We start from the raw sequence: 114,674 nt of genomic DNA, 5'->3' as shown, positions 1-114,674 counted from the left end.
TTATTTCGATTGTTAAGTTGGCTGATTTAATCACCTACTTAGAAGAACAAGGCGATAATCAAACTGCACTAGAGGCAGTGAGCGCTTACCGTGAGAAGTACGGTATTGCTTAGCATTTATAATATCTAAACCTAAGGCGGCTTTGTTAAGTCGCTTTTTTGTACCTAAAATACGTTAATTGTCATTAGTGTATTGATGGTTTTGTTTTTAAAAGATAGAGTAGCGTGGCTTGGGGTTTAATACCCCACTAATTAGGATATTTGCATGTAATTCAGAGAACTAAGGAAGTCTCATGTCTGTTGAACTAAATGCCACAAAAACTCAAATCTCTCTGCTCGTGTCAAACGCCTTAACCGCGATTAAAAACCGTAACACCGACGCTCAATGGGAGCAAAAAGTGAAAGCGGTTGCTGATAAATTAGCGCATTTAAGTAAAACCATTAAATCATCTAAAAGTAATGTGCAGCACTTTGGCAACGCTCAACAAAAACAGGCTGCGCCGCAGCATCGTTTTAGCGCTAAGCAATCAACCAATAGCAAATTGGCTAATATGAATGGCTTAGAAGAGGCTGTGAACAGCGCTATGAAGAAGATTGCAAAACAGCTTAAAGATGAGTCGGTTAAATCTCCGTTTAAAGACAAAAAAGCTTATGAGTTGATGGATATGTTAGCCGGTGAGGTTAGCTCTTATGAACAGTTGTTAAACTCTTTAGAAAGTTTGGCTAAAAGCGCGTCTACTGCTGCAAATACCAGCAATACCATGGTGATTCAAAATAATACCACTTTGCTTAAAGCGCAGGGGGTAAGCGGGCCTAGCGTTCTTATGCTGGTGGCATTATCGCTGCGTGTTGTTGCGATGATGATAGCCTCCAAACAAAACTAGCCACTGACTTATTGGCTGCTTAAAGGCTGTTTAGTCTCTGCCTAAGCAGCCTTGGTTTTGCTAATCTCGTTCGCTCTCGCGCTCCGACATTCTTGCGCCCACTAAGCTTGCTACCAATATTGCCATGTAGAACTGGCCAAACACTGCTTCACTAAAAGTGAAAAAGCGGGAGATAGGCGTATTAGGGGTGATTTCGCCGTATCCTAGGGTGGTTAGCGTAACAAAGCTAAAGTAGATGAAGTCGGTCATTTGGGTGCTCCAATGCTCTTTAGGCACCCCGTTAAATGCGTCGTTTAACCAAAAGTTTAAAATGGTATATAAATGCGCCCAGCCTAGGCCTATCAACAAAAAGATACAGATTGCGCCAACAATTTTATTGCTATCTATGTGGCCGGTAAATAGCACCTGTTTCAAAGCTGTCCAGGTAGTTAATACCAAATAACAGAACACAATGGTGAGGTATAAACTCACTAAACCTTCTGCTTCAAACCAATAACTAAAAAAAGCCAGTACCGAGGTGGTGAATAAGAAGCCGATGCCCGTTACATACCATAAGCGCTTGCCTTTGGCCTGCCACACTCCAGCGGCTAGCACCAGTACCATGGCTATTTGTAAAAACCTAAAACCGTCTCCTTGCCAGAATTGATCTAAGCAAGCGGCGAGAAAGATATAACCCACCAAAGCAATGGTAAGAAAGTAGAAGTTGTTCTTTTCGCTCCAATCCATGAGCTTTTTCATGTAGCTAACCTAATTCAATGGTTTAGTTAATAATTTAGCAAATTTGCTGACGAACTGCTTACTTATTCTATTGCTGACAAAAGCTTGCGATAGCTCGCAACTATGCAGTTTATTGAGTGTTCATTTTGATGTAAATCAAGCCAAGATTGCTTAGCGAAAACAGATGAAAAGCTAGCTTCTACACTGTAATTATCACCAGTTACACGGGAGAGCAGATATGCGATTTAATCAACTAAAACTGCTGCTAGAACACTTTGTATCGTGCCGCGAAGCAATGATGGCCCTATATCGGCGCTTGGAGTTAAATAGCGATGCAGAGCGAGTGCGCATGTTACTGGCTTACCTGCAGCATCAAGAGCGAGAAAATGCCGAGCATTTACAGGATTTTATTAGCCAGGCCAAACCTGAGTTGTTAGAGACTTGGACCGACATTCGCGTGGAAAAAGATTTATTGGACTATATGGCTAAGCTGAGTCAACCAGCCGATATTAGCAGTGATGATGTAAGCAATTTGGCCTTGGAGCTTAGTGAGCAGTCTTTAAGCTTATTACGCTTAGCTAAAGATGAGTTAACCATGTTAGGGGCGAGGCAGTTTTTAGCTAACTTGATTGAACACCAAGAAAAACGCCAACAGCAAATGGTGCATGCCACTCATAGGTTAGATGATATTTAGCCAAATGTAGGGCACAAAAAAGCACAGCCTAGGCTGTGCTTTTTATTTGGTATAAAGCGGCGTATTAGCTGGCGACTTTATCCAAGTGAACATCCATTTGTGGGAATGGAATTTCGATGCCAGCATTATCTAGAGCCACTTTGATGTTTTCGTTTAGGTCAAAGTAAGCTCCCCAGTAATCGGCGCTATTTACCCATGGGCGAACGACTAGGTTCACTGAGCTGTCGGCCAATTCGCTTACACCAATAGTGATGTCTGGATCTTTTAATACACGAGAGTCTGCTTCACATACTTCGCGCAATATCGCTTTAGTTTTAGCTAAATCGGCGTTGTAGCTAACCCCAACCACCAAGTCTACACGGCGGGTAGGATGGGTAGAGTAGTTTACAATGTTACCGCCTAATACCGCGCCATTTGGTACAACAATTTGTTTGTTGTCAGGCGTTTTTAACACGGTGGTGAAGATTTGCACTGATGCTACCGAGCCCGCTGTACCCGCAATCTCTACAAAATCACCGGCTTTGAATGGGCGGAAACCAATAATAAGTACACCTGCTGCAAAGTTAGACAATGACCCTTGCAAGGCCAAACCAACAGCTAAACCAGCGGCACCAATAATGGCAACAAACGAAGCGGTTTGAATACCAATGCGTGATAGCGCAGCAATAATCACAAAGGCAATAATGATGTATTTCACCATTGAGCCAACAAAGTGACTAATGGTTGTATCTAATTTGCGAGCGTTCATTAGTTTTTCTACGCTTGACGCCATTACGCGCGCAACGATCATACCAACAAACAAAATGGCGATAGCAGCAGCAATGTTGATTGCGTATTGCATTAGCAGGTCTTGGTTGTTCTCAAACCAACTGGTACCTTCGGTAAATACGTCCATGTGTTAAGCCTTCTTATGGAGTGAAATTAGCTACAAATTTAGCAGCTTTTTTAATACAAACAAGTGTCTAGATTTTTTACAGAAAGGTTTAAGGCCTGCCGGGGGATTTAGCAGGCCTATTAAGCGCTTAGCTTTGCACTAGCTGCTGCTTTAAAAAGCCCCAGTGAGTGTCAAATTGGGCGGTAGGTTCTAGCTTAAATTCACTGCGCACGTATTGGCTAATACGTCCTTCGGTATAGGCCAGTAACAAGGTAGCTAGGCTGTTTTCTTCAATTAAGAAGCCTTGTCCTTCACGTAGCCTACGCTCGCGTAATACTTGTTTAAGTTGCACTTCAATTTTGTCGAACAAAATGCTGACTCTGGCGCGCAAACGCTCGTGCTCACCTTGTAAGGCATCACCAGTTAAAATGCGGCTTAAGCCTGGGTTGCGCTCGGCAAAACCCAGTAACAGCATGAGTATGTGCTGGCAGCGATTTAAGGTGTCTTTTTGTTCTTCCTGAATCAGATTAATGCGTGATAGCAAGGTTTCTTCGATAAACTCTATTAAGCCTTCAAACATCCTAGCTTTGCTGGGAAAGTGACGATACAAAGCAGCTTCTGATACGCCTACTTCTTTGGCTAGGCTTGCAGTGGTGATGCGTTGTCCGTGGCTGGTTTCTAACATGCGCGCTAGCGCCTGCAGAATTTGTTCGCGGCGATTGCTTTTTGGTTTTCCCGCCATGGTTATGGTAATCCTTTTTATTAGTCTATTAGCGTACTACTTGAGAACCGTTTACTTTGTACCGGAATGGCCAAATCCACCTTCACCACGCTGGCTAGCGGCAAAATCTTCTACTATCTCGAAGCTAGCTTGTACCACAGGCACAAATACTAACTGGGCGATGCGCTCGCCGGGTTCGATGGTAAAAGTAGTTTGTCCACGGTTCCAACAAGACACCATTAATTGTCCTTGGTAGTCGGAATCGATCAGTCCAACGAGGTTACCCAGAACAATGCCGTGCTTATGGCCAAGGCCAGAACGCGGTAAAATGGTGGCAGCAAGAGTAGGATCGGCAATATGAATCGCTAAGCCAGTAGGAATTAGCTCGGTTTGGCCGGGGGCTAATGTTATGGCTTGGTCTAAGCAGGCGCGTAAATCCATACCTGCTGAACCTGGTGTCGCGTATTCTGGCATTGGAAAAGTAGTGCCAATTCTTTGGTCTAGTATTTTTAGTGCTATTTGTTTCATTTTTTTGTTTTGATTATTGTGCAGCGTACTGCTTGGCAATTAATGCCATTAATTGTTGTGCCAATTCTGATTTATCAGCGAGGTCTAATTGCTGATGGCCAGTTGGCCAAAATACCGATAAGGCATTTTGCTCACTATTAAAGCCTTGTTCGGGCTTTGATACGTCGTTGGCGGCGATCATGTCTAGGTTTTTTCGCGCCATTTTGTCTTGTGCGTAATGTGCTACGTCTTGTGTTTCAGCAGCAAAGCCCACCGTAAAGGGTTTGTTAGCTAATCCAGCAATGGTGGCTACAATATCTGGATTTTTCACTAAACGTAACTGCATTTCGTCGCTGTCATCGGTTTTCTTGATTTTTTGTTCAGCAACATCGGCTACTCGGTAGTCGGCGACTGCTGCGCAAGCAATAAAAATATCACAACTAGCTACTTGCTTTAGTGTTGCGTCGAGCATTTGTTGGGCAGTATTTACCGCCACCTTATTAACGCCAGCTGGTGTATTTAAGTTCACCGGGCCTGAAACTACCGTAACCTTGGCGCCAAGTTGTTTGGCAGCAGCAGCTAAAGCAAAACCCATTTTACCGGAGCTGTGATTGCTTATATAACGCACCGGATCAATCGCTTCACGAGTTGGGCCTGCGGTAATCATCACATTTACGTCTTTTAGTAGCGCTGGGGCTTTGGGAGCAAAAAACTCTTTAATGTGAGTGAGCAGCTGAGCGGGCTCAAGCATCCTACCTGGGCCTACATCGCCACAGGCTTGTTCGCCTTGGGCTGGGCCCCATATATGTACTTGGCGTTGCTTAAGCTGGCTTAAATTAGCCTGAGTAGCAGCTGCTTGGTACATTTGTTGGTTCATTGCTGGCGCAATGGCAATGGGGGCGGCAGTTGCTAGCATCAATGTGCTTACTAATTCGTCGGCCAAACCATGGGTAAACTTAGCAATGCTATTGGCGGTAGCGGGCGCCATCACTACTAAGTCTGGCCATTTGGCGTAGGCGATGTGGCCCATGGATGCCTCTTGAGCAGGGTCGACTACCTCCAAGCCTACTGGTTCGCCAGATACTGCCTGTAGCGTTAAGGGAGTAATAAAGTGGGTGGCGTGGTTGGTCATTACCACTTTTACTTCTGCGCCTTGCTCTTTTAGACGACGCACCAACTCTGGCATTTTGTATGCCGCAATCCCGCCTGTAATCGCGAGTAGAATCTTCTTTCCCGTTAACATGCTGATACCGCTTCGATAATCTCAGTTTGATATCGGCAAGCCTATCACAAAACTTAAGATCTCCGCATACACAAGCCAGCAGTTTCGACTACGCTTGTTTTTATTGATTCATTCATTAGTTATTAGAATACATGGCAATTTGTGATTGGCCGGCCGAACAGCGGCCAAGAGAAAAGCTATTAAATAGTGGTGCCCAAAGTCTAAGTGATGCTGAATTACTGGCAATTTTTTTGCGGGTAGGATGTGCCGGACTAGATGCAGTGAGTTTAGCTCAGCATTTACTCGCTCAGTTTGGCTCCTTACGAGCAGTATTAGCTGCCGATCATCAGCAGTTTTGCGCAGAAAAAGGTTTGGGTAGTGCAAAATTTGCACAATTACATGCTTCAATTGAAATGAGTCGACGTTATTTGCTGGCCGATATTAGTGAAAATAGTGTGTTAGATAGCGCCGAATCGGCAAAAAACTACCTTTCTATGGAATTATCTCACCAACAACGTGAAGTATTTGCAATATTGCTATTGGATAATCAGCATCGAGTGGTACAATTCGCGCCGCTATTTTTCGGAACGATTGATGCCGCCAGTGTTTACCCACGGGTGGTGGTACAGCGAGTATTAGAAAAAAATGCTGCTGCAGTAATATTTGCCCATAATCACCCCTCGGGTGTGGCAGAGCCAAGTTTGGCTGATAAGCAAATTACTACCAAATTAATCAAGGCCTTAGCACTGATTGATGTGCGAGTTTTAGACCATGTTGTAGTCGGCTGTGGAGAGACTGTGTCTTTCGCCGAGCGCGGTTGGATCTGATCTTTGTTCAATTTTTAGTTGATCTAGGGTTCTATTTCCTGTATAAAATGCGGCCTTTCTGTCGTCCCGGGCGACGGCCTAACGGGGCATGAACAGATGCTCGAGCAGAAGTACATATTTGGAGAAGACTGACATGTCTAGAGTATGCCAAGTTACTGGTAAGAAACCAGCTGTTGGTAACAACGTATCACACGCAAAAAACCGCACTCGTCGTCGTTTTTTGCCTAACCTTCAATCTCACCGTTTTTGGGTTGAGACTGAGAAACGTTTTGTTAAATTACGCGTATCAACTAAAGGTATGCGCATCATCGACAAAAAAGGTATCGACGCTGTTTTAGCTGAGATGCGTGGTCGTGGTGAGAAGGTATAAGGAACTAAGAAATGGCTAAAGGTATTCGCGAAAAAATTCGTTTGAACTCATCAGCTGGCACTGGTCACTTCTACACCACTGATAAGAACAAACGTAACATGCCTGAAAAAATGGAGATCAAAAAATTTGATCCTGTTGTTCGTAAGCACGTTATGTACAAAGAAGGCAAAATCAAATAGATTTTGGCTTTAATGAATCAAGAAGCTCAGCTTAGGCTGGGCTTTTTTTTGGCTGTTTTTTAGTGGCTACAACAACCTAGTGCCCTTTACTCACCAAAGACTTCCCGCTTATGATGCTCCTAATTAAAGGAGAATCTCGATGAAAATGAGCCGCAGAGGCTGGAATAACATCATCATATTTGCTGTTGCCTCGATGATTTTGATTTTCAAATACGTAGAAATGAATGAACAGGCCGCCCCTAGCGAGCAAGCAGCTGTTGGTCTGTTATTGCCGCAGGGAACCACCATTTTACGGATTGAATTGCCTGAAGTAGTAATAGAGCGGGTTGGCACTCAATGGCGCAGTGAACCGCCTCTAGAGCGTTCGGTAGCTGTTATTGATGCGTGGTTACATATTCAACTAGAACCTTGGCAGGATGCTTTAGGTGGCGCAGCAATTAGCCGTAGCATAATGGTTTACTTATCCAACTCAGCCGTGCCGCTTGAACTAACCTTATTTAGCTTGGGCGAGCAGCATTGGCTTACCAACTGGCAAGGCCAGCTTTTGTCTGTGGATAGCGACAGCTACCATGCTCTTTTCCCAACGATGAGTTCACCCGATGCCTGAGTTACCAGAGGTAGAAACCAGCTGTCGCGGGATTAGCCCGCATATCGAAAAACAAGTGATTAGCGAAATAGTGGTTCGCCAACCTAAATTACGTTGGCCAGTGCCTGAGTTGATCCAGTGCTGTGTGGGTTTAGCTATTTTGTCGGTAACGCGACGGGCTAAGTATTTGCTGCTGGAAACTGAAGCTGGCCACATCATTATTCACTTGGGCATGTCGGGTAGTTTGCGAATTGTTGAGCAAGGCCTAGCAGCCGAAAAACATGACCATGTAGATATAGTATTAGCAAATGGAAAAGTGCTTAGGCTTAACGATCCTCGTCGTTTTGGCTGTGTATTGTTTAGTCAGCTACCCGTTGAGCAACATAATTTGTTGGTTAATTTGGGGCCAGAGCCCTTACATGATGAGTTCTCAGCTAAGTATTTAATTGAGCAAGCCAGCAAGCGAAGTGTGGCGATTAAGCAATTTATTATGGATAACAAAGTGGTCGTGGGCGTAGGTAATATCTACGCCAACGAGGCTTTATTTAGAACGGGCATCCATCCTAAACGTGCTGCTAACAAAGTGAGCAAAGTGCGCCTAGAGATGCTTACCGACAACATCAAACAAGTGTTGGCGGAAGCCATTGAACAAGGTGGCACTAGCCTTAAAGATTTTACCAATGCCGATGGCAAGCCTGGCTACTTTAAGCAGACCTTAGCGGTATATGGCCGAGAAGGCGAAGCTTGCGATACTTGCGGGGAGCTGATTAAGGCATTACGTATTGGCCAGCGCAATACCTTCTTTTGCCCACATTGTCAGCGCTAGCCCTTTTATTTAGCGAGTTTCTTACTGACGGATTTAGCAACATGCGGCGCAACAAAGCGTTCTATTTCGCCGCCATGTTTGGCCACTTCCTTAATCAGGGTGGAGGAAATAAAACTCACCCCCTCGCCTGGTGTAAGAAACACGCTTTCTAAGTTGGGATCCAGTTGGCGGTTCATATCGGCCAGCTGCATCTCATATTCAAAATCAGAACCGGTGCGCAAGCCGCGCAACAATACGTTGGCATTTTGTTGTTTGGCTAAATCTACCAATAAGCCTGTAAAACCAATCACTTCTATATTGGTATTGGTACTAATCGTTTGTTCCAGCAACTTAACCCTTTCTTCTAAGCTAAACAGAGGTTGTTTACTGGGGCTGGCGGCAACCGCCACAATTACTGTGTCAAACATACGCGCCGCGCGTTGGATTAAATCGCTATGGCCGTTGGTCACTGGATCAAAGGTGCCAGGATAAATTACCCGAGTTGTCATGTAGCTATGCCAAAAATTGATGTTAGTTGGATTATAACCCCAAGCTTTCAGAAGATGCAGGTATTCACGCTAAATCCTGTTAAAACGTTCGGGAAAAGATTTACTTAAGCTGCTTGAGCTAACTAGCTCACAGGCTTGGGGAAAATTCTTGAGCCGGAGTGCAAGATTGGTCACAATGCGCAGGCTTAATGATTGGGACAAACACATGCAAAAACTGTTGGTAGTGCGAAACGACAAAATTGGCGACTTTATGCTGGCGTGGCCCAGCTTTGCGCTGCTAAAAGCTTCAATACCTAATTGTGAAATAAGCGCTTTGGTGCCTAGCTATACCGCTCCTCTCGCAGAGCTTTGCCCTTGGATTGACAAGGTAATTATTGATTGCGGAGCGGATAGTGATGCTGGTGCGCAAGCAGCACTACTTAACGAGGTGAAGCAACAGCACTTCGATGGTTATTTGTGCTTGTTCTCAACCATGCGTAACGCTTGGCTAGGTGCACGCGCCGGTATTAAATTACGCTGTGCGCCTGCCACTAAGCTTGCTCAGTTTTTGTATAATCACCGAGTAAAGCAACGCCGCTCTCAATCTAGAAAGCCTGAATTTGAATACAACTTAGAACTTACTCGCGCTTTTTTAACTAAGTTGCAAGTCAACCCGATAGAGCCTACTACTCCTTATTTGCAGTTTAGCGCTGAGCAAATTGCTAAACGTAAGCAGGCTGAGTTTGCCGAGTTGGATGCTAAAGCCTTAGCAATGGTACATATCGGCAGCGGTGGCTCGGCAAATAACTTAAGCATTGAGCAGTATTTTAGTTTGATTGATTGTCTGGCTAAGCTTAAGCCCGAGTTACACTTTGTGATTACTGCAGGGCCTGGCGAGTTAATTGCCGCTCAAGAGTTGGTGAATCAGTTAGATACTGCAGAGGTGTCTAGTCAGCTATATTATTCAGAAGAGGGCTTAAAAACCTTCTGTGAAGTATTGGCCTGTGCTGAAGTGTTTATTGCTGGTTCAACCGGGCCGCTGCATATTGCAGGAGCTTTAGATGTGCCAACTGTTGGCTTTTTCCCAAGTCGTCGCAGTGCAACACCTCTGCGTTGGCAGCCTCTTAATAGCCAAGGCCGACATATTTCTTTCTCGCCGCCGGCAGGTGAGCTTACTCAAGAAGATATGAGTTTGATTAATGTGAGTGACTCAGCTGTTAAAATTAATTTGTGGTGGCAAAAGCTGCAAACAAAACAAGTAGCAGAATAAAACGATGAGCGTAATAAAAAAGATAAGAACGGCGCTGCGGCAGTTTGATGCGAAGCGTCGCAATAATTCGGTGGCTCTAGAGGCTGCATTTTTAAAGCTGATAGGTGGCCGTAAAGGGCGCCAGCAGCAAATGCTTAAACCGCAAGAGGTGAACCGAGTACTCATTGTGCGAAATAACAAGCGCATTGGTAACATGTTTTTCTTGCTGCCTTACGTAAATAAAGTGATAGAAATGTATCCCGATGCGGAAGTGGAGCTATTACTTACCGATCCTTGGCAAGGCCAAGTTTTCGAGAATTTAGGCTTAAGTAAAATTCATTATTCGCAATTTGGTTTAAAAACTATTTCGGGCTTTTTCGCTACTATGCGCCAATTGCGTAAACAAGTTTATGATGTGGTGTTAATACCTTACAGCGGTTCGAGCGATCGCATAGTCACAGCATTAGTGACGGCCAAAAATGTTTATGGGTACGATGATAAAGTTAACGGTGCCGTTTGTAGTCATACTTTCAAGCAAACGCGCCGCTATAAACACTATGCTTTAGGTTGTATGGAGCTTCTAGAGCAATTACATCAGGTGGAGCCTAGTGATTATTATGCTCGTTTGGTGTTAAGTGAGTTTGAACAACAGCACGCTCGTAACGAGCTAAATGGGTTGATAGGCCATAATAATAAACCCTGCCTAGCTTATTTTAGAGGTGCTCGGGGAGCCAAAGTCATTGCTGATAAAGATTGGCAGATCTTGTTAGACAAGTTCAAAAAGCATTATGGCGGAGAGCTAAACGTTATAGAAATTCTGAGCCCTGATGTTGCCAAGCCATTAGTAGACGCGGAGTTCACATACTCAAATAGTGATTTGCGAAAGCTTGCTGCGTTTTTGCAGCAAGTACCCTTGTTTTTCTGTGGTGACACCGGCCCGTTGCACTTAGCAAGCTCTGCTGGCGCTTATTGTGTAGGTTTGTTTACCGTGACCAATGTGGCGCAATATGGCTGCTTAGGGGAACATGCGGTCAACGTGACCGATCTAGCGGCTATAGATGCAGCTAAATTGTTGGAAGAACTTAAACTTCAGTAAGTTTACTTTTTGTAATGGCTGTCGTTTTCTCGTGCCCATAAATCGGCGTACTTAACAAAGGTTGAATGCGCCGACAGTATTGCAATTAAAAAGCCCGCCTTACCATCTAAAAAGCCTCGCTTGAGCAAATACATTTTTGCAAAGCAACCTATAGCGTGTGTTATGCCTTGCCCCAATGTTGCGCGTTTGCCTTTGGCCTCTCGTTGATCGGCCCAAGCTTTGGCATAACCAGCCGATTTTACTAAATAATGATGTATTGAGTCATAAGTGTAATGCAGTAAGTCGCCAGATAGATGTTTAACTTTGCTTTCTTCTGGAATAACGAGTTTTTCGTGCACTAAAGCATCGTTGTATTGGGTTAGTTGAGTAGGGTGAAGCCTTAGTACTTTATCGGGATACCAGCCGCTATGAGACAAAAATCGGCCAAATACCCAGGAGCGTCGGGCGACACTGTAGATGGTTTTGTTATCGCTCTTTAAAGCCTTTTGTATCGAACTTGCTAACTCTGGTGTGACCCGCTCATCGGCATCTATCCAGAAACACCAATCAGTGCTGACTTTTTGTTGGGCTAGCTGGCGCTGGTTGCCAAAACCTTGCCAATCGACATTTTGGTGAAACTCAGCACCAAGCTGTTCTGCAATCTCTTGACTGTTGTCGGTACTGCCAGAGTCAAAGACAATCACTGTGTCTGCCCAAGTTAATGAGTTAATACAGTCTTTAAGGTTTAGCGACTCGTTTTTAGCGATAATGATAGCTGTTACTGTGGCTTGTTGATTCATTTCGCTCATAATTGCTGCTCTATTTTAATCGTTTCAAACATCTCGATTACGCAATCGAGTGTAATATGTTGCATGGCATTTGGGTCTTTCACTCTGCTGCGCCAACTAAGCTGAGCTGCGGGTTTGCCTTGTTCTTTTTCAATCAGTGTTTGCCATACGCTCACCACGTAATCTCGATAATGATAAGGACCAGTGCGTTGCGGGTTGTGGTGAGCATATAGTCCTAGAACGGGAGTATTTACCGCTACCGCCATATGAGCTGGGCCAGTATCTGGCGATATTAGCAGATCTGCTTGGGCAATGAGTGCCCAAAGCTGGCTTAAGTTGGTTTTTCCACAAAGGTTGTTCAGTTTACCTTGGCAGGCTTGGTTAACTTGCTCACTTAACGCCATTTCATTGCTAGCCGGGCTGCCGATTAAACTCACTTGGTAGCCCTGCTCAAGCGCGTATTGGGCGATGCCTACATAACCTTGCAGAGTCCAGTTTTTATAGGCTTTGCTAGCTGCCGGGCAGATCACGATATGTTTACTGGAACTGCCCAGCAACAGTTTTGCGGTATCTTGGTCTGCTTCTGAGAGTGGCACGTGCCAACTTGGGGCTTGAATATCTATTTCTAGTGGCAATAAAAATTGTAGAAAGCCATCTAATACATGAGCCGAAATAGCCGGAGCAATTTTCTCGTTAGTAAATAGCCATTGGCCATCTTTAGCGCGGCTTTTGTCAAAACCAATTTTACGTTTTGCGCGAATGCAGCAACTTAACAAGCTGGCGCGCAGTGCTGCTTGCATGTGCAGCAATACATCAAATTGCTGGCTTTTAAGCTCACGTTTAATGGCGAGCATGCCTTTTAAGCCATCTTTTTTGTTGTATACAACTAGTTTTATATTGCTGAAGGCAGCCAATAACTGTGCTTCAGCTTTGCCACATACCCAGGTGACATCGGCATTTGGGTAACTGTTTTGAAGTTGCTGAACAACAGCCAAAGCATTACAGACGTCGCCGATGGCTGATAGGCGTAAAATACAGACTTTTAAGGTGGTTTGCTGCTTGGTCATTTTGGCAAAAGTGGCGGATTTTCTTAAGTATTATGCTTTTTGCAGCTTGCGTTGTAAAATTGCTGAGATTTGTTTCACAAGCGATAACTATGCAGATTGAAAAACAGAAAACCGCTGACGGCTGGCTATTTTATAATCCGGCAGTGTGGCAGCAGGTAAGTGATGCTTATTTTGAGCCCCGACATTGGCAACAAAATAGAGCTGTGGTAGGCCAAGCGATGGGCCGAGGTAAAACCCTGTTTTTTCGTTTTGAACATCGAGAATTTGTATTACGCCATTATCATCGTGGTGGCTTAGTCGCTAAATTGAGCAATGACCGCTACTTGTATTCAAGCCTACAGCGCAGTCGAGTATGGAAAGAGTTCTCGCTGTTGATGAAATTGCAAACCTTGGAGCTTCCTGCACCTGTGCCGATTGCTGGCAGGGTTAAACGCAAAGGCTTGAGCTTCCAGGCTGATTTAATTTTAGAGCGCATAAGTGGCGCTAAAGATCTTGCTAAGTTGCTTAGCGAGCGTCGATTACCTTTAGATCTATGGCAAAAAATTGCCGAGACGATTGCGCAGTTTCATCGGGCTGGGGTTTATCATGCCGACCTCAACTTACGTAACATCATGGTTGATGACCAACAGCGGGTTTGGTTGATTGATTTTGATAACGGCCGCATTTGTCGACCGAGAAAGAAATGGCAGCAAGCTAACCTTGCTCGATTCTACCGCTCCTTAGAAAAAGAACAGGCGAAGCCTGGTTATTGCCATTGGCTAGAGTCTGACTGGCAGTATTTTGTTGCTTGTTATCAACAAGCCCTTTAGTTCAGCAGAGCAGCTAGGCTACGCGCTAAAGCGCCTTGGTTCTGCTTTACAATAGACAAGCCAGCGTCCCCCGCTTTGTTGCGCTCTTCAGCATCGCTTAACCATGCTTTAAGCCAATTAGCCAGTTGTTCGGTGTCAGCGCTAAGTTTAAGTGCGCCGCAGGCTTGTAGCTGTTGGCTGATATCTGAGAAGTTAAAGTCATGTTCGCCAGCAACGCAGGGTAATCTTAGCGCTGCTGCTTCTAAATAATTATGTCCGCCAATGGGCACTAAAGAACCACCGATGAAAGCGGCATCTGAGCATGCATACATCAGCAGCATCTCGCCCATGGTATCGGCTAAATACACTGCATCTTTTGCGCTGGGGCTTTGTTGTTGGCTGCGACGAGCGCAATCAAAGCCGCTGTTAGCAATTAATTCGGCCACTTGGTCGAAACGCTCAGGGTGTCGGGGGACTAATATTAGTAAGCTGTCGGGAAGCTGCTTACGAACCTGTTGCATCACCTCAAGCACTTTCTCGTCTTCGCCTTTGTGGGTGCTGGCGGCAATCCATATTAAGCGCTCACCAAACAAACTAGGCCGAAGTTGTTCTGCTTGTTGCTGTATGTTTTTGGTATCGGGTAGATCGTATTTTATGGAGCCTGTTACCACCAAGTTGGCTGCTGTAACTCCCAATTGATTAAAGCGCTGTGCATCATCTTGGTGTTGCGCCAATACTTGCCCCAATTGACCATACAAGCGTTGACTAAAGCCTTTAAATCGCAAATAGCGTTGGCAAGAACGTTGTGACATACGAGCATTGATAAGCGATACCGCAATGTTTTGGCTTTGGCAAAGCTGCAGCCAATTTGGCCACAGTTCGGTTTCCATAATCCATAGCTGCTTGGGTTTATGTAAATGCAAAAACCAGCGAATACACGGCCATAAATCAAAGGGCGCATAGCGATGAATGACTAAATCCGCCAGTTTTGATTGCGCTTGCTCAGCACCTGTAGCGGTAGTGGTGGTCAGCAATATATTGCATTGTGGTTGCTGCTGCTTTAATTGAGTAATTAAAGGAATGGCCGCCAATACTTCACCAACTGATACAGCATGGAACCATACATCAACTGCTGATACTTTTTTACTCACTCCAAAGTGTTCTGGCCAGCGCTCACCTACCGAAGGTTTTCCAGCTCTTGGCCAGTACAGTTTGTACATTGCTAAGGGCAAGACTAAAAGTAGCAAGATGTTATAAAAAATACGCATGGTTATTTAGTTACTTTTATTTTCTTCTATTAGGTCATCTATGCTTAAACCTTGTTCTTCTAGGTAGGCATCAACCTGTTCTTGGTAGCTAATTAGATAAGAGTACTTATTGCTGTCGTGGCTAGCGACAAGGTTTACTACAAGGAAATAAGCTGCAACTAAGATTGTTAGCTTTGCTAATTTTTCTGGTTTTTTATTTTGCCAGTATTCGGCGTAATAAAGCACCGGAAGCAAGGCAAAAGCAAAGGCAATAATTAGGTGCCAATAAGAGAAAATAATCGGCGATAACATTGCCGAGATAATAATGCCTAAGAATGCAGAAAATGCGTAATGCATTAGCCATTCAGATGAGGCTAAATTTAATGCTTGTCTGCTTCGCCAATGCGGTTTGACAATCTTCCAAGCTTTTTTGTTAACTACCCAAGCACATATAACGGTAATACCACCTACCGTAAAGAGTATTGCTTGCCATATATAATCAACAACCATTCTTAGCCACTCTATATCGGTGAGCCAATGAAAATTAGCATCAACAATAATGCGATTGGTAAACAAGAAAGAGCTATAGCGTAGCCAATACAAGGCGGCTTTGAGTACCGGGTAAACATTTACCGCACCCCAGCCAATATATCGTTCGCTATCTTGGCCTTGAATTGAGGAGTTCTGTAATACTTCCATGAAATAGGGGACTAAACTGGCCAATACGGCTAAGCCACCGGCAATTAAACCCCACCAACTTACTTTAATGATACCCCGATAATATAGGTAGGCTGACATCACGGCTAAAATTGGCCATGAGTAATGAATTTGCATGGCTAAGCCAATAGCTACAACATGCAAAAAGCTAGAAATAAAACTGCTTTTTTCTCTCATATTGAATGCTGTCCAGCAATGCAGGGCAGCAAAAAAACATAAATAAGCGGGGTTGTAAATGATGCTGTCGAATAGGAACCATGGGCTTAACAGGTATAGCACGGCGAAGCTAATTCTCACTACAGGGCTAAAGCATTGCTTAATAACATGGTCGAAAAGAAAGAATGACATTAAACGAATAAAGGGTAACAACAACATAGGTGACCAAGGAGAGTCCCAAACGAGTAAAGGTAAACCAACCAATAAAGTGGACAATGAACCAGGTACATTACCCACTACACTGGCTGCATTGCCATAGCTTAACCACGTTCCATGATAGGCGCCCAAGTAGCCTTTTAATAGCATTTGAGTTTGATCACCGGTGAGGATTTGGTTGCTAGCGTATACGAGTAATAAAGCAACAGAGCTAACAAAGATAGACCAGTAAATTAGTGTGAAATGTTTTTCAATTTGTTGGTTTAAAGACACAATTGAGCTCTGTAGGTTAGTTAAGGTTTATGGGTTTCTGCTTGGGAGTATGTCCAGCAGCGATGGATAACAAAGGTAACAAGAGGTAGTAAAACAATCACTACCGCAACTTTAATGATATTCGAAAAATCGTTAAGTAAAGATGATAATAAGATAGATAAGCACAAGGCTGAAGTCTGCACCACAAAAAAGCGCAAGGCATTGTTTAATGAAGGCTGGTTTTGAAATACCCAACAAGTCTGTAATAGGTAGGAGAAAACAAATGCTAAGCTAAAACCAACAAAGTTAGCCAAAGCAAAAGCTTGCGGCCAGTACTGTAAAACCGCCAAAGCCAAAACAAAGTGAATCGTTGTAGCAATAACCCCAGTAAGACCATATCGCGCGATGCGAAGACTAAATAGCTTAGCTATTAAGTGAGCCATGTTTAGTTGTCTTCTTCGACAATGTAGATAGGTCGGCGTTTTGACTCCATAAATAAACGGCCAATATACTCGCCTAACACACCTAAACCGATTAGTTGTACCCCACCTAAAAATAGCATTATTGTTATTAACGATGCGTAACCAGGGGCATCGATACCAAATAGTAGTGTCTTAATGACAATAGCACTGCCATAAATAAACGCTAAGGTAGAAATAGCTAAGCCAATGTACAACCAGATTCGCAACGGAGCAGTGCTAAAGCTGGTAATGCCTTCTAGGGCGAAATTCCACAGCTTCCAGCCATTAAAACTGGTTTCACCCGCGATTCGAGGGTCTCGTTTGTATTCTACAGTTTTCGTTTTAAAACCAACCCATGAAAACATACCCTTCATAAAACGTTGGTTTTCGGGCATTTGTTGAATGGCAGACACAACTCTGCGAGTCATTAGCCGGTAATCACCGACATTTTCCGGAATTTTCACATGAGATATTTTATTGTGAAATTTGTAGAACAATTCAGCACTGAGCTTTTTGGCGAAACTGTCACTGGTTCTATCAACACGTTTAGCTACAACAACATCGTAGCCATTGTTCCACTCCCGAATGAAGTCATGAATAAGCTCGGGTGGATCTTGTAGATCAACATCAATGGGAACAATCACTTGGCCTTTAGATAAATCTATCCCTGCGGTAAGTGCTGCTTCCTTACCAAAATTGCGGGCGAGATTAATGACTCTTATTCCAGCGTGTTGTTTTTGCAAATCTTTGAGTGCGGCTAAGGTGTTATCGCGACTGCCGTCGTTTATAAAAATAATTTCGAAACTAAGCTCGGTTTTTTCAAGTTCTGGCAGCATGGTATCGATGAATAAACCCACTGTATCTTGCTCGTTAAAGCAAGGGCAAACTATTGATATAACCGGAGGCTTTGTGCTCATAGGGAGTCTCGACAACGTTAAATAAAGTAAGTGTAGTTAAGTCAATAAATCAGCAATAGACGAAATTGCGCGCTCTGGTGCTAGTTCAGTTAAGCATTTTAAGTGGCCGAACTGACAAGTCTTTTTAAAACACGGGCGACAATCGATATCAGTATGCAAGATGGCGGTGTTTTCGCTTAACGGCGGCGTGTATTTTGGAGAAGATGAACCATAAATAGCGATCAACGGTAACTCTAGCGCTGCCGCGATGTGCATTAAACCTGAGTCATTACTTACCGCCAAAGTAGCTAGTGCCATTAAATCGATGGCTTCTGCCAATTTAGTTTTTCCTGCAAGGTTGTGGCAGTACTGTTGCAACTCTTGTGGGACGTGGCTAATGATTTGCGCTCCCACGGCTTGATCTTTATCTGAGCCAAAAATCCATACTTGACCTTTGCGCTCGCTAATCCAGTGGGCTGCCACTTGTGCGTAATGTTGCTCTGGCCAGCGCTTTGCTGGGCCAAATTCTGCGCCAGGGCACAAGGCTAATATAGGATGCAGTGTGTCTAACGCTAGCTGAGCCAAGGCCTCTTGCTGGTTCTCTTGGTTGGCTTGTAGCTGAGGGTGCAGATAAGTTGGCAGATCAGCTGCTGATTGCATTGACGCTTTAGGATGAGCCAAGGAAACGTAACGCTCCACCATTAGCGGGAAGTCGTGTTTGTTGCTGCGCAAATCGTTCAGCAGGCCGTAGCGGCTCTCCCCTTTCCAACCGGTACGTTGCTTAATGCCGGCAAACCAAGGAATTAATGCTGATTTTAAAGAATTGGGTTGGGTAATAGCCCAATCATAGTGGTTTTGTTTTAGCTCTCGGGCTAGCTTCCAACGGGTGGTAAGCTGTAAATCACCGTGCCCTAAGGGCATGCGCAATGCATTGTCTACTTCGGGCATCCGCTCTAGCATTGGGCGGCACCAATCTGGCGCTAGTACATCCAATTGCGCCTTTGGGTGCAGTTGTTTAAGGGTTTTGTACAAGCTTTGCGACATCACCATGTCGCCTACCCAAGATGGGCCTACCACCAGAATCTTCATTCATAACCTACGTTAAAAAGGGGCTTGTCGCCCCTTGAGTATTTTTGTTACTTGTTTAGCCAGGCCATGTATTCAGCGACCCCTTGAGCAACATCTTTAAATGGTTCTGCGTAACCGGCTGCACGTAGCTTGTCGATATTTGCTTGGGTAAAGCTTTGATAGCGACCTTTTAGGTGATCTGGGAATGGAATGTACTCAATTTCACCTTTTTGGTGATAGTTGATTACCGCTTCAGCCACCGCACGGAAAGGTTCTGCTTGGCCTGTACCTAGGTTGAAAATACCGCTTTGGTCTGGGTTTTTCCAGAACCATAGATTTACTTTTACAACATCGCCCACGTATACAAAATCGCGGCTTTGTCCGCCGTTACCATAGCCGTCATAACCTTCAAATAATTTAGGGTTTTGCCCATCATTTACTTGGTTATTTAGGTGGAAAGCCACACTGGCCATGCTGCCTTTGTGTTGCTCGCGAGGACCATATACGTTGAAGTAGCGAAAGCCCACAACTTGAGAGTCAATTTCGGGTAACAAACGGCGCACGTAATTATCAAACTGCAGCTTTGAATAACCGTATACGTTAAGTGGGCCTTCGTATTGCTTCTCTTCTTTGAAAATTTCTGTGTCACCATAAGTGGCGGCAGATGAGGCATATAAGAACGGAATGCGACGATCTAAGCAGTAATGCAATAGCTCTTTCGAGTACTCGTAGTTGTTTTCCATCATGTACTTGCCGTCCCACTCAGTGGTGGCTGAGCAAGCGCCTTCATGGAAAATGGCTTCAATTTTTTGGCCGTATTCAGCACCAATATCTTCGCCAGAAACAATACGGGCTATGAAGTCGTCTTTATCGAGGTAGTCAGCGATTTCTAGATCAACCAAATTGACGAATTTGGTGCCGTCTTTGAGGTCGTCAACCACAATGATGTCATTATGGCCTTGTTCGTTGAGACTTTTTACAATGTTTGCGCCAATAAAGCCTGCGCCACCCGTTACGATAATCATAATACTGCCATTCCAAAAATTGCCGTTAATCTGAGGATTTTATGCTGTGGCGAGGGGAATAGCAATTGTGCCTCCAGTTGAATCTAGTTAATAAAAACTGGATTTTGGCAGCGTTTGCAGGTATCAACGTAATATCATTGAGAACTTTTTAGCCAAATGAAAACTAAAGACAAAATAATTCATACTTCTCTCAAACTCTTCAACGAGCGCGGCGAAAGACAAATCACTACCAATCATATCGCCGCCGAGCTGGGCATTAGCCCCGGGAATCTTTACTACCATTTCAGTAACAAACAAGAAATTATCCGCAGCATTTTCGATTTATACGTGGCTCAGTTAGAAAGCAGCTTTCGTCCTCATGCTGACCAGCGTTTAAGCCTAGAACACTTAACGCAGTACCTTGATGCCAGCTTTGAGCTAATGTGGCGTTTTCGTTTTATGTACGCCAACTTGCTAGAACTGTTGGCGCGAGATGCTGAACTAGAACAGAAATACCAAGCCTTGCAGCTAGAACTGGCTAATTGGAGCCGAGATATTCTCTTTCAGTTACGCGAGAGTCGCTTTCTAAGTGGTGATGATGCAACAATGGCTGAGTTAGCCGACAGCGTTAAGTTTATTATTGGTGCTTGGATTGGCTACCAAAGTGCTCAACTAAAAGGTGGCGAAATCACCAAACCTCGGTTGTATCAAGGGGTGCTTAAAATCTTGTTTACCTTGCGCCCATACTTTACTGATGAGTCTCAAAACATCTATCAAGATTTGCATCAACATTACGTAAAATGTGCTGAACGCAGTGAATAGTTTTTAATTTAGATTTAAGGCTGTATTTGCCAAATAAAACACTATAATTCAGCTATTATTCTGGATTTAAATAGGGTTTGCCATGACAGCAGCTTTCTCAGCACACATTTCTCAGCTCTTACAACAAGTAAAAGATGACGGTTTATATAAGCATGAGCGAGTAATCAACTCCCAGCAGCAAGCCGCTATCGCTGTTGAACAAGGCCAAGTTGTTAACTTTTGTGCTAACAATTACTTGGGCTTAGCCAATTCTCCTGCTCTTATTGAGGCAGCCAAATCGGGTTTAGATAGCCACGGCTTTGGTGCTGCTTCGGTGCGTTTTATTTGTGGTACTCAAGATATTCACAAACGCTTAGAGCAAGGCTTGAGTGAGTTTCTGGGTATGGAAGATACGATTTTGTATTCTTCTTGCTTTGATGCCAACGCTGGGCTTTTTGAAACCTTATTGGGTCCAGAGGATGCGATTATCTCTGATGCACTAAACCATGCTTCGATTATTGATGGTGTTCGTTTGTGCAAAGCAAAGCGTTTTCGTTATGCCAATAACGACTTAGCAGAGCTGGAGCAATGCTTAAAAGCCGCCGATGAAGCGGGAGTGCGTTTTAAGCTGATTGCCACCGATGGCGTGTTCTCGATGGACGGCGTGATTGCCAACTTGCCAGGAATTTGTGATTTAGCTGATAAGTATGATGCCATGGTGATGGTTGACGATTCTCACGCCGTTGGCTTTGTAGGTGAACATGGACGAGGCTCTCACGAATATCATCAAGTGATGGAGCGAGTAGACATTATTACTGGCACCTTAGGTAAAGCCATGGGCGGTGCTTCTGGTGGTTTTACTTCAGCCAAAAAAGAAGTGATTGATTGGTTGCGTCAACGTTCGCGTCCTTACCTCTTCTCTAACTCGCTGGCGCCGGCCATTGTTAGTGCGTCTCTTAAAGTATTGGAATTACTCGCTGAAGGAGATGCTCTGCGTAAACAGCTGTGGGATAACGTCGAATACTTCAGAACTGAGATGAGCCAAGCGGGCTTTACCTTAGCTGGTGCCGACCATGCCATCATTCCTGTGATGTTAGGTGACGCTAAACTGGCAAGCACTTTTGCCGACAAATTACTTGAGCGCGGCATTTACGTGATTGGCTTTTCTTTCCCTGTAGTACCTAAAGGCCAAGCAAGGATCCGTACGCAAATTTCAGCTGCGCATACACGCGAGCAACTAGAAAATGCTGTTTCAGCCTTCACAGAAGTCGGTAAAGAGCTGGGGGTGATTGAATGAGTATTAAAGCCTTAGCAAAGTTAAAAACAGAGCCTGGAATTTGGATGACCCAGGTTGAGATGCCTAAGCTCGGTCACAATGACCTTCTGATTAAAATAAACAAAACCGCTATTTGTGGTACCGATGTGCATATTTATAACTGGGATGAGTGGTCACAAAAGACTATTCCAGTGCCAATGGTGATAGGCCATGAATATGCGGGAGAAGTTGTAGATATTGGCCAAGAAGTGCGTGGTTTTTCTGTGGGTGATAGAGTCTCTGGCGAAGGACACATTACTTGTGGCCATTGCCGCAACTGCCGGGGCGGTCGTACTCATTTGTGCCGCAATACCGTTGGAGTTGGCGTAAATCGTACTGGCTGTTTTTCTGAATACTTGGTTATTCCTGCAGTTAACGCTTTTAAACTACCCGACGAGATTAGTGACGACTTAGCTGCTATTTTCGACCCTTTTGGTAACGCAGTTCACAGTGCCTTGTCGTTTGATTTAGTGGGTGAGGATGTATTGATTACCGGTGCCGGCCCTATTGGTGTAATGGCTGCGGCTATTTGTAAGCACATTGGTGCGCGCCATGTGGTGGTAACTGATGTAAATGACTACCGCTTGGACCTAGCCCAAAAAATGGGAGCAACTCGGGTAGTTAATGTTGCCAAGCATTCGTTGAAAGATACCATGAACGAACTCAACATGACCGAAGGCTTTGATGTAGGCCTAGAAATGTCAGGTGTGCCAAGCGCTTTTAGCTCTATGTTAGAGCTGATGAACCATGGTGGTAAGGTTGCTATGTTGGGTATTCCACCTAGCGACATGGGCATTGATTGGAGCCAAGTTATTTTTAAAGGCTTGGTGATTAAAGGAATCTATGGCCGAGAGATGTTTGAAACATGGTATAAAATGGCATCTTTGGTACAATCTGGCCTCGATCTAAGTCCAATTATTACCCACCACTATAGTGTTGACGATTTTCAGCAAGGTTTTGATGCGATGCGCTCAGGACAAAGTGGCAAAGTTATTTTGGATTGGAGCTAAATGCCTAAATGTTTACAAAAGTGACAACTAACTTGACTGTTCCTTAGAGGTAAGTGACAAATATCATATCGACAGTTTGTTGTACTCTTTGCTAAGGTGGTTCAGGCATTAACTTAGGTAAATATACAGTGTTGCAGTTGTAGTTTTTAAGCGCACTCCACATATAGGTTGTAAAAAGGAATTTCCCTTTGTTTTCAAAAATTAGTCACTTAAGGCGCTATATTCTGGCGGGATGCCTTGCTTTAATTAGTTTTGGCGGGGTAGCGCAAGTATCCCTGTACCTACCGCTAAATCAAAATCGGATTATAGAATCTGATATAGAAAAACTAATCACTATCACATCAGCCCCAGGTATGAAGCGCCCTTACCCAGTTACTCAAGTTAGGCATTATGCGGAGATGATTACTGAGGTTTATCCTGCTCTGTATAAGCGTATTGATAGCTATTTAAAGCGTTATGAGCAAAACCTTGCTTTAACCGATGTAAACTTAGAGTTATCTGTAGGCAATGGTGAACAGAGTATCGCCAATGCACGAGGGCAAAAAGTTGAGGACAATATTCAAGGTAGCTTGAGAGGGCACTGGAGAGCAACTGATTGGGCCGCATTGTCCTTAGGCGCTCATTACACCCAAGCTAATCAGCTCAACCCCACTGAAACATTTTTTGCTTTAGGTTTTGATTGGATGCAACTAGATGTAGGGATGCGTGAGCATTGGTATTCGCCTTTTAATGACTCATCGATGTTGATGAGTACACATGCACAAGTATCCCCTTCTATCACTCTTAGTAACTCTAAACCGCTAACATCTTGGCGTTTTCAATACGAAATTTTTTACAGCAAGTTAGAAGAAGTCGATTGTATTAACGTAAAAGGGGAGTGCCGTAAAGACCGCCCTGAATTGATTAGTTATCAAATTACTGCGATGCCTGTTGATTGGTGGCAGATTGGCTTTAGCCGCAATTTTCAATATGGTGGTGATGGTGTAAATAGGTCTTTTGGTGATATTCTCGAAGCTATTTTTTGTCCGACATGTGTACAACGCAATAAAGCTGGGGATGACGCTTGGGGTAACCAACAGATGGCGATTCATAGTCGTTTTAATGTCGATGTTGGTCAACCAATGAGCATTTATTTCGAGTATGGCGGTGAAGATATTGCTATTGGTCGAGATAATCGTTTAGGTAATATTACTTTTGGCGCAGGGGTTTACTTACCTTTGCTCACCGAGCAGTCATCCTTACGTCTAGAATGGAATAGCTGGCAATCTCAGTGGTATAACCATTGGATGTATCGAAATGGTTTTACCAATAATGGAAATGTGATGGGGCATTGGGGGGGCGGTAACCGAAAAGATATAACTGAAGCTCCAGGCGCACACGCTTTTTCATTTCAGTATCAATATACATTAAGTAACCAAGAGCAGTTGTTTTCTACTCTTCGCTTTATCAAGAATGAAGAGCACTACTCAGACTATAGCCTTGGTTACGAGTTAGACATGATGTATGGGTTTAAGCTATTTGGTCAAAATGTAACAGCTGGGTTTTTAGCTGGACGTGATACTTCTAAAGACTCTTATGGACGATTGTATGCACAATATCACTTATAAAATAGTACTTGCAGTACTCTTAAGCACCACATTCACTGTTAATGCCAAGCCCTTGTCGATTAAAGATACCCAATTTGTTCCGAGCGTTCATGTTGGCTTAGGGGTGCATAAAATTGGCGATCACCGAGGTTACGAAAACTTTGCTGCGGGTGACGTAGCTGTTGAGTATCACGGTATTCTTTCAGACAAATTTGAGTTAGGTTTTGGTGGTGGCTTTGTCGGCGATCTTACTGACTTCGAAGCACAGAACTCTTATTGGTATATTAAAGCCGTTGATGCGCGCTACCGATTTTATGAGCAATTCCACATAGGTGCTTTTGCAGGTGGTTCATACAGTAACCGATTTAATAAAGCTTATGGCATGTTATTAGGTGGGTATATTCGCTACGACTTATCTGACACATGGTCACTCAGCGCTGAATATCGCGAGACTTCAAATGATACCGACAACAACTTAGGTTACCCAGAAGGTGAGTTCAATATTCGAGACTATGACTTGTTGCAGCTGCGTTTGTCGTACAATTTTTAGTTTACTATGTTAGAACGGCTAAACGCCGAGCTTTAGGTCAGTGTTTAGTCTTTAGTTTGTTATAGTTTTCATGTGGTGGGCAACTTAACTTCCTCACTTGAACCGCTCGATTGTTACTCTATAGGATAATGTGTGGCTAATTTAGCTAAAGTTTCAACGGCTACCTTGTTAGCTGAAACTGCGAGAATTGCGTACTTTTTTACCAAGCCATTTTTTAAAAAGAAAATTTGGTTGTTATGTGAAACAGAAACTCAGGCTCAAGAAAATGGTTACGAGTTATTTCGTTGGATAAAAAGCAATGCGCCATCTATCGAAGCCTATTATGTGATTCGAGATGATTCGCCTTCTATTAACAAGTTTCAATCGAATGAAGAGTGGCTCGCACTCGACTCGTGGAAGCAATATTTCTATATGTATCACGCCGAAGCTATTATCTCGACTCATGGCCTTTGGATGATTCCTGATGAGTTAGGCATCTTGAAAAAGCTGACTCGAAAAACCTTAAAAGCTAAGCGAGTGATGCTTAATCATGGGGTTGGGTTTCTAAAAAATGGCAAGCAGTTTTATCACAAGACCGTATTTCCGCTTAACTCTCAAATTATGGCTTTATCACCGAAGCATAAAGCTATTTTTACTGAAGAATACGGATATGAAGATAGCGAGGTGGTAATTGCTGGCTATCCTCGCTTTGATGGCATGACTGATTTGAGCGCAGAGGCTAAATGGCCTAATTTGATCGTTTATATGCCAACATTCAGGGATGATGAACAGAATTTAGGCGATGCTTTTCAAGAAACACAACTGTTTAAGCAAACCAAAGCTTTATTACAAAGTGACAGTTTTAAGCAGCACCTAGAAGACAATGATGCCCATATTGCCATCTATCTTCATCAAAACATTCAGCAAAATTCCAAGTATTTAGACCAATTCTCTTCTGCTCGGATTCATATTCTTAGGCAAGGTCAGTATTCTGTGACTGAGCTGTTAAGGATGGGTAAGTTATTGATAACTGACTATTCAAGCGTGTTTTTTGACTTTGTTTATATGAATAAGCCGTTTATTTCTTATCAGTTTGATTATGAGAAGTTTATTGGGGCTAGGAAAAACAAAGCGTTTATCGATATACGACGTGACCTTCCTGGTTACGTGGCAGATACGCCAGCAGAGTTAGAAGAGAAAATTAGAATGGTGTTTGCTAACCAGTTTGTTCCTCAAGATGACCACCTGTTAAAAATAAAAGAATATTTTAGTTTTCAGGACCAAAAAAACTGTGAACGTGTGTTTAATGCGATTAACCAGCGCGACTAGTCTCGCTGGTTAATCTTAGCTTTGCTCTTTATACATGTTTTCTAATACTTTTCTTAAGATTGAGCTTGATGTGTGCTCTGTATAAGAAAAGTAAACAATTTCCACGCCTATTTCTTTGAAAGAGGTTTCGAGTTTTGTCCACTTTTCTGTGCCTTTCCAATCATCACCAACAAACATTCTATCGAACTTTAAGTTGTTCCACGCTTCCATTTTGTCGTAGTTTACTTGTGGGGCAACTTCATCAACAAACTTAATCGACTCAACGATTTTTAGTCGCTCTTGAAATGGAATAATGGGTTTCTTACCTTTTGCTTGTATCGACAGTTCGTCAGTAGTTACGCCAACGATAAGATAGTCACATTCTAGCTTAGCGCGTTGTAATACATTGAGGTGACCAATATGGAACATATCGAACACACCTGTGGTGTAACCAATCTTTTTCATGCTTCACTCTGCTTATTAAAAGAAACTGTTTAAGTTTTTAGTGCTCATTCTGAGGCTTAAGGAGTTCTTGTGCGATATAATACAACGATTAATTAAAGTTTGCGCTATTAGAGAAGGTTAACTACTTGCTTAAGGATAATACGTTTGGCCGTTTACTCAAATGGAGAGAGCGACTCAGCTTTTTCATTGGAAAATGGTTATTTGATAAACCAATAGCGAAATTAGAAGCAGCTCGTTCCATTCAAAGCATTTTGGTAGTGCGAGGTGATGGCAAGATCGGTGATAGCGTTGTGTCATCTTTTCTATATCGAGAGTTAAAGAGCAACAATCAACATTTAAGCATCGGCGTGCTTTGCACACCAAACTCTCGGCATTTGTTCGACGCAGATCCACATATCGATAAGGTTCACTGTTATCCCAAACGTGCTAAGTTGTGGCAGGTCCGTAGCTTGCTCTCTGAATTGCCAGACTATGATGCGGTTGTTTTTTTAGCAGAGGTATTTAAACCCCGAGATTTCTTGATGTTACGTTGCTTAAATGCAAAAGCGTATGTTGGTGTAGCGGATAACGTGGCACTAATAAATTGTAATATAGCAAGCAAGGTAGCTGGTCAGCATAGCCAGCAATATTTTGTTGAAGCCGCAAAGAGCTTAGGTTTTGCCGTGAATGACTTTAGCTATCATTTTAATCTACCCGACGTAATCAACGAGCAAGTGCTTTCGTTTTTGGGTGACAAACAAGATCATTATATAGCGATCAATGCATTTGGTAACACTTCTAAGCGTTCATTTTCGGAAGCAAGGTTGAGGGAAGTTCTGTTAGCGCTTAAGGTTCGCTTCTCTTATCCTATTGTGGCTTTGGCTTCCCCTGTTACTCAAAAACTAGTTAGTAGCATCTCTGCTTCCATTGATGGGGTATTTTGTTTAGATGGAACAGAGTCAATCGAACAGAATGCTGCACTCATCAAACATAGTAAGTTGTTTATTAGTGTAGATACAGCCACAGTGCACCTCGCGCATTGTTTTAAAACCCCGATGGTAGCTATTTACCGTCAAGACCCAGCTAACTTTGCTATGTGGTCACCTAATTATCAGCCTACAAAGGCTATATTTACTCGAGCAGCGAAAACCCGTTCTGAGGAAGTGAGTATCGAGGAGTTTGATCTCGATGAGCTGCTGGATGCAGCAGCTAAGCTTTTGCATAATTAACTCAAGGTTTGTAGATGAAAATATTTGTAATTAGTTTATCCCGTTCTACAGGACGTAGAGATCTAATCACTAGGGAGCTGGCTAAGACGGAATTGGATTTTGAGTTCTTTGATGCGGTCGATGGCGTTAAAGGAGAGCACCCGCTATTTCAAAAATATGACGAAGCAAGAGCTAAGTGGCAGGGCGGTGCTGGCCTTAATGCTGGTGAGTTAGGTTGCTTTGCTAGTCATTATTTGATGTGGCAAAAGTGCATCGAGCTTGATGAGCCCATATTTGTTTTCGAAGATGATGTGCTTATTCCCGATAATTTTTACGAGGTGTTTACCTTGCTAGATGAGGTTTTACCTCGTTATGAATACATTAAACTGGGCCGTGGTCGATTACGGTCTTTGTGGCCTGTTGGTGAATTTGTAGAGGAAGAGCCGCTTGGACCTCTGCAGATAGTAAAATATATGCGACAAACTGATTGTGCTCATGCGTATGCGCTTACTCCCTCCGCCGCTAAACGTTTCGTAAAAAATGCCAGCTCTTGGATACATCCGGTGGATGATTACATGGATAAAGAGCAGCTGAGTGAGGTCTTACAATTTGGAGTTGAACCACGCTATGTGTTTCAGCGTGGTGAAGACTCAGATATCAAGCAAACAATAGATGAGAATACGAAGAAAAAAAAGCTGAGCACTATCAAACGTATTCGTCGAGAATATTATAGATATAGAGACAAATATGCCTGCAATTGGATTAACTATTGCTATTGGTTTAAGCATAAAACAGGTTTGTTTAAATAGAGAATTTAAGTCTTAGTTTATTAGCTAAGTAGCGGAGTATTTTTGAAGAAATATTGGATTGAGCGTGGTGGTTATGCGAAAGCTAGTGCCAAACAACAAATAGCGCGAGTAGATTTTAATAAAGTAGAACGTATCGCTATCATTCGCTATGCCGCTTTAGGCGATTTAATTCTGGTAAGGGCTTTTATTGTTGAAGCGAAGCGCCTTTTTCCAAACGCGAAAATTGTGTTGTCGGTGTTATCTCACTACAAAATTGGTATGCCCGATGATCTTGTTGATGAGATCCACGTTGTAGAAACGGCACGAGAAAAGAAACTGAGCCTATTAAAAACGCGGAAAGATATTCAAGGTTTAGGTCAATTCGATTTTGTTTTTGATCTTTCGTGTACCGCCCGTTCTCGAGCATTTCTAATGTTTGCGCAATGTCGGTTCAAAGTAGGCTTTCCTTATAGTGTTATTGAGCAACGGGTGTTTCATGACTTTTGTGTTTTCCGCAGTGACCTTAGTACAGAGTTAAATTGTTGTATTGACCAGCTCAGAGTCTTTGGTCATAAACCCTTAGCTACTCCTGATTTTGCTTTGGAGGTTAACGAAGTGCCTAGGTTGGGCGCCAAGCAGGCCAAGATAGGTTGGTTTGTGGGGGCGTCTACGGTAAAAAAACAGTTCGACCGTGCAACCTGTCTCGCGTCAATTAAACTGGTTAATCAGCGTTACCCAGATGCCGAGATCATTTTTTATGAGGGTGTCGGTAAAGAAGAGAAAGCGGACTTTTTGAGCTCAGAAGGTATTAAAAACCTGCGAGTAGTGGAAGCTGGTTCATTAGAGTCGCTGCGTAAAGAGCTAGTGAACCTTGATGTGCTTGTTTCACCAGATACTGGAGTTAGAAACTTAGCCATTACTACGCACACACCCACTTTGGGTATTTTTATGTGTACGCCAGTCCATCGCTATTGGCCACAGATAAACGGCTTACATCAAGTCGTTTATCAGCTTGATGGAGAACACCCTTCGGCTGAGTTGATTGTAGATGGTTTGATAGACCATCTACAAGAGCTAGCTAAGTAAGCTTCAGTTGTTCTTATTTATGGCTTTTCGGTAGGTATAGTTCCCTCTTATTTTGCGCCACAAGCCAAACTTAGTGGTGCTGGGGAACATTACAATTCGGCGAATTTGCTGTAAATCTTGGTGTAGGCCTATTGGACCGGAATCCGTGGCTACTGTATAAGCATAGCCAGCTTGTTTAGCTAAATGCTTTGTCTGCTGGCTATGATTGCCATAGGGGTACGCAAAGGTAGTGAGCTCACGTCCTAGTAAGCTCTCTAAGTCTTTTTTGTTTTGCTCTATTTGGTGCTGTTGCTCAGGCTCGCTAAGTTCCGCGAGTTTGGGGTGATTCAAGGTGTGACCACCAATCTCTACAAATCCACTTCGGTCTATGTCGCGCATAGTTTCTGGGCTCATCAACTCAAAGCGTTGATCTGGTTTTGTGGGGTGGCTTGCGTCCCATTGGTTATGGTCGGTGCCACTTACCGCATAAATTACTGCTTTAAATTGGTATTTTTTGAGTAAGGGTAATAGCAGGTCATAATTGTCTTGGTAGCCATCATCAAAGGTGAGAATGATATAGCGTTTTCCGTGATCGAAGCGATGTTCCAATCCTATTTTAGCTAACTCTTTGAAAGTAATTGGAGTCAACCCCATAGCTTTAATAGTTTGAAAATGCTCTTCTAAGCGCTCTTCTGTAACGTAAGTGCCATACACCCCGTGTTGGCTGTCATCATTTATTACCCGGTGATACATGATGATAGGTATTTCACGCTTTTTGGTGTAAACATAGGCACTTTGGTAAACGTTTAATAGCTTCTTACATACTTCATCTAAATCGTATTCAGCTTTAATATTTGTAACTAATTCGTCGCTAACACTGGCACTAACTATTGCTTGCTTAAGCTGGTTTGCGACTGATTCATAATCTATATCAAGTTCCGTTTTACCTTCTAACGCAATATCGCCAAAGTTACTCTCAAGTGCTGTAGGTAGGTTATCCAAGTTGATTAATCCAAGAGCTTTAGCCTCACCCACCGCAAACACCGGCTTTTGGCACAACAAGGCTTCCATGGCTACCCGCCCGGCACCAATAACTAGATCCGCTTGGCTAATTGTCGAGCGTATGTTGTCGCTGTATCCGCAAAATTCTACCTTATCTTCAAACTCTGCAAAGCGTGGCTCCACTTTACTACCGCTAATCACTTTTACTTGGTTGGCATCTAAATCAATGCATTGTTTAAGCAATTGATAAACAAGCTCGCCTTTGGGGCCGGTTAATCGCCCGATAATTTGGATAAGGGGTTTATCGTTATTGGCAGCAGGGAGCGGAGAAAATTGTTGGCTATCAACGCCATTGCGAACCACACTTACTTGTTCGTTAGGCACCCCTAAGTCACGAATAATTTGCTGAGCGATGTTTTCACATACTGCGACAGCATGATAACCCAGGGCGTGAAACTTTTTACGTGAACGGTGCACTGGTTGGCGACCATGCACACTGGTAACCATTGGTGTATTAGTTAGCTTACAGGCGATATAAGAAGACCACCCAGAAGCACGGCTATGTGCATGTACCAGTTGAATTTTATATCGAAGAATTAGATAGATAAGATACAATACGTGCCATACTCTGCGAGGAAGACTACGTTTGTTAAAGCGCAAGCTAAAGTGCTGGCCTTTATGCGGACAACTTAAGGTATCTGATACGTAAAATACTTGATGACCCCGTTGAGTGAGTCGATCGCCAACTTGGGTAGCGTAGACTTCGGCTCCGGTCACTTCGAGTTGTGATAGAGCCATCAAAATATTCATAAATATGATAGACCTTGCTGCAATTTGGTAACATATTCTACAGAAGTGACTTGGCTACGCCTAGTGATAGTATCAAGGTCGATAAAGGCTTAATAATTGGTGATAAATGTGAAGGGTGGCCGTTTATTTTTGTGAGTAATTCATTAATAAGAGTCTATTCACTGAATCAGGTGATTAAGCCAATTTTGTTGCTGGTGTTGCTTAGTTTAGCGCTATTGTCGTTAAATGCAGAGGCACGCACCGCTCGGGTGCTAATGCTTAACTCTTATCCTGCAGGTTTACAGTGGGATGCCAGCTTTGACAGAGGTTTGCGTCAACAAGTGGGTAATCGTTCAGTGTGGTTATTTAATCACCGAATAGAGCCAAGCCCTTCGCAAGACCCTAGTTATCGTTTAGCCCAGTTCGATCTCCTAAATGAAATTATTCTTTATTACCAATTCGACTTAGTGGTGACTGTGGGGGAGCAAGCCCTACACACTGCTTTAGCCCTGCAAGACGAAGCGATACTTCAAGCGCCAATTGTGGCTGCTGGAGCCGACCTGTCGGCTTATATGGGACCTAGGGAGCGGCGTATAACGGGGATTCACGAGCAGCTGCCAATGCGTGAAAATCTGTTGCTGATCCGTCAACTAATTCCAGATTTAGAAGCCATTTACTTACTGGTAGATGATAGTGAAGCTAGCAATGAAATCACCAAAGAGTTTGTACAGCTGGCTGAGCAATTTGCTATTCCTTATACCCTTTGGCAGGACCAAGACTATGAAGAGGTAAAAGCAAAAACCTCGCTGCTAAGTGCCAAGCAAGCAGTATTGTTGGGGGCTCTACAGCAATCGCAAATTGGTAATACCCAGCTTACAGAGCAAGCTGTTCAGTCTTTATCTATGGTGTCTAGAGCACCAATTTATAGCCTATGGCAGCATGCGATAGGTAATGGTGCGGTGGGTGGTTTTGTTAGTTTGCCGCAACCATTGGGTCAGGCACTTGGTGACACTGTGTTACAAGTGCTGCAAGGCACTGATGTACGCGACATTGCCATTAGTGCCCGTGGACCTCAAACCTATTTGTTTGATAATAAGCAGCTAGTTCGCTGGAAAGTACCGCGCGGTAACTTGGCTGAGAATAGTCATTTTCTTAATCAGCAAGCTTATAAAACCTTGCCACAGCGTTATCAAGGCGCCTTGTTAGTGGGCATTACTTTGTTACTTGCTAGTTTGGCTATTTACGGAGTTTGGCGAGCTTTAACCCGCACCCAACGAGAGTTAGCGGAGCATGAACAAAATCTTCAGTCAGTATTTACTTTTACCGAGCAAGCCAGCGCTCTGTTAGACGAAAATGGTCACGTACAGTTGTTAAACCAAGCTTTGATGGAGTTACTCGGCGAGCGAGCAAATTACATCGTGGGTAATTCCTTGCTTGATAGCCATGTCTGGCAACATCAAGTGCCTTTAAAACAACAGCTGCGAGATGCCATTGCTAAAAGTTTAGCCGGTGAAAAAGTCAGATTTCAAGCGGAGCTAAACCTTGAGAACCGTAATGTACTTTATGATTTTGCGCTAACTCCACAAAGCGCCACCAACGGTATTGTTGAACAGGTATTGCTCGAGCTGCGAGATTTAGAGTTAATTCAGTTAGAACATCGGCAGCTTAAACAAAGTGAGCAACACTATCGTTTGTTGTTTGAGCAAAGCCCTGCATTGTTAATGTTGGTGAACCGTTTAGGGGTAATTGTTTGCTGTAATCAAGTGGCTGCTAAACACCTTGGCATGTCTAAAAAACAACTGGAGCTATCTCAGCTTCGCAGTTTGTATGCCGAGCAGTCTCAGCAAGTGTCCTTGTTAGAGTATCTTGAAGGGATTGGCAGTAATAAAGTTACCCGACAGATCGCCTATAACAATGGTGATAATAAGCAGCTTTGGTTTAAAGAATCTTTTGTGCGAATGGCAGAAGAAGATTTATTCATGTTGGTGTGTGAAGACATTACTGCTACCCGTAGCTTGGCAGAAGAGCTTGATTTTCATGCCAATTTTGACCTACTCACAGGCATTTATAATCGAGGATTCTTCGAGCGACGTTTAGAGCTGTTACTTAACTCTTCGCTATCTGGTGAGCAACAACACGCTTTGCTCTTTATCGATTTAGCCCAGTTTAAAGTGATTAACGATACCTTTGGTCATGGTTCGGGCGATCAGGCCTTGAAGCAAGTCGCCGGAGTATTGGAACAAATGATCCCAGAGTCTGCCGTGGTGGCACGTTTGGGCAGTGATGAGTTTGCCATTTTACTTGAAGATAGCTCGCAACAAGGCAGCTTAGATTTCGCTAACTTGGTGATTGACCGACTAAACGATACTCATTACGTTCGTGATGAGCGGATGTTCAGCTTTGGTTGTAGCATCGGTGTAACCCTATTCCAGCAGCAGCAAGGCTCTTCTCAAGAGGTGTTGGCACAAGCGGATAACGCATGTTTCACTGCAAAATCTTTAGGCCGTAGCCGCGTTTATTTGTATCAAATGGACGACCAGATGTTGCTTGAGCGCCAAGGGCAGATGGAATGGGTAACCCGTATTCAAAAAGCGCTGCGTGAAGAAAGATTCTTATTGTACGCGCAAGCTATTGTGCCGGTTAAACCGAGTGAGAATGATTACCTCCACTACGAAGTTCTATTAAGAATGATCGACGAAGAAGGCCGAGTTGTGCCTCCTGGGGCGTTTTTACCCGCGGCAGAAAACTACAACCTCGCCGATCAAATTGACCGAGTTGTCATTCAAAAAACATTGCAGTGGCTATCGGAAAACCCCGGGCATTTAACCCGTCTTAATATGTGCTCAATGAACCTCTCTGGGCAGTCTTTAGGCAGCGCAGAGTTTGTTGCTTGGCTGCTGCAAACGCTGGAAGATAGTGCACTGCCAATGAACAAGCTCTGTTTCGAGACCACTGAAACAGTAGCCATTGCTAATTTGGATGTTGCCACCGAGTTCTTTAACAAGGTGCGTAAATTAGGCTGTAAAATTGCGCTTGATGATTTTGGCTCTGGTTTATCATCTTTTGGCTATTTGAAAAACTTGCCCATCGATTACCTCAAAATCGATGGTATTTTCATTCGTGATTTAGAAAACGACCATATGGATGCCGCCATTGTAAAAAGCATTAATCAGATGTCTCATGTGATGGGTAAGAAGACCATTGCAGAGTTTGTTGAGAATGAGGCTATCAACAAGGTGCTGGCCGACATCGGAGTCGATTTTGCGCAGGGTTATCATTTTGGCAAGCCCGTTCCTATTGAGATGTTGGTCCTGAACTAAGCATCATCTGTTAAACTTGTTTTATTTCTTTATGGAGCCCTGCTTTGGACAGCCAGCAGCCACGTTTGTATTGTGAGCAATCCGCCGACACTGACTACGCCAATAGCTTAATAGAGCGCTTTGCTATGCAGCGATGTGAACAGCTGCCAGAAACCGGGTTTAGCTTGGTGCTAGATGGTGAGAGCTTAGCCTTACGCTACTGCGATGAGGCTAAATTGGGCGACGTTAAAGTCGACTTTCTAGCGGGCCGCGTTGCCCATCGCCGTCAATATGGTGGTGCGGAAGCGGTGAGTAAAGCGGTTGGCGTTAAAAAAGGTCAACGCCCCAGTGTTATAGATGGCACGGCGGGTTTAGGCAGAGATGCTTTTGTATTAGCCAACTTGGGTTGTGAGGTCACCATGTTAGAGCGCTCCCCCTGGGTGGCAGCCTTACTTGATGATGGATTACGACGTGCTAAAGCAGACGCCGATATTGGCTCTTGGGTTACAGAGCGAATGCGCTTGATATACGCAAGCAGTATTGATGATCTTACTCATCAGCAATTACAGGCCGACGTGGTTTATTTAGACCCCATGTATCCTCACCGGAAAAAATCTGCACAAGTTAAAAAAGAGATGCGAGTTTTTCAGCTACTGGTAGGTGCCGACTTAGATGCAGACTTGTTGTTGGAGCAAGCTTTGAAAGTTGCACAAAAACGGGTAGTGGTAAAAAGGCCCAGCTATGCAGAACCTCTAGCAGGTAAAGTTGCCCATAATCATTTAAGCACTAAAACCCACCGCTTCGATATTTATTCACTGATTTAGTCGCTTGCTCACTGACCGTGGCTTTGTCGCGCTGATAAGTACCAAAGCCGCTTAAATAATCGTTTTATCCCTTGATATTGCTCAATTTTTTGCAGGCAATTAGCTGCTTTTTTCAACTTGAAATAATCGAGAAGAAATAGCAATTATTTATTAAAAACAGTTGCTTAGGCTTGGCATGTAATCAAATGAAACGATTCTTTGATCTAGATCACGGATGCCTCTAATTTAAGTGAGCTCGATCTAGTTTCTTGTGATTGACTGGGAAAATGCTTGCATCAAGAAAACGCTATCATTACTCTATTTCCATCGTTCCAAGGATTGGCGCGATATCGAAAGAAATAAGATCTGACCTTTGTTGACCGACAGAAAAATTGGAGAAGCCATTGCTTCTCCTTTTTTTTCGCCTGCAATTTGTAGGGAGGTTGTTACTAGGGTCTGTAGATCTTTGCTGATGGTTTTTGCAGCAATTTATTAGCCATTTAGGCAAGGCAGTGAGTGAGCAGTTAAGTGGGCTTAATAATCACTCGCTAACGCTGAGTAAATGGCTAAGAAATGCTGCCCGAAGGGTTCGGGTAAGCGAACTTTACTCTTTGTTAAGCACTTCTTGCTTAGCCCACTAGGCTTCTAAGTGCTCGCCGCGATTAAAGCCCGCTTATCTCGAACAAAATTTCAACACCAAAGATCAACAGACCCTAAAGTGCTTTTGCCATTTTTACGTATGCAACACCGTGTTTATCAAACACTTCACTCGTCACTAAAAAGCCTAAACGTTGATAAAAACCAATGGCGCTGCAACGTGCGTCAAACCAAAATCTAGTTAATGGCTTACCCGCTTGTTGTTCAACCATGTAATTGAGCATTTCGCTGCCGTATCCTTTCCCTTGGTGCTCTGGCAAACAGGCAAATTTACGCAGCCGAATCTCGTTTCCACTAGTAAATAACGAAGCCACCATGATGAGTTGGCCATTAAGGTAAGCACCATAGTGCTCACCTGTGTCATCTTCAGGTACTCGACAAAACGCTAAATCATGGCTTGGCCATAGTACTTGTTGGCGAATTGCTAGGGTTTGTTCAGCGCTAATTGTGTGAATGTCTATCATGGTTTGAGCTTGCTTAAAGCCTCTACATCGCAAGGTTGCTGATAGTCTACCCCAGCTACTGCAAAGCCATTTAGGCGTAAAAACGCTGTTTTGTAACCGTTAAAGTCGGTGGTTTGTTTGAAGTTATCCGCTGTGACCGTGGGGTAACGTAAGTCTATTTGCTGTTGCACCTGTGGGCTTAGCTCTAGGTCGTCAATGCGAAGCTGATTTAGCGTGTCTAATCGAACTTGACCATCTTGTGGATAGAGGTGTTGGCTAAATAATCGATAAGCTTGCTCAATGCATTCTTCGTGGCTGCCCTGCTCTTTCATTACTTTGTACAGTAAAGCTATATAGGGCGACATTACCGGGATATAGACACTGGCTTTCGTTACCAAGGCTTTACATACACAAGCGTAGGCATGGCCACTTACCTGCGTTTGCAGCTGTTTATCCAGCTCTTGTGCAGTGACATGTAAATGCTGTTTAGCTCGGCCAATGGTGCCATCGCGATAAATTGCCGCGGTGCGTTCTGGCCCTACGTAGGAATATGCAATGGTATTGCAGCCTTGGGCTAGCACATCAGCTTGTTGCAGTGCATCTATCCAGTTTCGCCATTCATCGCCGCCCATGACTTTGGTGGTGGCTTCCACTTCTGCAGCATTGGCCAACTCTACAGTCTGAGGTTCTAGCTGTTCGGTTTCTAGGTTAATGCTTAAGCCATGTAGCGGCGCGTCGGTGGTTTTTAGTACCGAGTGCCATTGTCCTGATTCAGTTTTGCGTTTACCCGTAGCTAAGCTGTAAATCACCAAATCAACTTTGCCGCCAAACTCTTGCTTAATGAACTCAATGACTTGGCTACGCATGGCTGGATCAAAAGCATCACCGATAAAGTTTTTTGCCAGTAAACTCTGTTTCTCGGCGAGTTCTTTGCAGAAAATATTATTGTACCAGCCGGCACTGCCCAAGCCTTTTTCATTAGGGCCGCGCTCGAAGGATACGCCAATGGTATCGGCTCCTCCTGCTAAGGCTAAACTTAAGCGAGAGGCTAAACCAAAGCCAGAAGAGGCTCCCAAAATCAGCACCTTTTTTGCGCCGCTTATGGTCGCTTGTTGTTGAATATAATCCGCTTGTTGTTGCAAATAGGCTTTACAGCCTGGCGGATGACAATTGCGAGCGATATTGCCCGTTAATTGTGGGGAAATAAGCATGGTCAACTCCATGAGAAAAGTTATGCAACAAGTTTAGTGGATGTCTTAGACCAGTAAGTTACACCATATCAAGCTATTGCTCGACTCCTATTGCTGCAAAAGTCAGCTCGAAAGATAAACAGCCCCTAGGGTTGTTGATTAAGCGCAACTAGCTTGGATTTGCGTTTGCGTTGGGCTTTTTGTTGGTACATGGTCATATCTGCTCGGTAAAACAACTGTTCTGCGTCTTGGCAATCATCGGTGCTGGCGCTGCCAAAGCTAATACCACTTTGCGCGGTGCCATTAAGTTGGATGATTTTGTCGGCAATGGCTAGTTTTTCGTCAATCTCACTGCAAGATAAGGTGTCAGAAAAGGCCGCAAACTCATCACCGCCAATGCGGTAAAGTTTAACTTGGTCGCTGAGCACCATGTTGAGGGCTTCAGCCACCAGCTTAATTAGCTTATCGCCTTCTTGGTGGCCGGCATGGTCATTAATGCTTTTCAGATAATCAATGTCGACCAAGGCGAGGCTGGTGTGATGCTCTTCATCAAATTCAATATTGCTTACATACTCGTTAAAGGCATAGCGGTTTTTTAAGCCAGTTAGGGCATCTAAACGAGCAGCATCGCGTTCTTCACTCAACTGCTTAGCGACTAATAAGGACTCTAAGGTGAGTCGCTTAAATTTGTAGTGCAATGCCAGTGACATGAACAAGGTGCTAAAAATACAGCTAAGTAGAATGGATAAGTCGGCCGCCAACAAGGTGGTGGTGTTTTTAGGCACAACGGCCATTGCTAACAGTAACGCGGGTATTAGTAATAGTAGGGTTGATAGTATGAAAAGCTGCGCCTGTTTCGAGCCTTGACGCCAGCATTGTAAAGCACTAGAAAGTGCTAAAACTACCCACAGTAAGATCACGCAGTAGACCAAAATTACCGCCCAATTTACCCAAATAACAGCAATCGGAATACTGAGTAAACACAATGCAATTAGGTAGCGACTTGCTAGCCACAGCTTCGGTGCATATTGCTGCAAACTGAGAAAACGGCAGTAAAACAACACACTAAAGATCGGAATCAACAGCACGGGTAATAGGTGTACCTGAGTAATGCGTAGATGCAATAAGTGCGCAGCAACATGGAAAACCAAGGCCAATGCTAGGGTAATGGCAAATAAGTAGCCGCTGAAGTAGGCAAATACGCGATCTTGCTGCACTAGCCCTACTGCACCGTTATATATTGCTAGGATCAGCAAGCCGCCTAGGCATAAGGTGATTACGCTGGCTCGCCAATGATAGAGTTGGCTCAAGTCTGACTTGTGACCAAAGCTGAGCTGCGGTTGTTCGGTATAATATTGACTAGAAATGCGGGTAATCAGCCAGTATCCACCTAAACTGGGCGTATCAATGTGGCGGGCATAGCTAAATAAGTATTCGTAAGGGTGTAGGTAACCACTGCTAAGATGGCGCATTTGGTTACCTTCTGAATAAAGGTAATAATCAATGTTTTCGATAATTGGGCCGTCTACGCTGGCTATCCATTGATTTGGTTGAGAGATATTTATCTTTTTTACTAGCCAATAGCTGCCGCCACTAAGTTTTACCCGATCAACTTGGCTAAGTTTATTTAGCCAGCTGGGTATATCGCTATAGCGGTGCGGTAAAACTTGTTGGTCTTCTGCTAAGTAGATTTGCTGTGAACTGGCATTCAAATCGGCAGCAATTGCAGGCTTATAACAGGCCAAATATAAAGTTAGAGCTAAGCTAATAAAAAATCTAAAAGCAGACATAAGCGTTTGTATCGTTCATCCTTGTTTCAACAAAGCTGCAAATAGCATAGAGCAAACTATCCGTAATGATAAGCTTTGTTGGCAATAGTTGGATGCTAACATATTTATTGATTTTTTAGTCACTTAAATAAAAAAAGCCCCATGGCGTTTAACCACAGGGCTTGTTTTGTAGCGTTTTTGAGGGTTTAGCTACCCACTCCACACTCCATGCAGGCATCAATCATTTCTGGACCAAGGTGCAACTTGGCATTTAGGTCGCGTAATGCTGTGCGCACGCCTTCTTCGATCACTGGGTGATAAAACGGCATATCCAGCATTTGTGAAACCGTCATTTTAGCTTGATGCGCCCAAGCCAATAAGTGAGCTAAGTGTTCGGCATTTGGACCGATAATTTCTGCTCCCAAAAAGCGCCCCGTGCCTTGTTCACCATATAAGTGAGCAATGCCTTTGTTTACTAACATCACTCGACTGCGGCCTTGATTTTCAAAGCTTACTTCGCCAACTTCAAAGCAACCACAAGAGCCTAAGCGTTTTTCAATATCGCGGTAGCTTTCGCCCACCATAGCAATTTGCGGATCGCTAAATACTGCTGCTATTGGCGTGCGACGTAAACCAGCGCGCACTTCTTTACAACGTCCGGCGTTATCGCCAGCAATTTTGCCTTGGTCGGCGGCCTCGTGCAGCAGAGGGATCTGGTTACTAGCGTCACCGGCAATAAAAATGTGGCTTATCGATGTTTGCAAAGTGTAGTGGTCGGCAACCGGCACACCGCGTTCATCAAGCTGTATATCTAGCTTATCTAATCCCAGTTTATCGGTATTAGGTCTACGCCCAGTGGCAGCAACGAGGTAATCAACTTCAGTTTCAACTGTTGCACCTTGTTTATCGATATAGCGAAGCTTGACCCCATTTTCACTGCGCTCAATTAACTCAACCTTAGCGTCTGAATCTAAATAAAACTCTTCGGCGTAAGTGGTATTGGCATAATCTGTTAAGGCTGGGTCTGTAAGTGGGCCTACTGCGCCACCCACACCAAACATTAGTACTTTTACACCTAAACGATGTAAGGCTTGACCAAGCTCTAGGCCAATTACGCCTGGGCCAAATACCGCAATCGATTCTGGTAAGGTATCCCATTCAAAAATATCGTCATTTACCAACAAGCGGTCACCTAGCTCGGCCCAAGGTGCTGGAAAAGCTGGGCGTGAGCCGCTAGCAATAACAATGCGCTTAGCTTCAACTAGAGTGCTTGAACCATCGCTATGCTTAACGTTAAGTTGGTTCTCAGTAACAAATTCGGCGTAGCCATCTAGCTTGTGCTGAGCATCGATGCCTTCTACAGACTCCAATACAAAACCCACAAAGCGGTCGCGTTCAGATTTTACCCGTTGCATCACGGCGTGGCCGTCAATCTGCGGCTTACCCAAGTTAACCCCAAATTGGGCTGACTTTTCATATTGATGGGCATTTTCAGCAGCTGCAATTAGCAATTTACTTGGCATACAACCTACCCGAGCACAGGTAGTGCCATAGGGGCCTGCTTCAATCATTAATACCGAATCGGTATGCTCTTTTGCGGCGCGGTATGCGGCTAAACCTGCGGTTCCGCCACCAATAATGGCTACATCTACAGATTGCTTAACTTCTGAATTTGACATGATAACTACCTTTGAAACCTGCGAATTGGGTTGTTCAGGCGAGTAGACCGTCTCGCCTGAATTTTAATTGCTTAAGCTAAGTAAGCTTCTAGCTCTTCACTACCGCCAATGTGTTTACCGTCTACAAATACTTGTGGAACAGTGCTGCGGCCGCTAATTGCTTTAAGACTTACGCTGGTGGCGTCGGTGCCTAGTATTACTTCTTCAAAAGCCATGCCTTTGTCATGCAGTAATTGCTTAGCTTTGGCACAGAAAGGACAACCTGGCTTGCTAAATACACTAATTGCAGAAGGCTTTTTAGCGTCGGCATTAATGTAGTTAAGCATGGTGTCGGCATCTGATACTTCAAACGGGTCGCCTGCAACATCTGGCTCAATAAACATTTTTTCGATTACGCCGTTTTTCACTAACATAGAGTAGCGCCAGCTGCGTTTGCCAAAACCTAAGTCGTTTTTGCCCACTAGCATGCCCATGCCTTCGCTGAACTCGCCGTTTCCATCTGGAATTACAGTAATGTTTTCAGCTTCTTGGTCTGCTAACCATGCATTCATTACAAAAGTATCGTTAACGCTTAAACATACAATTTCATCAACGCCGTTCTCTTTTAGAACACCAGCTAGCTCGTTGTAGCGTGGTAAGTGTGTTGATGAACAAGTTGGTGTAAATGCACCAGGTAGGGCAAAAACAACCACGGTTTTATCTTTGAATAACTGCTCTGTTGTAATGTCTACCCAAGCGTCGTTTTGACGAGTATGAAAAGTAACACTTGGTACATTTTGGCCTTCGCGATTCTCTAACATATCTTTCTCCGTAAACTCTAATAAGGTGTGTTCGTTTGATGGGTCTAGTATCAATTTTTCGCAGTGATTTGTAAAAGCAATTGAATCTATCTTTACGATAGGTAATTGCTATTGAAAATTAAGTTCAAAGATTTAGCACAGCAATAATAGGTGTTAAAACGTGAATATAGGGAGTTAGATTAGAGGATAGTCGTGAATTGCTTGTTTATGATCAATTTATATCTGTGAAATAACCAAGATAAAACAAACACATGTAAGTTGTTGTAATAAATAGCTTAGCTATCTAATTCTCCACTTTGAATTCGCTCGCTACGGGCGCGCAGATACTCAATGGTAAATAGCAGCATGGCAGAAATTACGATCAATAAAGTGGCTACTGCCAAAATGGTGGGGTTAATTTGCTCACGTAAACCAGAGAACATCTGTCGCGGAATGGTTCGCTGTTCTGGCCCAGCTAAAAACAGTACAACCACCACTTCATCAAATGAAGTGATGAAAGCAAACAGGGCGCCAGATATTACACCAGGGCGGATGAGCGGCATTATAACTTTAAAAAAGGTAGTGAGAGGGCGTGCGCCAAGGCCTAGTGATGCGTTAACTAAGGAATAATCAAAGCCAGACAAAGCTGCGTTTACGGTGATTAAAACAAAAGGTGTGCCTAAGGCAGCGTGCGCTAAAATTACGCCTAGGTAAGATCCTGCCAAGTTGAGCTGGCTATAGAAAAAGTACATCCCTGCTGCTGTGATAATGAGAGGCACAATCATCGGCGACAATAAAATAGCCATCCAAAGCTTTTGCCAAGGCATCGCTGGGTTGCTTAAACCAATCGCCGCCAAGGTGCCTAATACGGTAGCAATTAAAGTGGCGCATATGCCAATAAAAAAGCTGTTTTTAATTGCTAATAACCACTTATCGTCGTGCCAAATTTCGGCATACCATTTCAAAGAGTAGGCCTCGGGCTCTAGCGCTAACATGCCCTCGGTAAAACTAAAAAAGGGCTCTACGTTGAACGAGAGCGGAATTATCACCATGATTGGCAACATCAAAAATGCCAGCACCAATAACGAGCAAAAGCGCAGGCCGTAGTGGGCTAAGATATGCCAGAAGGTGAAATATTTAGGATAACTTTTCATGCTTAGCCCAACTTAATATTGTTTACGCCAACAAAGCGATCGTAAACCCAGTACAGAGCAATGATTAAGGCTAGCAATAATGAGCCCAGTGCTGCTGCGAGTTCCCAGTTATTGGAAGACTGCATATGGAAGGCAATAATATTAGAAATCATCTGCCCTTCGGTGCCACCCACTATGGCTGGGGTAATGTAGTAGCCAATCGAAATAATAAATACCAATAAAGCACCGGCACTTACCCCCGGGATAGTCATTGGTAGGTAAATTTTGATAAAAGCCGGCACAGGCCTTGCCCCTAGAGACAGCGCTGCGCGAAAATAACTCGGGTCGATATTTTTCATCACGCTATACAAGGGCAAAATCATAAATGGCAGCAAAATATGGGTCATAGCAATGATGGTGGCAAATTGGGTATAGAGCATTTCAAAGGGCTCATCAATCAAGCCTAAGGCTTGCAGGGTTGAGTTGACCACGCCATTGGTTTGCAAAATGGCTATCCAAGAGGTGGTGCGAACCAGCAGTGAGGTCCAAAAAGGCAATAAAACCAACACCATTAAACGATTGGCAGTTTTACTGGGCGCATTGGCCAAGTAGTAGGCCAAAGGATAGGCTAACAAAGCGGTTAAAAAGGTAATGATTAGCGCTATTTTTAAGCTTTTCCAATATAGCTTTAAATAGATTTGAGTATCGCGCTGCTCGATCTCTCCAGCGGGATTACGCTTTAAATCAAAGGTTGTAAGGTAGTAGCTGTCGGTAAAGGCTTGCCCAGAGCGTTTTACCGCACGCCATAAATTGATGTCTTGCCATTTTTTGGAGTAACCAAGCAACAAGGTGTCGCCACTTTGCTGTAATTCTTCGAGAGATTTTTTCTTAAGTTTTCTGGCACTCGATTTTATTAAACTAGAGCTACCAGGTTTAAGCCGATTCACTTCTTCGGCTAGCTTGCCCGATAAGCGCTCTTTAGAGAGCCCTTGCAGCTCAATGGCAAATTGCTTGAGGGCTTGGCTATTAGGAAGCTGATCGCCAGCTTCGTCCCAAGTGCTTAGTTCCTCCAAACTTAAAGGAATTAACTGGCTAACCGTTGGGTGGTAAACACTGCGGTATAGCATGGTGGCAATGGGGGAGATAAAGGTGATGAAGACAAATATCAACAGCGGCATGGTAAATGCCAGCAGCATACGCTTTTTGCGTTTAAGCAAGCGTTTGCTCTCGAGAATTTCTTCAACGCTAAGGCTGTTGTTATCCATCTTCACCTCTAACTAAGTTGCTATTACTTCAGCAGCCACTCGTTAAATTTCTCACCTAAGGATTCACCATAATCAGCCCAAAACTCACCAGATGCTTTAACACCTTTATCCAGGTGTGAAGATGGCAGTTTTGGAATAACCGCTTTATCTACATAAGCGTAAGATGAGTTACGAGTAGGGCCGTAAGCCACCTCAGGCATGCCGCTCAATGGTTTTGAGCTGGTGGCAAAACGGATAAACTCCATGGCTAAGTCTTTTTTCTTGGTGCCTTTTACAATGGCCCAAACGTCCAGGTCATATAAGTGAGCATCCCACACCATCTCAAAAGGTTTTCCTTCGCTTTGAATGGCGTCGAAGATCCGCCCGTTGGCCGATTGAACCATCACGGCACCACCATCATTGAGCAATTGCGGCGCTTGTGACCAGCTGTCGAACCAAACGATGTCGTCGGCAATGGTGGCTAATTTGGCAAAGGCGCGAGCTTGGCCTTCGTCGGTTTCTAATACTTCATAAACCTGCTCTTTTGGTACACCATCGGCAATCAATGCCCATTCTAAATTTACTTGTGGGCGCTTACGTAAAGCACGTTTCCCTGGGTAAGTTTTGGTATCGAAAAAGTCGGCGATAGAGCTAGGTTGGCCGCCTTTAATGGTGTCGTTATTGTAGGCATAAAGCACCGTCCAAACAATGTTACCCACGCCACATTCATTGGCGAGTGCTGCTTCGCTAAAGTCTTCTGCTGCAGGCACGCCGTCATCACCTGGTGGTAGGCTGGCGTGGTCAATCACTTCTAATAGGCCTTCTGAACAGGCGCGTTCGAGATCAATCACCTCTACGTCGATCACGTCCCAAAGAATGTTACCACTCTCTACTTGGGCTTTAATTTCGGCAATACCACCGGAGTAGTTTTCAAATAAAATCTTGTGGCCGGTTTCTTTCATGAAGGGGTCTAGCATATGTTTTTGCTGGGCTGCGCCATACGCACCACCAAAGGATACGGCGGTGAGTTGGTCGGCATTGGCAATGCTACAGACCGAGGCGAGAGCAAGAACTGGAAGTAAACGTTTCATAGGTACCATCCTTTACCATTAAGAGCTTGGGGGTGGATTAAAAGCTAACCCGTCATTAACGGACCACGTTAGTTTAGTGATTGTGCCAGCGGCAATTTGTGGTGCGTCGTGATCGTTGAGCACTTTTACCATGAGCTCGGTTTTGTCACGAAGCTTAAAGAAGTAGCGAATAAAGTCGCCCACATAGAGGCGCGTAATAAACTCTGCTTCAATTCGGTTATCAAAGCGATGTTTGTCGCTTTCAATAAATAGGTTTTCTGGGCGTACAGCCAGCACACAAGCATTGCCAGACTCTGGACAATCCATGGCTTGGCCACTCACTACGCTGCCATCACTTAGCTCTACTTTGGCTAAGCCTTGAGCACGATTGAGTACCTTGCCTTTGAGGTGATTGTTTTCACCGATAAAGTCGGCGACAAAGGCGTTTTCGGGGCGCTCATAAAGCACGTCTGGTGCGGCGCATTGTTGCACAACCCCATCGTTAAATACGGCGATGCGATCTGACATGGTAAGCGCTTCGGTTTGGTCGTGGGTGACATAAATAGCAGTAAAGCCGATGGCTTCGTGCAGCCGTTTAATTTCCAGCTGCATTTGCTCGCGAAGGTTTTTATCTAATGCACCTAGCGGTTCATCCATTAATACAATCGAAGGCTCAAAGATAAGTGAGCGCGCTAGGGCAACCCGTTGTTTTTGGCCGCCAGATAAATGCCCCGGGTAGCGTTTGCCAAAGCTTTCTAGTTCTACCAAGGCTAAAGAGTCGGCCACTCTGCGGTTAATTTCTTCTTTGGGAAGTTTACGTACCGCTAAGGGATAAGCGAGATTTTCGGCTACCGTCATGTGGGGAAATAATGCGTAGTGTTGGAACACCATGCCAATATTGCGATTGTAAGGTGCAACGTTGGTAATCGCTTGGCCATTTACTAGAATTTGACCACTGGTGACATCTTCAAAGCCGGCGAGCATCATTAAACAAGTGGTTTTGCCAGAGCCTGAAGGACCTAGCAAGGTAACAAACTCACCCTTGCGAATATCAAGATTAAAGTTTTTTACCACTAAGCTGCGTTGATCGTAGCTTTTTTTAACGTCAACAAAGCGCACATATTGTTGGTCACTGACCGGCTCGCCCATAAACAGTTCCTTTTGCTAAGAGCTTGTTGCTAAAAGTAGACCAAGTAATCAAGAATCGAACGTAACATTATCTTAACAAACAAGTTTGCAGAGAAAAGTGCAAAGTTTGAACAGCTTAGTGGAAACATCAGCATAATATGCTGAATAGTTAAGTAAGCAGGGTTTAACTGTTGGCTGCTTTGTTTGTTAGCCTAAGTATTCACTAGGCTGCTGCATTAGTTGCGATACGATAAAGTCTACCGCTACCTTTACCTTAGGAATTTGATACTTAAGCCCTTGGTACAAAAGGTAAATGCCGGTAGCTTCAGCAGGCGATACTCGAATATCTTGGCCTACTGAAAAACGCACTAAACTGCCTTCGGCAAGTTGTTGGCTAATTCCCCACTCTGGCAGTAAAGCAATGCCATCACCACTTTTTGCTGCGTTGACTAAGCTTGTACCATGATTGCTAATTAAGCGAATAGGTGGATGTAATTCTTGCCATTTTTGTTGTTCTTTATAAAGCCAAGGTAGTACTTTTTCTGGGCTTCGATAGCGTAAACTGGGGTGTTGATTAAGCTCGAGAGGGCTCCGTGGTTGGCCATTGCGCGCTAAATATTCTGGCGAAGCACACAAAACAAAATGATTATTCGAGAGCTTTTTGGCAACAATGCGTTCGTCGGGTGCTGTGCCGCCACGAATAGCGATATCTATTTGGTCGCGGCGCAAGTTACTTAACTGATCACTAAAGTGCAGATCTAACACGATGTCTGGGTAACGCTGCGAAAACTCACTCAAAATAGGCGTTAAACATAGCTCCCCGTAGCTTGGCATCGCACTAATTGACAGTAAACCACTGGGGTGATGTTGCTGTTGTTTTAGCAGGTCTTCTGCATCACTTAAGCTGTGTAAGGCCGGTAATATCTGCTGATAGTATAAATCGCCCAACTCGGTAAGTTTTACCTGACGAGTGCTGCGGTGCAGCAATTGTTGTTTGAGTAAGGCTTCTAAATCGGCAATCCGTCGTGATACCGAAGAGGGCGGCACATCAAAGGCATTGGCAGTATTGGTGAAGCTGCCAGATTCAGCAAGGTGAGCAAAATATTGCAGGGCGCGTAACTTATCCATCAGGGTCACTTTTGTCTAAAAGGCAATAAAGTTTAGCTTAAAGGGCTATTTATTCCTATTTGTAAAGCTATTTACAATGAAAGCGTAAATAATGATGAATACTATTCACTTAAGGAAGCCTGCATGTCGAGCTATCAGTCAATTCATTTGGTCAAGCGCCCTGTTACTAACATTGAAGCCAGTTGCTTTGAAAGCCGCAGCCACGCTGTAGAGGCTTTGCAAGATGGCGAGTTTAGGGTTAAACAAACACATATGTCCTTAGACCCAGCAATGCGTGGCTGGATGAGCGCTGATACCGAGAGTTACATTCCTCCGGTCGCTTTAGGTGATGTAATGCGCGCTAGCGGTATTGCTGAGGTGATTGAATCTCGCAATGCGCAGTTTCCGGTAGGTGCTACGGTAATGGGCATGTTTGGCTGGACCGAACAAGCTGTCAGTAATGGTGCTGGGATAAACATTATTCCAGCTGGCTTACCTGCGGAAGCGGTGTTAGCAGTATTAGCCTTACCAGGCATGACCGCCGCTCAAGGTTTGTTAGAGATTGCTAAACCAAAAACAGGGGAAACTTTATTGGTAAGCGGAGCCGCTGGCTCGGTAGGCTCTTTGGTTGGGCAAATTGCCAAGGCTGAAGGTTTGCATGTAGTGGGTGTGGCTGGTAGCGATGAAAAATGTCGCTGGCTAGTAGAAGAATTAGGCTTTGACGGCGCTGTTAATTATCAAACCGATAACATTGCCGAAAAGGTCGCTGAGCTAACACCCAATGGTATTGATATTTACTTCGAAAATACCGGCGGTGAGATCCAGCAAGTGGCTATTGATAACATGAATGCTTTTGGCCGTATCGTAGTGTGTGGAATGATTGCCGATTACAACACCGAGCAGCCTTCGGCTGGCCCTAACTGGATCCCCATTGTTAAAAAGCGTTTGTCGATTCAAGGCTTTACCATGCCTGACCACTTTGATAAGGCTCCTCAATTAATGCAGCAAGTAAGCAGCTACTTGCAAGCGGGCAAGCTAAAGTATCGCGTTCATGTTTTAGAAGGCTTAGATTCAGCCATCGAAGGCATCAATTTGCTGTTTAGCGGCGAAAACCAAGGAAAGTTACTAGTTAGATTGTAAGCGTTTGGCCAAGCCGATTGTCGGCTTGGTCTTTTTTTACTGCTCTAGTTTACTCGTGCAGAATCATCGTTAATGCTGACATAGTTGTTTACTTGAGCCACTCTCTCCAACCAAGCCAAAACGGCTGGGAATTTTTGTAAATCAAATCCGCCTTCTTCAGCTACGTGTGTATAGGCATACAAGGCAATATCAGCAATAGTAAGAGTGTTCGCCACAAAATAATCATGTTGGCTAAGGTGTTGCTCCATCACCGCTAATGCAGCGTAGCCTTGCTGTTGTTTATCGGCTAACTGAGCCTGACGCTCTGGTGTTACGCCAGCGTGGGTAAGCCAAAACCGTGGGCTGGCAATGTTTGGCTCATGGCTATATTGCTCGAAACTCATCCATTTTATAACTTGAGCTTGCTGCCAAACATCTTGTGGCCAAAACGGTGTTCCTTGGGCTAGATAAAACAATACAGCATTAGACTCTGCCAAGCAGCGTCCATCGTCAAATTCAAGCACAGGTATTTTGCCGTTAGGGTTTAATGCTAAAAACTCAGCGGTGCGTGATTCACCCTTCACGATGTCATAGCTTTTAAGTTGGTAGGTTTGACCCAGTAGGCTAAGCAATAAGCGAATTTTGTAGCCGTTTCCAGAGGGTAAGTAGTCGTGCAAAATCATAGCGAATCCTTGTGCTTAAGTGATATGGCTAGTGTGACAAGTTGCTTGTAGTTTGAATAACGATTATTTTTGATGGCAACTATTAAAGATGGTGATGGGTTGAAATGGACATTGATGCTTTACGCAGCTTAGTGGCTTTTGTAGAAAGTGGTAGTTTTACCCGAGCGGCTAGCCAAACCTTTCGCACCCAGTCTGCAATTAGTGCACAAATGAAAAAATTGCAGCAAGAAAGCGTTAGCCCTTTGTTTGAAAAAGAAGGCCGTAGTTTAGTGCTAACCCCTGCTGGTCAAGCCTTAGCGAGCTATGCACGGCGCATTATTAGCTTGCATGACCAAGCTGTCACAGAGTTGAAGCACAGCCACGATAGAGTGGACTTACGCATTGGCTGCCCAGACGATTATAGTGTGTCGGTGTTACCTTTATTGTGCGAATTATTGCAGCAAACTATTCCCAATTTGTGTTTACGCTTGTCTGCTGCGCCCAGTGTGAAATTAAGAGAAAGCCTGGATCAAGGCGAACTTGATTTGGCCATTCTTACTCGCAGCCCAGATAGTGATGAAGGTTATTTATTGCGCCATGACCAAGGCGTTTGGGTAAGCCATAAAGAGCGCGATTTGAGTCAATTACGGCCTATGCCATTAGCCTTATATGAAACTGATTGTAAGTTTCACGCCAGCGCGATTGATGGGTTAGACAAGGCAGACATACCTTATCGTTTGCTAGCAACCAGTGCCAATCATAGTGGCCTGTATGGATTGGTCTCGCAAGGATTAGCCGTAGCCGCTCTGGCGCGATCTAGCAAGGGCGAATTGCAAGAACTGTGCGCTAAAACAATGCCTCCCTTGCCAGCAATTGATATTGTAGTTGTTGCTGCCACCCAGCCACACGCGGCGTGTAGTAGTGAAACAGTTAAACAAATTTGTCAGCGGTTTCGCCAGCAAGATGCCTATTTATTAGACACGCCAGCTGAAGCGGTATAACGTTGAAAGTTATTTAAATAGAGTAAGGATGCTTCATGAGTAGCGCCACTAGTCAAACCCAAGGTTTATTGCACTTTAGGCTGTCCCTAAATCAGCTATTTGCAATTGGCACCTTAAAGGTGCGTGAAATTGTGCCTTATACACGACTTACTGCCCTACCGCATTCTCACCAATATGTACTGGGTTCCGCCTCGCTGCGTGGCCAAACAATTTCGGTGATCGACATGGCTGCCGCCGTGGGCTACCGACCTATTGCCGAAGAAGAGCTTGAATCTTGCTCGATCATTATTACCGATGTTAGCCGCCAAACTGTCGGCTTCTTAGTGCGTGGCATAGAAAAAATAACTGAATGTCGCTGGCGCGATATCGATCCACCACCGGGCTCTTTAGGCAAAGACGCTTATGTAACCGGAGTAACTCGGGTTGATGACAAACTGGTGCAATTGCTGGATATTGAAAAGCTAATTGCCACGGTTTTCCCCGATGATGAAGACCGAATACGTGTTTCGGTAAGCTTGCCAGACCAAGCGATTCTTGCGCAGCTTAAAATTTTGCTGGTGGACGATTCGGCCACCGCCCGTAAGCAATTAGCCAGTGCCCTAGATAGCATAGAAATTGACTATCAAATGGCCAGCGATGGCGCTACTGCATTTAAGATGATGCAACAAGCCGCGGCTCAAGGTAAGCCAATTGATGTGCTGGTGAGTGACATTGAAATGCCGGGCCTAGATGGTTACGAACTCACTTTTGAGGTTCGCAGTGACCCTGGTGTTGCTAATGCCTACATTATTTTACATACCTCGTTATCTAGCGAAATTAGTGTTGATAGGGCTAGCCAAGTGGGGGCTGATGAAGCCTTAACCAAGTTTGATGCGGGTGAATTGATCGACGCTATGTTACGTGGTGCCGAGCGGGTATCTGATGACATTACTAAGGTTGGTTTGGCAAAAAAGACCGGAATCCTTGAGGGGATGTTTTAGTAAAAACTAACATTTTCTGCACCCTTTGGTGCGGCTTTACTATGCTTAAAGGGTGAACCACTTTTAGGGTTTAGCCTAATGAATGGCCTTCGTTGCTTTTTGTTACTCTGCCTTCATTGCTCTGCTTTGGCTGACAGCAATAGTATTAAAATAGCCACCGATGAGTGGCTAAATTATTCCAACAAAGACCAAAGCGGTTATTACTTTGGTTTGTTGCAACGGGTTTTCCCCAATCACACCTATAACGTTCAGTTTATGCCCTATTTGCGCAGTATTGCCATGCTGGATCAGCAGCAGGTAGATATTGTGTTTGGCGGGGCAGCGGACGATTTTACTCGTGCTAACTGTTCAACTTTCCCAATAGAAATTGATCGTAGCGACATGTTAATTAGCCCCGAATTGGCTAGGCACTATCAGTCTCCGCAAGATCTCATTGGCAAGCAAGTGGTCTCGCAGCTTGGTTACGATTGGCAAGACCTTTTGCCGGAAGGAGTGAATTACCGAGAGTACGCAAGCTTAGAGCAAATGATAAAGCTGTTGCACCATAAGCGCGTGGATGCAGTATTAAATTACCAAGAAGACATTAATCATCTGCTAGAGCAAAAGCCAGAATTGGCTGGTGACTATGTGCTGGTGAAAAATGTATTGCATTACAGCTCTACTTTTTGCTTTTCCGCCAATCCACGAGGGCGTTATCTACAAACACGTTTTGATAAAACTATACCTATGCTGGTGAGCAGTGGCGAGTTAAAACAGTTAATGCAGCTAGAGCTTGGCAGTGACGATAATTATCCCTATTAATGCCATAGCTTCTGTGGACTTGGACAGTTACCCGCTTTGCTTTACACTGCTCAGCCATAATAAGACTTCAGAGAGTGGCGGACCGTGCAGGGACATCTATCAAAAATGCGAGCAGAACTGGGCGAACAAGTTCAGTATTATTTGCCTATTGGCGAGCAAGAGTTACATCTTAATCCACTAATCGGTGAATCTTTAGCTTTCGAATTTACCGGTAAAATAAACTGCCGAAGCTGTGGTAAAGCCACCAAGAAAAGTTACTCGCAAGGCCATTGTTTTGTGTGTATGCGTAAGCTGGCCAGTTGCGATATGTGCATTATGAAGCCTGAAACCTGCCACTATGCCCAAGGCACCTGTCGTGAGCCAGAGTGGGGAGAAGCAAATTGCATGATTCCTCATTATGTTTACTTGGCAAACACGTCTGGCTTAAAGGTGGGCATTACTCGCCATACCCAAATACCAACACGTTGGATTGACCAAGGTGCTACTCAAGCCCTGCCAATATTTAAAGTTGCCACGCGCCAGCTTTCTGGTTTGGTAGAAATAGAATTAGCTAAGCTGGTGGCAGACAAAACCAATTGGCGAGCAATGTTGAAAGGCGATGCAATAGAGTTAGATTTGATAGCTGAGCGTGAACGTTTGTTGCCACAAATTGGTGAGGCCCTGGCCGATCTAGCAGAGCGCTTTGGCTTAGAAGCCATTAGTGAACTGCCCGATGAGCAAGTGATTGATTTAAATTTTCCTGTTGCTCAATACCCAAGCAAAATAAGCAGTTTTAACTTAGATAAAAATCCCTTGGTAGAAGGGCAGCTGCAAGGAATTAAAGGCCAGTATTTAATCTTTAACAATGGTGTGATAAATATTCGCAAGTTTGGCTCTTACGAAATTAAACTATTGTCTGAATAAGCCAATTTACCAGCAGTATCGGAAACAGAATGATCTTACAGACTTGGCAAAAGAGACTTACATGCATACTGATTTTATCAGTGTCTTGGTTTGTCTTGGCTTGGGCTGAACATCAAGTTGAACGGCTTGATCCTGAGCACTCTGAGCTACATTGCCAACTCTGTTTTAATTTAGAAAAACTGGCAACGGCGATAGTCAGCAGCGTACCGCTGATTGTATTGCTTAAACGTCGCCAAGCTTTTGTTAGAACCGTTTACTTATACACCAGCCAGCATGCGCTCGCTGCTAGTGCCCGCTCTCCACCGTCCATGAGTTGCTAATTTAGCTAAACAAGGTTTGAATCTCGCAATACAGCTGAGTATGGTTAACGTTAAGCAAACACGCTTAGGTCTGCTCCTTGCTGTTAGCTGGTTTAGTTAGATTGGTATTGATTGATTTAGTCACTTACTTTTTAAAAATCATGGATACTTATAATGAAGTTAACGCCTATATATGCGGCCGTTTTTGGCCTGTTTTCTTGCGCAGCTAGCGCCCAGTCTGCTCACCAACATGGTGTTGCCGAGCTCTTTTTTGCCGCCAGTGGTGAAGAGCTAGAGATTGAAATCCATTCTCCGGCCGATAATTTTCTTGGTTTTGAGCATGCACCAGTCAACGAGCAACAGCACAAGATATTGGATGACGCAAAAAAACAAGCAGCTCAAGGCATGAGTTTGTTTAGCTTTGCCGGTGGCGAATGTGAGCTTGAAGAAGTTACTCAGCATTGGGGAAGCTTAGACCAAGCGGATTCAGAGCATAAAGACCACCACGCTGCGCACGACGAGCATAAAGACCATGACGATCATGACCACGACCACGCTGCTCATGCTAGCCACGAGGATGTGCGCTTAACTTACCACTTCCACTGTCATCACTTAGATGAACTGAAAAGCTTCGACCTAGAGTTGTTTAAGCTTTTCCCTCGTATGGAAAAAATCCAAGTACAAGGTGCTAGTGAGCGCGGCCAAGTAGCATTTGATGTTACACCAGCGCAGAACAAGGTGAACTTATAATATGAGCCAATCTGCTTCTCTATTAGCCTTAGAAGAAGTGGTATTTGCGTGGCCGGGTGAATCACACCCGGCCATTCATATTCCTCATTTAACTATTGCTGCAGCTAGCCATACCTTTATTCATGGGCCAAGCGGCTGTGGTAAATCTACACTACTCAGCTTGATTGCTGGGGTGATTAGCCCGCAACAGGGCAAGTTAAGTTTCATGGGACAAGATTGTGCCAGCTTAAAAGCAGCGCAACGTGACCAACTGCGAGCCGATCATATTGGCTACGTATTTCAGCAGTTCAACCTGTTGCCCTACCTGTCGGTACTCGAGAATGTCGCTTTGGCTTGTCAGTTCTCTAAGTTACGTCGGCAGCGAGCTTTAAGCCGCTCGTCGTCGGTATTGGATGAAGCGCGTCGATTACTATCGCATCTGCAGTTGCCTGATAAGCAGCTTAATCAGCCAGTTGGCCAGTTGAGCATTGGCCAACAACAGCGGGTGGCTGCGGCTCGCGCAATGATCGGCTCTCCAGAGTTAATTATTGCCGATGAACCCACCTCTGCGTTGGATAAAACCAATCGCGAACATTTTATGAACCTGTTGATGTCTGAGTTAGAGCACTGTGATAGCAGCTTGTTATTGGTGAGCCACGATCAAGAGCTAGCTAATCGTTTCCATCAGGTGGTTGATTTGCCAGCGCTTAATTTGGGAGGTCAACATGAGTTTGCTTAAATTGGCTTGGCATAGTTTGTGGGCAAGGCGTGGTACCGCATTACTTAGTTTGCTTACCATCGCCCTTAGTGTGGCCCTATTGCTAGGTGTGGAAAATCTACGTACACAAGCTAAATCGAGTTTTGCCTCAACCATTTCTGGCACCGATTTAATTGTGGGTGCACGCAGTGGCCCTACTCAATTGCTGCTTTATTCAGTATTTCGTATTGGCAATGCCACAAATAATATTAGCTGGGACAGTTACCAAGAAATTGCAGGTCAGTCGTCAGTAAAATGGTCGATCCCTATTTCCCTGGGGGATTCGCATCGCGGCTATCGGGTAATGGGCACCACCAATAGCTTTTTTGAACATTATCAATACGCCAATAAACAGCCTTTAGAGTTTGCCCAAGGCCAGCAATTAAACGATACCTTTGAAGTGGTATTAGGCGCCGAAGTTGCCCGCAAGTTGGGTTATAAACTGGGTGACAAAATTGTAGTGGCACACGGAATTGCAGCAGTAAGTTTTGTTAATCATGACCAGTTCCCTTTTGAAGTGAGCGGCATTTTAAAACCTACTGGTACGCCAGTAGACCGAACGGTGATTACCTCGCTTGCTGGCATCGAAGCGATTCACCTGCCGCCGCAAACACAGCCATTTACCGAGGCTCAGTTAACGCCTTCAAGCATCACCGCAATGATGCTGGGTACACAATCACGCTTACAAATTTTTAATTTGCAGCGGCAGATTAATCAATACAAAAATGAAGCGCTGTTAGCGATATTGCCAGGTGTGGCTTTGCAAGAGCTGTGGGGCATTTTAAGCATTGCCGAAAGTGCTCTGTTAGCGGTATCCATTTGTGTGGTTATCACTGGCTTAATGAGCATGTTAAGCACCTTAATGGTGAGCTTAAAAGAACGCCGTAGAGAGATGGCAATTTTGCGCTCGGTAGGGGCTAAACCGCGACATATCTTTGGTTTGTTACTGATTGAAGCCTTGTTATTGAGTGCGTTAGGCGCTTTGCTTGGTTTAGCCAGCATGTATCTAATTTTGGGGGCAGCGAAACCGATACTGCTTAATCAGTTTGGTTTCTATTTAGTGTTAAACTGGCCTACTGTAGAGCAATGCTACTTATTGTTGGCCGTAGTTGTGGTGGGCTTTTTAGCTGGCGTACTACCTGCTTGGCGCGCTTATCGTTATTCGCTTAGCGATGGCATGAGCATAAAAATTTAGTAAGGGTAAAACATGAAACTAGCTTATTACGTAGTGGGTTTATTGCTGGTTAGCATGAACCTACAGGCCAATGGCGTAGACGTTTGGAACGAGTTGCTGCCAGAAAATGAACGCAACATGCCGATGCCTGAAATTGATCACAACATACCGCTGGATCAGGCCGGTCAGCAAAATCTCAATGTGAGCGTAAATAAAGAGTTGGACGGCAAGCCAATCCGTATTCCGGGCTTTGTAGTACCGCTGGATACCGAAGGGGAGTTGGTGAAGGAGTTTTTATTGGTGCCGTACTTTGGTGCTTGTTTGCATTATCCACCACCACCGCCAAACCAAATTGTTTATGTAACTCACTCAAAAGGTTTACAGCTAGAAGACCTATGGGAACCTGTTTGGGTTGAAGGAACCATCAATACTCAAGTTCAAACTGTTGAAGGGGTAGCCACCGCTGGCTATTCAATCAGCGAACCTGAGTCGATCGTGTTGTATACCGATTAATCTAACACAATACCTAGGGCGATATATGGCACTACGTAAAACGCAATAATAGCGGTTTTATACAGTGCCAAGCCTAGGTAATGAAAGCGGTCGAACTTCTCTACGCTAAGGTTGAACCATTTAGAGTGCAGTTTGTAGGTCCAGTCGTGAGCTAGGGTTAAAAAAGCAAACCAATACAGCAATACCGCAATATTGATAATGGCTCCCCAGCCTAACGCGCTGCGAATTAACTCAAGTTCCATAACGTCACCTGCATATCTTTAATTATTTGAAAGCAACTAAGCCACTTAATCAATTTACCATTGCTTAGTGTCACTGCAAGCCTATTGGCTTATTCCACAGTAAAGTTTTGTTCAAAAATGCGTACTTGCTGTTGATTGTATATCGCGACTTGCCAGTCACCGCGACTGTTTAAGTCAAAGCGTTTGCTGGCATTGGTGCGCCAACGTGGACCGCCAATGTTTAAATCAACCGATGCCTGAAGTTGCTGCTGGCGATACCAGTTTACTTGAATGCTTTGACCTTGCATCTCACGCAACTCCATAAACAAGTAGACCTGCTGAATTTGATTGAGCTCAACCCGAGTTAAGTTATCCACTGGCTCTCGTTGGCTAATGGCAGAACTTAGCTGGGCTCGAGCTACTTCGCTCGATGCCTTATTGGTTTGCTCAGAGCTGTGAGCAAGCTGCTTATCAACATTTTCGGCCGCAATGGTCTCTTCATTAGTTGCTGTTTCAACCTTGCTTGCTATTGGCTCGACGATAACATTAGCTTGAGCAGCAGGTGTGCTTGTTTGCTCGCTAGCAAGCTCTGCTTGTTCTGAAGTGCTGGGAGAGGTGTTGGCTAAATCATCAGCTTGCTGCTTAGCTTGTGCGGTATCGGGTTCCGGCTGAGCTTGGTTTGTTTCTGAGGTGTTCTTTGTTGCAGCGACTAGCGGCTCATTAACTGCCTGTTCCGCTTTTGAGGGCTGCAGCTGTTGCTCTTCATTAGCCACAATCGGCGAGCTTTCAGCTGCAATCTCTTCAAGTTGTTCGGTTTGAGGTTGCTCGGTTGAGGCTTCTAAGGCTGGTAATTCTGCCTTATCTACAGTGTTTTCAACTTGGCTGGCTTGTTGGTCTGTAGTGGTATTCAAATCAGTTGTAGGTTCTGCGTTAGCTGGCCACATTAAATGCAGCAAAGCGAATATAACTAAGGCAAGCACTATCAATGCGGCAAAAACTTTGCGTAAGTCAAAGGGTGGCTTTGGCGCGGGAACTTTATCTATAGTTGCCGCTAGGTCTGCGGATGAGTTGAAATGTATTTTGATGCTTACTTGTTCTGCCATGACTGAGGATTTGCCCCATACTCCAATGAAAACTGCTGGGCGATTTTACCGATTATGCGCCTTAGCTGCTATTGATTTACCTTAAATCTGGTCGTTGTTGTTGTGTGGTTGCGTTATGCCTTCCGTCTACTGTTTAGTAAAAGCGTTCATTTCTAGTTAGCTTTAGGCAGAAAGCTCAGCATATTGTCTTAAAATCTCTTTTATCTTCGGAATTATCTAGCTTTTACCCTTCGACTCTAAATAACTGGTGTTAAATATATTTTACATTTGGTCTTTTGTGTGCCAATTTAGCTTTAATTAAATTTGCTAAATTTTGACGAGGTTTTGCAGAGGATATGGAACATAAACAAGCTCTCATTGGCGTTATTACTTGTCATAAACCGCAAGGTTTATATCAGGTGCAAAGTGTTAATGAGTTTTATCTAAACGCTTTGGAAAGCTATGACGCAGCCCCGGTATTACTGACTCACCAGCTAAAAGGGAGAAGTTTGCAAAGGGTATTACATGGCCTAGATGGAGTATTATTTACCGGTAGCCATTCTAATGTGCACCCGGAGTTATATGGCGCTACGCATTTAGAGCCGCGTTTAGACCGAGGGCGCGATAGCTTGGCATTCTCTATTGTTGAATATTCTAAACAGCATGACTTGCCTGTTTTGGGAATTTGTCGCGGCTTTCAGGAAATGAATGTCGCCCTAGGTGGCAGCCTGCATCACAAAGTCTATCAACTTGGTGGTTGTGTAGAACACCGAGAGCCGGATACCGAAGACTTCACTAAAAAGTATGCTGATCAGCACTCTTTGCAGCTTGCTAAAGACAGCTGGCTGGGCGATTGGTTAGATAGCGATACGATTCAGGTTAACTCCTTACATAATCAAGGCATTAATCGGCTCGCTGAGCCTTTGTTGGTTGAGGCGCAAGCAGAGGATGGTTTGGTAGAAGCGTTTCGGCTTGCTGAACACCCATTTTTCTATGCTGTGCAATGGCATCCCGAGTGGCAAGCCAGCGAAAATAAGGTATCGCAAGCCATTTTTGGCCAATTTTTGGCAGCGGCAAAACGCCGTGCTGCGTAGCAGTTACTAGGGCAAACAGATCATTGGAGAGCACCATGCAACAACACACATCGTCTTATTACGCTGCCAGCACAAATAACCAGCGAGAGTTTCCTCAGTTAAACCAAGATATTCGTTGTGATGTTTGCATTATTGGTGCTGGTTTTAGTGGTTTGTCTTCGGCCTTGCACCTCGCCGAGAAAGGTTTCCATGTGGTGGTGTTAGAGAGTGCCAAGGTGGGCTTTGGAGCAACTGGGCGCAATGGCGGACAAGTGGTTAACAGTTATAGTCGTGACGTGGACGTAATTGAGCAGCGCTATGACAAAAATACCGCCCAAGCCTTGAATGAAATGATCTTTGAGGGCGGAGAAATCATCCGTTCTCGCATCGCCCAATATAATATTGAGTGTGACTACCAAGCCGGGGGTGTTTTTGCCGCCAACAACCCTAAGCAGTTTAAAGGCCTTCGGGAACAAAAATCCAATTGGGAGCGTTTTGGCAATCACCAATTGCAATTGTTAGATAAAGCGGAGTTAGAACAAATAGTAGGTACCACTGCCTACCAAGGTGGCTTATTGGACATGCAAGGTGGGCATATTCATCCGCTTAATCTTGCTCTAGGTGAAGCCGAAGCAGTACTTGGTTTAGGTGGTGAGATCTATGAGCAATCGGCAGTGTTAAGTTACCAAGCGGGTGAGCCTGCCAAAGTCACTACCGAACATGGCAGCGTTACTGCGAACTATCTACTGTTTGCCGGAAATGCCTACTTGGGCGAGCTTGAGCCAAAGCTGAGCGATAAGGCGATACGCTGCGGCACCCAAGTAATAGCCACCGAGCCTTTAAGTGATGAGCTGTGTCAGCAGCTATTACCAAAAAACTACTGTGTGGAAGATTGTAACTACTTGCTTGATTACTACCGTTTGACCGCAGATAAACGTTTATTGTTTGGCGGAGGAGTGGTTTATGGCGCTAAGCCTTTGGCGTCTATAGAAAAGCAAATCAGGCCTAAATTCGAAGCGCTGTTTCCGCAACTAAAAGGGACCGCGATTGATTACGCATGGACCGGAAACTTCTTGCTTACTTACTCAAGAATGCCTCAGTTTGGCAGGCTCGATAGCAACATTTATTACTTACAGGGTTACAGCGGCCATGGCTTAACCTGTACTCATTTGGCCGGTAAGCTGTTAGCCGAAGTGCTTAGTGACCAAGCGCAGCGTTTTGATGTATTTGCTTCACTTAATCACTACCGTTTCCCGGGAGGTCGGCATTTACAGGTGCCATTTACCGCACTGGGTGCGGTGTATTACAACCTGCGAGATAAATTAGGTATTTAGCTTGCTTAGTCTTTAGGTTGGCTTACCGAATCGCGTTTTACCAGTGTAGGCACGTATTTATGAATAGGCGCAACACTTTCGCCACTGGCTAGCGCTAAAGACATCTCGGCGGCTTCCATCGCCATCATCTCAATAGGGTAACGCATGGTGGTGAGTTTAGGGCGCAAGTAGCGAGACAGTAATACGTCATCAAAGCCTATTACCGATACATCTTCGGGTACTCGATAGCCGTTGTCGCAAAGTACGGTGATGGCGCCAGACGCCATGGAGTCGTTGTAAACAATTAGGGCGGTAAAATCTAAGCCGCGCGCTAATAGGTTTTGCGCCGCAATTTCGCCGCCAATTTCATTAGGATCAGATGAGGCAATGGCATGTTCAGCTAAGGGCATGCCTTCTTCACTCAATACCGACTTAACACCTTCTAAACGCAAGCGTGGATCTTCGATGTCGTAGCTACTTGTTATGCAGGCAATGTTTTTGTGGCCTAATGATAACAAGTGGCGAGCGGCTGCTTCTCCGCCGGCTTGGTTGTCTAACCATACGCAGCGGTGAGCAATTTCTGGGATATAGCGGTTAATTAATACTAAAGCCGGAACGGCTTCTGCGTAATCAATTAAGGCTTGATTGCTTAAGGCTTTAGAGTGCACCACCAAGGCCTGACAGCGCTGTTCTAAAAGCGTTTCAATGGCGCGCTTTTCACTTTCTGCACTAACTAAACCGTTACTGATCAACAACTGGATATTGTTGTTGCGGGTTACTTTCTCTACCCCGCCAGCTAGCGTGGCAAAAAATGGGTCTGTTAGCTCACTAAACACTAAACCTAAAGTAGGGTTGGTTTGGGTAACCAGAGCGCGGGCATTGGCGTTAGGCCGATAGCCTAGCTCTAACATCACCTTCTTTACAAGGTCGCGGTTTTTGGCACTTACTTTGGGGCCATTATTGACCACCCGAGATACGGTGGCGACAGAAACACCGGCGGCAGCTGCTACGTCTTTAATTGTGGCCATTTATACTCCAAGAAAACGGTTTTGCTTGTGACTAAGTTGAAAACACTAGCTATAAGATGTGCTGGCGTCACGACCAGTGACTAGGCGATGTAGTATCTATAATTTAACAAATGTAAATCAAATGTGGAAACGTTTTCCTTTGAACGCGAGTGTAATCACATATTATCTATGCTTTTTTTCGCTGTGGTGGCAGGGTTTGAGCTGTTCTGAAACTGTTAAGAAAAACTGTTACATACACTTGCTCGCTAAGCATTAGCCGCTTAAAGTAGCGCTAGATGCTAACAGCAACATAATTAAGGAGCGCTGAGTGAGTGTATCAAGAATGTTCCCTGCCACCCGCATGCGTCGAATTCGCCGTCATGATTTCTCTCGTCGCCTAGCCAGTGAAAACCAGTTAAGTGTTGATGATTTGATTTACCCAATGTTTGTGATTGAAGGGGAAAACCAAACAGAAACGGTTGCGTCCATGCCGGGTGTAAAGCGTTTTAGCATTGATCTGCTGTTAAAAGAAGCTGAGCAATTAGTGGCCTTAGGTGTGCCGATGATTGCCCTGTTCCCGGTAACGCCGCTTGAGCAAAAGTCACTGTTGGCTGAGCAAGCCTATGCCGACGATGCCCTAGCGCAACGAGCGGTGCGCGCACTTAAACAAGCTTTTCCTGAACTTGGAGTGATGACCGATGTGGCATTGGACCCGTTCACCACTCATGGCCAAGACGGCATTATCGATGACGAAGGTTATGTGCAAAACGATATAACCACCGAGATTCTGGTGAAACAGGCCTTATCTCATGCAGCCGCAGGGGCTGATGTTGTTGCGCCATCGGATATGATGGACGGCAGAATTGCCGCTATTCGAGAAGCGTTAGAGGAAGCGGGTTATCACAACACCATGATCATGGCTTATTCAGCCAAATACGCCTCTAGCTACTACGGACCATTCCGCGATGCAGTGGGTAGTTCTGGTAACCTTAAAGGTGGCAATAAAAAGACTTACCAAATGGATCCTGCCAATGGTCAAGAAGCACTACATGAAGTGGCTTTAGATATTGAAGAAGGCGCCGACATGGTAATGGTAAAGCCAGGTATGCCCTATTTAGATGTGGTTCGCCAAGTTAAAGATGCCTTTGCAGTGCCTACCTTTGCTTACCAAGTGAGTGGCGAGTATGCGATGCATAAAGCCGCCATTGAGAATGGTTGGTTAGCCGAGCGCCCGGTAGTGCTTGAATCTTTACTTGCCTTTAAACGGGCCGGCGCCGATGGCATTTTAACTTACTTCGCTAAAGACGTAGCGCAGTGGTTAGCCGAAACTAAATAAATCCTTACTAGGTAGTTGCTAAGCCCCCACCGAGGGGCTTTATTGTAATATGAAGAAAATACTGTTTGCCCTACTCAGCCTTAGTTTATTGCTTGCTCTGGCGGTATTAATCGCCTTTGCGTTGATGGTATCTAAGCAAGCTACCGTGCTCACTCCTCCTTCGGTGAGTGCTCGGCAAGTTGCCGATGCTAAAGACTGGCTTAAACAAAACTTGCAGCTTTTTCGTGGCGGGCAGCAATCGGTTGATATTCAACTTAGCCAACAGCAGCTAGATGGCTTGTTAGCTTTATCTTCCACTGCTTTTAGTGGTTTAGATGCTGAAGCAGCGTTTGCCGAATCTGAGTTACGCCTAAGTGGCAGCATTGCCTTGCCTACGAGCATTTACCAAGGCTATGTAAACAGCGAAATTAGCTTGCATACCTCAACTCAAGGTTTGCAGTTTGGTCAATGGAAGGTAGGTCAATTAAGCTTACCGGGCAGCATGGCGCAACACATAGCGCTGCGCTTGGCAGAGCGTTTGTTCCCAGAGTTACAAGCCGAAGAGCTATTAGCTAGCATTAAAGCAGTAGACGTTAGCCAGCAGCAGGTGCAGTTTAAGGTTGAGCCAGTAGAGGATTTAGGTTTAAAAGTTGCTGGTGCTTATAAGAATCTCAATCAGTTGAAAGATCCGCAGCTAGCTAGCTTACCAGTGGCGATTTACTATCAAAAGTTAAGCCAGTTAAGAAAGCAGTATGGTGAACAACAAGCCATTTCTTTATATGACTATCTGTACCCACTGAGCTTTGATGTCGCAATGCGAGGTGAGCAAAGCGATGTTCTACAAGAGCAACAGGCTTTAGTGTGGGCAATGGCGATTTTTTTCAGCCAAGGCACTTTTCAAAAAGTGATGGCGCAACGTTTTGCTGATGACCTGACTCTAGAAGCCGCTCCAAACAATGTTACCCTTGCAGGGCGCAGAGACTTACTGCTGCACTTTGTTTATTCGGCGGGCTTGAGCATGGCTGCAGAGCAAGGTTTTAGTGCTTCTATTGGAGAGTTTAAAGAGCTATTTGATTCTTTAGAGGGTGGCAGTGGTTTTAGTTTTGCCGATCTAGCAGCTGACCGGACTGGCATTGAGTTTGCCGAATCGGCGAAGAATCTCGATAAAGCGGAAATGTTTTTGGCTGCTATGCGCTCCGCACGCTCAGAACAGGCATTTTTCCCACGGATAGATGATTTAGCCGAAGGCATTAGTGAGCAAAGCTTTGCCCAAGTTTATGGTTCTACAAACTCTGAGTTGTATCAGCAAAAAGTGTTTTTTATTGACCAGCGCATCGCCCACTTGCCGGCTTTTCTTAACCCTGAACACTAGGGGCTGTTGATCTTTGCTGATGATTCTTGCAGCAATTTATTAGCCATTTAGGCAAGGCAGAGAGTGTGCAGTTAAGTGGGCTTAATAATCACTCGCTAAGGCTGAATCAATGGCTAAGAAATGCTGCCCGAAGGGTTCGGATAAGCGAACTCTACTCTTTGTTAAGCACTTCTTGCTTAGCCCACTAGGCTTCTAAGTGCTCGCCGCGATTAAAGCCCGCTTATCTCGAACAAAATTTCAACACCAAAGTTCAACAGCCCCTAGCCAAATATTAGCAAGGCGCTGCCTAGTACACATAAACCGGCGCTAAGCCAGGCCGAGCGAGTAGGCGCTTGTTTGGTTACTATCCATAACAGCGGCAGCACCAATACTGGTGAAGTTGATGATAACAGGGCAACCACTGATACATCGCCATGCCTTAGGGCAAACAACATTAATGTCATGCCGACCGCCATGGCTAAAAAACCGTTGGCGGCGATCATAACAAATAGCTTTGAGTTAATCGGCATAAGTGTTCTTGCAAGTTTGTAACCACTTAGCCATAACAAAAAGTGGGCTGAAAAAGCACTTAACATTCGCAATGCTGAGCCCGCTACTGGGTCTATAGCACTGTATTCTGGGGCGCTCATCAGCGGTTTTAGCATCACTGTTCCAAGGCTTTGGCAGAGTGCGGCCGTTAACCCCAAAGCAACCGCTATGCTGACTGAGCCGGTAATTTTTTCCCAGCTGTGCTGCTCACTTCGGCGACCAAAACTAACAGCCAATATCACGCCTAAGAACAAACAAGCAGCGCCCAGTAGCGACCAACCAAGTAAATCTTCATTAAATAGCCATACTCCTAAAAAGGCAGAGAAAGCCGCGTGACAAGCAAATAACAAGCTGGCGCGGCGGGGCCCTAGGCGGTTCATACAAGCAAACAAGGCGGTGTCGCCAACAAATACGCCAATAAAGCCCGACAAAGCAAACAATCCCGCTTGCGACAGGCTAATCATTTGCCATTGGTTATTGTATAAAGCGGCACCAAGCAGCATTAGGCTCACTAAACCCATGCGCCAGCGGCTATAGGCAAAAGCGCCCATCACTCGGCTAGGGGTTACCGAGATTAAGCTGGTGCACGCCCAAAGGGCAGCGGCCAGCAAGGCTAACCATTCATAACTCAATGTATGCTCCTAAAACGCAATAAGAGAGGGCTAAGTGAAACGCTGAGTTAACTTAGGCAGGTACCGCTTGGCTTGGCTGTGCCCAAGTGGTGACAAAGGTATTACGACCTTTGCGTTTGGCAGCATACATGGCATTGTCGGCGTCAATCAACAAACGGGACAAATCTTTTCTTTGGGTTTCAAAGGCAATGCCCATGCTAATGCTAATAGCGAGGTGTTGGTCGTTAACCGAGCAAGGTTTTTCGGCAACTTGTTTGACAATGATATTGGCTAAGTCTTGCGCATGTTGGCGCTGGCAATTGGCCCATAATATACAAAATTCATCGCCGCCAAATCGGGCAAACATTGCCTCTTCAGGGAGTTGTTGTTTTACGCAGGCTACAACATGTTTTAGCGCATCATCACCGGTGTGATGGCCGTATTGGTCATTAATGTGTTTAAATTTGTCTATATCAAACAGCATCACTGCCATGCTTAATACTGATTCACATTGAGTATCAAGCTGGCGCTCTAATTCTCGGCGATTCAAGATATTGGTGAGCGGGTCGATGCGCGCTTGCTCAGCAAGGTGGCGATGAGCGCGCTGAGTATCGATAGAAAACAGCTTGGCCACAATACTTAATAGAATGGCGCAGTTAATAAAGACCAAGCCCATAGAACTTCGTTTTTGCTCTACATCACTAGGGAACATAGGGTCGCTTGGCCAGTAGAATACCGCAAAAAAGGCCACGCTTATTAGGGCTAAAATGGCATTGCGAATGGACGGTTTTTCTTGCCATAGCAAGAATGCCACTGGATAAATAACAATAAGATGGAAGAAAATGAAGGACTCGATACCAAACCAACGGGTAGAGGCCAAAGTAATATCGAGAACAAATACCGTTAACAGCCAGGCTCGGGCTAGGTCATTTTGATTTAACCAGTTAAACAGCAGCGTTAGGGTGTAAGCAAATACCACTAAGCCATTAACCAGCCAGAATTCAACCACCGTAATGTTGTGCTCAAGCGCTTGAACAATAACGTTTAGGGCAAGTAAAGGCAGGCCTATAACCACAAATAGATTGGTCATACGAACGGCGTGACGCTTTCCTTTGCTGGTGCCTATGTTAAGTATCTTGTTGAGCAACCGTGTTCCTTACAGTTAATACTCAAATAAAAACGATTGTATACCTGAAAAAGTAAAACTACTGTGAATTAGCTTAGATCGCGACTGTTTAATCGAAAGTTTGGCAATGTAACCTTGGTTACATTGCCAAGTTACTTAATCTAGGTGCTTAATTAACCAAGCTATTGCGTCGGCGTATACAGGCGTCATCAGCGGTTCTAATTTCGCTAAACTTGCTAGTAATTGTGAACGCTCTGCAATGCTGATGTTTATGTGGCCAACTTTACGCCCTGGACGAACGTCTTTGCCATACCAAAATACCTCCACCCCTGGCACGCATAGCCACTGATGATTGTACTCAACACCAATCAGATTAAGCATTACGCTTTGGGTTTTAACCAAAGGTTGCACTAAGGGCAAATCTGCCACGGCTCGAATATGCGCCTCGAACTGACTAAGGCTAGAGCCTGCTTGGGTCCAGTGGCCGCTGTTGTGAACTCGAGGTGCTATCTCATTAATCAGCAACTTATCGCCAACCTGGAAGCATTCCATGGTCATTACACCCACGTAATCTAGCGAGTCCATTAGCTTACCGAGCATATTTTCAGCCTGGCCCTGAAGGCTAGCTTTACTCGCAACCGGTGATACCGTGGCTAATAAAATACCTTCATGATGCTGGTTAATCGCTAGTGGGTAGAATGCGGTGTCACCGTTGGCATGGCGCATACCAATAAGTGATACTTCTTCGTCGAACCCTATCGCTTGTTCTGCAATACAATGATCTAACCAGTCTTGTGGAATGGCACGTTGTTCAGCGTTGCCACTAAGCTTTAACCAATGCTGGCCTTTGCCGTCGTAGCCGCCGGAGCGCTGCTTTAGTAATACTCGTTCGCCTAACTCAGCAAACAGTTGTTCAGCGCTGTGACCTTGTTTTACATCTACCCAAGGGGCGGTGGCTAAACCTAAGCTGTCGAGCAATTTCTTTTGGCTTGCTCGGTCAGCTAGCTGAGCTAAAGCCGGGCCGTTAAGAAAGCTTGAGTGTTGGGTAAGCTGCTCGGTGGCTGGCGTTACTGGCCAGTGCTCGCGCTCAACGGTAATAATGTCGTTGGCAGCGATATCAAAGGTATCAGTCTCGTCAGTTTCTACTGGGCGAACCTCAATGTTTAATGGTTGCGCTGCGTGTTTTAGCATTGCTCCCAATTGGCCCGCACCTAAAATCCAAATCTTATTCATTTTGCTTACCACTACTCAGCTACGCGAGGATCTGGGTGGGCTAATACTGATTCTGTTTGGGCACTGCGGAAAGCCTCGATACGCTCAGCTAGTTCAGGGTTAGTCGTAGCTAAAATCTGTGCAGCAAACAATCCCGCGTTATAAGCACCAGCAGTGCCAATGGCAAGAGTACCAACTGCTACGCCTTTTGGCATTTGGGCAATCGATAACAAGCTATCCATACCGTTTAAGGCTTTACTTTGAACTGGCACACCAAGTACTGGTAAACGGGTTTTAGACGCCACCATGCCTGGCAAGTGAGCAGCGCCGCCGGCACCACCAATAATCACTTTAATACCACGGTCGGCAGCGTTGGCTGAAAATTCCATTAATTTGTCGGGAGTGCGGTGAGCACTAACTACTTCAACCTCAAATTCAACGCCCAATTGTTCTAGTACTTCGGCGGCGTTTTCCATAGTTGGCCAATCACTTTTTGACCCCATGATGATGGCAACTTGTGGTTGTGGCATTGTATTCTCCTCGACTTAAATAGCACAGTGGTAACACGTTTCTTAGCGGCAACAAAATTGTTGTCTATTTGCGCGCGCAGTTTGCCAGCCTTACCCGCTAAGGTCAATATTAGCGCAGTGTTAGCCAACAAAATCGAATTTTGTTCTAGCCGTACAGTGCTTTGTTTGGGTAAAAGTTCAGGTGCTTGCTATTTTTGTGATGTTTACTGCTTAATCAATACGAATTTAGTAGATTTGGACTACTGTTAAATGAGTACAGTAGCCTATAGCTAACAATAGAATTCATTAGCCTCTAAGGAGAGAAGCAATGTGGAAACTTGTGGTTATTTTATCTCTACTCAGTGCCCCGCTAATGGCAGCTAACGTAGAGTTACGTTTGCCTGCTTATTCCGATGATTCACACATTTTTTATCATGAACTGCTAGAGCAAGCCCTGCTTGAAGCTGGTCACCAGCCGGTGATTGATGTTCCTTCATCTAACTTACCGCAAAAACGGGCTGAGTCGATGCTACGTAATGGCCAATTAAGTTTGGTGTGGCTGTTAGCGTCGGCCGAGCGTGATAAAGATCCAAATTTCACCCCAGTTCGTGTGGGCTTAACCAACGGCTTAATTGGTCACCGATTATTGCTGGTGCCGCGCTCTGAGGTTGACGCTTATCGTTTTGTAAATACGCTAGAAGACTTTCAAAAGCTGGATAAAACCGGTGGTTTTGGCAAAAATTGGTTTGATGTAGATGTATGGCAAGCCAACCAGCTAAAAACCGTTGAAGTTGATGGAGAGTGGCGTCGTTTATACAAAATGGTGGCTAACCATAAACGCGGTATCGACTATTTCTCACGTGGCTTTACCGAGATTATTAATGACTCACTACAACACCCTTATTTAGCGATAGAGCCCTATTTAATTTTGCAGTATGAGCGTGATTTTCAGTTTTACGTGAGTAACTCTCAGCCTGAGCTGGCGGCCATTATCGAAGATGCTTTAAAAAAGGCTGAAGACAGTGGCTTGTTGGATAAGCTGATTGAAGAATACTGGCGAGAAGACTTTGATTTACTTAATTATCGCCGACGAGTAAAAATTGAGTTGGCAACACCTAACTAGCACTTAACAAAGTGCTTCAATAATCTCTAAGGGATAACCCGCTTGGCTTTGCACTTTTGCTTCCAGCTCTAGTTCGGCTGCGCGTAAAGGATGTTGTTCATTCCAGGTGGGTGGAAAACATAGCCGCCAATCCTCTTCGGCTTGAAACACGCTTATCTTAGGTACGCTACCTTCGGTGCGGCGCATGCACACGATAATGGCAATGCGTAACAATCTAGCCAGCACTAAAGCTTCGGGCTTTTCTAAGGCATTTTGTTGAGCAAGAAGTTCGCTTTGCCAATCACCACGCTGGTTTAACAAAAGGCAGGAGACAAAGTGTTTTTGTGCGCTGGTAAAACCGGGCAAATCTGAATGATCAATAATATATGCGGCGTGTTGGGGCGCTTTCTTAAACTCAATATTTAACCCTACTTCGTGGAACATAGCTGCCCACTTCAACAGGCTTAAAGCGCGATCACTAAGCTTAGGTGTTACTTGTTGCGCCATAGCTAAGGCACAGTTCGCTACGCGTTCGGCGTGTTGATTGTCGATGCGATGACGTTTTACAAAGCTTTCTACGGTGCGGGCTCTTACACTGCTGGTATCTTTTTGGCTCAGTAGGCCATATACCAGTCCTTCACGTAAGGCACCTCCGGCTAAGGAAAGTGACTCGATTTGCAGGCTTTCGAATAGCGCAATTAGTATCGCTAAACCAGATGCAAAGACCGGTTTTCGCTCTTCAAGCAAACCTTTAATATCAAGCTTTTCAAGCGTGCCGCAAGCAACCACTTGTTGTTGAATTGCCTTTAATTTTTGGTAGGTAATACGTTCATCAAGACCTTGAGCGGTAATAATTTCTAACAGTGCTTGAATAGTGCCTGAAGCGCCCACGCTGCTTTGCCAACCTAGACGGCGATAATCGCTAAGTACTGGGGAGATCACTTCTTTAGCTGCATCAATGGCTAACTGAAAGTTGGTTTCGCTAAGCTCTTGTTGGAAGAAACGTTTTAACCAAGTAACACAGCCCATATCTAGGCTGTTCAGTAGCAAGGCTTCGCTTTGCTCGCCGACTACTAGCTCGGTACTGGCACCGCCAATATCAATGACTAAACGCTTGCCACTGCCGCTGCTGGTATGTGCCACGCCACGGTAAATAATTTTAGCTTCGGTTTCGCCGCTAATGATATGGATCTTGTGGTTGAGAATTTTTTCGGCTTGCTGCAAAAACTCATCAGCATTAGTGGCGCGACGCAAAGTAGCTGTGGCGACAATTTTAATTTGCGCTTCTGGTATATCTCTTAGCTGCTCGGCAAACAAGCTCAAGCATTGCCAACCACGCACCATGGATGCGTGATCGAGCTTGTCGTTGGCATCTAAGCCTGCGGCTAAGCGCACCTTTCTTTTCACCTTGGCAATGGTTTGCACGCTTCCACTCAACTCCCGCACAATTAACATGTGGAAGCTGTTGGAACCTAAATCAATGGCTGCATATAGGGGTGAAACTTTAGACACGCTGTTCCTTGAATCTACTGCTTAGTGACGCTGACGTCGCTGGTTAGAGTGACCGCTATTACCGCGACTATTTTTGCGGTTACCGCCACGGCTGTTATTACCTTTGGTGCGATGGATTCGCGTTGCCTTGGGTAAATCACGCATTAGCGCCTCGGTATCATATTGGCTTACCGGCACTGGGTGCTTAATGTACTCCTCAATGGCTGGTAAATTAAATACGTATTCTTCACAAGCAAGACTAATGGCATGGCCACTTGCGCCGGCGCGACCTGTTCGGCCAATACGGTGCACGTAATCTTCGGCATCGTCGGGTAAGTCATAGTTGAAAACATGGGTTACCGACGGAATGTGCAAGCCACGGGCTGCAACATCGGTAGCGACTAATACGTCAAGTTTACCTTCGGTGAACTGTTCAAGTATTTGCACTCGCTTACGCTGCGGTATATCACCGGTTAGCAAACCAACGCGATGTTTGTCGGCACTTAGGTGGCCCCAAATATCTTCACAACGGTGTTTAGTATTAGCAAAAATTATGGCGCGTTCTGGCCACTCTTCTTCTATTAGAGTTTGCAACAAGGCCATTTTGTCGTCGTTAGACGGGTAAAACAGTTCTTCTTGAATGCGAGCGCCGGTCATTTGTTCGGGCTCTACAATAACGTGTTCCGGTTCGTTCATATGCTCAAACGCTAATTCTTTTACCTTAAAAGAAAGCGTGGCAGAGAACAGCATGTTTAAACGCGCTTTTGGTTCTGGCATGCGACGCATTAAATAACGAATGTCTTTAATGAAGCCAAGGTCGAACATGCGATCAGCTTCATCTAATACCATGGCTTGCACGGCATTTAAGCTAAATGCACCTTGTTTGAAGTAGTCGATCATTCGCCCGGTTGTACCGATAAGAATGTCTACACCTTCATCTAAAGTGGCACGCTGACTGGCATAACCTTCACCGCCATAGACCAAACCCAACTTGAGGCCCGTTGCTTTAGCAAGTAAGCGGGCATCGTTATGGATTTGAATAGCTAATTCGCGAGTTGGTGCGAGAATAATCGCACGCGGTTGATTTTGTTGGCGCGTTTCGGGCACTGCTGTGGTTAGCAAATGATTAAACGTAGCAACTAAAAAGGCTAGAGTTTTCCCCGTACCGGTCTGAGCTTGGCCCGCAATATCTTTACCAGTGGTTAAGATTGGGAGGCTTTGCGCTTGGATTGGGGTGCAATTGTGATAGCCGTGCTGCTCTAAGGCGGTTAATACCTTATCTTGCAGTCCTAACTCGGCAAATCGGAGTTCTGTTAAATGTGTTTTGCTCATTGCGTAAGCATATCACAGCTAAGTGGCACTACCAGCACCCATTCTTGGTAAATGTGTTGAGTTGTTTGCGGCTGTGATCTAAGCGCTGAGAATTTGCAGTTAATTCCCATGGATGAATCCGCTGTAGGCCCTAGTTACTTGCAATTATATCGGTCTATTGCCTTTCTTTATTTACTCGCGAGATTTTGTGAGCAAAACCAAATTGGGGTGATTCGCTAGCACTTATGTTAATTGGTAGTAGCTTAGATTCCCTTGGAATGAGCTTAGGCTTGCATTCATTGGTCGGATCATTTCAAATAGTCATGAAATTATCGAGACAGATAACATAGAATTTTGGAGTATTAAATGAGCGATAAATTAGTTCAGCTGAGCGATGACAGCTTCGAGGCAGACGTACTAAACTCAAGCACACCAGTACTAGTTGATTTCTGGGCTGAATGGTGTGGACCTTGTAAAATGATTGCACCTATCCTTGACGAAGTTGCTGACGAATACGACGGCAAAGTAGTGGTAGGTAAGCTAAACATCGACCAAAATGCTGGTACACCGCCAAAGTTTGGTATTCGCGGAATTCCAACGTTACTGCTGTTTAAAGACGGTAAAGTAGCTGCTACCAAGGTTGGTGCACTATCAAAAGCCCAACTAACAGCGTTTTTAGACGAAAACCTGTAGTAACAATGTGAGCAGGTCGACATTCGTTGCCTGCTTTTGCTGGATCTTTCCCCACATTAGTGCTAATTTTATTTTCGAATTTTTCCTACGCCCGTAATAAAGGCTACCTCTTGGCCGACTAAACAGTCGAGTAAGCTTCTCTACTATACCTAACTCATGCTGCCGTCAGCCTATTTCGATAAAAATTGAAAACTCACCATTATGAATTTAACTGAGCTAAAAAATACCCCCGTCCATGAACTGATTACGCTAGGCGAGTCAATGGGCTTAGAAAATCTAGCCCGCTTACGCAAGCAAGACATTATCTTCTCGATCTTAAAGGCTCACGCGAAAAGCGGCGAAGCGATTTTTGGTCATGGTGTGCTGGAGATTTTGCAAGATGGCTTCGGCTTTTTACGTAGCGCCGACAGCTCTTACTTAGCTGGTCCTGACGATATTTATGTTTCTCCAAGTCAAATCCGTCGATTTAACTTGCGTACCGGTGATACGGTAGAAGGTAAGATTCGCCCACCTAAAGAAGGTGAGCGTTATTTTGCTTTGCTTAAAATTGGCATCGTTAACCACGACAAGCCAGAAAACTCGCGTAACAAAATCTTATTCGAAAACTTAACCCCGCTGCACGCTAATGATCGTTTGCGTATGGAGCGCGGTAATGGCGCTACCGAAGACATCACTGCACGTGTATTAGATTTGGCTTCACCTATCGGTAAAGGCCAACGTGGGTTGATTGTTGCTCCGCCAAAAGCCGGTAAAACCATGTTGCTGCAAAACATTGCGCAAAACGTGGCATTTAACCACCCTGAGTGTGAATTGATTGTATTGCTAATTGATGAGCGCCCGGAAGAAGTAACCGAGATGCAGCGGTTGGTTCGCGGTGAAGTGATTGCGTCTACCTTTGACGAGCCTGCTAGCCGTCACGTTCAAGTGGCTGAAATGGTAATTGAAAAAGCCAAGCGTTTAGTTGAGCACAAGAAAGACGTAATTATCTTGCTTGATTCAATTACTCGTTTAGCGCGTGCTTACAACACAGTAATTCCTTCTTCTGGTAAGGTATTAACTGGTGGTGTAGACGCCAATGCATTGCACCGTCCAAAACGTTTCTTTGGTGCGGCTCGTAACGTAGAAGAAGGTGGCAGCTTAACTATTATCGCTACTGCACTTGTAGATACCGGTTCTAAGATGGACGAAGTTATCTACGAAGAGTTTAAAGGTACCGGTAACATGGAACTGCACTTAAGCCGTAAGATCGCAGAAAAACGTGTTTACCCAGCTATCGACATTAACCGCTCTGGCACACGTCGTGAAGAGTTGTTAACTAGCGCTGACGAACTACAAAAAATGTGGATTTTGCGCAAAATTGTTCATCCAATGGATGAAACTGGCGCCATGGAGTTCTTAATTGATAAATTGGCTATGACCAAAACCAATGATGAATTCTTTGACGCGATGAAAGCGCAGAAGAAGTAAGTTAAAACTGGCCGTTAATTCGGCCAGTTTCGTTTTGGATGATGAAACGCTTACTGCTACTTCTTGGGCTATTATTTCACCTGTCTGCTCAAGCGGAGCAGCAAGGTCCTAATCCGCCCTCACAACCACTTTATCAAGATGTGCCGCTAATGATTTTGCAGCGCAGCGTTGATACCTTAATGCAAAATCAGCCCGCTTGGGTGATTGATCTACTGCCTTATTTACGCCCTCATGATCGAGAAGTTTTGCTTTTCGAAAGCTTGCGTTATTTACATCAAAATAATCACATTCCAGACCAAACCTTAAAAAACTGGTTACTAGAGCTGGCTTCCGAGCGACCAACAGTGCGCGAAGCTGCAGTCATTGACGGCTATGAAGTTATTCGTCCTAGCTTTGATTACCCTGCTCTGGCGCGAAGTTTAATTCTTAATAAAGTATCTGCAGAACGCTCACAGCTTTATTTAAGTGAACTGTTGCGTGATGAATTTCAATGGTCATTGATCTTTAGAAAAAACAATCCGTTACTATTGGCGCAACAGTTGGATGTGATGCGGGCTTTTAGGCAATTAACTCCAGAGCAGCTTGAATATGTAAAACTGCATATGCCTGATCGTTTGTATTTTCCAGATAATAACGTGCGAGTTGCTATGGCAATAGGTATTGGCAGTGATGAAGCCTTGGCCGAAGTACTGAGCCTGCCAATGGATCAATATAGTGTTTCGTTGCTTGAGTGGCTCATTCAGCGGCTACCGGCAGAGCGTGCCTATCACTTGCTTCGCGGAGCAGCAGAAAATCCAGAATTGTTGTATTTTTCATACAGTGCTATTGCCCGTTTGGGGCGAGTATATCCTCCCGCTGCCCAGTTTATTTTGGCGCAGTTTAGAGAATCAGAACACCAAGAGTTGGCTGCAATGGTAATGATTGAGATGCAGTCTCAATAACTACACAAGCCAGAAACCAGGTTATTACAATGAAATATAAAGACTTGAGAGATTTCATTGATTTGTTAGAGCAACGTGGAGAGCTCAAACGAATCAGCCTAGAAGTGTCTACCGAACTGGAAATGACCGAGATTTGTGACCGAACTTTAAAAGCCGGCGGTCCAGCATTATTGTTTGAGAATGTTAAAGGCCATTCAATGCCAGTATTGGGTAACTTGTTTGGTACTCCCGAGCGTGTTGCTTTAGGCATGGGTCAAGAGTCAGTGTCTGCCTTGCGTGAAGTAGGCACTTGGTTATCTTATCTAAAAGAGCCTGAGCCGCCTAAAGGGCTAAAAGAGTTATGGGAAAAGCTGCCCATATTTAAGCAAGTGCTTAATATGCCAACTAAAAAGCTACGTTCTGCGCCTTGCCAAGAAATTGTATGGAGTGGTGATGAGGTGGACTTAGACAAGTTGCCGATTCAGCACTGCTGGCCGGGGGATGTTGCGCCGTTGGTTACCTGGGGGTTAACTATTACCCGAGGTCCTTATAAAAAGCGCCAAAATTTAGGTATTTATCGCCAGCAAAAGCTAGCCAAAAATAAGCTTATTATGCGTTGGTTATCACACCGTGGTGGTGCGATTGATTTTCGCGAGTTCCAAGAACTCAATCCAGGCAAACCTTATCCGGTGTCGGTTGCGCTGGGCGCTGATCCCGCCACCATTCTTGGCGCCGTGACACCTGTTCCCGATACCTTATCGGAATATGCCTTTGCCGGTTTACTGCGTGGTGGTAGAACCGAAACCGTTCAATGTATAAGTAATGACTTAGAAGTGCCTGCCAGTGCTGAAATAGTTTTAGAAGGTTATTTAGAGCCCAATGAAACGGCTCCAGAAGGCCCTTATGGTGACCATACTGGCTACTACAATGAAGTTGATGAGTTTCCGGTATTCACTATTACTCATATTACAATGCGTAAAGATCCTATTTACCACAGCACTTATACCGGTCGTCCGCCAGATGAACCGGCTGTGTTGGGCGTTGCCTTGAACGAAGTTTTTGTGCCTATTTTGCAAAAGCAGTTCCCTGAGATTGTAGATTTTTACTTGCCACCAGAAGGCTGTTCTTACCGCATGGCAGTGGTCACTATTAAAAAGCAATACCCGGGGCATGCTAAGCGGGTGATGTTAGGGGTGTGGTCTTTCTTACGGCAGTTTATGTACACCAAGTTTGTCATTGTTTGTGATGATGATATCAACGCCCGTTCTTGGCAGGATGTAATATGGGCTATTACTACCCGAATGGATCCAACACGCGATACTACATTGATCGATCATACACCCATCGATTACTTAGATTTTGCATCACCCGTCTCCGGTTTAGGCTCAAAAATGGGTATGGATGCAACCAATAAATGGCCCGGTGAAACCAATCGGGAGTGGGGCGAAGTAATTGAAATGGCTCCAGAAGTGAAACAGCGTGTAGATAGTATTTGGGATCAATTAGGCATAGACTAATGACCAACAATTATCGAGTAACAATAGCGCAGCAAGTATTTAGTGTTGGGCCTCAGCAAAGTATTCTTGAAGCCGCTTTAGCGCAGGGCATCGATTGGCCACATCGATGCCGTCAAGGTGGTTGCTGCAGTTGCTTAGCCCGGTGTAAATCCGGCGAGATTATTTACCATGGAATGGCGCCAATGCTAAGTGAAGCCGAACAAACCAAAGGTTGGTTTTTAGCTTGCTTAGCCAGTGCAAAATCAGATTTGAATATAAGTTTAGAAGGGTGAAAGTATGAAGCGCATTAGTTGTAAGGTTGCATCGGTCTCGCCGATTTTAGATGATATTTTTAATGTAGAATTACAGCCACAAGAGAGCCAGAGCTTTGTGGCTGGTCAGTACCTGCAAATTGTTATGGCAGAAGATGATAAACGACCATTTTCACTAGCCAGTTCACCCGAGCAAAGCGATGTACTAGAGTTGCATATTGGTGCCCCAGAAGGTAATCCCTATGCTAGGCAGGTAATTGATAAATTAAAGAAAAGTGGTGAAATCGAAGTTGAAATGCCATTTGGAAATGCCGGCTTTGATGAGGCCAGCCAACGGCCAATTCTGATTATGGTGGGCGGTACCGGTTTCTCTTATGCTAAATCCATTATCGAACACCTTGTAGATACCGAACAAGACCGCGAAATTTATTTGTATTGGGGTGGGCGTAATTTAGGGGGCTTGTATTTGCATGAGTTGGCCTACCAATGGGAAGAGTTGGATCAGGTTAAGTTTGTGCCGGTGCTTGAGCAAGCAATGCCGCAGTGGACCGGTAAAAAGGGCTTAGTGCATGAAGCCGTGCTAGAAGATTTCCCCGATATGAGCGGATTAGAAGTATACATTGCTGGACGGTTTGAAATGGCTGATATAGCCAGAACTGCGTTTACTAAGCAGGGCTTGCCGATTGAACAATTACATGGCGATGCTTACGAATTTATTTAAGCGTTCTATTTGAATAAAAAAGGCGAGCTAAGCTCGCCTTTTTTGTTTTCAGTTTTTGGTGTTTTAAATAGCCAGTGCCTGACGGTAGTAATGAATTGCCTGTTCGGGTTCATCTAGTTGGCGGTGTACCTCGGCTAAACCTTGATAACATTCTGCACTTGGCGCTAGCTTCATGCTTTCTTCAAACAGCGCTTTTGCTTCTTCCCACTGTTGTTGTTGCAGGTGTAATTGAGCAATCAAACGCAGTAAAGCAGCATTTTCTGGGTGTTTACGGCGTAAGCTAGATAACTGCTGAAGCAAGGGATGCACGTCGTTCAGGTGTAATTCTGCTGCAACCTCTAATAACTCACTATCAAGATTTCGATTGATGAGATCACCGAGCAATTGATAAGCCGCTGCATTATCGCCAGCACTAATTAGAGCCCGGCAAGCTGCAGCAGCAATGGCCATCTGTTTCTTTTGTTTACGGGGCATGCCATTCCAGTGTTGGGCTACGGCATCAGAGCCTTGGCTATTGGCAAGTTCCAAAAACAAGCTTTTGTAGGCGCTAGACAACTGAGTTTGATAATGGTCGTTGTCAATTAGGCCTGCTTTAAGGGCCAGCGGCAGTAAGTCGATATAGCGCTGCCAAAGGCTAAGCTCAGGAAGAATAGTGAGTAACATACGCTTAACTGCATCTTGCTTGAGGTTCTCATGAGGCAGCTGCTCAATGCTGCTTAATGCTGCGCTGTAGTTTTGTTGCTTAAGTTGTAGGCGAGCTTGAGTGATTAATACTGCGGCATCGTTATTGGTGATGCGGGTTGCTTGCTCTAGGTACTTATCTCGTTTTTTATCTTGGCCTTGCTCTTGCGCCGCTTCTGCTGCGGTTAAATAGTTTAGTGCAGGTGCGTCGCTTAAATTGGCTGCTTTACTCACCAGTTTTTCGGCACTTTGATAGTCGCCGCGCATCATGGCCAGCATACCTTGCTGGGTATGGCTGTTAGCTTTTTGCTTACGACGGTGACCCCACCAAGCGCCGCTGCGGGAGAAACTTAACCACAGCCAACGAGCTAGCCATAGGCTGAGTAACAATACACAAAAGCAAATAAAGCTAAGGAATAATGCACTGGTGACCGACATTTCAATGGTGTAATTATCAAAGGCAATCAGCACGTAGCCTTTATTGCCCGCTAGTTGCGGGCCTAGCGCTAAACCCAGCGCTAGACAGACTAAAAGAACAATGATTTTAACCATTACTCAGCTCCTTCTAAGGAAGGCAATAAGCGTTGTTGGCGCTCTTTAATCGCTTGTTCGGCGGCGCCTAGGCTGCTTAGTTGTTCAGGCAGTTTATCGACAATTTCTAGTTGTTGTAGTTGCTTTAAGTCTTCAATCATCGCTTGAGCTTGGGAGTTTTGAATGAAAAATTCACTCACCCATTGTTCGGCGCGTTGTAATTTGGCTTTAAATAGTTCGCCTTGCGAGCGGAACAATGCCTGCTCGGCTTGTTGTAACTGAAGTTTCAGGTTTTCTTTTAAATACCAGGCGTGCTGTGGCTCAATAAGTGCCTCTACTTGGCCATCGCGGCGGCGCACCGTAATAAAATTTTCGCTAAACTTACGCCAGCTTTTGGCTAGATTGTCTTGCCAGTCGGCGCTGTCAGCACTTAGTTGATTGTCTTGGGCTGCTACCGCTTCTGGCAGTTCAATTTCCGCCAGTTGTAGGCTTTCTGCTTGCTGCAATATGCCTTCTAAGCGAAATGCGATGCCTTCTTTATCTACCAATGGAATGCTTTTTAGCAATTGTACGTCGGTATTAATCGCGCGCCGCAATGGTAACAAGTGTGGGTCGTCGGCATTGTTTATGCTGTTGTCGGCCTCGGTAAGCAGGGCAATAGCAGTAACCGGATCTTGCTCTAGCCACAGTTTATAAGCCGCTAGTTGCAACAAATAGTTGGCTTCGTTGAGTCGCCAATGGTTAGCATCTTTAATATTCAGTAAGGCTAGTTGGCGTTCTATGGTTTTGCGGTTTTGCTCGGTGAGTTCTAGCTGAGCTTGCAAAGCGGCCATGGCTTGATTTTGCCCTGCAACACTTTGCGATAACTCACTGATTTGATTATTGCTACTAGCTTGCGCGCTAATTAGGTTTTGCTCTTTAGCTTGCAAGGTGGTTTTTAAAAGTTGTAGCTGAGTATCTGCGTGCTCCCTAAATTGGTGTCCATGCCAATATAAACCTACCGCAATAGATAGGCTGAGAATAATGGCAACAATGGCCAATATTTTTGCTAGTTTGTCGCCTTTGGCGGGAGCTGATGGAGTGTTGCTAGGGGGAGGCGTAGCGGCAGCGCTGCTGGTTGGTTGTTCTTTTGCACTGCTAGAATCGCTAATGTCGGTAGCCTTTGTTTGACTATCTGATTGTTTATTTTTGGTCATTTTCATTCCTTGCAGATGACTGCATTCGCGCTAACGCGTCGATGCAAGCCTTATCTGATGCGCCGTCGCACAATACTGTATGCATAAAACCTAAGCTGTTTGCGTATTCAAGCAAACGTTGGCTGGGTACCAATAGTTTGGTATTTTTTAGCCACCTTAGTTGCTTAGGTTCACTCATAAGGGTAGTAAGGTGTTTCAAAATTTCACCACTTGTCGCCACAATAGTGTTGATCTGTGACCGCCATTGATCAAGTTGTTGCGTTGAATAGTGCAGCAATTGGCGTTGATAACAGGTGAGATAGTTAACTTGAATGGCTTGTTTTTGGAGCTGTTCTGCGAGCCATTCTCGGCCTTGTTGGCCACGCAGAATATGCGCTTGCTTAATACCTTGCAGTTGATTGTTGATTAGCTCCAGCATGCCCTCGCTATCTTGGCGCGCAGGGACCATGGCCTTCACTCCATATTGTTGCCAACATTCGGCGGTGGCTTTGCCTACCGCTAAATATTGGCAGTTTTGTGGCCAACTAAGGGCGTGTTCTGCAAGATAAGTCTGGCAAGCTTCAACGGCATATTGGCTAACAGCAATGATTAAGTGTTGCTGGTTAACGGTTTTAACTAATGCAGGTAAATCACCGATTTGCTCACTGGCGGTTATCTTAACCATGGGCGCAGCAATGGCTTGATAGCCATTGGCGTGTAACATGCTTATGCAACGTTGATTATGCGGCTCGGGCCGCGTTACAAGTACCTGCACCGCTACCTCTTATTGTTGTTGGTAAACCGCCTTAAGGATCGGTTCTGCCCCCGCATCTAACAGCTGTTCAGCAAGTTGCAAACCAAGCTGTTCCGCTTGCTGGCTGCTGCCAGTAATGTGTTTTTCTATCACTGTAGAGCCGTCAAGGGCACCCACTAGGCCGCGGACAAACAATTGATCATCTTTAAGCTCTGCGTAGCAGCCAATAGGTACTTGGCAGCCGCCCTCTAAACGGCGGTTCATCGCCCGTTCAGCAGTCACTCGAGCTGCTGTTGCTGAGTGATTCAAAGGGGCAAGCAATGCAAGTAAGGCTTGGTCGTCGCTACGACACTCTATGCCTACAGCCCCTTGGCCCCCTGCAGGTAAAATTTGCTCAGGTTCGATATAGGCTTTAATGCGGTCTTGCATCTCTAGGCGCAACAAACCTGCGCTGGCTAAGATGATTGCGTCATACTCACCGACATCTAGTTTGGCTAATCGGGTATTAACATTGCCACGTAAGTCCTTGATTTGAATATCTGGACGTTGCGCCTTAAGTTGGCATTGACGGCGTAAGCTAGAAGTACCCACAACCGCACCTTCAGGTAAGTCTGCTAGGTTTTGGTAATTGTTGCTTACAAAGGCATCACGTGGATCTTCGCGCTGGCAAATGCAGTGCAACCCTAAGCCTTCAGGAAATTCCATTGGCACATCCTTCATCGAATGCACTGCAATATCGGCCAAGCCTTCCAACATTGCTACTTCAAGTTCTTTTATGAATAGCCCCTTACCACCAATTTTGGCCAGAGGGGTGTCGAGTATTTTGTCGCCTTTGGTGCTCATTGGCAGAAGTTCTACTTCAATGTTTGGGTGGTGACGCTCTAACTCAGCTTTCACAAAATAGGCTTGCCACATGGCTAATGGACTTTTGCGCGTGGCAATTCTGACTTTATTCACAAACACTTACCTCTATTATTTATCCGGAGATAGTATCACCAGTTAGTTTATAGCCCAAGTAAGCATTACTGGCTTAAAAATAGCCAAAAGTTTGTTTTAGCTTAGGTATTTGTGAGGGTAACTTGCTTAAAATATACCCACTAAAAGTGTGCGTATCTGTTTACCACTATTATACTAACTGTTAAGATGATCACACTTTAGTGATGTCTAAATTACATTAAATACAAACGCGATAAAGCTAGGTAACTTAAACTTGCGAGATACGATTGCCACTCTGTTAGAGAAGGCTAACCAAACTAATCAACACCGAAAGCAGCTAGCATTGCAAACAATGCCAGCCGCTGTACAGCAGGTATTTGAACTGCTGCCTTCGATGTTGCATTACTCGCACCCTTGTATCCCTGGCTTTATTGAAGGCGACGTGCCTAGCGGCGTATGTCAATTTGCGCCAAGTGCTCGCCATGGCATTTATTTGCAGCAGCACTTTTTATGCAGTCCCGAAGAGCCTGAGCAATGTGAAATTCTCGGTTTGTATTCTATGGGCAGTACTGCCACAGTAGGCCAAACCGAATCTAGCGATTTAGATATTTGGGTATGTCATAACACCGACCTAGCACCAGAGCGTGTGGCGCTGCTGGCAGAAAAGTGTGAGCAAATCTCTTCTTGGGCTGCCCATCAGGGCGTAGAGCTTAACTTCTTTATGGTGCAAGAGAACCAGTTTAAAACCGGTTCAATTAGCGAATTGTCTAAAGACAATTGTGGTAGTGCCCAGCACCTTCTGTTACTTGATGAGTTTTATCGCACCGCTCTACCACTAGCGGGTAAGCAGCTGGTATGGTTTGCAGTACCCAGTGATTTAGAACAAAGCTACGACAGCTTTGTGCAGCAGCAATTTGAGCTAGGTGTATTTAATCATGAGCAATGGCTGGATTTAGGCGGCTTAGATACCATTCCTGCCGAAGAGTATTTTGGTTCAGGTTTGTGGCAGCTATATAAGGGCATTGATTCGCCGTATAAAGCGGTGCTTAAAACCATGTTGATGGAAGCCTATTCCGCCGACTATCCAAAGCCTAGCCTACTAGCGGTAGAAGCTAAGCGTTTGATGCAACAGGGCAAAGAGTTTGGCTTAGAGCAAGACGCTTACTATTTAATGCTTAACAAGGTGACCCAATACCTTGAGTCCATTGAAGATTATGCCCGTCTTGATTTAGTGCGCCGTTGTTTCTATTTAAAAAACTGTGAATGTAGCCCGCTGCCTAGTGATCTGTTAGATGTTCGTTCGCTAACTTGGCAACAGCGCTTCATGGCTAAACTGGTTAAACAGTGGGAATGGCCACAACAAAAAATTGAGCATTTGAATTTGCGCCGAGCTTGGAAGGTGCAAGATGTGCGGTTAGCCCACAGCGAGTTGCTAGACGCGCTGATGCTTAGCTACCGTAACCTAATTCGCTTCGCTCGCCGTAACGACATTAGTGAGTCAATTAACCCGGAAGACATCGGCATTTTGTCGCGTAAGCTCTACGCTGCCTTTGAAAGCCTGCCGGGCAAAGTCACCTTAATTAATCCGCAAATTTCTCCCGATTTATCGGAAGCTAACCTTAGCTTTATTCATGTGGGCAAAGGCCGCAGCTGCGCCGAAGGCTGGTATTTGTATAAGCAGCCGTTAACGGGCTTGGAGATTGTCGGCCAGCCTCCGTTAGAGCATGCCACCTACATTTCTAAGTTATTAGCGTGGAGTTATTTCAATCAGCTTAAAACTGACCAAACTCAGCTGAGCTTGCATACTCATCCGGGCGATTTAAATTTAGATACGCTTAATCAATTTGCCGAAGATTTACGCCGAGCCTTTCCAGTAAACGTAGATGCAGCCAGTAACTTAGCTTTAACTCGGCCTTGTGAAATTCGCCATCTTGGGGTGTTCATCAACCTTGAAAAAGACCCTACCGCCAACTGGGGCGGCAAGGTGATTGAGTTTGATGCTATTTCTACCGATGTATTTAGTTTTGGCCGAGATTCCGATTGCCTAGTGGGGTCGGTAGATTTGGTCTATCGCAATACTTGGAACGAAATCAGAACACTACATTTCTCGGGTGATAGTGCGGTGGTAGATGCGCTAACAACCATATTGGGCAAGATGCACCGCGACGCAAATATCCCCGAGCATATTGATGTATTTTGTTACAGCGAAAACTTGCCTGAGCAAATTGGGGCTAACTTTAAGCAACTATTGGTCGAGAGCATTAAAAGCCGTTTGCAGCCTTTGGATAAACGGATTGTTAAAACCATTGTATTGGGTAACGAAAAATACGGTTTGTTTATTGAAGACCGTGGCGTATCGGTGAAAAAACTAGAGAATGGCGTAGAGTTTTACCGTCAGCTTTCAAACAACAAATTGCAACGTTTGCCCTTGCAGTTAAACGCTGGCAATACCAAAAAAGTGCCTAATGTTGTAGAAGCGCATGCCAGTGAAGGTTTGGTTCAGTACTTCTTTGAAAACCTCACGACTGGCTTCAATATTTACATTGTAGATGAGCATAATCGCATCGAAATGTATCAAGATTTTGAAGGCAGTAAAGAAGAGTTGGTGCAGGGCATTAACCGTTTTTACACCTCTTCTCGCGAGCAATACGGTACCCGTCATGAAGTGGTGAATTTCAATTTGCCGCAGTTTTACGACATTGTTGCTGTAGATGGTCAGTGGCAGGTTGAGTCTTACCGCAGCAGTTAAAAGTTTTACTTCCTCCTTTTTATATCAAGCTTAATACTAACTTGCCGCTACCCTTAAACATAACAATCTTGCTGTCGTCTATGGCTAGTGGCAAGTTGATCTTATTGCTGTAGCATTTGTTACTAGAAGCTCAGTTCTTCACCGCTTTGCTTGGTGATTGACTCAACCAACAGGCTCCAAAACTCGTTACCGCTTCTATTACATATCCATTGCTGTTCGGCTTCATGCCACTCAAAGTGGTAGCCGCCAAACTTAGTGGCTAACCAAAGCTGATGCAAAGGCTCTTGTTTGTTAATCACCATTTTACTGCGGTTTTCAAACTCGAGTGTTAGCACGCCACCATTGATGTCACACTCAATATCGAAGTCGTCACTGTCCATGGTTTGCTCGATACGTTCAAAGGCATCATCTACTAGCTGGTGATATTGGCTATCATTCATCACAATCATCCTGTCCTATTGCTTTTCTTGCTTCGAATGCGGATTATAGAGGGCATTCAAAAAAGAATCATGGCTTAATCATGAACAAACAAGCAATTGCCGTTATTTTGCTAAGCATCGGCCTAAGTGGGTGTGGTCAAAAAGGACCTTTAGTCCACCCGCCAGCCGAGCCAGAGAGCGCTCCCGAGCAAGTAACGCCAAGCGAGTAAGCAACGCAACACAATTAAGGACAGATCATTGGATTTTTTTAGTTATCAAAACGAGCACTTACATGCAGAACAATGCTCGGTAGCTGATTTAGCAAGTACTTATGGTACGCCTCTATACGTATATTCTCGCGCCACTATTGAGCGTCATTGGAAGGCTTTTGATAAAGCGGCGGGCGAACGTCCACATTTGATCTGTTATGCAGTAAAAGCCAACTCTAATCTTGCAGTATTGAACATTATGGCTCGCATGGGTTCGGGTTTTGATATTGTCTCTGGCGGCGAATTAGCCCGAGTGATTGAAGCTGGTGGTGATCCAAGTAAAGTTGTGTTTTCTGGTGTGGCAAAAACCGAAGCCGAAATCGCTGATGCACTAAATCATGGGATTCACTGTTTCAACGTTGAGTCTGAACCAGAGTTAGACCGTATTAGTCGCGTGGCCCAAAGCCTTGGCAAACAAGCACCTATTTCTTTGCGTATTAATCCAGATATCGACGCGGGTACTCACCCTTATATTTCTACTGGCCTTAAAGAAAACAAATTTGGCATCGCCATTGAGCGTGCTCTTGAAGCCTACGCTTATGCAGCCAGTTTACCGGGCTTGAAGTTAGTTGGTGTAGATTGTCATATTGGCTCTCAGCTAACTGAGATTTCTCCTTTTGTAGAAGCCATTGATAAGTTGCTAGCTCTCATCGATCAATTAGCCGAACAAGGTATTGTGATTGAGCACCTAGACGTAGGTGGTGGCTTAGGCGTTAATTACGATGATGAAGTACCGCCAGAGCCTGCCGATTACGCCAGTGCTTTAGCCGAGCGTTTAGGCGATCGTAAACTCAAGCTATTGTTTGAGCCTGGCCGTGCAATCATGGCCAATGCTGGCATCTTGGTCTCTAAAGTTGAGTTCTTAAAAATGTCGGAGAGTAAAAACTTCGCCATTGTTGATGCGGCAATGAATGACTTATTGCGCCCTGCCTTATACAGCGCTTGGCAGCGAATTGTCCCCGTTATTAACAAGCCAGAACTGGCTATGGCCAGCTACGATGTGGTGGGACCTGTGTGTGAAACTGGCGACTTTTTAGGTAAAGATCGCGAATTAGCCATTGAGCCTAATGATTACATTGCAGTGCGCTCTGCTGGAGCCTATGGCTTCACCATGAGTTCTAATTACAACTCGCGCTGTCGCGCCGCCGAAGTAATGGTCGATGGCGACAAAGCTCACCTAGTACGCGAGCGTGAAGTTTTAGCATCACTTTGGGCCGGCGAAACGCTGCTGCCCGAAGGATAAGCCAATGCTAGTAAACTTTACTAAAATGCACGGTTTGGGAAATGACTTTGTGGTTATCGACAATGTCACTCAAAACGTGTTTTTTAACCAAGAAGTGATTAGCCGTTTGGCTGATCGCAACTTTGGTATTGGTTTCGACCAGTTTTTGGTGGTTGAGCCGCCTTACGATCCAGAATTAGATTTTCACTACCGTATTTTTAACGCTGATGGCAGTGAAGTGGAGCAATGTGGCAATGGTGCACGTTGCTTTGCCCGTTTTGTTGTAAATAAAGGGCTAACCAATAAACGCAGTATTGGCGTAAGTACTAAGTCTGGCAAAATCGTTTTGCATGTTGAGAACGACGGTCAGGTGACGGTGAATATGGGTGTGCCGGAATTTGAGCCAAGCAAAATTCCGTTTAAGGCTAAAAAAGCCGAGAAAACCTATATTTTGCGTGACCAAGAACAAACAGTATTTGCCGGGGCTGTTTCAATGGGCAACCCTCATTGTGTCTTGGAAGTCGACGACATCAGCCAAGCGCCACTAGAAACCTTGGGAATGCGCTTAGAAAAGCACGAGCGTTTTCCACAAAAGGTGAATGTGGGTTTTAGCCAAATTGTCGACGACAGAAATATTAAGTTGCGCGTTTTTGAACGTGGTGTTGGTGAAACCCTCGCCTGTGGCACTGGCGCGTGTGCCGCCATGGTGGTGGGGCGCCAACAAGGTAAGTTGGCAGAGACAGTAAATGTAGACTTGCCCGGTGGGCGTTTACGTATTCAATGGGCTGGAGAAGGTAAACCGGTGAAAATGACCGGACCAGCAACAATGGTTTTTGATGGCCAGGTACATATATGAGTGAGTTTGATCTATCTCAGCCCCTGCTGATTGATGAAAGTTTGGTTGTCGAGTTTCTGCTCGACAATCCCGACTTTTTTGCGCGTCATCCAAGCCTTATCAAGCAACTGCGTTTACCGCATAAAGAAAAGGGTGCGGTTTCCTTGGTTGAGCTGCAAGTTCAGCGATTGCGTGACAAGGTGCTGAGCTTAGAACAAGAAATCACTGATCTAATGAGTGTGGCCAGCCTCAATGAGCGAATTTACCATGTTTATGTAGATTTACTGCCAGACTTAATGGCTTGCGATTCGTTTGCTGAATTACAGCATCGCCTAAGCCGAGCCTTAGTGGATGACCTTGGTGTGGAACGTGTATCACTGCGCTTAAGCCACCAGTTCAACTTAGATGATCTTTCGCCGGAATATGGCTTAGAGAAAGAGCAGATTGAGCGAGTAAGAGTGACACGTTTAAGTCAGCAGCCACATTACTTTGGCCGTATGACAAAAGGTGAACTGGAGTTGCTATTTGATAACACCGACGACATTGCATCGGTAGCGCTAATGCCTTTGGGCAATAACGCAGAGCTGGGCTTTTTTGTGGCCGCCAGCCGTGATGCCGACCATTATGTAGCAGGCATGGACAGTTTATTGCTTACTCAGCTTTGTCAGGTTATCAGCAGTTTGTTATTACGATTAGTTCCGCTTCAGTCAGAGCAGTAAAATCTGATGATGCAGGATGATATAGAACGCTTCCTTCACTATTTAGAAGTGGAGCGTCGTTACAGCCCTGCCACTATAAGTTCCTACCAACGAAGTTTATTACAACAGAGTAAGCTGTTAGAAAATCTGGGCTGTAGCTCATGGCCTCAGGTGACCAGCGCCAACGTGCGTAGTGTATTACTTAAGCTTAAAACCAGTGGTTTATCGGCACGCTCCATGGCTAATAAACTGTCGGCATTACGCAGTTTCTTTAATTATTTACTTCAGCAACAAAAAGTGAGCCTTAATCCGGTCGCCGGCGTTTCTGCACCTAAGCAAAATAAACCTTTACCCAAGAACCTTGATGTTGATTCACTTAACCAATTGCTATCAATGCAGGGAGATGATTTAGTCGCTAGCCGAGATTTGGCGATGATGGAATTGTTTTACGCCAGCGGTATGCGTTTAGCCGAGTTAGTAAGCCTAAACGTACAGGATATCGATTTTAAGCAGCGGCAGGTTATTGTTACTGGTAAAGGCAATAAACAGCGTTGGGTGCCTTTTGGCAGCAAAGCGGAGCAGGCCCTCAAACACTGGCTTAAACAACGCCGACTATTGGTGATGGATGAAGAAGAGCCGGCGCTATTTGTGAGCGTAAGGCAGCAGCGTATTAGTCATCGTACCGTGCAAAAACGTTTGCAGCATTGGGCGCAACAAATGCAGTTATCTAGTACCTTGCATCCACATAAATTACGTCATTCTTTTGCGACTCACTTATTAGAAAGCAGTGGCGATTTGCGGGTGGTTCAAGAGTTATTGGGTCATGCCAACCTTGCCACCACCCAAGTGTATACCCATCTTGATTTTACCCATCTAGCTACCAGTTACGACGCTGCCCATCCTAGAGCAAAGCGTAAACCTTAAATGAGTGATAGCATGATTTTTTATCGAAGTTGGTCACCAGTACAGGCTTTGTCTTTTGATTTAGACGATACCCTTTATGACAACTGGCCTTACATTAAGCGAGCCGAGCAATGGTTGACTGACTATCTCAAAGAGCAGGTACACGCTACTGCGCATCTTACGCATAGTCAGTGGCAAGCTTACAAGCGAAAAGTTATTAAGCGAGATCCGCGTTTAAAAGGGGATGTAAGTGCTTGCCGTGTTGCTTGGTTACACCTCGCTTTTACCGAACATGGCATGGCAGACAGTGAGGCTAGCCAGCTCGCTCAAAAGATTTTCCAACAGTTTTTAGCGGTGCGCAGTGATTTTGAGGTACCTGCAGAGAGTCTTGCTTTGTTGCAAGCCTTGGCGCAGCGTTACCGCTTAGTCGCCATAACTAACGGTAATGTTGATATTGCCAACATCGGCTTAGGCGGTTTGTTTGAATTAGAGCTCAAAGCTGGCGGCCCATTTAAAGCTAAACCTGCAGCTGATATGTACCAATATGCCTGTCAGCAATTACAGCTTGCACCACAACAAATCGCTCACGTTGGCGATCACTGCATTACCGATGTAGCAGGTGCTACCAAAGCAGGCTACCGTTCAATTTGGTTGAATCAAAACAGCCAACAAACACGAAAACTACAAGCGCTTCCCGATATTGAAATAAGCCAACTGGCACAACTGCAACACCTGTTATAATATACAGGTGTTTTTACCCCTCAAGAGAATTCCATGGATATTTCCGAGCTGTTAGACGGCCTTAATGAAAAGCAGCGTGAAGCCGTTGCTGCGGCGCCAAGCAATATGTTACTGCTGGCGGGTGCCGGTAGTGGCAAAACGCGAGTATTAGTGCACCGCATCGCGTGGTTAATGCAGGTCGAGAATGTCTCGCCGCTATCGATTTTGTCGGTAACCTTTACCAATAAAGCGGCGGCTGAAATGCGCTCGCGAGTAGAGAAGTTAGTTGGGAGCCGCTTTCAAGGTATGTGGATGGGCACCTTCCACTCTTTAGCACACCGCTTATTGCGTGCGCATTATCGCGATGCCGGTTTACCCGAAGATTTTCAGATTATTGATTCCGACGATCAATACCGCCTGCTACGCCGTTTAATTAAAGCCATGAACTTGGATGAAAAGCAGTGGCCAGCCAAGCAAGTGCAATGGTATATCAATGCGCGCAAAGACGAGGGGCAGCGCGCCGAACATGTAGATTACAGTAATAATCCGATTGAGCGGCAGCAACTAGAAATTTACAAAGCCTATCAGCAAGCCTGTGACCGCTCCGGTTTGGTGGACTTTGCCGAGCTATTACTACGCGCTCACGAGTTGTGGTTAAAGCAGCCACATATTTTGCAGCACTACCAACAGCGCTTTCGCCATATCTTGGTGGACGAGTTTCAAGACACCAACACTATTCAATATGCCTGGTTACGGATGTTGGTTACCGAGCATAATAACATCACCATCGTGGGTGATGATGACCAGTCTATTTATGGTTGGCGTGGTGCAAAAATCGAAAATATTCAAAGCTTTGAATTAGATGTGCCAAAGGTGAATACCATTCGCCTAGAGCAAAACTATCGAAGCAGTGCCAATATTCTTAAAGCCTCTAACCAGCTAATTGAAAATAACCAAGGGCGGATGGGCAAGAGCCTGTGGACCGATGACAAAGAAGGCGAGTTAATCTCGATTTATACCGCCTTTAATGACATTGATGAAGCACGCTTTGTGGTAGCGCGTATTCAACAGCGAGTAGAACAACACGGCGCAAGTTTGGCAGATTGTGCCATTTTGTATCGTAATAATGCCCAGTCGCGGGTATTGGAAGAAGCCTTGATGCAAGAGCGTTTGGCCTATCGAATTTATGGCGGTTTACGCTTCTTCGAGCGCCAAGAAATTAAAGATGCGCTCGCCTACCTTAGATTAATTAGTAACCCCCATGATGACGCGTCCTTTGAGCGAGTGGTAAATACCCCAACCCGTGGCATTGGCCAACGTACTATTGAGCTGCTGCGCCAAGCTGCGCGAGAGCAACAGCTTAGCTTGTGGCAGGCAGTAGACTATTGTTTGCAACACAATGCCTTGTCTGGCCGAGCAGCCAATGCGGTGAAGCAGTTTGTTGAGTTGCTAGGGCAATTAAAACTACAAACTCAAGAAATGGCCTTAGGTGAGCAATGCGATTACGTGATTAAAGGCTCTGGCTTGTTGGCGATGTATCAAGCCGAGAAAGGTGAAAAGGCGCAAGCTCGAGTAGAAAACTTAGACGAACTGGTTACCGCTACTCAGCAATTTACCCAAATGGAAGAAGACCAAGATCTTTCTCCCTTAGTGGCCTTTTTATCTCATGCCGCCTTAGAAGCAGGCGACAATCAAGCTGAAGCCGATGAAGCAGCGGTGCAGCTAATGACCTTGCACAGCGCTAAAGGTTTGGAATTCCCTGTGGTGTTTTTGGTAGGCGTTGAAGAAGGCATGTTCCCAAGTCAGCAGTCGGCCGAAGAATCTGGTCGTTTGGAAGAAGAGCGCCGCCTTTGTTATGTAGGCATGACCCGTGCGATGGAAAAGCTTTACCTCTGTCATGCCGAAAGTCGCCGTTTGTGGGGCAAAGAAGTATTTCATCCACCGTCGCGTTTTTTAAGAGAATTACCCAGCGAATGTTTGGACGAAGTACGCTTAAATACAGCGGTAAGCCGACCAGTTCAACAAGGGCGTTTTTCTTCGCAAGTTCAACAAGCTGCCTTTGATGATAGTGGCTTTAGCTTAGGCCAGCGTGTATCGCATCCTAAGTTTGGCGCAGGTATTGTGCTTAACTACGAAGGCTCTGGGCAACAAAGTCGTGTGCAGGTGCAGTTTGAAGAGGCTGGCGCCAAATGGCTGGTATTGGCTTACGCGAGACTAGAAGCCATTTAACTAAGCCTACAATTAATGGTGAACCAAGCAGCCTAACTCGGCTGCTTTTTTTGTTTGCGTTTGTTACCAACAGCGTCCCAAGTAAATACCGCTAAACCCAACCAAATAAAGGCAAAGGTGAGTAGTTTCATTGGCTCAAGCGGCTCACCATAAACGCTGGTGGCCAGCATAAACATCAGTGATGGGCCAATGTATTGAAAAAAGCCAATGGTTGATAAGCGTAAACGGGTGGCTGCGGCTGCAAAACATAACAATGGCAGAGTTGTGACAATGCCTGCGCTAAGCAGTAGCGCATTTAAACCTAACTTGTTGTTAACTAAGTGACTGGTAGAAGAATCGGCAAATATCCACAAATACGCGGCGGCCAATGGTAATAGCCATAGTGTTTCTACAAACAACCCCGGTAAAGCGCCCAAGTTAACTTTTTTGCGTAACAAGCCGTATAAACCAAAACTTACCGCTAGGCTGATTGCAATCCAAGGTAGGGATCCATAGCTAATTACTTGAATTAATACACCAATCAAAGCTAACCCAATGGCAAGCCATTGAGCACGACGAAAACGTTCGTCCAAGAACAGCATGCCCAGTATCACGTTAAATAGTGGATTGATGTAATAGCCTAAACTGGCATCGAGCATACGATCGTTGTTCACTGCCCAAATAAAAATTAACCAATTAATGCCAATTAGTACCGAGGTTAGTGCCAATATTGCTAATTGCTTGGGGTGCTTGATTACGGCGCTCACCGCCGACCACTGTTTACCTACGGCTAGCATCACCGCAACAAAAACGCAGGACCATAGCACCCGATGCGCTAAAATTTCGTATGCAGGTACGGCACTTAAGCTCTTAAAATAAATAGGGGCAAAACCCCACATAATGTACGCGGCGAGAGCAAATATAACGCCGTATTTAGTGGCTTGATTAGGCATAAACAATGAAAAAGGAAGAAAAGTCAGCGTAGTGTAGCAGGCAGGTGGTTAAGCAGCCATATATTAGCAGTCTAAGTTTTGTCAGCTAGCTAGACTGCCGAAGCGGCTTCGCAATATAGCTTGCTCCAAACTTTATGTAGTTGCGGTTCTGCTTGGCACAATGTGTCGATTTTCTGAATGATGGCTTTGCTCTGGCTATTTTGTGCTTCTAGCAACAGATGAAGCAGATGACCTAATACACCATGCACAAAACGCTCATTTAAGGGCTCGTGATAGCTTTGCCAAGCCCGAACACAGCTATAGCCGGGAATGATGTCTTTCGCGTAGCTAGATAAAATGCGCATTGGCCAAGGGCGTTGAATTTCATCTTGAGTATTCAAGCATTCTAGTAAGGGTTGCTGAATATGTAGGTAACGTAATAGGCAGCGATCGCGCTCGTTTAGGCAATCATCATGGATTTGTTCGAAATGCTGTAAGTCTTGCTCTGGTTTTTCAAATATTCCTAGTTGCTTACATTCAACAATGCGGTAGTCGGGGAAGTGGGCAAAATCGCCATAACCTTCTAGCTCGTGTTCTAGCCATTGGTCCAAATCTTCTAGCTGTAAGTCGGCATTAATCTTTTTTACTTCTAGTAACACGCTATTTAAAGTATTGATTAACAAAGAGGAGCTGTAAGTTGTGCTCATTATTTTACTAGCCTGTGCCGCAGTCGATGTCCTAATTCAGTATAGCCCTAACTGAGTGGAAACCATCAACATTGAATTGATATTTCGACAAAAATTCCTTTTTGATGGCAAGTTTGCTGCACTAACCCACTAAGTAAGTACCGGTGCCAAAGGCGATGTGAGTGTCTTCTTGATTGTGCAGTTCCATACGTGCAACGGTAACCTTATTGCCGGAGCGGATTATTTCGGCAGAGGCGTAAAACACTTCACCAATACCTGGACGCAGGTAGTCGATGCGCAGATCAATGGTGCCGGTTTTAGAGATGCGCGCAGACAGCTCTTTACTGGATAGGTTTTCCAAACGTTTTACTGCCGCTGCTGCTGCGGTCATTCCCCCGGCTACATCTAAAATGGTTGCGGTGACGCCACCATGCAAGATGCCATGAATCGGATTACCCACTAGTTTTGGGTCCATGGGTAGTTTTAGTTTTACTCCGGTCGCGCTGTAATCCATGAGCTCGATGCCAAGTAATTGATTAAACGGCATTTGATTGATGAAGGTGTCGGCGATGGCTTGGCGCCACTTTTGTTGTCTTGGGCTGGTCATGCTGTATCCATACAAAATTAAACGCTTGTTTAAATACTGTATAGCGAGAAAAGAATAAAGGCAAACCAAGACAAGCCGCCATAGCTTGATTACAATGTGCGACCGATTAGCCACTCTGTTTTTGGATTTCTAGCCTTAATGCAACGCGCCCAGCAAGTTTTACAAGATGTATTTGGTTTTGCCGAGTTTAGAACTGGGCAGGCTGCGGTGATCGAGCGTTTGTTAGCTGACAAAGATTGCTTAGCGATTATGCCAACGGGTGGCGGAAAATCACTGTGTTACCAGATCCCCGCGTTGGTTAAACCGGGTTTAACCGTAGTAGTGTCGCCGCTTATCTCCTTAATGAAAGACCAAGTAGATAGCCTGCAACACAATGGTGTTAGCGCGGCGTATTTAAACTCAAGTTTAGAGCGTGAGCAGCAGTTTCAAATTTATCGTAGTTTGCAGCAGGGCGATTTAAAACTGTTATATATATCTCCCGAGCGGTTGATTAATGGCGATTTAATTGAACGCTTACAAGCGATGCCCTTGGCAATGTTTGCCATTGATGAAGCGCATTGTATTTCTCAGTGGGGGCACGATTTCCGGCCAGAATATAATGCCCTTGGTTGCTTAAAACAAAACTTTCCTGAGGTGCCTTTAGTGGCCTTAACGGCTACCGCTGACGATACCACCCGCCAAGACATACTGCAGCGGCTTGGATTGCCTGATGCCTTCACTCTAGTATCAAGTTTTGACCGACCGAATATTCGTTACACCCTACAAGAAAAGTATCGCCCGTGGCAGCAGCTTAGCGATTACGTAAAACGCCGTAAGGAAGATAGTGGCATTGTTTATTGCAGTAGCCGAAAACGGGTTGAAGAATTAGCCTTAAAACTTAGTGCAGAAGGTATTCGCTGCGCGGCTTATCATGCTGGTTTACCTATCGAGCAGCGCCAATTAGTGCAAGAGCAATTTCAGCGTGATGAAGTAGAGGTAGTTGTGGCTACCGTTGCTTTTGGTATGGGCATCGACAAACCTAACGTACGTTATGTTTTTCACTATGACATTCCTCGTAACATAGAAGCCTACTATCAAGAAACCGGCCGCGCGGGCCGCGATGGTACCGAAGCCGAAGCGGTGTTTTTGTACGATCCCGCCGATGCCAACTGGGTACGGCGAATGATTGACGAAAACGAGAATGAACAACAGCGCCAAGTTGAGAGTCATAAGTTTAATGCTATTGTTGCCTTTGCCGAGGCGCAAACTTGTCGGCGTCAGGTATTGCTTAACTACTTTGGTGAATACCTCGCCAAGCCCTGCGGTAACTGTGATGTATGCTTAGATCCACCTAAGCAATATGATGGCTTACAAGATGCGCAAAAAGCCTTGTCTTGTGTTTATCGGCTTGGTCAGCGTTTTGGTATTGGTTATGTGATTGAAGTGCTGCGTGGCAGCATGGGACAGCGTATTTTAGAACAGGGCCATGATAAGCTTTCTACTCATGGTATTGGTAAAAGTGCCAGTCACGAGCATTGGATGAGTGTGCTGCGTCAGCTTATTCATTTAGGTTTGTTGCAGCAAAATATTGCGCGTAGCTCGGTACTACAATTGACTGAAGCAGCACGACCATTTTTAAAAGGTGAACAGCCCTTATCACTGGCTGTGCCGCGCTTAAATACCACTAAGCAAAGTAAAAAAGCCACTAGTTACGGTGTTTACGATAAACGATTATTCGCTTTGTTACGTAATTTAAGGAAGCGTTTAGCCGACGAAGAATCGGTGCCGCCGTTTGTGGTATTTAACGACGCCACCTTAATAGAAATGGCCCAGCAGCAGCCACAAACTCAACACGAGATGTTAGCCATAAGTGGCGTTGGTTTGAAGAAGCTAGAACGCTACGGTTATCAGTTTTTAGGTTTAATCGACCAATATCAGGCCAGTTAAGACGCCGCCCTATTTAAGGATCGCAGATGGAATTTGTGAATCGTTTTTCCAATGAACTACCCGAGTTATGCCATCAGCAGCAGCCTACGCCGCTAAAAGATCCAGAGTTGGTGGCATATAGTCAGGCCGCAGCTGAGTTAATTGGCCTAGACAGTGAGTTTATGCAGGGAGAGCAGGCGCTTGGCCTAAGCGCTGGTAAGTTACTTATCGAAGGCATGCAGCCTGCCTCAACGGCATACGCTGGTCATCAATTTGGTGGATATACTCCGCAGCTGGGTGACGGTCGAGCCTTGCTACTTGGTGAAACAATAAACGCTCAAGGTGAACACTGGGAACTACAACTTAAAGGCTCGGGTTTAACGCCTTTTTCTCGCCAAGGCGATGGTAAAGCAGTATTGCGTTCTAGCATTCGCGAGTTTTTAGCTAGTGAAGCCATGGCCGCTTTGGGCATTGCAACAACGCGCGCATTAAGCTTAACGGTAGGTAGCGGTTTAGTGCAGCGTGAGCGCTTTGAAAAAGAAGCTATGCTGCTACGTATGGCGCCTAGCCATATTCGTTTTGGTCATTTTGAATACCTGTATTACCAGCAACAAACTCAACCATTAAAACGCTTAGTAGACTTTTGCTTAAGTCATTATTTTAGCGACTGTTTAACTGCCGAAAATCCGGTGCTAGCTATGTTAGAACAAGTTGTGGATAGTACCGCGTTGATGATTGCTAAGTGGCAGGCCGAAGGCTTTTGTCATGGCGTAATGAATACCGACAACATGTCGATTTTGGGCTTAACCATCGATTATGGCCCTTATGGGTTTTTAGATGACTACAACCCTAGACACGTTTGTAACCATAGCGACCATTATGGGCGTTATGCCTTTAATCAGCAGCCCGCTGTAGGTTTATGGAACTTACAACGTTTGGCACAAGCCTTGTCTGACTATGTACCCAGCGCTAAAACCGAGCCACTTTGGATACGCTACCAGCAGAAAATCAATCAACATTACCAGCAGTTGATGCTAAATAAGTTAGGTTTAAGCCAGTGGCAAGATGACGATGAACAGCTATTAGGTTTGCTGCTTAAAGTTATCGCGGAACAAAAGGCCGATTACCACCAAAGCCTGCGTGCCTTGGCGCAGGACCAAAACCAATTAACTAAACAATTGCCTGATGCTTGGCAGGCTTGGTTGAAGTTATACCGTCAGCGCTGTCAGCAAAGTGATGTTGATGAGCAACAGCGGATATCGGGCATTCAGCAGCATGTGCCTTTATACGTATTGCGCAACTACTTGGCGCAGCAAGTGATAGAACAAGCGGAAGATGGCAGTTATGCACAGTTGCGCCAGCTGCATCAGGTACTTAATACTCCGTTTACTGAGCAAGCTGATGCTCAGCATTTTGCGGCTCCACCACCCGCTTGGGGCAAGTGCTTGGAGATATCATGCAGCAGCTAGCAAATGGTGTAGAAGTATTATCGGAGCATGCGGTAGTTACTATTGCTAAGCAGTTCTCCGAATCACAGTTTTTGGCTAGTGCGCAGCAGTTTGTAAAGCAGCAACAATGGCAACAAGCTTTTGTTGAACAAGGCGCCGATTGGCAAGTTTTAGGTTTTTATATTGAACAACAATTATGGTGGTTTCGTTATGATGCACTAAGTCAGGGCGCTTGGTTTGAATGCGCCAATAGTGAGCATTTTCACACGAGCTCTGCCCCATTATTGGCTGCCTTAAATCATGCCAATTTTGACTAAACAAAATTATATTTTTAGGCTGATTAAAATGTGATCCATTACAAGGTTTCCCGCAGGCTTATCTTCTATATTAATCCACCTGCCAACGTTGAGTTGTTTATTAATTCACCGTAAGGCCGCGAAAAGCAATGTCACGGAATGATGTTTTCCACAATAAGGGAACTGTTTGCTGCTCCAATTTCTTGCCTTTCTTTATCTGTAAGTTACTGAATTAAAACTTATTTGTTGTTTTCTATTTAGCTTGTGAATTTTTCGCGAGAGAATTGCTGCTGTTTGTTAACAGAGTTATCCACAATTTGTAGCAGGCTATTACGCTTAGCTCTGGTGCATTTAGGGTGGCTGTGGCATCATCGAGCGCAATGAAAATCTGAACGATGGATCACGGTAATGGCAACCCTTCCCGACCAACCCCTAGTGCTTGTTGACGGCTCTTCTTATCTTTATCGCGCTTACTACGCTCCTCCTCATCTAACTAACTCTAAAGGTGAAGCCACCGGCGCAGTTTATGGCGTGGTGAACATGCTACGCAGTTTGCTTAAGCAATTTAAGCCAGAGCACATTGTGGTGGTGTTTGATGCCAAGGGTAAAACCTTTCGCGACGACATCTATAAAGAATACAAAGCCAATCGCCCTTCTATGCCGGATGATTTGCGCAGTCAAATTGCCCCTTTACACGCGGTAATTAAAGCGATGGGTTTGCCTCTAGTAGCCATTGAAGGTGTTGAAGCCGATGATGTTATTGGCACCTTAGCTAAGCAAGCTTCGGCCGAGAACAAAGCGGTAGTGATTAGCACTGGCGATAAAGACATGGCGCAGCTGGTGGATGAAAATATCACCTTGATTAATACCATGACCGATACAGTGATGGATCGTGCTGGCGTTATCGATAAGTTTGGCGTACCGCCGGAGCTGATTATTGATTACTTAGCGCTAATGGGCGACAAAGTAGATAACATTCCTGGCTTACCAGGGGTGGGCGAGAAAACTGCTTTGGCTATGTTGCAAGGCATTGGTGGCGTGGATGATTTATTAGCAGACCCAGACGCGGTTGCACCATTAGGTTTTCGCGGCTCTAAAACCATGCCTAAAAAGCTGCGTGAACATGCCGAAGATGCCCGTTTATCCTATTTATTAGCCACCATTAAATGTGATGTTGAAGTCGGTTTTAGCATGGATGACATGTTGCGTACCGAAGAAGACAAAGATGCGCTGATTAAATTATTCGGTGAATTGGAGTTTAAGCGCTGGCTGAGTGAAGCGCTTAGCCCATCAAATAACAGCGCCGCAGCAGAACCAAATGCTGAGGTCGAAGTGGCTGCTCCTGCTGTTGAGCTTAAAGGTGAGTACGAGACTATTCTTACTAAGCAGCAGTTTGAAGAATGGTTGGAACGCTTAAATAGCGCCGAGCTGATCGCTATTGATACCGAAACAACCTCGCTTAACTACATGCAAGCTGAACTAGTGGGTTTATCTTTTGCCGTTGAAGCAGGCAAAGCGGCATACTTACCAGTAGCTCACGATTATTTAGATGCACCTGAGCAGTTAGAACGTGATTGGGTATTAGCGCAGCTTAAGCCATTATTGGAAGATCCTAATAAAGCGAAAGTTGGCCAAAACCTTAAGTACGATGCTAGTGTGCTTGCACGCTACGACATTGCGCTCAAAGGTATTAAGTACGACACCATGTTGGAGTCGTATGTGCTCAATAGCACCATTACTCGCCACGATATGGACTCGTTGTCGTTGCAGTACCTGCAACACAAAACCATCAAGTTTGAAGACATCGCAGGTAAAGGCGCTAAACAGCTTACCTTCAATCAAATTGAACTTGAAACAGCAGCACCTTATGCAGCAGAAGATGCAGACGTTACCTTACGCTTGCACCAAACTCTGTGGGCCAAGCTAGAGAAAGAGCCAAAGCTGAAAAGCTTGTTCGAAGAAGTCGAGTTGCCTTTGGTCAGTGTATTATCGCAAACCGAGCGTCAAGGTGTGCGTATTGATAGCCAACGCTTAGCGCAGCATAGTTTGTCTTTAGGCGAGCGTATCGACGGTTTAGAGAAGCAAGCACATGAATTAGCGGGTGAACCATTTAACTTAGGCTCGCCTAAGCAATTGCAAACCATTTTGTTTGAAAAAATGGAATTGCCGGTGATTAAGAAAACCCCAAAAGGTGCGCCGTCTACTGCCGAGGAAGTGCTGCAAGAGCTGGCGTTAGATTACAGTTTGCCAAAAGTGATTTTAGAGTATCGAAGCTTGTCTAAACTAAAATCTACTTACACCGACAAACTGCCTAAAATGGTAGAGCCAAGCACTGGCAGAGTGCATACCTCTTATCATCAAGCGGTAACAGCGACTGGGCGTTTCTCATCTACCGATCCTAACTTGCAAAATATTCCTATTCGCCATGAAGAAGGACGTAAAGTACGTCAGGCTTTTGTACCTGCCGATGGTTACAAACTGGTCGCGATAGATTATTCACAAATTGAGCTGCGTATCATGGCGCACCTTTCTCAAGATGCTGGCTTGCTAAAAGCCTTTGCTGCCGGAGAAGACATTCATAAAGCCACAGCTGCAGAAGTATTTGGTAAAGAGCTAGAAGCAGTGAGCGGTGATGAGCGCCGCAGTGCCAAGGCGATTAACTTTGGCCTAATTTACGGCATGAGCGCCTTTGGTTTAGCCAAACAGTTAGGCATTGCTCGAGCCGATGCGCAAAACTACATGAATCGTTATTTTGAGCGCTACCCTGCGGTGTTGGACTACATGGACAGCACTCGAGATTTTTGCCAAGAACACGGATATGTAGAAACCTTGTTTGGCCGCCGCTTATATTTGCCCGAAATTAACTCACGTAACGGCATGCGTAAAAAAGCTGCCGAACGTGCTGCGGTAAACGCGCCAATGCAAGGAACTGCTGCCGACATTATTAAAAAAGCAATGATTGCCGTTGCTCAATGGCTAGATACGCAACCCAGTGAGCATTGTAAGATGTTAATGCAGGTTCACGATGAACTGGTATTTGAAGTATTAGAAAGCGAGTTGGATAAAGTTGTACCGAAGCTTACCGAGCTGATGGAGCAGGCCGTGACACTAGATTTACCACTCGTTGCCGAATCAGGTATTGGTGAAAACTGGGATGAAGCCCACTAGAGCTAAATAGTGGAAGATAGCAAAGGAGGCGATGGCCTCCTTTTTTTGCCTCAAGATTTTGCGAATTTTGGTAATTATGAAAACCTTTTCGCGTAATTTAAAAACCAACATATACCTCTAAAGTGAAATTTCCTTACAAAAAGTGCTTTATTTTTCATCGATGATCCTCTAGAGTAACTCTTGTAGGGTACAGAGGTAAGATGTTCTATCTTTCAGACCTTTATTTCACGTAGTTGAAAAAGGCTATTTTGCCGCCCCGATGGGTTTCCATCGGGGCGTTTTTTTGTCTTAATGCCAGTGATTGCCTGCCTTCTCTCTCATTTTTTAAACTCATTTATGCTCCTTGTCTAAGAGGGGGTCTAGGTGTTGTTTCTTAATTTCTGATATTTGGTTGCTAAGTTACGATATTTGGGAATTTTGAATTCAAAATGCCACTGCTTGATGGTGTTTGATTGCTGTTGGCTTAAGGACTGAGTCAATAACAAAAGCTTCCATGAAAGAAAATTGCACATTTTTAGAAAATTTTGTGAACTAATCGATTTTCAGAGAGTCATAATTAGTGCAATTGGAATAGTGCTTTCAGTTTTTAAGAATTTCTTTTCTTACATGCCTCATCGGACGATGGGGCTTTTTTTTACCTGCTGTTTAGTGCTGAGAGGTGTTGGTTTAGGCTCTGGATAGAAAAACGCCACTGTAAAGTGGCGTTTGGGTTTAGCTAATATCTTGCTTACTCGTAGTAAGGCTTAATCACTTCAATCTTGCCGTTATCGTCAATGTTCAGCTCAGCCATCTTAATGCTGCGTAAGTGGGTTTGACCAGCCGATAAAGTGCTGTCGTGGTAGAACAAGAACCACTTGTCTTGGTACTTCACTATAGAGTGATGAGTTGTCCATCCTAGCACTGGCTCCAAGATAACGCCTTCATAGCGGAACGGCCCATAAGGTGAGTCACTGCTCGCGTAAGCAATTTTGTGGGTATCGCCTGTAGAGTAAGAGAAGTAGTAACGGCCGTTGTGCTTGTGCATCCATGGGCCTTCAAAATAGCGGCGTTCGTTGTCACCTGCTAGTAGCACATCGCCATTCTCATCGACAATTTCGATTTCCTTCGGCGTTTCAGCAAACTCCAGCATATCGTCAGTCATTTTAGCAACTAGGGGTTTTAGCGCTGGTTGGTCGTCGGCAGGGAACTGCTCTTCACCAAACTCGCCGTTGCGCCAGTTTTGTAATTGGCCACCCCATAAACCGCCAAAATACATGTAGTGACTACCATCTTCGTCTTTGAATACCGCAGGGTCGATACTAAAGCTGCCTTTAATCGCTTCTGCTTGAGGAGTAAAAGGTCCTTCAGGCTTATCGCCAACTGCTACACCGATTTGGAAAATGCCATCGTAGTTGCGCGCAGGGAAGTATAAGTAGTATTTGCCATCTTTTTCTGCAGCGTCTGGCGCCCACATTTGTTTCTCTGCCCAAGGCACGTCTTTTACATCTAGCGCGTTACCATGGTCGGTGACTACGCCAAAAGGACGGTCTAATGAGAAAACATGGTAATCACGCATGTCAAAGTGATCGCCGTTATCATTTAGTGGCTGGCCGTTATCTACATCGTGAGAGGGATATACGTAAAGCTTGCCGTTAAATACATGGGCTGAAGGATCGGCGGTATACATATGCGTCACTAAGGCACCACTAATCGGCTTTAGCTGATCGGCACGTGCTTTATCTGCTGCGGTTACCGCTTCCGCATCACTGATCTCGCTAGGTTCTTCTACCCTAGTCTTCGTTGCGTCATTCACGCTCATGGTATTTCCTCATTAAGTTTTTGCGTCAGTATAACGATCTCAAACTTGATAAGTTTTACGTTCTTCGGTAGCCCAATTGTAAAATTTGTCCCGCAAGCACAATTTGTCATTAAACTATGATCAAGTGCACAAGCGGTGGGATATTTCATGAAACCTCATGAAATAAATGACGCTCGCTATGATGCGCTGGTTTGCTTTAAAAAGGAGTAAAGGTTGGAAGGTGATAAGGAGCTCGCCGAAGCAGCGAGCATAGTCCGTCAGTTTATTCAGCGTCGCTTGGGGAATTTTCTAGGTGTTGATCAAACCATCCCACTAGGGTGTTTTGGAGCACGTCTAAACCTTGTTTTTTCAAAGAAGAAAAAGCTTCTACTCGAACATTGCCACCAAATGCTTTGGCTGTCTCGCGGCCCTTCAAAATTGCTGTTTTACGCGCGCCTTGTTTTAACTTGTCTGATTTAGTTAAAAGCGCGAGCACTGGCAATTCACAATCTACAGCCCATTGGATTAGACCAGCATCGGTATCTTTGAATGGATGGCGAATATCCATTAATACCACAATGCCTTTTAAGCTTTGGCGATCTTGTAAGTATTCAGACAGTGACTTTTGCCACTGTTTTTTAACTTCTTCTGGTACTTGAGCAAAACCGTAGCCAGGTAAGTCAATTAGGCGAAAACCTTCGGATATTTCAAAAACGTTAATTAACTGAGTTCGACCTGGTGTTTTACTGGTTCGTGCTAAGCTTTTTTGACGAGTAAGGGTATTTAAAGCACTAGACTTACCCGCGTTTGAGCGTCCGGCAAAGGCGATTTCAATTCCACTATCTTCAGGCATAGCCTGAATATTAGGCGCGCTAGTTATGAAGTGGGTGTTTTGAAAATGATATTGCGCCATGGTTATGTTGAGCTCCACAAGGAAATTAGGGTAATACATTACGTTTTTGGCAAAATTGTGTAAAATAATGCCGTTACTGGACTCGCTAAGTGTATCACGGGCACCAGTGTGTGGTTTGGAATAATACTAATAAATGGAATGTCATGAAAAAACTTACCTTAGTTTTAATGTTAATGGCGGGTGTTGCCAGTCCGGTTTGGGCAAAGGGAGATGCTGCTGCTGGAGAGCAAAAAGCAGTGACTTGTAAAGCTTGTCACAATGACCAAGGTGAAGCTGCTGGTTATCCTAAATTAGAAGGCCAACACGCAGGCTACTTGGTTAAACAGTTAAAAGAATTTAAAGCCGGCGCTGCTAGCGGCGGTAAAGAAGGGCGCAACAACGCCGTAATGGGTGGTATGGCTTTGCCATTGTCTGAGCAAGACATGGAAGACTTAGCTGCTTATTATTCAGGCCAAGCGATGAGCCCAAATACCACTGCCCCAGAATATGTTGAAGCGGGTCAGCAACTTTATATGGGTGGCGATTTAGAGCGTGGCATTGCCGCTTGTACCGCCTGTCATGGCCCACGAGGTGTTGGCCAAAGCTTAGCTGGCTTCCCACGAATTTCGTCGCAATATGCTGGTTACATTAAATCGCAATTGGAAATGTTCCGCAGCGGTGAACGTGACAACGACTTAAACGGTATGATGCGCGATGTTGCCGCTAAACTAAGTGATAAAGATATCGAAATATTGTCGCAATACTTAGGTGGCTTACACTAAGGTTTATCTGGGCAGCGCCCGCTGCCCAGCTGTTTTTGATTTATTATTCGCCATCTTCGTTCTAAGTGTTACACTTGCGCCCCTAAAAATACGGCAAGGTGTTGATTGGTGAAATGCCCACTCTGTAGTGCCACATCATCCAAGGATTTTTATCGCAATAAACGTTGCCAATATTGGCATTGTTCAGAATGTGATTTGATCTTTGTAGACCCTGACGATGTACTCAGTACTGAAGCTGAAAAAGCCCAATATGACTTGCACAATAATGACCCGCAAGACCAAGGCTATTTAAACTTTTTACGGCGTTTAAGTGAGCCAGTGTTAAGCAAACTCACAGAGCCCGTTGTTGGCTTAGATTTTGGCTGTGGCCCAGGGCCAGCACTGTGTGAATTGTTAGCGCAAGCAGGGCACCAGTTACTGAACTATGATCCAATATATTACCCCGATGAGCAGCGCCTAACCGAGACTTATCGCTTGGTCACTAGCAGCGAAGTGGTGGAGCATTTTAACCACCCAGCTCAGTCTTGGAAGCTGTTAACAGGCCTAGTGGCTGAAACGGGGTTATTGGCCGTAATGACTAAACGCCATTGGGGTACGGAAGTGTTTCCACAGTGGCATTATAAAAATGATCCTACCCATGTAGCGTTTTACAGTGATAAAACCTTTACTTGGTTAGCTAATCATTATCAGATGAGATTGGAGATAGTTGGCCCCGACGTGGCGCTATTTCACAGAGGTAAATAAAATGTCTAGAAAAAAGAATCGTAAAGGCGGCTTAATTGGGGTGCGTAAAGACCCTGACTTTAAAGCTAAACGTGTTACTGCGCCGGATCGTAAAAAAATAGGTAAGGGAAAAGCCTCTGGCAGTCGTCAGCAAGAAGCAGAGTTAGTGCAGCAGCAAGCCGCTAATGCCCAGAAAAAAGACCCGCGTCACGGCAGTAAAGAGCCTGTAGTACTCGGCGTTGCCAAGCCTGCGGCTAAACCTGCAGCTAAGCCCGCTAAAACAAAAGTCAAAGTAGAGCTAACACCTGAGAAAGAACTGGCGATGTTAGAAGCCGATACTCGTCTTGAAAGTCTTATCGATGTGTTAGATGAAGGCGGCGAAATTAGCAAACAAGAGCAGCAGTGGGTGGATAAACAACTAGCACGTCACGCTGAATTGCTAGCCGAACTAGGTTTGTCGGAAGAAGCTGAAGAAGCGGAAGCTTTAGATGATGATGAGCAATTATGGCGTTCATTAAATAGTTCTTCCTTGGATCAATATAAGGATTAGTCTTGATGGTTTGGTTAGCTGTAGCCGCAGTTATTATTGTTTCAGCCTTAGCCATTTATGCCGCCTTATTAGTAGGGCGCTTAATGGGGCAACAAAAAGTGATTAAAAGCGCGGTTGCTAAGCGTAATCAAAACTTGGTAACCGATATTCGCTACATAGCAAAAGCCATGCAGGAAGACCGTTGTGGTTTGTCTGAGGGTGTGATCCGCATCAGCAATCTGTTGATTGCTTTGCAAACTCCGCAGCTAATTGATTGGGCGCAGCGCTACCCTGCTGTTTTTCAGTTATATAATGCGGTAAAAGAGTTACCCACTCATGAGGCGCGCAACAAACTGCCTTTGCAGCAGCGTATGCGCCAAGATCTGCAGCGTGAAGCAGAAGAAAAAGCCTTAGAGAAACAAATATTACAAGAAGCCGAAGCATTGGAAAAACTCAGTGCCGAGGCACTCTAGGAGAGCACGTAAATGTCAGTAGCAATGGTGGATTGGGATCAGCAACTGATCGAGAAGTATAACTACTCGGGCCCGCGTTACACCTCTTACCCCACTGCCCTTGAGTTTAATGAAGACTTTGGCGAGCAAGAGTTTGGCCTTGCTTGTGATAAGTTTCCTGAACGTGATTTATCGCTGTATGTGCACATCCCGTTTTGCCATAAGTTGTGTTACTACTGCGGTTGTAACAAGGTGATTACCCGTCATCAGCATAAGGCCGACATTTACTTAGACTACCTAGAACAAGAAATTCAGCTGCAAGCGCCACGTTTTAAGCAACGTAAAGTAAGTCAAATGCATTGGGGCGGCGGTACGCCAACTTATCTAGAGCCAGAGCAGCTTAAGCGCTTAACTACTCAGCTATTTAGTCAGTTTGAATTTGCCGATAATGCCGAAGTTAGCATTGAGGTTGACCCTCGCGAAATAGAACTTTCTACAATTAACCTGCTGGCCGAACTAGGCTTCAATCGCTTGAGCTTAGGTGTGCAAGATTTTAACAAGCAAGTGCAGCAGGCAGTTAATCGTGAACAAGACGAAGCGTTTATTTTTGCCTTGGTAGAGCGGGCTAAACAAGTTGGTTTTAACTCGGTAAATATTGACCTTATTTATGGTCTTCCGCATCAAACGCGTGCGAGTTTCCAACAAACTTTAAGTCGCGTGCTGGATTTAGATCCAGACCGTTTATCGGTATTTAATTATGCCCACCTGCCCAGTCGTTTTGCTGCACAACGAAAAATAGATGAAAGCGCCATGCCAAGCAGTGACGAACGCTTAGGCATTTTACGCGACAGCATCGAGTTTTTAACTACTCACGGCTATCAGTTTATTGGCATGGATCATTTCGCTAAACCTGATGATGAACTAGCGATTGCTCAAAGCAAGGGTGAGCTACACCGTAATTTTCAGGGCTACACCACCCAAGGCGAAGCCGATTTACTGGGTTTAGGGGTGTCTTCTATTTCGATGTTGGGTGACGCTTACAGCCAAAACCAAAAAGATCTTAAAACCTACTACGCGCAAATCGACCAACAGGGGCATGCACAGTGGAAGGGAATTGCACTCAACCAAGATGATTTGATTCGCCGCGAATTGATTAAGACCTTGATCTGCAATTTTCAATTGAGCTTTAAAGATATAGAGCAGCAGTTTGATTTAGATTTTCAGCAATACTTTGCTGAAGATATGCAGCTGCTAAAACCTTTTGTTGAAGATAGTCTAGTTAGTTTAAGTGCCGACGCCTTGCAGGTGACCAACAAAGGGCGCTTGTTGATTCGTAATATTTGCATGTGCTTTGATGTGTACTTTAGAAGCCAAGCGCGGCGCCAGCAATTCTCAAGAGTGATATAACATTGCGGAGCTTAGGCTCCGCTTTTTGTTAGTGGCTTAAACACTCGTGGTAAGAGTCGGCCAGTTGTTGCAGCAATTCAAAGTAGCCGTTTTTGTTATTGCTTACGCTAATCCCTAGAGGGTCGAGCAAGCTAATTTGCGCACCGCTATGTTGGCTAATGCTTTCTAGCAATGCACCATCAAATTGTGGTTCTGCAAAGATACATTTGGCTTTGCCTTGCTCTAACTGCTGGCGAATATTCAGCAAGCTTTTAGCGCCAGGACGACGCTGCGGGTTAATGGTAAATTCACCTAAACGATTTAAGCCAAACTCGCGTTCAAAATAACTATAGCCATCGTGAAAAACAAAATAGCCTTGCTGTTTAACCGCTTGGAGTTGTAAGTTAATGCTGCTCACTACCTTTGCTAGCTCTTGATTAAAGCGTTCAAGCTGCTGCTCTAATTTGGCCTTATCTTCGGGCATTTTAGCAATTAACTGCTCGGTAATTGCAGCGGCAATAAGCTTAGCTTCATTGGGGCCTAACCAAATGTGCGGGTCTACTTCATGGTGGTGGTCACCATGGTGGTGTTCGTGGCCTTCATCGCCATCAATTAGATCTAACTGGGGTATGTCTAGCAGCGCTAGCTGACTGGCACTGGTTTGGCTAAGCGGTTTACTTAAGAATGGCTCTAGCTCATCACCTACCCAAATAACTAAATCGGCTTGGCGCAATGCACGCACATCCGATGGACGCAACGCATAATCGTGCGGCGATACGTTGGGGCTTACTAGGTAATCAACATTGAGTTCACCTTCACTTAAGCTACTAACAATGAGTTGCAAAGGTTTAATACTAACTAAGATGTTTGGGCTAGTGGCCCAGCTTGGTATAGCGAAGAACATCAGAACAAAAAGCAGGTTACGCATACAAGATTTTGAGAGTGATTTGGTAAAATAATACGATAGTGTAACATCTAGTGTAGAATAGCGCGCCCTAGTAAACGCCACTGGGGCTTATTCAGCTAGTTATCTATAGGATGCAGGATTGACCACTTTACTTTCGCTTAACAATATTTGCGTTAGCTTTGACCAGCGCATGGTTCTCGACCATGTTTCGTTGGAGCTAAATCGTGGTCAAATCACCACATTAATTGGCCCTAACGGTGCCGGTAAAAGCACCTTAATTAAGGTTATTTTGGGCCTTATTTCTGCAGACTCCGGTGATATTACTCGTGCTTCAAAATTACGTATTGGTTACGTACCGCAAAAAATCAGTTTAGATGAATCGTTCCCACTCACCGTGGAGCGCTTTCTTAAGCTAGCTAGGCATTCTTCTAAGCCAGGTTTAACTAAGGTTATTCGCCAGCTTAGTATTGATAGCTTGCTAAAGCGGCAAATGGTGCGTTTGTCTGGCGGCGAAATGCAGCGAGTATTGTTGGCGCGGGCCTTGTTGGGTGAGCCGCAACTGCTGGTATTAGACGAACCCGTGCAGGGAGTCGACATCTCTGGGCAGATAGAGCTTTATCAATTGATTGCTGATATCGCTCAGCAAATGGGGTGTGGGGTGCTGTTGGTCTCTCACGATTTGCATTTGGTAATGGCGGGCACCGACCATGTAATTTGTTTAAATCACCATGTTTGCTGCCATGGGGAGCCCGAGAGCGTGGCTCAACATCCAGAATTCGCACGGCTTTTTGCGCAAAACGAACGCCAACAGCTTGCGGTTTATACCCATCACCATGTTTGTGACGATCACGACCATAACCACAATCATCAGCCAAGCACTGAAGAGAACAACTAGCACATGGACGATTTTTTAGTAAATGCTTTATTGGCAGGCTTAGGTATTGCGGTATTAGCGGGGCCGCTGGGCTCATTTATGGTGTGGCGTCGTTTAGCTTATTTTGGCGATACCTTGGCGCATGCCTCGTTATTAGGTGTAGCGCTAGGTTTATGGTTGCAAATCAACCCGGTGATAGCTGTGGTCTTTAGCGGGGTTATGCTGGCTATAATCTTGTTATCACTACAGCGCTACAAGCAGCTAGCTAGCGATACTTTACTGGGGATTATGGCGCATTCGGCTTTGTCTTTAGGTTTAGTCGTGGTTGCCTTAATGGACAATGTGCGCATTGACCTAATGGCCTATTTGTTTGGTGATTTGCTAGCGGTAACTCAACAAGATTTATTGTGGATTTGGGGCGGCGGTGCTTTAGTGCTTGGTTTATTGCTGAGCCAGTGGAACAAGCTATTGTCGGCCACGGTGAATGAGCAAATCGCCGAGGTGGAAGGCGTAAACGTGGGCATGATGCGTGCGCTGCTGTTGCTATTATTGGCGGTGGTTATTGCAATAGCCATGAAAATAGTTGGCGCATTAATTATTAGTTCGCTGTTGTTAATTCCTGCTGCAACGGCGCGTCGTTTAAGCCGCTCTCCCGAGCAAATGGCATTGTTCGCCATCGCCTTTGGCGCTATCTCAGTAGTGCTTGGTTTGTGTTTATCTTGGTATCAAGATACTCCTGCGGGGCCATCGGTAGTGGTATGCGCCGCGCTGCAGTTTTTATTAGTTCATAGTTTAGTTAAAGTGCAAAAATAATGACCGACTCTTTAGTTACTCCAGTAAGTGATTCAATTGAGCAAGCCGTTGCCACACTTAAGCAAGGCTTGGTATTAGCCTATCCAACAGAAGCGGTTTACGGCCTTGGCTGTGACCCCGATAAGCAAGCGGCAGTAGAACAAATATTGGCAATAAAACGCCGACCTGTTGAAAAGGGGCTTATATTGCTCGCCTCCGAGTTAGAGCACTTATTGCCTTATATCGACTATGCTGCGTTATCTGCAGAACAGCAGCAGTTGTTAGTGAGTGTTCAAGCGCGGCCAACCACTTGGTTAGTGCCTGTATCTGCCAAAACACCAAAGTGGATTAGTGGGCAGTTTAGCTCAGTGGCGGTGCGTTTAACTCAGCATCCTGTTGTTGCAAAGCTATGTGCCGGTTTAGGCAAACCAATTGTGTCTACCTCGGCCAATTACAGTGGCGAAGCCCCGGCCGAAACTGCGCAGCAAGCAGCTAAGTTGCAAGGCTTGGGTTTAGCATTAGACGGGGCGTTGGGCGCCGCTAAACAAACTAGCCAAATAAAAGACATTTTTACTGGGCAAGTGATCCGCGCCTAGATTGAATACAGGAAGCCTTATGCAAGACGTTGATATTGAAGCCGTTCGCCAATTCTTTCTCACGCTACAACAATCCATCTGTCAGCAACTGGAATTACAAGATGGCGCAGCAACATTTTTGCATGATGATTGGCAGCGTGACCCAGCAGAGCATAAAGGCTTAACTGGCGAGGGCCGTACTCGGGTGCTTACTAATGGTAAGGTATTTGAGCAAGCGGGAGTCAACTTCTCTCACGTTTGCGGCAAAGAAATGCCAGCTTCCGCTACCGCACAGCGCCCAGAGTTGGCTGGCCGTCACTTTGAAGCGATGGGGGTCTCTTTGGTGATTCACCCAAACAATCCAATGGTACCTACTTCACATGCTAACGTGCGCTTCTTTGTGGCAGAAAAAGAAGGTGAAGAGCCTATCTGGTGGTTTGGTGGTGGTTTCGATTTAACCCCGTATTACGGCTTTGACGAAGACTGTATCTCGTGGCATCAAACCGCAGCTGATTTATGCCAACCCTTTGGTGAAGATGTTTATCCGAAATATAAAGCTTGGTGTGATCGTTATTTCTTCCTAAAACATCGTAACGAAACGCGGGGCGTAGGAGGCTTATTTTTTGATGATCTCAATGAAGCTGGTTTTGCTCAGAGCTTTGCCTTTACTCAAGCCGTTGGCGAGGGCTTCTTAAATGCCTATTTGCCGATTGTAGAGCGACGCAAAGACAGCCCCTTTAGCGAGCAACAACGTGATTTTCAATTGTATCGTCGTGGCCGCTATGTTGAGTTTAATTTGGTTTACGATCGCGGAACCTTGTTTGGCCTGCAATCGGGTGGTCGCACCGAATCCATCTTAATGTCCTTGCCGCCCTTGGTGAAGTGGCGTTATAACTGGCAGCCAGAATCAGGTAGCCCAGAAGAGCGTTTATATCAACGTTATTTGGTTCCGCAAAACTGGTTAGAGATGGCGAGCTAAACACTGTAAAAAAACCGACTTATTTTCTTGCAAGAATGTCGACTATGGATTAATTATTTTAACTGTTGGGTTTTAAGTCCCCCACTTTTGATGATTTTTTTTTAGTTGAGTCTGAGCTATGAATGGATCGTTTTCGGCAAAACGCCGATTTGCAGATGATAAAAACTTTCGCCGCGGCTTTTCTCGCAGCGGCGCATTCACCATTAAAGAAGCCGAGTTACTTGAGCGCTGCGGTAGCGCGTTTAAAGAGCTTGATGAATCTATCCGCGAGCCCGTGGATGATATTGAATCTCACTTTGTATCGGTATGCCGTGGCGATGCCGAGCCCGAAACCGCCGAGCAGAAGGTCTGGCTTAAATATAAAAAGCTTACTGGCCGCAAAGCATTTCATGGTTTAGTGAGTAATCCGCCTAAAGCCAGTGTGACCGAAACAGCCGCTAACAGCGATGATGACGATGTTGAAGAGGTAGATGGTCCCGAGATTGACGACGAAGATTAATTATTGCGTCGTTACAGGGTTAATTTTTCAACTTTGTACTTTGGCTTTTTCTTAAAGCCTTGTTAAGGTGCGTTATTATTTGTTTTAGTAGCGCACCTAATGGATTTATACGCAGTATTTGGCAACCCAATTAGCCAGTCGAAGTCTCCTTTCATTCATACTTTGTTTGCTCGCCAAACCCAGCAGCAGTTAAGTTATAGCGCCATTGAACCAGCAGAAGACGGCTTTGCAGACGCTCTTGCTAAATTTTGGCAAGAAGGCGGGAAGGGCTGCAATGTTACTGCGCCATTTAAAGAGCAAGCTTTCCAAGCTGCACAGCAACATACCGAGCGGGCTTTATTAGCTGGAGCGGTGAACACGCTAAAGTTAACCGATGACGGTATTATTCTTGGCGACAATACCGACGGCGCTGGGTTAGTTGCAGATTTAATTGCCAACTTCGGCGAACTGAAAGAATTGCGAGTATTGCTGTTAGGTGCGGGCGGTGCTGCGCGCGGGGTAATCCGTCCTTTATTAGATGAGCAAATTAGCGAGCTGGTAATTGTTAACCGCACGGTGGCTAAAGCCGAAGCGCTTGCCGAGCGCTTTAGTGAGTTTGGTAAGGTCTCTAGTAATTCATTCGAAGACTTGTCAGGTCAGTTTGATATCATCATTAACTCTACTTCGGCAGGCCTCAAGGGGCAGCTTCCGCCATTAAAGGCTGAGCTAATTCAAGCCACCACTCGATGTTATGACATGACCTACTCTGCCGATGTTACCGCCTTTAATGCTTGGGCTGTAGAGCAAGGAGCAGCAAAAGTGGTTGATGGTTTAGGCATGCTGGTGGGCCAAGCCGCTGAAAGCTTCACTGTTTGGCGCGGCATTCGTCCTGGTTTTCGTCAGGTGTTACGCGAATTACGTCGTAACCTTAGTCGTTAGCCCTTATTTCCATTCCTATGTGTGGAATATTGTCTTCAAGGTAGGGTTCGCTGCAGATAACAAAACCAAGGCCTTGATAGAAATCTTCCAGATAGCGTTGTGCAGAAATGTGAATGGTAGCGTTGGGCCAGTGTTGTTGGCATTGGCTTATAGCTTGCTGCATAAGTTGTTGCCCTAGCCCGTTGCCCCTAGCGCAGGCTTTGGTGACAACTCTGCCGATATGAGCGCTTAATGGTTCACTGGTATAGATACGTGCATAAGCGACTAGTTCGCCATCTTGATAGGCCATTACATGCTTCGCCTGCAAGTCTTTTCCATCGGCGTCTTGATAGGGGCAATTTTGTTCAAGAACAAACACTTCTTCGCGCAGCATCATCATTTGATAAAGCTGTAGGGTATTAAGTTGATTAAAGGCCAAGCATTGCCAAGTTATCATCTAATTTTCACTTGCAGTTTGTCGGTTCAATGGCAACACTTTAAGAACAGCGCGCAGAAAAAACAACTAGTCCGTTGCCGGAGTAAATAAACTATGAATCAAGCCATTATAATAAGTGACGATCAACGTTGGCAGGCTGTTAATCAGTGTGTTGAATTTAGCGCTCAGGTAATGGGTGCGCGAGTGCAATGTGCTGTTCGTAAATCTACCCTCGAGCATTTGGTGGGACTACCGCTAACTAACGACGATAAAATGCTCGAGGCTTATCATAGTGTTCAATTTGATATCGAAGAACTGCTAGAGCAAAAGCTAAAGCAGGAAGACTTCGAGCCTAATGGCGAAATTATTGTTTAAGCCTGTTCTTCTAGGTACTTTTGTTTCAGGCGCACGTAGTTGTCGGCCGACTCGCTTAAAAAGGCTTTCTCTTTCTCATTCAAAGGACGAGCTTGCTTAGCCGGACTGCCCATATACAAGTAACCAGACTCTAAACGTTTATGAGGCGCTACCAAGCTACCTGCTCCGATCATTACATCATCTTCAACCACCACACCGTCTAACACTATTGCGCCCATGCCCACCAATACACGGTTGCCAATGGTGCAACCATGTAGCATAGCTTTGTGACCTACCGTGACATCCTCTCCAATAATCAAAGGGTAGCCATAAGGTGGGTTTTCTGTTTTGCGGGTTACGTGCAAAACGCTACCGTCTTGAACGTTAGAGCGTGCCCCAATTTGAATATGATTCACGTCACCGCGTGCTGCTACCATAGGCCAGATACTTACGTCATCGCCAAGTTTTATCTCACCGTACAATACAGCACTGGGATCTACCCATACTTCTTTACCTAAAATAGGGCTAAATCCAGAAAATGACTTCACACTCATTGCTTACTCCGCTGTCGGTTCTTATATATAAACCCAGCTTACGACATCCCTTCCTCAATACAAATAGTGAGATAGACTTAAATACCAGCAATACGACTAATTAGCTAAGCCATGACTATCTAAAGTATTAGATAGAAAATAGTGCATTGGTGAAAACGAAAGGTATGTTTTGGGCACTTATCTGCCTCTATAGAGACTGAATATGTCGATTAAAGTGTAATTAATAAGCGTTTGGAACGAATATTGTTCATAAAGGCAGTTATTTTAATTTTTCTGTAATAAATGCTTGCGCTATAAAATCTGATCCCTATAATGCACCTCCACTGACACGGCACGCAGCG

Annotated in this window: 116 protein-coding genes (1 of these 116 running past the window's edge); 67 read left to right on the top strand and 49 right to left on the bottom strand. The window is 44.9% G+C overall.

The window, feature by feature from the left end; translation table 11 throughout:
• Together pyrE and ACYFDN_RS14525 are read left to right on the top strand one after the other, a co-directional pair.
• Positions 1-113, top strand: the final stretch of a protein-coding gene (gene pyrE / locus ACYFDN_RS14530) for an orotate phosphoribosyltransferase (protein WP_472589578.1). It extends 532 nt beyond the left edge of the window; the window shows 113 of its 645 coding nt (coding positions 533-645); the start codon falls outside the window, past its left edge; it ends in the stop codon at positions 111-113.
• A 179-nt stretch (positions 114-292) separates the two neighbouring features.
• Entirely contained in the window at positions 293-883 is a 591-nt protein-coding gene (locus tag ACYFDN_RS14525) for a hypothetical protein (RefSeq protein ID WP_483511693.1), read from the top strand.
• Positions 884-943: 60 nt separating this feature from the next.
• On the opposite strand, the gene ACYFDN_RS14520 is transcribed toward ACYFDN_RS14525, so the two are convergent.
• Positions 944-1,621 (bottom strand): potassium channel family protein, encoded by a 678-nt coding sequence (locus tag ACYFDN_RS14520; protein WP_152785288.1) that lies wholly within the window; start codon positions 1,619-1,621, stop codon positions 944-946.
• Positions 1,622-1,838: 217 nt separating this feature from the next.
• On the opposite strand from ACYFDN_RS14520, the gene ACYFDN_RS14515 reads away from it, so the two are divergent.
• Positions 1,839-2,294: a hypothetical protein gene (locus ACYFDN_RS14515; RefSeq protein WP_221075332.1), complete on the top strand. Its 456-nt coding sequence runs from the start codon at positions 1,839-1,841 to the stop codon at positions 2,292-2,294.
• 64 nt (positions 2,295-2,358) lie between these two features.
• Here ACYFDN_RS14515 and mscS read toward each other — a convergent pair whose 3' ends face one another.
• From mscS to coaBC, 4 genes are all read right to left on the bottom strand, one after another.
• A complete protein-coding gene (gene mscS, locus ACYFDN_RS14510) occupies positions 2,359-3,189 on the bottom strand; it encodes a small-conductance mechanosensitive channel MscS (RefSeq protein WP_016400156.1) in 831 nt (276 codons plus the stop codon).
• A gap of 127 nt (positions 3,190-3,316) precedes the next feature.
• Positions 3,317-3,910, bottom strand: a complete 594-nt coding sequence (gene slmA, locus ACYFDN_RS14505) for a nucleoid occlusion factor SlmA (RefSeq protein ID WP_016400155.1) — start codon at positions 3,908-3,910, stop codon at positions 3,317-3,319.
• A 51-nt stretch (positions 3,911-3,961) separates the two neighbouring features.
• Entirely contained in the window at positions 3,962-4,417 is a 456-nt protein-coding gene (dut, locus tag ACYFDN_RS14500) for a dUTP diphosphatase (protein WP_221075330.1), read from the bottom strand.
• 13 nt (positions 4,418-4,430) lie between these two features.
• Complete coding sequence (gene coaBC / locus ACYFDN_RS14495; protein WP_483511692.1) at positions 4,431-5,639, bottom strand: bifunctional phosphopantothenoylcysteine decarboxylase/phosphopantothenate--cysteine ligase CoaBC; 1,209 nt, start codon at positions 5,637-5,639, stop codon at positions 4,431-4,433.
• 131 nt (positions 5,640-5,770) lie between these two features.
• On the opposite strand from coaBC, the gene radC reads away from it, so the two are divergent.
• The 5 genes from radC to mutM all read left to right on the top strand — a co-directional run bounded on the left by radC (position 5,771) and on the right by mutM (position 8,406).
• Complete coding sequence (gene radC, locus ACYFDN_RS14490; RefSeq protein ID WP_221075328.1) at positions 5,771-6,445, top strand: RadC family protein; 675 nt, start codon at positions 5,771-5,773, stop codon at positions 6,443-6,445.
• Between the two features lie 133 nt (positions 6,446-6,578).
• Positions 6,579-6,815: a 50S ribosomal protein L28 gene (rpmB, locus tag ACYFDN_RS14485; RefSeq protein WP_016400150.1), complete on the top strand. Its 237-nt coding sequence runs from the start codon at positions 6,579-6,581 to the stop codon at positions 6,813-6,815.
• Positions 6,816-6,838: 23 nt separating this feature from the next.
• Positions 6,839-6,994, top strand: coding sequence for a 50S ribosomal protein L33 (gene rpmG, locus ACYFDN_RS14480; protein ID WP_285762680.1), 156 nt, complete (start codon positions 6,839-6,841; stop codon positions 6,992-6,994).
• 139 nt (positions 6,995-7,133) lie between these two features.
• Positions 7,134-7,601: a hypothetical protein gene (locus ACYFDN_RS14475; RefSeq protein WP_483511691.1), complete on the top strand. Its 468-nt coding sequence runs from the start codon at positions 7,134-7,136 to the stop codon at positions 7,599-7,601.
• A complete protein-coding gene (gene mutM / locus ACYFDN_RS14470) occupies positions 7,594-8,406 on the top strand; it encodes a bifunctional DNA-formamidopyrimidine glycosylase/DNA-(apurinic or apyrimidinic site) lyase (RefSeq protein WP_483511690.1) in 813 nt (270 codons plus the stop codon). The genes ACYFDN_RS14475 and mutM overlap by 8 nt, the downstream gene beginning before the upstream one ends.
• Positions 8,407-8,411: 5 nt before the next feature.
• Here the strand turns inward: mutM and coaD are convergent, their stop codons facing one another.
• On the bottom strand, positions 8,412-8,894 hold the full coding sequence (gene coaD, locus ACYFDN_RS14465; RefSeq protein WP_483511689.1) for a pantetheine-phosphate adenylyltransferase: 483 nt from the start codon (positions 8,892-8,894) through the stop codon (positions 8,412-8,414).
• A 205-nt stretch (positions 8,895-9,099) separates the two neighbouring features.
• Here coaD and ACYFDN_RS14460 point away from each other — a divergent pair, with 205 nt between their 5' ends.
• Positions 9,100-10,143 (top strand): glycosyltransferase family 9 protein, encoded by a 1,044-nt coding sequence (locus ACYFDN_RS14460; protein WP_194164209.1) that lies wholly within the window; start codon positions 9,100-9,102, stop codon positions 10,141-10,143.
• 4 nt (positions 10,144-10,147) lie between these two features.
• Positions 10,148-11,218, top strand: a complete 1,071-nt coding sequence (locus ACYFDN_RS14455; RefSeq protein WP_483511688.1) for a glycosyltransferase family 9 protein — start codon at positions 10,148-10,150, stop codon at positions 11,216-11,218.
• 2 nt (positions 11,219-11,220) lie between these two features.
• On the opposite strand, the gene ACYFDN_RS14450 is transcribed toward ACYFDN_RS14455, so the two are convergent.
• Both ACYFDN_RS14450 and ACYFDN_RS14445 read right to left on the bottom strand, forming a co-directional pair.
• Positions 11,221-12,006, bottom strand: a complete 786-nt coding sequence (locus ACYFDN_RS14450) for a glycosyltransferase family 2 protein (RefSeq protein WP_338622666.1) — start codon at positions 12,004-12,006, stop codon at positions 11,221-11,223.
• Positions 12,003-13,052 carry a glycosyltransferase family 9 protein gene (locus ACYFDN_RS14445; RefSeq protein WP_483511687.1) on the bottom strand — a complete coding sequence of 350 codons (1,050 nt, stop codon included), beginning with the start codon at positions 13,050-13,052 and terminating at the stop codon, positions 12,003-12,005. The genes ACYFDN_RS14450 and ACYFDN_RS14445 overlap by 4 nt, the downstream gene beginning before the upstream one ends.
• 89 nt (positions 13,053-13,141) lie before the next feature.
• On the opposite strand from ACYFDN_RS14445, the gene ACYFDN_RS14440 reads away from it, so the two are divergent.
• On the top strand, positions 13,142-13,861 hold the full coding sequence (locus ACYFDN_RS14440; protein ID WP_483511686.1) for a 3-deoxy-D-manno-octulosonic acid kinase: 720 nt from the start codon (positions 13,142-13,144) through the stop codon (positions 13,859-13,861).
• Here the strand turns inward: ACYFDN_RS14440 and waaA are convergent.
• From waaA to rfaD, 6 genes are read right to left on the bottom strand one after another with little or no spacing between them, the layout of a single operon-like run.
• The gene (gene waaA / locus ACYFDN_RS14435; protein WP_483511685.1) at positions 13,858-15,108 is read right to left on the bottom strand and encodes a lipid IV(A) 3-deoxy-D-manno-octulosonic acid transferase; all 1,251 of its coding nucleotides are present in this window, start codon (positions 15,106-15,108) and stop codon (positions 13,858-13,860) included. The two genes, ACYFDN_RS14440 and waaA, sit on opposite strands and share 4 nt — an antisense overlap.
• A 6-nt stretch (positions 15,109-15,114) precedes the next feature.
• Positions 15,115-16,449, bottom strand: coding sequence for a 3-deoxy-D-manno-octulosonic acid transferase (locus ACYFDN_RS14430; RefSeq protein WP_483511684.1), 1,335 nt, complete (start codon positions 16,447-16,449; stop codon positions 15,115-15,117).
• A gap of 20 nt (positions 16,450-16,469) precedes the next feature.
• The gene (locus tag ACYFDN_RS14425; protein ID WP_152785316.1) at positions 16,470-16,871 is read right to left on the bottom strand and encodes a GtrA family protein; all 402 of its coding nucleotides are present in this window, start codon (positions 16,869-16,871) and stop codon (positions 16,470-16,472) included.
• Between the two features lie 2 nt (positions 16,872-16,873).
• Positions 16,874-17,806 (bottom strand): glycosyltransferase family 2 protein, encoded by a 933-nt coding sequence (locus ACYFDN_RS14420; RefSeq protein WP_483511682.1) that lies wholly within the window; start codon positions 17,804-17,806, stop codon positions 16,874-16,876.
• A gap of 36 nt (positions 17,807-17,842) precedes the next feature.
• The gene (waaF, locus tag ACYFDN_RS14415; protein WP_483511681.1) at positions 17,843-18,874 is read right to left on the bottom strand and encodes a lipopolysaccharide heptosyltransferase II; all 1,032 of its coding nucleotides are present in this window, start codon (positions 18,872-18,874) and stop codon (positions 17,843-17,845) included.
• Between the two features lie 47 nt (positions 18,875-18,921).
• Complete coding sequence (rfaD, locus tag ACYFDN_RS14410) at positions 18,922-19,878, bottom strand: ADP-glyceromanno-heptose 6-epimerase (protein WP_016400135.1); 957 nt, start codon at positions 19,876-19,878, stop codon at positions 18,922-18,924.
• A 156-nt stretch (positions 19,879-20,034) separates the two neighbouring features.
• Between rfaD and ACYFDN_RS14405 the strand changes: the two genes are divergently transcribed.
• The 6 genes from ACYFDN_RS14405 (at position 20,035) to ACYFDN_RS14380 (ending at position 26,427) form a co-directional block, all read left to right on the top strand.
• On the top strand, positions 20,035-20,679 hold the full coding sequence (locus ACYFDN_RS14405) for a TetR/AcrR family transcriptional regulator (protein ID WP_016400134.1): 645 nt from the start codon (positions 20,035-20,037) through the stop codon (positions 20,677-20,679).
• Positions 20,680-20,761: 82 nt separating this feature from the next.
• Complete coding sequence (locus ACYFDN_RS14400) at positions 20,762-21,955, top strand: glycine C-acetyltransferase (RefSeq protein ID WP_483511679.1); 1,194 nt, start codon at positions 20,762-20,764, stop codon at positions 21,953-21,955.
• Between the two features lie 2 nt (positions 21,956-21,957).
• Entirely contained in the window at positions 21,958-22,983 is a 1,026-nt protein-coding gene (gene tdh, locus ACYFDN_RS14395; protein ID WP_483511790.1) for an L-threonine 3-dehydrogenase, read from the top strand.
• 188 nt (positions 22,984-23,171) lie between these two features.
• Entirely contained in the window at positions 23,172-24,590 is a 1,419-nt protein-coding gene (locus ACYFDN_RS14390; protein WP_483511678.1) for a capsule assembly Wzi family protein, read from the top strand.
• Positions 24,571-25,119, top strand: a complete 549-nt coding sequence (locus ACYFDN_RS14385; RefSeq protein WP_483511677.1) for a hypothetical protein — start codon at positions 24,571-24,573, stop codon at positions 25,117-25,119. The genes ACYFDN_RS14390 and ACYFDN_RS14385 overlap by 20 nt, the downstream gene beginning before the upstream one ends.
• A 132-nt stretch (positions 25,120-25,251) precedes the next feature.
• Positions 25,252-26,427, top strand: a complete 1,176-nt coding sequence (locus ACYFDN_RS14380) for a CDP-glycerol glycerophosphotransferase family protein (protein WP_483511676.1) — start codon at positions 25,252-25,254, stop codon at positions 26,425-26,427.
• Between the two features lie 15 nt (positions 26,428-26,442).
• On the opposite strand, the gene ACYFDN_RS14375 is transcribed toward ACYFDN_RS14380, so the two are convergent.
• A complete protein-coding gene (locus ACYFDN_RS14375; RefSeq protein ID WP_016400128.1) occupies positions 26,443-26,871 on the bottom strand; it encodes an FAD synthase family protein in 429 nt (142 codons plus the stop codon).
• A 125-nt stretch (positions 26,872-26,996) separates the two neighbouring features.
• Between ACYFDN_RS14375 and ACYFDN_RS14370 the strand changes: the two genes are divergently transcribed.
• The 3 genes from ACYFDN_RS14370 to ACYFDN_RS14360 are packed head-to-tail and all read left to right on the top strand — an operon-like array spanning position 26,997 to position 29,932.
• Positions 26,997-28,079: a glycosyltransferase family 9 protein gene (locus ACYFDN_RS14370; RefSeq protein WP_483511675.1), complete on the top strand. Its 1,083-nt coding sequence runs from the start codon at positions 26,997-26,999 to the stop codon at positions 28,077-28,079.
• Positions 28,080-28,093: 14 nt separating this feature from the next.
• Positions 28,094-28,867 carry a glycosyltransferase family 25 protein gene (locus tag ACYFDN_RS14365; RefSeq protein ID WP_483511674.1) on the top strand — a complete coding sequence of 258 codons (774 nt, stop codon included), beginning with the start codon at positions 28,094-28,096 and terminating at the stop codon, positions 28,865-28,867.
• Positions 28,868-28,909: 42 nt separating this feature from the next.
• Positions 28,910-29,932: a glycosyltransferase family 9 protein gene (locus tag ACYFDN_RS14360; protein ID WP_338622634.1), complete on the top strand. Its 1,023-nt coding sequence runs from the start codon at positions 28,910-28,912 to the stop codon at positions 29,930-29,932.
• A gap of 3 nt (positions 29,933-29,935) precedes the next feature.
• Here ACYFDN_RS14360 and ACYFDN_RS14355 read toward each other — a convergent pair whose 3' ends face one another.
• On the bottom strand, positions 29,936-31,723 hold the full coding sequence (locus tag ACYFDN_RS14355; RefSeq protein WP_483511673.1) for a bifunctional glycosyltransferase family 4 protein/polysaccharide deacetylase: 1,788 nt from the start codon (positions 31,721-31,723) through the stop codon (positions 29,936-29,938).
• Positions 31,724-31,854: 131 nt separating this feature from the next.
• Here ACYFDN_RS14355 and ACYFDN_RS14350 point away from each other — a divergent pair, with 131 nt between their 5' ends.
• A complete protein-coding gene (locus tag ACYFDN_RS14350; RefSeq protein ID WP_483511672.1) occupies positions 31,855-35,022 on the top strand; it encodes an ABC transporter substrate binding protein in 3,168 nt (1,055 codons plus the stop codon).
• Positions 35,023-35,147: 125 nt separating this feature from the next.
• Positions 35,148-35,825 carry a class I SAM-dependent methyltransferase gene (locus ACYFDN_RS14345; protein ID WP_483511788.1) on the top strand — a complete coding sequence of 226 codons (678 nt, stop codon included), beginning with the start codon at positions 35,148-35,150 and terminating at the stop codon, positions 35,823-35,825.
• 692 nt (positions 35,826-36,517) lie between these two features.
• Here ACYFDN_RS14345 and ACYFDN_RS14340 read toward each other — a convergent pair.
• The 10 genes from ACYFDN_RS14340 to ACYFDN_RS14295 form a co-directional block, all read right to left on the bottom strand.
• Positions 36,518-36,925, bottom strand: a complete 408-nt coding sequence (locus ACYFDN_RS14340; protein ID WP_483511670.1) for a GNAT family N-acetyltransferase — start codon at positions 36,923-36,925, stop codon at positions 36,518-36,520.
• A complete protein-coding gene (gene fabV / locus ACYFDN_RS14335; RefSeq protein ID WP_483511668.1) occupies positions 36,922-38,115 on the bottom strand; it encodes an enoyl-ACP reductase FabV in 1,194 nt (397 codons plus the stop codon). Before fabV ends, ACYFDN_RS14340 begins: the two co-directional genes overlap by 4 nt.
• Before the next feature lie 125 nt (positions 38,116-38,240).
• Positions 38,241-39,884: a diguanylate cyclase domain-containing protein gene (locus tag ACYFDN_RS14330; protein WP_483511667.1), complete on the bottom strand. Its 1,644-nt coding sequence runs from the start codon at positions 39,882-39,884 to the stop codon at positions 38,241-38,243.
• A gap of 185 nt (positions 39,885-40,069) precedes the next feature.
• Positions 40,070-41,542 (bottom strand): dihydrolipoyl dehydrogenase, encoded by a 1,473-nt coding sequence (locus ACYFDN_RS14325; protein WP_338622619.1) that lies wholly within the window; start codon positions 41,540-41,542, stop codon positions 40,070-40,072.
• 71 nt (positions 41,543-41,613) lie between these two features.
• Positions 41,614-42,342 carry a glutathione peroxidase gene (locus tag ACYFDN_RS14320; RefSeq protein WP_152785351.1) on the bottom strand — a complete coding sequence of 243 codons (729 nt, stop codon included), beginning with the start codon at positions 42,340-42,342 and terminating at the stop codon, positions 41,614-41,616.
• Positions 42,343-42,617: 275 nt separating this feature from the next.
• Positions 42,618-43,475, bottom strand: a complete 858-nt coding sequence (locus tag ACYFDN_RS14315) for an ABC transporter permease (RefSeq protein WP_152785353.1) — start codon at positions 43,473-43,475, stop codon at positions 42,618-42,620.
• A 2-nt stretch (positions 43,476-43,477) separates the two neighbouring features.
• Positions 43,478-44,719: an ABC transporter permease gene (locus ACYFDN_RS14310; protein WP_483511666.1), complete on the bottom strand. Its 1,242-nt coding sequence runs from the start codon at positions 44,717-44,719 to the stop codon at positions 43,478-43,480.
• Positions 44,720-44,742: 23 nt separating this feature from the next.
• The gene (locus tag ACYFDN_RS14305) at positions 44,743-45,789 is read right to left on the bottom strand and encodes an ABC transporter substrate-binding protein (RefSeq protein ID WP_016400114.1); all 1,047 of its coding nucleotides are present in this window, start codon (positions 45,787-45,789) and stop codon (positions 44,743-44,745) included.
• A gap of 18 nt (positions 45,790-45,807) precedes the next feature.
• Positions 45,808-46,917 (bottom strand): ABC transporter ATP-binding protein, encoded by a 1,110-nt coding sequence (locus ACYFDN_RS14300; protein WP_338622614.1) that lies wholly within the window; start codon positions 46,915-46,917, stop codon positions 45,808-45,810.
• Between the two features lie 186 nt (positions 46,918-47,103).
• Positions 47,104-48,024: a LysR family transcriptional regulator gene (locus ACYFDN_RS14295; RefSeq protein WP_483511663.1), complete on the bottom strand. Its 921-nt coding sequence runs from the start codon at positions 48,022-48,024 to the stop codon at positions 47,104-47,106.
• A 123-nt stretch (positions 48,025-48,147) separates the two neighbouring features.
• Between ACYFDN_RS14295 and ACYFDN_RS14290 the strand changes: the two genes are divergently transcribed.
• On the top strand, positions 48,148-49,143 hold the full coding sequence (locus ACYFDN_RS14290) for an NADP-dependent oxidoreductase (RefSeq protein ID WP_483511662.1): 996 nt from the start codon (positions 48,148-48,150) through the stop codon (positions 49,141-49,143).
• Positions 49,144-49,187: 44 nt separating this feature from the next.
• Here ACYFDN_RS14290 and ACYFDN_RS14285 read toward each other — a convergent pair whose 3' ends face one another.
• Positions 49,188-49,805, bottom strand: coding sequence for a glutathione S-transferase family protein (locus ACYFDN_RS14285; protein WP_483511660.1), 618 nt, complete (start codon positions 49,803-49,805; stop codon positions 49,188-49,190).
• Between the two features lie 104 nt (positions 49,806-49,909).
• Between ACYFDN_RS14285 and ACYFDN_RS14280 the strand changes: the two genes are divergently transcribed.
• From ACYFDN_RS14280 to ACYFDN_RS14240, 9 genes are all read left to right on the top strand, one after another.
• Entirely contained in the window at positions 49,910-50,785 is an 876-nt protein-coding gene (locus tag ACYFDN_RS14280; RefSeq protein ID WP_483511659.1) for a LysR substrate-binding domain-containing protein, read from the top strand.
• A gap of 35 nt (positions 50,786-50,820) precedes the next feature.
• On the top strand, positions 50,821-51,765 hold the full coding sequence (locus ACYFDN_RS14275; RefSeq protein ID WP_483511658.1) for a chemotaxis protein: 945 nt from the start codon (positions 50,821-50,823) through the stop codon (positions 51,763-51,765).
• 78 nt (positions 51,766-51,843) lie between these two features.
• Complete coding sequence (locus ACYFDN_RS14270) at positions 51,844-52,566, top strand: substrate-binding periplasmic protein (protein ID WP_483511657.1); 723 nt, start codon at positions 51,844-51,846, stop codon at positions 52,564-52,566.
• A gap of 84 nt (positions 52,567-52,650) precedes the next feature.
• On the top strand, positions 52,651-53,469 hold the full coding sequence (locus ACYFDN_RS14265) for a DUF2797 domain-containing protein (protein WP_406609878.1): 819 nt from the start codon (positions 52,651-52,653) through the stop codon (positions 53,467-53,469).
• A gap of 80 nt (positions 53,470-53,549) precedes the next feature.
• Positions 53,550-53,789, top strand: a complete 240-nt coding sequence (locus ACYFDN_RS14260) for a DUF2607 family protein (RefSeq protein WP_194164211.1) — start codon at positions 53,550-53,552, stop codon at positions 53,787-53,789.
• A 153-nt stretch (positions 53,790-53,942) separates the two neighbouring features.
• Positions 53,943-54,518, top strand: coding sequence for a ZrgA family zinc uptake protein (locus ACYFDN_RS14255; protein WP_483511655.1), 576 nt, complete (start codon positions 53,943-53,945; stop codon positions 54,516-54,518).
• 1 nt (position 54,519) lies between these two features.
• The gene (locus ACYFDN_RS14250) at positions 54,520-55,236 is read left to right on the top strand and encodes an ABC transporter ATP-binding protein (RefSeq protein ID WP_483511654.1); all 717 of its coding nucleotides are present in this window, start codon (positions 54,520-54,522) and stop codon (positions 55,234-55,236) included.
• The gene (locus tag ACYFDN_RS14245; RefSeq protein WP_338622592.1) at positions 55,223-56,449 is read left to right on the top strand and encodes an ABC transporter permease; all 1,227 of its coding nucleotides are present in this window, start codon (positions 55,223-55,225) and stop codon (positions 56,447-56,449) included. Before ACYFDN_RS14250 ends, ACYFDN_RS14245 begins: the two co-directional genes overlap by 14 nt.
• A gap of 12 nt (positions 56,450-56,461) precedes the next feature.
• Complete coding sequence (locus tag ACYFDN_RS14240; protein ID WP_016400100.1) at positions 56,462-56,941, top strand: DUF3299 domain-containing protein; 480 nt, start codon at positions 56,462-56,464, stop codon at positions 56,939-56,941.
• Here the strand turns inward: ACYFDN_RS14240 and ACYFDN_RS14235 are convergent.
• On the bottom strand, positions 56,938-57,183 hold the full coding sequence (locus ACYFDN_RS14235; protein WP_016400099.1) for a DUF6868 family protein: 246 nt from the start codon (positions 57,181-57,183) through the stop codon (positions 56,938-56,940). The two genes, ACYFDN_RS14240 and ACYFDN_RS14235, sit on opposite strands and share 4 nt — an antisense overlap.
• A gap of 89 nt (positions 57,184-57,272) precedes the next feature.
• Entirely contained in the window at positions 57,273-58,265 is a 993-nt protein-coding gene (locus ACYFDN_RS14230) for a DUF2914 domain-containing protein (protein ID WP_483511652.1), read from the bottom strand.
• 335 nt (positions 58,266-58,600) lie between these two features.
• Between ACYFDN_RS14230 and ACYFDN_RS14225 the strand changes: the two genes are divergently transcribed.
• Both ACYFDN_RS14225 and ACYFDN_RS14220 read left to right on the top strand, forming a co-directional pair.
• Positions 58,601-59,338: a gamma-glutamyl-gamma-aminobutyrate hydrolase family protein gene (locus tag ACYFDN_RS14225; RefSeq protein WP_483511651.1), complete on the top strand. Its 738-nt coding sequence runs from the start codon at positions 58,601-58,603 to the stop codon at positions 59,336-59,338.
• 35 nt (positions 59,339-59,373) lie between these two features.
• A complete protein-coding gene (locus tag ACYFDN_RS14220; RefSeq protein ID WP_483511649.1) occupies positions 59,374-60,651 on the top strand; it encodes an NAD(P)/FAD-dependent oxidoreductase in 1,278 nt (425 codons plus the stop codon).
• Positions 60,652-60,656: 5 nt separating this feature from the next.
• Here the strand turns inward: ACYFDN_RS14220 and ACYFDN_RS14215 are convergent, their stop codons facing one another.
• Positions 60,657-61,658 carry a LacI family DNA-binding transcriptional regulator gene (locus ACYFDN_RS14215; protein ID WP_016400094.1) on the bottom strand — a complete coding sequence of 334 codons (1,002 nt, stop codon included), beginning with the start codon at positions 61,656-61,658 and terminating at the stop codon, positions 60,657-60,659.
• A 322-nt stretch (positions 61,659-61,980) separates the two neighbouring features.
• On the opposite strand from ACYFDN_RS14215, the gene hemB reads away from it, so the two are divergent.
• Positions 61,981-62,973 (top strand): porphobilinogen synthase, encoded by a 993-nt coding sequence (gene hemB / locus ACYFDN_RS14210; protein ID WP_152785485.1) that lies wholly within the window; start codon positions 61,981-61,983, stop codon positions 62,971-62,973.
• Positions 62,974-63,022: 49 nt separating this feature from the next.
• Complete coding sequence (locus ACYFDN_RS14205) at positions 63,023-64,324, top strand: hypothetical protein (RefSeq protein WP_483511648.1); 1,302 nt, start codon at positions 63,023-63,025, stop codon at positions 64,322-64,324.
• Positions 64,325-64,584: 260 nt separating this feature from the next.
• Here the strand turns inward: ACYFDN_RS14205 and ACYFDN_RS14200 are convergent, their stop codons facing one another.
• The 4 genes from ACYFDN_RS14200 to purE form a co-directional block, all read right to left on the bottom strand.
• Positions 64,585-65,484: a DMT family transporter gene (locus tag ACYFDN_RS14200; RefSeq protein WP_483511647.1), complete on the bottom strand. Its 900-nt coding sequence runs from the start codon at positions 65,482-65,484 to the stop codon at positions 64,585-64,587.
• Between the two features lie 52 nt (positions 65,485-65,536).
• Complete coding sequence (locus ACYFDN_RS14195) at positions 65,537-66,610, bottom strand: GGDEF domain-containing protein (protein ID WP_472589540.1); 1,074 nt, start codon at positions 66,608-66,610, stop codon at positions 65,537-65,539.
• 135 nt (positions 66,611-66,745) lie between these two features.
• Positions 66,746-67,822: a 5-(carboxyamino)imidazole ribonucleotide synthase gene (purK, locus tag ACYFDN_RS14190; RefSeq protein ID WP_040306733.1), complete on the bottom strand. Its 1,077-nt coding sequence runs from the start codon at positions 67,820-67,822 to the stop codon at positions 66,746-66,748.
• A gap of 11 nt (positions 67,823-67,833) precedes the next feature.
• Complete coding sequence (gene purE, locus ACYFDN_RS14185; RefSeq protein WP_016400088.1) at positions 67,834-68,331, bottom strand: 5-(carboxyamino)imidazole ribonucleotide mutase; 498 nt, start codon at positions 68,329-68,331, stop codon at positions 67,834-67,836.
• 307 nt (positions 68,332-68,638) lie between these two features.
• On the opposite strand from purE, the gene ACYFDN_RS14180 reads away from it, so the two are divergent.
• On the top strand, positions 68,639-69,433 hold the full coding sequence (locus tag ACYFDN_RS14180) for a hypothetical protein (protein WP_483511645.1): 795 nt from the start codon (positions 68,639-68,641) through the stop codon (positions 69,431-69,433).
• Between the two features lie 3 nt (positions 69,434-69,436).
• On the opposite strand, the gene gppA is transcribed toward ACYFDN_RS14180, so the two are convergent.
• Positions 69,437-70,924, bottom strand: coding sequence for a guanosine-5'-triphosphate,3'-diphosphate diphosphatase (gppA, locus tag ACYFDN_RS14175; RefSeq protein ID WP_483511643.1), 1,488 nt, complete (start codon positions 70,922-70,924; stop codon positions 69,437-69,439).
• Positions 70,925-70,945: 21 nt separating this feature from the next.
• On the bottom strand, positions 70,946-72,235 hold the full coding sequence (gene rhlB, locus ACYFDN_RS14170) for an ATP-dependent RNA helicase RhlB (RefSeq protein ID WP_016400084.1): 1,290 nt from the start codon (positions 72,233-72,235) through the stop codon (positions 70,946-70,948).
• A gap of 345 nt (positions 72,236-72,580) precedes the next feature.
• On the opposite strand from rhlB, the gene trxA reads away from it, so the two are divergent.
• From trxA to fre, 6 genes are all read left to right on the top strand, one after another.
• The gene (gene trxA / locus ACYFDN_RS14165) at positions 72,581-72,907 is read left to right on the top strand and encodes a thioredoxin TrxA (RefSeq protein WP_016400082.1); all 327 of its coding nucleotides are present in this window, start codon (positions 72,581-72,583) and stop codon (positions 72,905-72,907) included.
• A gap of 201 nt (positions 72,908-73,108) precedes the next feature.
• Entirely contained in the window at positions 73,109-74,374 is a 1,266-nt protein-coding gene (rho, locus tag ACYFDN_RS14160; protein ID WP_040306731.1) for a transcription termination factor Rho, read from the top strand.
• Between the two features lie 38 nt (positions 74,375-74,412).
• Positions 74,413-75,315, top strand: a complete 903-nt coding sequence (locus tag ACYFDN_RS14155) for a hypothetical protein (RefSeq protein ID WP_215426321.1) — start codon at positions 74,413-74,415, stop codon at positions 75,313-75,315.
• 29 nt (positions 75,316-75,344) lie between these two features.
• The gene (gene ubiD, locus ACYFDN_RS14150; RefSeq protein ID WP_472589536.1) at positions 75,345-76,811 is read left to right on the top strand and encodes a 4-hydroxy-3-polyprenylbenzoate decarboxylase; all 1,467 of its coding nucleotides are present in this window, start codon (positions 75,345-75,347) and stop codon (positions 76,809-76,811) included.
• Positions 76,811-77,083 (top strand): 2Fe-2S iron-sulfur cluster-binding protein, encoded by a 273-nt coding sequence (locus ACYFDN_RS14145; RefSeq protein ID WP_483511639.1) that lies wholly within the window; start codon positions 76,811-76,813, stop codon positions 77,081-77,083. The genes ubiD and ACYFDN_RS14145 overlap by 1 nt, the downstream gene beginning before the upstream one ends.
• A gap of 4 nt (positions 77,084-77,087) precedes the next feature.
• A complete protein-coding gene (fre, locus tag ACYFDN_RS14140) occupies positions 77,088-77,783 on the top strand; it encodes an NAD(P)H-flavin reductase (protein WP_472589534.1) in 696 nt (231 codons plus the stop codon).
• Positions 77,784-77,846: 63 nt separating this feature from the next.
• Here the strand turns inward: fre and ACYFDN_RS14135 are convergent, their stop codons facing one another.
• Genes ACYFDN_RS14135 through hemC form a run of 4 tightly spaced genes read right to left on the bottom strand, consistent with a single transcriptional unit; the run spans position 77,847 to position 81,881 of the window.
• On the bottom strand, positions 77,847-79,016 hold the full coding sequence (locus ACYFDN_RS14135) for a heme biosynthesis HemY N-terminal domain-containing protein (protein WP_152785403.1): 1,170 nt from the start codon (positions 79,014-79,016) through the stop codon (positions 77,847-77,849).
• Positions 79,016-80,191 (bottom strand): uroporphyrinogen-III C-methyltransferase, encoded by a 1,176-nt coding sequence (locus ACYFDN_RS14130; RefSeq protein ID WP_483511637.1) that lies wholly within the window; start codon positions 80,189-80,191, stop codon positions 79,016-79,018. Before ACYFDN_RS14130 ends, ACYFDN_RS14135 begins: the two co-directional genes overlap by 1 nt.
• Positions 80,178-80,945, bottom strand: a complete 768-nt coding sequence (locus ACYFDN_RS14125) for a uroporphyrinogen-III synthase (protein ID WP_483511636.1) — start codon at positions 80,943-80,945, stop codon at positions 80,178-80,180. The genes ACYFDN_RS14130 and ACYFDN_RS14125 overlap by 14 nt, the downstream gene beginning before the upstream one ends.
• Before the next feature lie 9 nt (positions 80,946-80,954).
• Positions 80,955-81,881: a hydroxymethylbilane synthase gene (gene hemC / locus ACYFDN_RS14120; RefSeq protein ID WP_483511635.1), complete on the bottom strand. Its 927-nt coding sequence runs from the start codon at positions 81,879-81,881 to the stop codon at positions 80,955-80,957.
• Between the two features lie 253 nt (positions 81,882-82,134).
• On the opposite strand from hemC, the gene ACYFDN_RS14115 reads away from it, so the two are divergent.
• A complete protein-coding gene (locus tag ACYFDN_RS14115) occupies positions 82,135-84,609 on the top strand; it encodes a class I adenylate cyclase (protein ID WP_338622553.1) in 2,475 nt (824 codons plus the stop codon).
• Between the two features lie 122 nt (positions 84,610-84,731).
• Here ACYFDN_RS14115 and cyaY read toward each other — a convergent pair whose 3' ends face one another.
• Positions 84,732-85,055, bottom strand: coding sequence for an iron donor protein CyaY (gene cyaY, locus ACYFDN_RS14110; protein ID WP_343212557.1), 324 nt, complete (start codon positions 85,053-85,055; stop codon positions 84,732-84,734).
• A gap of 74 nt (positions 85,056-85,129) precedes the next feature.
• Between cyaY and lptM the strand changes: the two genes are divergently transcribed.
• From lptM to uvrD, 7 genes are read left to right on the top strand one after another with little or no spacing between them, the layout of a single operon-like run.
• On the top strand, positions 85,130-85,258 hold the full coding sequence (lptM, locus tag ACYFDN_RS14105; protein WP_016400069.1) for an LPS translocon maturation chaperone LptM: 129 nt from the start codon (positions 85,130-85,132) through the stop codon (positions 85,256-85,258).
• A gap of 28 nt (positions 85,259-85,286) precedes the next feature.
• Positions 85,287-86,540 carry a diaminopimelate decarboxylase gene (gene lysA, locus ACYFDN_RS14100; RefSeq protein ID WP_152785411.1) on the top strand — a complete coding sequence of 418 codons (1,254 nt, stop codon included), beginning with the start codon at positions 85,287-85,289 and terminating at the stop codon, positions 86,538-86,540.
• Positions 86,541-86,544: 4 nt separating this feature from the next.
• Positions 86,545-87,375: a diaminopimelate epimerase gene (gene dapF / locus ACYFDN_RS14095; protein ID WP_483511633.1), complete on the top strand. Its 831-nt coding sequence runs from the start codon at positions 86,545-86,547 to the stop codon at positions 87,373-87,375.
• Positions 87,372-88,073, top strand: coding sequence for a DUF484 family protein (locus tag ACYFDN_RS14090; RefSeq protein WP_483511632.1), 702 nt, complete (start codon positions 87,372-87,374; stop codon positions 88,071-88,073). The genes dapF and ACYFDN_RS14090 overlap by 4 nt, the downstream gene beginning before the upstream one ends.
• Positions 88,074-88,079: 6 nt before the next feature.
• Positions 88,080-88,976, top strand: a complete 897-nt coding sequence (xerC, locus tag ACYFDN_RS14085; RefSeq protein WP_016400065.1) for a tyrosine recombinase XerC — start codon at positions 88,080-88,082, stop codon at positions 88,974-88,976.
• Complete coding sequence (locus ACYFDN_RS14080; RefSeq protein WP_483511631.1) at positions 88,977-89,696, top strand: HAD-IA family hydrolase; 720 nt, start codon at positions 88,977-88,979, stop codon at positions 89,694-89,696. It begins immediately after the preceding gene.
• Between the two features lie 33 nt (positions 89,697-89,729).
• Complete coding sequence (gene uvrD, locus ACYFDN_RS14075) at positions 89,730-91,904, top strand: DNA helicase II (RefSeq protein WP_483511630.1); 2,175 nt, start codon at positions 89,730-89,732, stop codon at positions 91,902-91,904.
• A 32-nt stretch (positions 91,905-91,936) separates the two neighbouring features.
• Here the strand turns inward: uvrD and rarD are convergent, their stop codons facing one another.
• The 3 genes from rarD to ACYFDN_RS14060 all read right to left on the bottom strand — a co-directional run bounded on the left by rarD (position 91,937) and on the right by ACYFDN_RS14060 (position 94,108).
• Positions 91,937-92,836: an EamA family transporter RarD gene (gene rarD, locus ACYFDN_RS14070; RefSeq protein ID WP_483511629.1), complete on the bottom strand. Its 900-nt coding sequence runs from the start codon at positions 92,834-92,836 to the stop codon at positions 91,937-91,939.
• Positions 92,837-92,925: 89 nt separating this feature from the next.
• Positions 92,926-93,522: an AbiTii domain-containing protein gene (locus ACYFDN_RS14065; RefSeq protein ID WP_040306726.1), complete on the bottom strand. Its 597-nt coding sequence runs from the start codon at positions 93,520-93,522 to the stop codon at positions 92,926-92,928.
• A 121-nt stretch (positions 93,523-93,643) separates the two neighbouring features.
• Positions 93,644-94,108 carry a thioesterase family protein gene (locus tag ACYFDN_RS14060; RefSeq protein ID WP_483511627.1) on the bottom strand — a complete coding sequence of 155 codons (465 nt, stop codon included), beginning with the start codon at positions 94,106-94,108 and terminating at the stop codon, positions 93,644-93,646.
• A gap of 138 nt (positions 94,109-94,246) precedes the next feature.
• On the opposite strand from ACYFDN_RS14060, the gene recQ reads away from it, so the two are divergent.
• From recQ to polA, 4 genes are all read left to right on the top strand, one after another.
• A complete protein-coding gene (recQ, locus tag ACYFDN_RS14055) occupies positions 94,247-96,034 on the top strand; it encodes a DNA helicase RecQ (RefSeq protein WP_483511626.1) in 1,788 nt (595 codons plus the stop codon).
• 26 nt (positions 96,035-96,060) lie between these two features.
• A complete protein-coding gene (locus tag ACYFDN_RS14050) occupies positions 96,061-97,482 on the top strand; it encodes a protein adenylyltransferase SelO (protein WP_483511625.1) in 1,422 nt (473 codons plus the stop codon).
• Positions 97,470-97,778: a hypothetical protein gene (locus tag ACYFDN_RS14045; RefSeq protein ID WP_483511624.1), complete on the top strand. Its 309-nt coding sequence runs from the start codon at positions 97,470-97,472 to the stop codon at positions 97,776-97,778. Before ACYFDN_RS14050 ends, ACYFDN_RS14045 begins: the two co-directional genes overlap by 13 nt.
• Positions 97,779-98,165: 387 nt before the next feature.
• Positions 98,166-100,925, top strand: coding sequence for a DNA polymerase I (gene polA / locus ACYFDN_RS14040; RefSeq protein WP_483511623.1), 2,760 nt, complete (start codon positions 98,166-98,168; stop codon positions 100,923-100,925).
• A gap of 727 nt (positions 100,926-101,652) precedes the next feature.
• Here polA and ACYFDN_RS14035 read toward each other — a convergent pair.
• Both ACYFDN_RS14035 and yihA read right to left on the bottom strand, forming a co-directional pair.
• Positions 101,653-102,723, bottom strand: a complete 1,071-nt coding sequence (locus ACYFDN_RS14035) for a glycoside hydrolase family 43 protein (RefSeq protein WP_483511622.1) — start codon at positions 102,721-102,723, stop codon at positions 101,653-101,655.
• 262 nt (positions 102,724-102,985) lie between these two features.
• Positions 102,986-103,621 carry a ribosome biogenesis GTP-binding protein YihA/YsxC gene (yihA, locus tag ACYFDN_RS14030; RefSeq protein ID WP_406611449.1) on the bottom strand — a complete coding sequence of 212 codons (636 nt, stop codon included), beginning with the start codon at positions 103,619-103,621 and terminating at the stop codon, positions 102,986-102,988.
• Between the two features lie 137 nt (positions 103,622-103,758).
• On the opposite strand from yihA, the gene ACYFDN_RS14025 reads away from it, so the two are divergent.
• From ACYFDN_RS14025 to hemN, 5 genes are all read left to right on the top strand, one after another.
• On the top strand, positions 103,759-104,376 hold the full coding sequence (locus ACYFDN_RS14025) for a c-type cytochrome (RefSeq protein WP_406609849.1): 618 nt from the start codon (positions 103,759-103,761) through the stop codon (positions 104,374-104,376).
• A gap of 108 nt (positions 104,377-104,484) precedes the next feature.
• Complete coding sequence (locus ACYFDN_RS14020) at positions 104,485-105,120, top strand: methyltransferase domain-containing protein (RefSeq protein WP_406609848.1); 636 nt, start codon at positions 104,485-104,487, stop codon at positions 105,118-105,120.
• Position 105,121: 1 nt separating this feature from the next.
• Positions 105,122-105,649 (top strand): Der GTPase-activating protein YihI, encoded by a 528-nt coding sequence (gene yihI / locus ACYFDN_RS14015; protein WP_483511621.1) that lies wholly within the window; start codon positions 105,122-105,124, stop codon positions 105,647-105,649.
• A 5-nt stretch (positions 105,650-105,654) separates the two neighbouring features.
• Positions 105,655-106,101, top strand: a complete 447-nt coding sequence (locus ACYFDN_RS14010) for a DUF2489 domain-containing protein (RefSeq protein ID WP_483511786.1) — start codon at positions 105,655-105,657, stop codon at positions 106,099-106,101.
• A 12-nt stretch (positions 106,102-106,113) separates the two neighbouring features.
• Entirely contained in the window at positions 106,114-107,487 is a 1,374-nt protein-coding gene (gene hemN, locus ACYFDN_RS14005) for an oxygen-independent coproporphyrinogen III oxidase (RefSeq protein WP_483511620.1), read from the top strand.
• A 28-nt stretch (positions 107,488-107,515) separates the two neighbouring features.
• Here hemN and znuA read toward each other — a convergent pair whose 3' ends face one another.
• Positions 107,516-108,394 carry a zinc ABC transporter substrate-binding protein ZnuA gene (znuA, locus tag ACYFDN_RS14000; protein WP_483511619.1) on the bottom strand — a complete coding sequence of 293 codons (879 nt, stop codon included), beginning with the start codon at positions 108,392-108,394 and terminating at the stop codon, positions 107,516-107,518.
• 118 nt (positions 108,395-108,512) lie between these two features.
• Here znuA and znuC point away from each other — a divergent pair, with 118 nt between their 5' ends.
• The 6 genes from znuC to aroE all read left to right on the top strand — a co-directional run bounded on the left by znuC (position 108,513) and on the right by aroE (position 113,010).
• On the top strand, positions 108,513-109,268 hold the full coding sequence (znuC, locus tag ACYFDN_RS13995; RefSeq protein ID WP_016400045.1) for a zinc ABC transporter ATP-binding protein ZnuC: 756 nt from the start codon (positions 108,513-108,515) through the stop codon (positions 109,266-109,268).
• Between the two features lie 3 nt (positions 109,269-109,271).
• Entirely contained in the window at positions 109,272-110,060 is a 789-nt protein-coding gene (gene znuB, locus ACYFDN_RS13990) for a zinc ABC transporter permease subunit ZnuB (protein ID WP_152785446.1), read from the top strand.
• Positions 110,060-110,635, top strand: a complete 576-nt coding sequence (gene tsaC / locus ACYFDN_RS13985) for an L-threonylcarbamoyladenylate synthase type 1 TsaC (protein WP_338622535.1) — start codon at positions 110,060-110,062, stop codon at positions 110,633-110,635. The genes znuB and tsaC overlap by 1 nt, the downstream gene beginning before the upstream one ends.
• Positions 110,636-110,654: 19 nt before the next feature.
• Complete coding sequence (hemF, locus tag ACYFDN_RS13980) at positions 110,655-111,593, top strand: oxygen-dependent coproporphyrinogen oxidase (RefSeq protein WP_483511618.1); 939 nt, start codon at positions 110,655-110,657, stop codon at positions 111,591-111,593.
• 118 nt (positions 111,594-111,711) lie between these two features.
• Positions 111,712-112,092, top strand: a complete 381-nt coding sequence (locus tag ACYFDN_RS13975; protein ID WP_016400041.1) for a MaoP family protein — start codon at positions 111,712-111,714, stop codon at positions 112,090-112,092.
• 99 nt (positions 112,093-112,191) lie between these two features.
• Positions 112,192-113,010 (top strand): shikimate dehydrogenase, encoded by an 819-nt coding sequence (gene aroE / locus ACYFDN_RS13970; RefSeq protein WP_483511616.1) that lies wholly within the window; start codon positions 112,192-112,194, stop codon positions 113,008-113,010.
• Here the strand turns inward: aroE and ACYFDN_RS13965 are convergent.
• Positions 113,000-113,446 (bottom strand): GNAT family N-acetyltransferase, encoded by a 447-nt coding sequence (locus ACYFDN_RS13965; RefSeq protein WP_483511615.1) that lies wholly within the window; start codon positions 113,444-113,446, stop codon positions 113,000-113,002. The two genes, aroE and ACYFDN_RS13965, sit on opposite strands and share 11 nt — an antisense overlap.
• Positions 113,447-113,539: 93 nt before the next feature.
• On the opposite strand from ACYFDN_RS13965, the gene ACYFDN_RS13960 reads away from it, so the two are divergent.
• Complete coding sequence (locus ACYFDN_RS13960) at positions 113,540-113,800, top strand: DUF1488 family protein (protein WP_483511614.1); 261 nt, start codon at positions 113,540-113,542, stop codon at positions 113,798-113,800.
• On the opposite strand, the gene ACYFDN_RS13955 is transcribed toward ACYFDN_RS13960, so the two are convergent.
• Positions 113,797-114,333, bottom strand: coding sequence for a gamma carbonic anhydrase family protein (locus ACYFDN_RS13955; RefSeq protein ID WP_483511613.1), 537 nt, complete (start codon positions 114,331-114,333; stop codon positions 113,797-113,799). The two genes, ACYFDN_RS13960 and ACYFDN_RS13955, sit on opposite strands and share 4 nt — an antisense overlap.
• Positions 114,334-114,674: the final 341 nt, after the last annotated feature.

Source organism: Agarivorans sp. D1326, from assembly GCF_056958115.1.
Note: the sequence above shows the minus strand (reverse complement) of the source record. Positions and strands in the feature narration are given on the sequence as shown.

Bases quoted from the DNA above. Each gene is read 5' to 3' on its own strand.
- ACYFDN_RS14325 (WP_338622619.1), bottom strand. From the start codon at position 41,542: ATGTCAAATTCAGAAGTTAAGCAATCTGTAGATGTAGCCATTATTGGT.
- ACYFDN_RS14180 (WP_483511645.1), top strand. From the start codon at position 68,639: ATGTGGAAACTTGTGGTTATTTTATCTCTACTCAGTGCCCCGCTAATG.
- ACYFDN_RS14450 (WP_338622666.1), bottom strand. From the start codon at position 12,006: ATGAGCGAAATGAATCAACAAGCCACAGTAACAGCTATCATTATCGCT.
- ACYFDN_RS14010 (WP_483511786.1), top strand. From the start codon at position 105,655: ATGGTTTGGTTAGCTGTAGCCGCAGTTATTATTGTTTCAGCCTTAGCC.
- ACYFDN_RS14515 (WP_221075332.1), top strand. From the start codon at position 1,839: ATGCGATTTAATCAACTAAAACTGCTGCTAGAACACTTTGTATCGTGC.
- dut (WP_221075330.1), bottom strand. From the start codon at position 4,417: ATGAAACAAATAGCACTAAAAATACTAGACCAAAGAATTGGCACTACT.
- ACYFDN_RS14035 (WP_483511622.1), bottom strand. From the start codon at position 102,723: ATGAGCGTGAATGACGCAACGAAGACTAGGGTAGAAGAACCTAGCGAG.
- ACYFDN_RS14420 (WP_483511682.1), bottom strand. From the start codon at position 17,806: ATGAGCACAAAGCCTCCGGTTATATCAATAGTTTGCCCTTGCTTTAAC.
- recQ (WP_483511626.1), top strand. From the start codon at position 94,247: ATGCAACGCGCCCAGCAAGTTTTACAAGATGTATTTGGTTTTGCCGAG.
- ACYFDN_RS14280 (WP_483511659.1), top strand. From the start codon at position 49,910: ATGGACATTGATGCTTTACGCAGCTTAGTGGCTTTTGTAGAAAGTGGT.
- ubiD (WP_472589536.1), top strand. From the start codon at position 75,345: ATGAAATATAAAGACTTGAGAGATTTCATTGATTTGTTAGAGCAACGT.
- ACYFDN_RS14365 (WP_483511674.1), top strand. From the start codon at position 28,094: ATGAAAATATTTGTAATTAGTTTATCCCGTTCTACAGGACGTAGAGAT.
- ACYFDN_RS14065 (WP_040306726.1), bottom strand. From the start codon at position 93,522: ATGAGCACAACTTACAGCTCCTCTTTGTTAATCAATACTTTAAATAGC.
- ACYFDN_RS14330 (WP_483511667.1), bottom strand. From the start codon at position 39,884: ATGTCTGCTTTTAGATTTTTTATTAGCTTAGCTCTAACTTTATATTTG.
- mscS (WP_016400156.1), bottom strand. From the start codon at position 3,189: ATGGACGTATTTACCGAAGGTACCAGTTGGTTTGAGAACAACCAAGAC.
- ACYFDN_RS14340 (WP_483511670.1), bottom strand. From the start codon at position 36,925: ATGATAGACATTCACACAATTAGCGCTGAACAAACCCTAGCAATTCGC.
- ACYFDN_RS14400 (WP_483511679.1), top strand. From the start codon at position 20,762: ATGACAGCAGCTTTCTCAGCACACATTTCTCAGCTCTTACAACAAGTA.
- lptM (WP_016400069.1), top strand. From the start codon at position 85,130: ATGAACAAACAAGCAATTGCCGTTATTTTGCTAAGCATCGGCCTAAGT.
- ACYFDN_RS14230 (WP_483511652.1), bottom strand. From the start codon at position 58,265: ATGGCAGAACAAGTAAGCATCAAAATACATTTCAACTCATCCGCAGAC.
- rarD (WP_483511629.1), bottom strand. From the start codon at position 92,836: ATGCCTAATCAAGCCACTAAATACGGCGTTATATTTGCTCTCGCCGCG.
- coaD (WP_483511689.1), bottom strand. From the start codon at position 8,894: ATGACAACTCGGGTAATTTATCCTGGCACCTTTGATCCAGTGACCAAC.
- ACYFDN_RS14440 (WP_483511686.1), top strand. From the start codon at position 13,142: ATGCAGATTGAAAAACAGAAAACCGCTGACGGCTGGCTATTTTATAAT.
- slmA (WP_016400155.1), bottom strand. From the start codon at position 3,910: ATGGCGGGAAAACCAAAAAGCAATCGCCGCGAACAAATTCTGCAGGCG.
- ACYFDN_RS13975 (WP_016400041.1), top strand. From the start codon at position 111,712: ATGAATGGATCGTTTTCGGCAAAACGCCGATTTGCAGATGATAAAAAC.
- ACYFDN_RS14080 (WP_483511631.1), top strand. From the start codon at position 88,977: ATGAGTGATAGCATGATTTTTTATCGAAGTTGGTCACCAGTACAGGCT.
- hemF (WP_483511618.1), top strand. From the start codon at position 110,655: ATGCAAGACGTTGATATTGAAGCCGTTCGCCAATTCTTTCTCACGCTA.
- ACYFDN_RS13960 (WP_483511614.1), top strand. From the start codon at position 113,540: ATGAATCAAGCCATTATAATAAGTGACGATCAACGTTGGCAGGCTGTT.
- ACYFDN_RS14255 (WP_483511655.1), top strand. From the start codon at position 53,943: ATGAAGTTAACGCCTATATATGCGGCCGTTTTTGGCCTGTTTTCTTGC.
- hemN (WP_483511620.1), top strand. From the start codon at position 106,114: ATGTCAGTAGCAATGGTGGATTGGGATCAGCAACTGATCGAGAAGTAT.
- ACYFDN_RS14135 (WP_152785403.1), bottom strand. From the start codon at position 79,016: ATGGTTAAAATCATTGTTCTTTTAGTCTGTCTAGCGCTGGGTTTAGCG.
- rpmB (WP_016400150.1), top strand. From the start codon at position 6,579: ATGTCTAGAGTATGCCAAGTTACTGGTAAGAAACCAGCTGTTGGTAAC.
- ACYFDN_RS14145 (WP_483511639.1), top strand. From the start codon at position 76,811: ATGACCAACAATTATCGAGTAACAATAGCGCAGCAAGTATTTAGTGTT.
- ACYFDN_RS14220 (WP_483511649.1), top strand. From the start codon at position 59,374: ATGCAACAACACACATCGTCTTATTACGCTGCCAGCACAAATAACCAG.
- ACYFDN_RS14155 (WP_215426321.1), top strand. From the start codon at position 74,413: ATGATGAAACGCTTACTGCTACTTCTTGGGCTATTATTTCACCTGTCT.
- ACYFDN_RS14225 (WP_483511651.1), top strand. From the start codon at position 58,601: ATGGAACATAAACAAGCTCTCATTGGCGTTATTACTTGTCATAAACCG.
- ACYFDN_RS14355 (WP_483511673.1), bottom strand. From the start codon at position 31,723: ATGAATATTTTGATGGCTCTATCACAACTCGAAGTGACCGGAGCCGAA.
- ACYFDN_RS14520 (WP_152785288.1), bottom strand. From the start codon at position 1,621: ATGAAAAAGCTCATGGATTGGAGCGAAAAGAACAACTTCTACTTTCTT.
- ACYFDN_RS14245 (WP_338622592.1), top strand. From the start codon at position 55,223: ATGAGTTTGCTTAAATTGGCTTGGCATAGTTTGTGGGCAAGGCGTGGT.
- yihI (WP_483511621.1), top strand. From the start codon at position 105,122: ATGTCTAGAAAAAAGAATCGTAAAGGCGGCTTAATTGGGGTGCGTAAA.
- ACYFDN_RS14285 (WP_483511660.1), bottom strand. From the start codon at position 49,805: ATGATTTTGCACGACTACTTACCCTCTGGAAACGGCTACAAAATTCGC.
- ACYFDN_RS13965 (WP_483511615.1), bottom strand. From the start codon at position 113,446: ATGATAACTTGGCAATGCTTGGCCTTTAATCAACTTAATACCCTACAG.
- ACYFDN_RS14295 (WP_483511663.1), bottom strand. From the start codon at position 48,024: ATGGATAAGTTACGCGCCCTGCAATATTTTGCTCACCTTGCTGAATCT.
- ACYFDN_RS14315 (WP_152785353.1), bottom strand. From the start codon at position 43,475: ATGAAAAGTTATCCTAAATATTTCACCTTCTGGCATATCTTAGCCCAC.
- tsaC (WP_338622535.1), top strand. From the start codon at position 110,060: ATGACCGACTCTTTAGTTACTCCAGTAAGTGATTCAATTGAGCAAGCC.
- waaF (WP_483511681.1), bottom strand. From the start codon at position 18,874: ATGAAGATTCTGGTGGTAGGCCCATCTTGGGTAGGCGACATGGTGATG.
- ACYFDN_RS14235 (WP_016400099.1), bottom strand. From the start codon at position 57,183: ATGGAACTTGAGTTAATTCGCAGCGCGTTAGGCTGGGGAGCCATTATC.
- purE (WP_016400088.1), bottom strand. From the start codon at position 68,331: ATGCCACAACCACAAGTTGCCATCATCATGGGGTCAAAAAGTGATTGG.
- ACYFDN_RS14345 (WP_483511788.1), top strand. From the start codon at position 35,148: ATGCAGCGATGTGAACAGCTGCCAGAAACCGGGTTTAGCTTGGTGCTA.
- mutM (WP_483511690.1), top strand. From the start codon at position 7,594: ATGCCTGAGTTACCAGAGGTAGAAACCAGCTGTCGCGGGATTAGCCCG.
- ACYFDN_RS14290 (WP_483511662.1), top strand. From the start codon at position 48,148: ATGTCGAGCTATCAGTCAATTCATTTGGTCAAGCGCCCTGTTACTAAC.
- ACYFDN_RS14475 (WP_483511691.1), top strand. From the start codon at position 7,134: ATGAAAATGAGCCGCAGAGGCTGGAATAACATCATCATATTTGCTGTT.
- ACYFDN_RS14525 (WP_483511693.1), top strand. From the start codon at position 293: ATGTCTGTTGAACTAAATGCCACAAAAACTCAAATCTCTCTGCTCGTG.
- ACYFDN_RS14215 (WP_016400094.1), bottom strand. From the start codon at position 61,658: ATGGCCACAATTAAAGACGTAGCAGCTGCCGCCGGTGTTTCTGTCGCC.
- radC (WP_221075328.1), top strand. From the start codon at position 5,771: ATGGCAATTTGTGATTGGCCGGCCGAACAGCGGCCAAGAGAAAAGCTA.
- ACYFDN_RS14455 (WP_483511688.1), top strand. From the start codon at position 10,148: ATGAGCGTAATAAAAAAGATAAGAACGGCGCTGCGGCAGTTTGATGCG.
- aroE (WP_483511616.1), top strand. From the start codon at position 112,192: ATGGATTTATACGCAGTATTTGGCAACCCAATTAGCCAGTCGAAGTCT.
- ACYFDN_RS14425 (WP_152785316.1), bottom strand. From the start codon at position 16,871: ATGGCTCACTTAATAGCTAAGCTATTTAGTCTTCGCATCGCGCGATAT.
- ACYFDN_RS14270 (WP_483511657.1), top strand. From the start codon at position 51,844: ATGAATGGCCTTCGTTGCTTTTTGTTACTCTGCCTTCATTGCTCTGCT.
- ACYFDN_RS14275 (WP_483511658.1), top strand. From the start codon at position 50,821: ATGAGTAGCGCCACTAGTCAAACCCAAGGTTTATTGCACTTTAGGCTG.
- ACYFDN_RS14205 (WP_483511648.1), top strand. From the start codon at position 63,023: ATGAAGAAAATACTGTTTGCCCTACTCAGCCTTAGTTTATTGCTTGCT.
- fabV (WP_483511668.1), bottom strand. From the start codon at position 38,115: ATGCTTATTTCCCCACAATTAACGGGCAATATCGCTCGCAATTGTCAT.
- ACYFDN_RS14300 (WP_338622614.1), bottom strand. From the start codon at position 46,917: ATGGGCGAGCCGGTCAGTGACCAACAATATGTGCGCTTTGTTGACGTT.
- dapF (WP_483511633.1), top strand. From the start codon at position 86,545: ATGCTAGTAAACTTTACTAAAATGCACGGTTTGGGAAATGACTTTGTG.
- ACYFDN_RS14240 (WP_016400100.1), top strand. From the start codon at position 56,462: ATGAAACTAGCTTATTACGTAGTGGGTTTATTGCTGGTTAGCATGAAC.
- ACYFDN_RS14050 (WP_483511625.1), top strand. From the start codon at position 96,061: ATGGAATTTGTGAATCGTTTTTCCAATGAACTACCCGAGTTATGCCAT.
- ACYFDN_RS14250 (WP_483511654.1), top strand. From the start codon at position 54,520: ATGAGCCAATCTGCTTCTCTATTAGCCTTAGAAGAAGTGGTATTTGCG.
- ACYFDN_RS14305 (WP_016400114.1), bottom strand. From the start codon at position 45,789: ATGAAACGTTTACTTCCAGTTCTTGCTCTCGCCTCGGTCTGTAGCATT.
- ACYFDN_RS14385 (WP_483511677.1), top strand. From the start codon at position 24,571: ATGCACAATATCACTTATAAAATAGTACTTGCAGTACTCTTAAGCACC.
- waaA (WP_483511685.1), bottom strand. From the start codon at position 15,108: ATGCGTATTTTTTATAACATCTTGCTACTTTTAGTCTTGCCCTTAGCA.
- purK (WP_040306733.1), bottom strand. From the start codon at position 67,822: ATGAATAAGATTTGGATTTTAGGTGCGGGCCAATTGGGAGCAATGCTA.
- ACYFDN_RS14045 (WP_483511624.1), top strand. From the start codon at position 97,470: ATGCAGCAGCTAGCAAATGGTGTAGAAGTATTATCGGAGCATGCGGTA.
- ACYFDN_RS14090 (WP_483511632.1), top strand. From the start codon at position 87,372: ATGAGTGAGTTTGATCTATCTCAGCCCCTGCTGATTGATGAAAGTTTG.
- ACYFDN_RS14375 (WP_016400128.1), bottom strand. From the start codon at position 26,871: ATGAAAAAGATTGGTTACACCACAGGTGTGTTCGATATGTTCCATATT.
- ACYFDN_RS14320 (WP_152785351.1), bottom strand. From the start codon at position 42,342: ATGTTAGAGAATCGCGAAGGCCAAAATGTACCAAGTGTTACTTTTCAT.
- ACYFDN_RS14460 (WP_194164209.1), top strand. From the start codon at position 9,100: ATGCAAAAACTGTTGGTAGTGCGAAACGACAAAATTGGCGACTTTATG.
- znuB (WP_152785446.1), top strand. From the start codon at position 109,272: ATGGACGATTTTTTAGTAAATGCTTTATTGGCAGGCTTAGGTATTGCG.
- ACYFDN_RS13955 (WP_483511613.1), bottom strand. From the start codon at position 114,333: ATGAGTGTGAAGTCATTTTCTGGATTTAGCCCTATTTTAGGTAAAGAA.
- rhlB (WP_016400084.1), bottom strand. From the start codon at position 72,235: ATGAGCAAAACACATTTAACAGAACTCCGATTTGCCGAGTTAGGACTG.
- hemB (WP_152785485.1), top strand. From the start codon at position 61,981: ATGTTCCCTGCCACCCGCATGCGTCGAATTCGCCGTCATGATTTCTCT.
- fre (WP_472589534.1), top strand. From the start codon at position 77,088: ATGAAGCGCATTAGTTGTAAGGTTGCATCGGTCTCGCCGATTTTAGAT.
- trxA (WP_016400082.1), top strand. From the start codon at position 72,581: ATGAGCGATAAATTAGTTCAGCTGAGCGATGACAGCTTCGAGGCAGAC.
- rfaD (WP_016400135.1), bottom strand. From the start codon at position 19,878: ATGATTATCGTAACGGGTGGCGCAGGCTTTATTGGCGCAAACATTGTA.
- ACYFDN_RS14310 (WP_483511666.1), bottom strand. From the start codon at position 44,719: ATGGATAACAACAGCCTTAGCGTTGAAGAAATTCTCGAGAGCAAACGC.
- ACYFDN_RS14405 (WP_016400134.1), top strand. From the start codon at position 20,035: ATGAAAACTAAAGACAAAATAATTCATACTTCTCTCAAACTCTTCAAC.
- ACYFDN_RS14060 (WP_483511627.1), bottom strand. From the start codon at position 94,108: ATGACCAGCCCAAGACAACAAAAGTGGCGCCAAGCCATCGCCGACACC.
- ACYFDN_RS14025 (WP_406609849.1), top strand. From the start codon at position 103,759: ATGAAAAAACTTACCTTAGTTTTAATGTTAATGGCGGGTGTTGCCAGT.
- coaBC (WP_483511692.1), bottom strand. From the start codon at position 5,639: ATGTTAACGGGAAAGAAGATTCTACTCGCGATTACAGGCGGGATTGCG.
- uvrD (WP_483511630.1), top strand. From the start codon at position 89,730: ATGGATATTTCCGAGCTGTTAGACGGCCTTAATGAAAAGCAGCGTGAA.
- xerC (WP_016400065.1), top strand. From the start codon at position 88,080: ATGATGCAGGATGATATAGAACGCTTCCTTCACTATTTAGAAGTGGAG.
- ACYFDN_RS14130 (WP_483511637.1), bottom strand. From the start codon at position 80,191: ATGACCAAAAATAAACAATCAGATAGTCAAACAAAGGCTACCGACATT.
- znuA (WP_483511619.1), bottom strand. From the start codon at position 108,394: ATGCGTAACCTGCTTTTTGTTCTGATGTTCTTCGCTATACCAAGCTGG.
- rho (WP_040306731.1), top strand. From the start codon at position 73,109: ATGAATTTAACTGAGCTAAAAAATACCCCCGTCCATGAACTGATTACG.
- ACYFDN_RS14445 (WP_483511687.1), bottom strand. From the start codon at position 13,052: ATGACCAAGCAGCAAACCACCTTAAAAGTCTGTATTTTACGCCTATCA.
- polA (WP_483511623.1), top strand. From the start codon at position 98,166: ATGGCAACCCTTCCCGACCAACCCCTAGTGCTTGTTGACGGCTCTTCT.